122 protein-coding genes and 3 tRNA genes (1 of these 125 only partly in view) are annotated in these 108,937 nt (G+C 61.3%); 82 read left to right on the top strand and 43 right to left on the bottom strand.

Features of this window, described 5'->3' with window-relative positions; genetic code table 11:
- The 3 genes from ACB037_RS07330 to ACB037_RS07320 form a co-directional block, all read right to left on the bottom strand.
- On the bottom strand, positions 1-77 hold the beginning of the coding sequence (locus tag ACB037_RS07330; RefSeq protein ID WP_371175119.1) for an ATP-binding cassette domain-containing protein. Its footprint begins 697 nt before the window's first position; 77 of the gene's 774 nt are visible here — the first part of the coding sequence; the start codon lies at positions 75-77; its stop codon lies beyond the left edge, outside the window.
- Positions 64-1,071, bottom strand: coding sequence for a vitamin B12 ABC transporter permease BtuC (gene btuC / locus ACB037_RS07325; protein WP_319888296.1), 1,008 nt, complete (start codon positions 1,069-1,071; stop codon positions 64-66). The genes ACB037_RS07330 and btuC overlap by 14 nt, the downstream gene beginning before the upstream one ends.
- Positions 1,072-1,146: 75 nt before the next feature.
- The gene (locus tag ACB037_RS07320) at positions 1,147-1,878 is read right to left on the bottom strand and encodes a substrate-binding periplasmic protein (protein WP_371175104.1); all 732 of its coding nucleotides are present in this window, start codon (positions 1,876-1,878) and stop codon (positions 1,147-1,149) included.
- 112 nt (positions 1,879-1,990) lie between these two features.
- On the opposite strand from ACB037_RS07320, the gene ACB037_RS07315 reads away from it, so the two are divergent.
- Positions 1,991-2,347, top strand: a complete 357-nt coding sequence (locus ACB037_RS07315) for a DMT family protein (RefSeq protein ID WP_010675200.1) — start codon at positions 1,991-1,993, stop codon at positions 2,345-2,347.
- 56 nt (positions 2,348-2,403) lie between these two features.
- On the top strand, positions 2,404-3,540 hold the full coding sequence (gene tapW, locus ACB037_RS07310; RefSeq protein WP_029314740.1) for a type IVa pilus ATPase TapW: 1,137 nt from the start codon (positions 2,404-2,406) through the stop codon (positions 3,538-3,540).
- Between the two features lie 61 nt (positions 3,541-3,601).
- Here tapW and ACB037_RS07305 read toward each other — a convergent pair whose 3' ends face one another.
- Genes ACB037_RS07305 through ACB037_RS07295 form a run of 3 tightly spaced genes read right to left on the bottom strand, consistent with a single transcriptional unit; the run spans position 3,602 to position 6,385 of the window.
- On the bottom strand, positions 3,602-3,844 hold the full coding sequence (locus ACB037_RS07305; protein WP_039041210.1) for a FeoC-like transcriptional regulator: 243 nt from the start codon (positions 3,842-3,844) through the stop codon (positions 3,602-3,604).
- 46 nt (positions 3,845-3,890) lie between these two features.
- On the bottom strand, positions 3,891-6,161 hold the full coding sequence (feoB, locus tag ACB037_RS07300; protein WP_371175103.1) for a Fe(2+) transporter permease subunit FeoB: 2,271 nt from the start codon (positions 6,159-6,161) through the stop codon (positions 3,891-3,893).
- The gene (locus tag ACB037_RS07295; RefSeq protein WP_010675204.1) at positions 6,158-6,385 is read right to left on the bottom strand and encodes a FeoA family protein; all 228 of its coding nucleotides are present in this window, start codon (positions 6,383-6,385) and stop codon (positions 6,158-6,160) included. The genes feoB and ACB037_RS07295 overlap by 4 nt, the downstream gene beginning before the upstream one ends.
- Before the next feature lie 119 nt (positions 6,386-6,504).
- On the opposite strand from ACB037_RS07295, the gene ACB037_RS07290 reads away from it, so the two are divergent.
- From ACB037_RS07290 to ACB037_RS07260, 7 genes are all read left to right on the top strand, one after another.
- The gene (locus ACB037_RS07290) at positions 6,505-6,834 is read left to right on the top strand and encodes a translation initiation factor (RefSeq protein ID WP_039041208.1); all 330 of its coding nucleotides are present in this window, start codon (positions 6,505-6,507) and stop codon (positions 6,832-6,834) included.
- A 253-nt stretch (positions 6,835-7,087) separates the two neighbouring features.
- A complete protein-coding gene (locus ACB037_RS07285; protein ID WP_010675206.1) occupies positions 7,088-7,645 on the top strand; it encodes a TMEM165/GDT1 family protein in 558 nt (185 codons plus the stop codon).
- Positions 7,646-7,862: 217 nt separating this feature from the next.
- A complete protein-coding gene (locus ACB037_RS07280; protein WP_042014993.1) occupies positions 7,863-8,801 on the top strand; it encodes a DUF2157 domain-containing protein in 939 nt (312 codons plus the stop codon).
- Positions 8,794-9,801 (top strand): DUF4401 domain-containing protein, encoded by a 1,008-nt coding sequence (locus ACB037_RS07275; RefSeq protein ID WP_143237732.1) that lies wholly within the window; start codon positions 8,794-8,796, stop codon positions 9,799-9,801. The genes ACB037_RS07280 and ACB037_RS07275 overlap by 8 nt, the downstream gene beginning before the upstream one ends.
- The gene (locus tag ACB037_RS07270; protein WP_319888293.1) at positions 9,798-10,292 is read left to right on the top strand and encodes a GDYXXLXY domain-containing protein; all 495 of its coding nucleotides are present in this window, start codon (positions 9,798-9,800) and stop codon (positions 10,290-10,292) included. The genes ACB037_RS07275 and ACB037_RS07270 overlap by 4 nt, the downstream gene beginning before the upstream one ends.
- A gap of 191 nt (positions 10,293-10,483) precedes the next feature.
- A complete protein-coding gene (locus tag ACB037_RS07265; protein ID WP_029314741.1) occupies positions 10,484-11,206 on the top strand; it encodes an ABC transporter substrate-binding protein in 723 nt (240 codons plus the stop codon).
- Positions 11,207-11,486: 280 nt separating this feature from the next.
- Positions 11,487-11,765, top strand: a complete 279-nt coding sequence (locus tag ACB037_RS07260; protein WP_029314742.1) for a hypothetical protein — start codon at positions 11,487-11,489, stop codon at positions 11,763-11,765.
- A 102-nt stretch (positions 11,766-11,867) separates the two neighbouring features.
- Here ACB037_RS07260 and ACB037_RS07255 read toward each other — a convergent pair whose 3' ends face one another.
- Together ACB037_RS07255 and ACB037_RS07250 are read right to left on the bottom strand one after the other, a co-directional pair.
- Entirely contained in the window at positions 11,868-12,155 is a 288-nt protein-coding gene (locus ACB037_RS07255) for a hypothetical protein (protein WP_039041204.1), read from the bottom strand.
- Between the two features lie 86 nt (positions 12,156-12,241).
- Positions 12,242-13,300: a sensor domain-containing diguanylate cyclase gene (locus ACB037_RS07250; protein WP_239053777.1), complete on the bottom strand. Its 1,059-nt coding sequence runs from the start codon at positions 13,298-13,300 to the stop codon at positions 12,242-12,244.
- A 1,479-nt stretch (positions 13,301-14,779) separates the two neighbouring features.
- On the opposite strand from ACB037_RS07250, the gene ACB037_RS07245 reads away from it, so the two are divergent.
- Positions 14,780-16,621: a TIGR04141 family sporadically distributed protein gene (locus ACB037_RS07245; RefSeq protein ID WP_371175102.1), complete on the top strand. Its 1,842-nt coding sequence runs from the start codon at positions 14,780-14,782 to the stop codon at positions 16,619-16,621.
- A gap of 90 nt (positions 16,622-16,711) precedes the next feature.
- Here ACB037_RS07245 and ACB037_RS07240 read toward each other — a convergent pair whose 3' ends face one another.
- Complete coding sequence (locus ACB037_RS07240) at positions 16,712-17,326, bottom strand: hypothetical protein (RefSeq protein ID WP_371175101.1); 615 nt, start codon at positions 17,324-17,326, stop codon at positions 16,712-16,714.
- A 95-nt stretch (positions 17,327-17,421) separates the two neighbouring features.
- Here ACB037_RS07240 and ACB037_RS07235 point away from each other — a divergent pair, with 95 nt between their 5' ends.
- Positions 17,422-17,781: a lysozyme inhibitor LprI family protein gene (locus ACB037_RS07235; protein ID WP_128297581.1), complete on the top strand. Its 360-nt coding sequence runs from the start codon at positions 17,422-17,424 to the stop codon at positions 17,779-17,781.
- Positions 17,782-18,011: 230 nt separating this feature from the next.
- Here ACB037_RS07235 and cysS read toward each other — a convergent pair whose 3' ends face one another.
- Positions 18,012-19,388: a cysteine--tRNA ligase gene (cysS, locus tag ACB037_RS07230; RefSeq protein WP_371175100.1), complete on the bottom strand. Its 1,377-nt coding sequence runs from the start codon at positions 19,386-19,388 to the stop codon at positions 18,012-18,014.
- Positions 19,389-19,579: 191 nt separating this feature from the next.
- On the opposite strand from cysS, the gene ACB037_RS07225 reads away from it, so the two are divergent.
- The 6 genes from ACB037_RS07225 (at position 19,580) to ACB037_RS07200 (ending at position 23,699) form a co-directional block, all read left to right on the top strand.
- Positions 19,580-20,077: a peptidylprolyl isomerase gene (locus ACB037_RS07225; RefSeq protein WP_010675220.1), complete on the top strand. Its 498-nt coding sequence runs from the start codon at positions 19,580-19,582 to the stop codon at positions 20,075-20,077.
- Positions 20,067-20,753, top strand: a complete 687-nt coding sequence (locus ACB037_RS07220; protein ID WP_371175099.1) for a DUF4269 domain-containing protein — start codon at positions 20,067-20,069, stop codon at positions 20,751-20,753. Before ACB037_RS07225 ends, ACB037_RS07220 begins: the two co-directional genes overlap by 11 nt.
- A 13-nt stretch (positions 20,754-20,766) precedes the next feature.
- Complete coding sequence (lpxH, locus tag ACB037_RS07215) at positions 20,767-21,492, top strand: UDP-2,3-diacylglucosamine diphosphatase (protein ID WP_052815099.1); 726 nt, start codon at positions 20,767-20,769, stop codon at positions 21,490-21,492.
- A 128-nt stretch (positions 21,493-21,620) separates the two neighbouring features.
- Positions 21,621-21,869: a GlsB/YeaQ/YmgE family stress response membrane protein gene (locus ACB037_RS07210; protein ID WP_043156234.1), complete on the top strand. Its 249-nt coding sequence runs from the start codon at positions 21,621-21,623 to the stop codon at positions 21,867-21,869.
- A 158-nt stretch (positions 21,870-22,027) separates the two neighbouring features.
- The gene (locus tag ACB037_RS07205; RefSeq protein ID WP_069652553.1) at positions 22,028-22,663 is read left to right on the top strand and encodes a TetR/AcrR family transcriptional regulator; all 636 of its coding nucleotides are present in this window, start codon (positions 22,028-22,030) and stop codon (positions 22,661-22,663) included.
- 52 nt (positions 22,664-22,715) lie between these two features.
- On the top strand, positions 22,716-23,699 hold the full coding sequence (locus ACB037_RS07200) for an MDR family oxidoreductase (RefSeq protein ID WP_010675225.1): 984 nt from the start codon (positions 22,716-22,718) through the stop codon (positions 23,697-23,699).
- Positions 23,700-23,861: 162 nt separating this feature from the next.
- Here the strand turns inward: ACB037_RS07200 and ACB037_RS07195 are convergent, their stop codons facing one another.
- Complete coding sequence (locus tag ACB037_RS07195; RefSeq protein WP_010675226.1) at positions 23,862-24,335, bottom strand: DMT family transporter; 474 nt, start codon at positions 24,333-24,335, stop codon at positions 23,862-23,864.
- A gap of 14 nt (positions 24,336-24,349) precedes the next feature.
- On the bottom strand, positions 24,350-25,834 hold the full coding sequence (locus ACB037_RS07190) for an amidohydrolase family protein (protein WP_371175098.1): 1,485 nt from the start codon (positions 25,832-25,834) through the stop codon (positions 24,350-24,352).
- A gap of 58 nt (positions 25,835-25,892) precedes the next feature.
- On the opposite strand from ACB037_RS07190, the gene ACB037_RS07185 reads away from it, so the two are divergent.
- On the top strand, positions 25,893-26,798 hold the full coding sequence (locus tag ACB037_RS07185; RefSeq protein WP_041213122.1) for a LysR family transcriptional regulator: 906 nt from the start codon (positions 25,893-25,895) through the stop codon (positions 26,796-26,798).
- A 481-nt stretch (positions 26,799-27,279) separates the two neighbouring features.
- On the opposite strand, the gene ACB037_RS07180 is transcribed toward ACB037_RS07185, so the two are convergent.
- Together ACB037_RS07180 and ACB037_RS07175 are read right to left on the bottom strand one after the other, a co-directional pair.
- Complete coding sequence (locus ACB037_RS07180; RefSeq protein WP_371175097.1) at positions 27,280-28,338, bottom strand: tyrosine-type recombinase/integrase; 1,059 nt, start codon at positions 28,336-28,338, stop codon at positions 27,280-27,282.
- Positions 28,335-28,790 (bottom strand): hypothetical protein, encoded by a 456-nt coding sequence (locus ACB037_RS07175; RefSeq protein ID WP_371175096.1) that lies wholly within the window; start codon positions 28,788-28,790, stop codon positions 28,335-28,337. The genes ACB037_RS07180 and ACB037_RS07175 overlap by 4 nt, the downstream gene beginning before the upstream one ends.
- Between ACB037_RS07175 and ACB037_RS07170 the strand changes: the two genes are divergently transcribed.
- Complete coding sequence (locus ACB037_RS07170) at positions 28,791-29,033, top strand: hypothetical protein (protein WP_371175095.1); 243 nt, start codon at positions 28,791-28,793, stop codon at positions 29,031-29,033.
- Between the two features lie 201 nt (positions 29,034-29,234).
- On the opposite strand, the gene ACB037_RS07165 is transcribed toward ACB037_RS07170, so the two are convergent.
- The 3 genes from ACB037_RS07165 to ACB037_RS07155 all read right to left on the bottom strand — a co-directional run bounded on the left by ACB037_RS07165 (position 29,235) and on the right by ACB037_RS07155 (position 31,523).
- Positions 29,235-30,152, bottom strand: coding sequence for a hypothetical protein (locus ACB037_RS07165; protein ID WP_371175094.1), 918 nt, complete (start codon positions 30,150-30,152; stop codon positions 29,235-29,237).
- Positions 30,153-30,482: 330 nt separating this feature from the next.
- Positions 30,483-30,800 carry a DUF1889 family protein gene (locus tag ACB037_RS07160; RefSeq protein ID WP_371175093.1) on the bottom strand — a complete coding sequence of 106 codons (318 nt, stop codon included), beginning with the start codon at positions 30,798-30,800 and terminating at the stop codon, positions 30,483-30,485.
- A 45-nt stretch (positions 30,801-30,845) separates the two neighbouring features.
- Positions 30,846-31,523: a LexA family protein gene (locus ACB037_RS07155; RefSeq protein ID WP_371175118.1), complete on the bottom strand. Its 678-nt coding sequence runs from the start codon at positions 31,521-31,523 to the stop codon at positions 30,846-30,848.
- A 129-nt stretch (positions 31,524-31,652) separates the two neighbouring features.
- Here ACB037_RS07155 and ACB037_RS07150 point away from each other — a divergent pair, with 129 nt between their 5' ends.
- The 13 genes from ACB037_RS07150 to ACB037_RS07090 all read left to right on the top strand — a co-directional run bounded on the left by ACB037_RS07150 (position 31,653) and on the right by ACB037_RS07090 (position 39,734).
- Complete coding sequence (locus tag ACB037_RS07150) at positions 31,653-31,844, top strand: Cro/CI family transcriptional regulator (protein WP_139753436.1); 192 nt, start codon at positions 31,653-31,655, stop codon at positions 31,842-31,844.
- A gap of 10 nt (positions 31,845-31,854) precedes the next feature.
- Positions 31,855-32,217: a hypothetical protein gene (locus tag ACB037_RS07145; protein ID WP_041214936.1), complete on the top strand. Its 363-nt coding sequence runs from the start codon at positions 31,855-31,857 to the stop codon at positions 32,215-32,217.
- A 33-nt stretch (positions 32,218-32,250) separates the two neighbouring features.
- The gene (locus tag ACB037_RS07140) at positions 32,251-32,766 is read left to right on the top strand and encodes a phage regulatory CII family protein (protein ID WP_041214935.1); all 516 of its coding nucleotides are present in this window, start codon (positions 32,251-32,253) and stop codon (positions 32,764-32,766) included.
- Positions 32,767-32,776: 10 nt separating this feature from the next.
- Entirely contained in the window at positions 32,777-33,001 is a 225-nt protein-coding gene (locus ACB037_RS07135; protein ID WP_183149781.1) for an ogr/Delta-like zinc finger family protein, read from the top strand.
- Positions 32,998-33,219, top strand: coding sequence for a hypothetical protein (locus ACB037_RS07130; RefSeq protein WP_282467579.1), 222 nt, complete (start codon positions 32,998-33,000; stop codon positions 33,217-33,219). The genes ACB037_RS07135 and ACB037_RS07130 overlap by 4 nt, the downstream gene beginning before the upstream one ends.
- A 15-nt stretch (positions 33,220-33,234) precedes the next feature.
- Positions 33,235-33,678 (top strand): hypothetical protein, encoded by a 444-nt coding sequence (locus tag ACB037_RS07125; RefSeq protein ID WP_371175092.1) that lies wholly within the window; start codon positions 33,235-33,237, stop codon positions 33,676-33,678.
- Positions 33,679-33,921: 243 nt separating this feature from the next.
- Complete coding sequence (locus ACB037_RS07120; RefSeq protein ID WP_371175091.1) at positions 33,922-34,239, top strand: hypothetical protein; 318 nt, start codon at positions 33,922-33,924, stop codon at positions 34,237-34,239.
- Complete coding sequence (locus ACB037_RS07115) at positions 34,236-34,457, top strand: hypothetical protein (RefSeq protein WP_371175090.1); 222 nt, start codon at positions 34,236-34,238, stop codon at positions 34,455-34,457. Before ACB037_RS07120 ends, ACB037_RS07115 begins: the two co-directional genes overlap by 4 nt.
- Before the next feature lie 68 nt (positions 34,458-34,525).
- Complete coding sequence (locus ACB037_RS07110) at positions 34,526-34,897, top strand: hypothetical protein (protein WP_371175089.1); 372 nt, start codon at positions 34,526-34,528, stop codon at positions 34,895-34,897.
- Complete coding sequence (locus tag ACB037_RS07105; RefSeq protein ID WP_371175088.1) at positions 34,894-36,783, top strand: DNA cytosine methyltransferase; 1,890 nt, start codon at positions 34,894-34,896, stop codon at positions 36,781-36,783. The genes ACB037_RS07110 and ACB037_RS07105 overlap by 4 nt, the downstream gene beginning before the upstream one ends.
- The gene (locus ACB037_RS07100) at positions 36,780-39,164 is read left to right on the top strand and encodes a replication endonuclease (RefSeq protein WP_371175087.1); all 2,385 of its coding nucleotides are present in this window, start codon (positions 36,780-36,782) and stop codon (positions 39,162-39,164) included. Before ACB037_RS07105 ends, ACB037_RS07100 begins: the two co-directional genes overlap by 4 nt.
- A gap of 14 nt (positions 39,165-39,178) precedes the next feature.
- Positions 39,179-39,391, top strand: a complete 213-nt coding sequence (locus tag ACB037_RS07095) for a hypothetical protein (RefSeq protein ID WP_005308768.1) — start codon at positions 39,179-39,181, stop codon at positions 39,389-39,391.
- A 1-nt stretch (position 39,392) separates the two neighbouring features.
- Positions 39,393-39,734: a hypothetical protein gene (locus ACB037_RS07090; RefSeq protein WP_319921719.1), complete on the top strand. Its 342-nt coding sequence runs from the start codon at positions 39,393-39,395 to the stop codon at positions 39,732-39,734.
- Positions 39,735-39,739: 5 nt separating this feature from the next.
- Here the strand turns inward: ACB037_RS07090 and umuC are convergent, their stop codons facing one another.
- Both umuC and umuD read right to left on the bottom strand, forming a co-directional pair.
- Entirely contained in the window at positions 39,740-41,017 is a 1,278-nt protein-coding gene (umuC, locus tag ACB037_RS07085; protein ID WP_371175086.1) for a translesion error-prone DNA polymerase V subunit UmuC, read from the bottom strand.
- On the bottom strand, positions 41,014-41,436 hold the full coding sequence (umuD, locus tag ACB037_RS07080; RefSeq protein ID WP_371175085.1) for a translesion error-prone DNA polymerase V autoproteolytic subunit: 423 nt from the start codon (positions 41,434-41,436) through the stop codon (positions 41,014-41,016). Before umuD ends, umuC begins: the two co-directional genes overlap by 4 nt.
- Positions 41,437-41,638: 202 nt before the next feature.
- Between umuD and ACB037_RS07075 the strand changes: the two genes are divergently transcribed.
- The 4 genes from ACB037_RS07075 to ACB037_RS07060 all read left to right on the top strand — a co-directional run bounded on the left by ACB037_RS07075 (position 41,639) and on the right by ACB037_RS07060 (position 44,272).
- A complete protein-coding gene (locus ACB037_RS07075) occupies positions 41,639-41,878 on the top strand; it encodes a hypothetical protein (protein WP_371175084.1) in 240 nt (79 codons plus the stop codon).
- 155 nt (positions 41,879-42,033) lie between these two features.
- Positions 42,034-42,279 carry an ash family protein gene (locus ACB037_RS07070; RefSeq protein ID WP_353933814.1) on the top strand — a complete coding sequence of 82 codons (246 nt, stop codon included), beginning with the start codon at positions 42,034-42,036 and terminating at the stop codon, positions 42,277-42,279.
- 87 nt (positions 42,280-42,366) lie between these two features.
- The gene (locus ACB037_RS07065) at positions 42,367-42,996 is read left to right on the top strand and encodes a P22AR C-terminal domain-containing protein (RefSeq protein WP_266110051.1); all 630 of its coding nucleotides are present in this window, start codon (positions 42,367-42,369) and stop codon (positions 42,994-42,996) included.
- 403 nt (positions 42,997-43,399) lie between these two features.
- On the top strand, positions 43,400-44,272 hold the full coding sequence (locus ACB037_RS07060; RefSeq protein WP_371175083.1) for a DUF6236 family protein: 873 nt from the start codon (positions 43,400-43,402) through the stop codon (positions 44,270-44,272).
- Positions 44,273-44,588: 316 nt separating this feature from the next.
- Here ACB037_RS07060 and ACB037_RS07055 read toward each other — a convergent pair whose 3' ends face one another.
- Positions 44,589-45,632: a phage portal protein gene (locus tag ACB037_RS07055; RefSeq protein ID WP_127464658.1), complete on the bottom strand. Its 1,044-nt coding sequence runs from the start codon at positions 45,630-45,632 to the stop codon at positions 44,589-44,591.
- Positions 45,629-47,395, bottom strand: a complete 1,767-nt coding sequence (locus tag ACB037_RS07050; protein WP_371175082.1) for a terminase ATPase subunit family protein — start codon at positions 47,393-47,395, stop codon at positions 45,629-45,631. The genes ACB037_RS07055 and ACB037_RS07050 overlap by 4 nt, the downstream gene beginning before the upstream one ends.
- Before the next feature lie 149 nt (positions 47,396-47,544).
- Between ACB037_RS07050 and ACB037_RS07045 the strand changes: the two genes are divergently transcribed.
- The 30 genes from ACB037_RS07045 to ACB037_RS06900 all read left to right on the top strand — a co-directional run bounded on the left by ACB037_RS07045 (position 47,545) and on the right by ACB037_RS06900 (position 69,277).
- Positions 47,545-48,369, top strand: a complete 825-nt coding sequence (locus tag ACB037_RS07045; RefSeq protein WP_201926218.1) for a GPO family capsid scaffolding protein — start codon at positions 47,545-47,547, stop codon at positions 48,367-48,369.
- Positions 48,370-48,381: 12 nt separating this feature from the next.
- A complete protein-coding gene (locus ACB037_RS07040) occupies positions 48,382-49,413 on the top strand; it encodes a phage major capsid protein, P2 family (RefSeq protein WP_371175081.1) in 1,032 nt (343 codons plus the stop codon).
- A gap of 9 nt (positions 49,414-49,422) precedes the next feature.
- Positions 49,423-50,103: a phage terminase small subunit gene (gpM, locus tag ACB037_RS07035; RefSeq protein WP_371175080.1), complete on the top strand. Its 681-nt coding sequence runs from the start codon at positions 49,423-49,425 to the stop codon at positions 50,101-50,103.
- A 97-nt stretch (positions 50,104-50,200) separates the two neighbouring features.
- A complete protein-coding gene (locus ACB037_RS07030; protein WP_371175079.1) occupies positions 50,201-50,671 on the top strand; it encodes a head completion/stabilization protein in 471 nt (156 codons plus the stop codon).
- A complete protein-coding gene (locus tag ACB037_RS07025) occupies positions 50,671-50,874 on the top strand; it encodes a tail protein X (RefSeq protein ID WP_371175078.1) in 204 nt (67 codons plus the stop codon). Before ACB037_RS07030 ends, ACB037_RS07025 begins: the two co-directional genes overlap by 1 nt.
- 2 nt (positions 50,875-50,876) lie before the next feature.
- Positions 50,877-51,107: a TraR/DksA C4-type zinc finger protein gene (locus ACB037_RS07020; protein ID WP_319858997.1), complete on the top strand. Its 231-nt coding sequence runs from the start codon at positions 50,877-50,879 to the stop codon at positions 51,105-51,107.
- 9 nt (positions 51,108-51,116) lie between these two features.
- The gene (locus ACB037_RS07015) at positions 51,117-51,479 is read left to right on the top strand and encodes a putative holin (protein ID WP_041214915.1); all 363 of its coding nucleotides are present in this window, start codon (positions 51,117-51,119) and stop codon (positions 51,477-51,479) included.
- A gap of 275 nt (positions 51,480-51,754) precedes the next feature.
- Positions 51,755-52,063 carry a phage holin family protein gene (locus ACB037_RS07010; protein WP_167824643.1) on the top strand — a complete coding sequence of 103 codons (309 nt, stop codon included), beginning with the start codon at positions 51,755-51,757 and terminating at the stop codon, positions 52,061-52,063.
- Positions 52,060-52,881 carry an N-acetylmuramidase domain-containing protein gene (locus ACB037_RS07005; RefSeq protein ID WP_371175077.1) on the top strand — a complete coding sequence of 274 codons (822 nt, stop codon included), beginning with the start codon at positions 52,060-52,062 and terminating at the stop codon, positions 52,879-52,881. Before ACB037_RS07010 ends, ACB037_RS07005 begins: the two co-directional genes overlap by 4 nt.
- A complete protein-coding gene (gene lysB, locus ACB037_RS07000) occupies positions 52,871-53,344 on the top strand; it encodes an Rz-like lysis system protein LysB (protein WP_371175076.1) in 474 nt (157 codons plus the stop codon). The genes ACB037_RS07005 and lysB overlap by 11 nt, the downstream gene beginning before the upstream one ends.
- Positions 53,238-53,480: an Rz1-like lysis system protein LysC gene (gene lysC, locus ACB037_RS06995; protein ID WP_322129988.1), complete on the top strand. Its 243-nt coding sequence runs from the start codon at positions 53,238-53,240 to the stop codon at positions 53,478-53,480. The genes lysB and lysC overlap by 107 nt, the downstream gene beginning before the upstream one ends.
- Entirely contained in the window at positions 53,455-53,925 is a 471-nt protein-coding gene (locus tag ACB037_RS06990) for a phage tail protein (protein WP_167824640.1), read from the top strand. The genes lysC and ACB037_RS06990 overlap by 26 nt, the downstream gene beginning before the upstream one ends.
- Positions 53,907-54,359: a phage virion morphogenesis protein gene (locus ACB037_RS06985; protein WP_371175075.1), complete on the top strand. Its 453-nt coding sequence runs from the start codon at positions 53,907-53,909 to the stop codon at positions 54,357-54,359. Before ACB037_RS06990 ends, ACB037_RS06985 begins: the two co-directional genes overlap by 19 nt.
- Before the next feature lie 158 nt (positions 54,360-54,517).
- On the top strand, positions 54,518-55,372 hold the full coding sequence (locus ACB037_RS06980; protein ID WP_371175074.1) for a hypothetical protein: 855 nt from the start codon (positions 54,518-54,520) through the stop codon (positions 55,370-55,372).
- 487 nt (positions 55,373-55,859) lie between these two features.
- A complete protein-coding gene (locus tag ACB037_RS06975) occupies positions 55,860-56,516 on the top strand; it encodes a Rha family transcriptional regulator (protein WP_371175073.1) in 657 nt (218 codons plus the stop codon).
- Between the two features lie 240 nt (positions 56,517-56,756).
- Positions 56,757-57,332: a hypothetical protein gene (locus ACB037_RS06970; protein ID WP_268030429.1), complete on the top strand. Its 576-nt coding sequence runs from the start codon at positions 56,757-56,759 to the stop codon at positions 57,330-57,332.
- Between the two features lie 164 nt (positions 57,333-57,496).
- Positions 57,497-58,069 carry a phage baseplate assembly protein V gene (locus ACB037_RS06965; protein WP_371175072.1) on the top strand — a complete coding sequence of 191 codons (573 nt, stop codon included), beginning with the start codon at positions 57,497-57,499 and terminating at the stop codon, positions 58,067-58,069.
- Complete coding sequence (locus ACB037_RS06960) at positions 58,066-58,425, top strand: GPW/gp25 family protein (RefSeq protein WP_371175071.1); 360 nt, start codon at positions 58,066-58,068, stop codon at positions 58,423-58,425. Before ACB037_RS06965 ends, ACB037_RS06960 begins: the two co-directional genes overlap by 4 nt.
- Before the next feature lie 5 nt (positions 58,426-58,430).
- Entirely contained in the window at positions 58,431-59,303 is an 873-nt protein-coding gene (locus ACB037_RS06955; RefSeq protein ID WP_323890655.1) for a baseplate J/gp47 family protein, read from the top strand.
- Between the two features lie 10 nt (positions 59,304-59,313).
- The gene (locus tag ACB037_RS06950; RefSeq protein WP_025327464.1) at positions 59,314-59,715 is read left to right on the top strand and encodes a hypothetical protein; all 402 of its coding nucleotides are present in this window, start codon (positions 59,314-59,316) and stop codon (positions 59,713-59,715) included.
- Entirely contained in the window at positions 59,715-61,130 is a 1,416-nt protein-coding gene (locus tag ACB037_RS06945) for a phage tail protein I (protein WP_368211629.1), read from the top strand. Before ACB037_RS06950 ends, ACB037_RS06945 begins: the two co-directional genes overlap by 1 nt.
- A gap of 1 nt (position 61,131) precedes the next feature.
- Positions 61,132-62,340: a phage tail protein gene (locus ACB037_RS06940; RefSeq protein WP_371175070.1), complete on the top strand. Its 1,209-nt coding sequence runs from the start codon at positions 61,132-61,134 to the stop codon at positions 62,338-62,340.
- Positions 62,341-62,349: 9 nt separating this feature from the next.
- Positions 62,350-62,763: a tail fiber assembly protein gene (locus ACB037_RS06935; RefSeq protein WP_371175069.1), complete on the top strand. Its 414-nt coding sequence runs from the start codon at positions 62,350-62,352 to the stop codon at positions 62,761-62,763.
- A gap of 212 nt (positions 62,764-62,975) precedes the next feature.
- Positions 62,976-64,148: a phage tail sheath protein gene (locus ACB037_RS06930; RefSeq protein ID WP_323887246.1), complete on the top strand. Its 1,173-nt coding sequence runs from the start codon at positions 62,976-62,978 to the stop codon at positions 64,146-64,148.
- 9 nt (positions 64,149-64,157) lie between these two features.
- Positions 64,158-64,673, top strand: a complete 516-nt coding sequence (locus tag ACB037_RS06925) for a phage major tail tube protein (RefSeq protein WP_270825179.1) — start codon at positions 64,158-64,160, stop codon at positions 64,671-64,673.
- A 77-nt stretch (positions 64,674-64,750) separates the two neighbouring features.
- Positions 64,751-65,035 carry a phage tail assembly protein gene (locus tag ACB037_RS06920; RefSeq protein WP_048209085.1) on the top strand — a complete coding sequence of 95 codons (285 nt, stop codon included), beginning with the start codon at positions 64,751-64,753 and terminating at the stop codon, positions 65,033-65,035.
- 8 nt (positions 65,036-65,043) lie between these two features.
- Positions 65,044-65,175, top strand: coding sequence for a GpE family phage tail protein (locus ACB037_RS06915; protein ID WP_041214901.1), 132 nt, complete (start codon positions 65,044-65,046; stop codon positions 65,173-65,175).
- The gene (locus ACB037_RS06910) at positions 65,172-67,613 is read left to right on the top strand and encodes a phage tail tape measure protein (RefSeq protein ID WP_371175068.1); all 2,442 of its coding nucleotides are present in this window, start codon (positions 65,172-65,174) and stop codon (positions 67,611-67,613) included. The genes ACB037_RS06915 and ACB037_RS06910 overlap by 4 nt, the downstream gene beginning before the upstream one ends.
- Before the next feature lie 12 nt (positions 67,614-67,625).
- Positions 67,626-68,117: a phage tail protein gene (locus ACB037_RS06905; RefSeq protein WP_371175067.1), complete on the top strand. Its 492-nt coding sequence runs from the start codon at positions 67,626-67,628 to the stop codon at positions 68,115-68,117.
- On the top strand, positions 68,117-69,277 hold the full coding sequence (locus tag ACB037_RS06900) for a phage late control D family protein (RefSeq protein WP_371175066.1): 1,161 nt from the start codon (positions 68,117-68,119) through the stop codon (positions 69,275-69,277). Before ACB037_RS06905 ends, ACB037_RS06900 begins: the two co-directional genes overlap by 1 nt.
- A gap of 83 nt (positions 69,278-69,360) precedes the next feature.
- Here ACB037_RS06900 and ACB037_RS06895 read toward each other — a convergent pair.
- The 11 genes from ACB037_RS06895 to ACB037_RS06845 all read right to left on the bottom strand — a co-directional run bounded on the left by ACB037_RS06895 (position 69,361) and on the right by ACB037_RS06845 (position 79,564).
- Positions 69,361-69,447: transfer RNA gene (locus ACB037_RS06895), tRNA-Leu, on the bottom strand.
- Positions 69,448-69,488: 41 nt separating this feature from the next.
- Positions 69,489-69,562, bottom strand: a tRNA-Cys gene (locus tag ACB037_RS06890).
- Positions 69,563-69,596: 34 nt separating this feature from the next.
- Positions 69,597-69,672 (bottom strand) — tRNA-Gly (locus tag ACB037_RS06885).
- Positions 69,673-69,851: 179 nt separating this feature from the next.
- Positions 69,852-70,406 carry a CDP-diacylglycerol--glycerol-3-phosphate 3-phosphatidyltransferase gene (gene pgsA / locus ACB037_RS06880; RefSeq protein ID WP_010675229.1) on the bottom strand — a complete coding sequence of 185 codons (555 nt, stop codon included), beginning with the start codon at positions 70,404-70,406 and terminating at the stop codon, positions 69,852-69,854.
- A 213-nt stretch (positions 70,407-70,619) separates the two neighbouring features.
- Positions 70,620-72,473, bottom strand: coding sequence for an excinuclease ABC subunit UvrC (uvrC, locus tag ACB037_RS06875; protein WP_039040279.1), 1,854 nt, complete (start codon positions 72,471-72,473; stop codon positions 70,620-70,622).
- 110 nt (positions 72,474-72,583) lie between these two features.
- Positions 72,584-73,228, bottom strand: coding sequence for a UvrY/SirA/GacA family response regulator transcription factor (gene uvrY, locus ACB037_RS06870; protein ID WP_010675231.1), 645 nt, complete (start codon positions 73,226-73,228; stop codon positions 72,584-72,586).
- Between the two features lie 209 nt (positions 73,229-73,437).
- Positions 73,438-74,217, bottom strand: coding sequence for a 3-deoxy-manno-octulosonate cytidylyltransferase (kdsB, locus tag ACB037_RS06865; protein ID WP_043153880.1), 780 nt, complete (start codon positions 74,215-74,217; stop codon positions 73,438-73,440).
- Positions 74,214-74,411, bottom strand: a complete 198-nt coding sequence (locus tag ACB037_RS06860; RefSeq protein WP_010675233.1) for a Trm112 family protein — start codon at positions 74,409-74,411, stop codon at positions 74,214-74,216. The genes kdsB and ACB037_RS06860 overlap by 4 nt, the downstream gene beginning before the upstream one ends.
- A gap of 112 nt (positions 74,412-74,523) precedes the next feature.
- Entirely contained in the window at positions 74,524-75,519 is a 996-nt protein-coding gene (gene lpxK, locus ACB037_RS06855) for a tetraacyldisaccharide 4'-kinase (RefSeq protein WP_261999801.1), read from the bottom strand.
- Positions 75,519-77,288 (bottom strand): lipid A ABC transporter ATP-binding protein/permease MsbA, encoded by a 1,770-nt coding sequence (msbA, locus tag ACB037_RS06850; RefSeq protein WP_042014329.1) that lies wholly within the window; start codon positions 77,286-77,288, stop codon positions 75,519-75,521. Before msbA ends, lpxK begins: the two co-directional genes overlap by 1 nt.
- Positions 77,289-77,422: 134 nt before the next feature.
- On the bottom strand, positions 77,423-79,564 hold the full coding sequence (locus ACB037_RS06845; protein ID WP_371175065.1) for a DNA internalization-related competence protein ComEC/Rec2: 2,142 nt from the start codon (positions 79,562-79,564) through the stop codon (positions 77,423-77,425).
- A gap of 115 nt (positions 79,565-79,679) precedes the next feature.
- Here ACB037_RS06845 and ACB037_RS06840 point away from each other — a divergent pair, with 115 nt between their 5' ends.
- From ACB037_RS06840 to ACB037_RS06830, 3 genes are all read left to right on the top strand, one after another.
- The gene (locus ACB037_RS06840) at positions 79,680-80,198 is read left to right on the top strand and encodes a DUF2062 domain-containing protein (protein ID WP_202041309.1); all 519 of its coding nucleotides are present in this window, start codon (positions 79,680-79,682) and stop codon (positions 80,196-80,198) included.
- Positions 80,192-80,686: a DUF2062 domain-containing protein gene (locus ACB037_RS06835; RefSeq protein ID WP_039040273.1), complete on the top strand. Its 495-nt coding sequence runs from the start codon at positions 80,192-80,194 to the stop codon at positions 80,684-80,686. Before ACB037_RS06840 ends, ACB037_RS06835 begins: the two co-directional genes overlap by 7 nt.
- A gap of 115 nt (positions 80,687-80,801) precedes the next feature.
- On the top strand, positions 80,802-82,307 hold the full coding sequence (locus ACB037_RS06830) for a helicase HerA-like domain-containing protein (RefSeq protein ID WP_368212549.1): 1,506 nt from the start codon (positions 80,802-80,804) through the stop codon (positions 82,305-82,307).
- Between the two features lie 79 nt (positions 82,308-82,386).
- On the opposite strand, the gene ACB037_RS06825 is transcribed toward ACB037_RS06830, so the two are convergent.
- From ACB037_RS06825 to ACB037_RS06815, 3 genes are all read right to left on the bottom strand, one after another.
- Positions 82,387-83,577, bottom strand: coding sequence for an amino acid aminotransferase (locus tag ACB037_RS06825; RefSeq protein ID WP_010675240.1), 1,191 nt, complete (start codon positions 83,575-83,577; stop codon positions 82,387-82,389).
- Between the two features lie 135 nt (positions 83,578-83,712).
- A complete protein-coding gene (locus tag ACB037_RS06820) occupies positions 83,713-84,654 on the bottom strand; it encodes a hypothetical protein (RefSeq protein WP_069652548.1) in 942 nt (313 codons plus the stop codon).
- A gap of 195 nt (positions 84,655-84,849) precedes the next feature.
- The gene (locus ACB037_RS06815) at positions 84,850-85,887 is read right to left on the bottom strand and encodes a porin (protein WP_041214891.1); all 1,038 of its coding nucleotides are present in this window, start codon (positions 85,885-85,887) and stop codon (positions 84,850-84,852) included.
- 382 nt (positions 85,888-86,269) lie between these two features.
- On the opposite strand from ACB037_RS06815, the gene dinG reads away from it, so the two are divergent.
- From dinG to ACB037_RS06800, 3 genes are all read left to right on the top strand, one after another.
- A complete protein-coding gene (gene dinG, locus ACB037_RS06810; protein ID WP_371175064.1) occupies positions 86,270-88,342 on the top strand; it encodes an ATP-dependent DNA helicase DinG in 2,073 nt (690 codons plus the stop codon).
- Positions 88,343-88,555: 213 nt separating this feature from the next.
- Positions 88,556-89,215, top strand: a complete 660-nt coding sequence (locus ACB037_RS06805; RefSeq protein WP_039040268.1) for a DUF2057 domain-containing protein — start codon at positions 88,556-88,558, stop codon at positions 89,213-89,215.
- Positions 89,216-89,285: 70 nt separating this feature from the next.
- On the top strand, positions 89,286-90,182 hold the full coding sequence (locus ACB037_RS06800; protein WP_371175063.1) for a histone deacetylase: 897 nt from the start codon (positions 89,286-89,288) through the stop codon (positions 90,180-90,182).
- A gap of 89 nt (positions 90,183-90,271) precedes the next feature.
- Here ACB037_RS06800 and ACB037_RS06795 read toward each other — a convergent pair whose 3' ends face one another.
- Complete coding sequence (locus tag ACB037_RS06795; protein WP_324045580.1) at positions 90,272-91,420, bottom strand: MFS transporter; 1,149 nt, start codon at positions 91,418-91,420, stop codon at positions 90,272-90,274.
- Positions 91,421-91,721: 301 nt separating this feature from the next.
- Positions 91,722-92,672 carry a ribosome biogenesis GTPase YlqF gene (ylqF, locus tag ACB037_RS06790; RefSeq protein WP_048207962.1) on the bottom strand — a complete coding sequence of 317 codons (951 nt, stop codon included), beginning with the start codon at positions 92,670-92,672 and terminating at the stop codon, positions 91,722-91,724.
- Between the two features lie 341 nt (positions 92,673-93,013).
- Between ylqF and ACB037_RS06785 the strand changes: the two genes are divergently transcribed.
- From ACB037_RS06785 to rnk, 5 genes are all read left to right on the top strand, one after another.
- A complete protein-coding gene (locus ACB037_RS06785) occupies positions 93,014-94,405 on the top strand; it encodes an alkaline phosphatase (protein ID WP_371175062.1) in 1,392 nt (463 codons plus the stop codon).
- Between the two features lie 24 nt (positions 94,406-94,429).
- Positions 94,430-95,797: an alkaline phosphatase gene (locus tag ACB037_RS06780; protein ID WP_171865824.1), complete on the top strand. Its 1,368-nt coding sequence runs from the start codon at positions 94,430-94,432 to the stop codon at positions 95,795-95,797.
- 50 nt (positions 95,798-95,847) lie between these two features.
- The gene (locus ACB037_RS06775; protein ID WP_371175061.1) at positions 95,848-96,531 is read left to right on the top strand and encodes a hypothetical protein; all 684 of its coding nucleotides are present in this window, start codon (positions 95,848-95,850) and stop codon (positions 96,529-96,531) included.
- Positions 96,532-96,612: 81 nt separating this feature from the next.
- The gene (locus ACB037_RS06770; RefSeq protein ID WP_010675251.1) at positions 96,613-97,347 is read left to right on the top strand and encodes an ABC transporter substrate-binding protein; all 735 of its coding nucleotides are present in this window, start codon (positions 96,613-96,615) and stop codon (positions 97,345-97,347) included.
- Positions 97,348-97,580: 233 nt separating this feature from the next.
- Positions 97,581-97,976 (top strand): nucleoside diphosphate kinase regulator, encoded by a 396-nt coding sequence (gene rnk, locus ACB037_RS06765; RefSeq protein ID WP_010675253.1) that lies wholly within the window; start codon positions 97,581-97,583, stop codon positions 97,974-97,976.
- A gap of 108 nt (positions 97,977-98,084) precedes the next feature.
- Here rnk and ACB037_RS06760 read toward each other — a convergent pair whose 3' ends face one another.
- Positions 98,085-99,212 carry a GGDEF domain-containing protein gene (locus tag ACB037_RS06760; RefSeq protein WP_069652540.1) on the bottom strand — a complete coding sequence of 376 codons (1,128 nt, stop codon included), beginning with the start codon at positions 99,210-99,212 and terminating at the stop codon, positions 98,085-98,087.
- A 461-nt stretch (positions 99,213-99,673) separates the two neighbouring features.
- Here ACB037_RS06760 and ACB037_RS06755 point away from each other — a divergent pair, with 461 nt between their 5' ends.
- The 5 genes from ACB037_RS06755 (at position 99,674) to ACB037_RS06735 (ending at position 103,379) form a co-directional block, all read left to right on the top strand.
- Positions 99,674-100,462 (top strand): transporter substrate-binding domain-containing protein, encoded by a 789-nt coding sequence (locus tag ACB037_RS06755; RefSeq protein WP_010675255.1) that lies wholly within the window; start codon positions 99,674-99,676, stop codon positions 100,460-100,462.
- Positions 100,463-100,561: 99 nt separating this feature from the next.
- The gene (locus ACB037_RS06750; protein WP_041201654.1) at positions 100,562-101,506 is read left to right on the top strand and encodes an amino acid ABC transporter permease; all 945 of its coding nucleotides are present in this window, start codon (positions 100,562-100,564) and stop codon (positions 101,504-101,506) included.
- Positions 101,490-101,612: a hypothetical protein gene (locus tag ACB037_RS06745; protein ID WP_257707084.1), complete on the top strand. Its 123-nt coding sequence runs from the start codon at positions 101,490-101,492 to the stop codon at positions 101,610-101,612. The genes ACB037_RS06750 and ACB037_RS06745 overlap by 17 nt, the downstream gene beginning before the upstream one ends.
- On the top strand, positions 101,596-102,339 hold the full coding sequence (locus tag ACB037_RS06740; RefSeq protein ID WP_010675257.1) for an amino acid ABC transporter ATP-binding protein: 744 nt from the start codon (positions 101,596-101,598) through the stop codon (positions 102,337-102,339). Before ACB037_RS06745 ends, ACB037_RS06740 begins: the two co-directional genes overlap by 17 nt.
- Positions 102,340-102,539: 200 nt before the next feature.
- Positions 102,540-103,379 carry a sterol desaturase family protein gene (locus tag ACB037_RS06735; protein WP_268426207.1) on the top strand — a complete coding sequence of 280 codons (840 nt, stop codon included), beginning with the start codon at positions 102,540-102,542 and terminating at the stop codon, positions 103,377-103,379.
- A 76-nt stretch (positions 103,380-103,455) separates the two neighbouring features.
- Here the strand turns inward: ACB037_RS06735 and ACB037_RS06730 are convergent, their stop codons facing one another.
- The 5 genes from ACB037_RS06730 to phoU form a co-directional block, all read right to left on the bottom strand.
- Positions 103,456-104,865 (bottom strand): basic amino acid/polyamine antiporter, encoded by a 1,410-nt coding sequence (locus ACB037_RS06730; protein ID WP_043153853.1) that lies wholly within the window; start codon positions 104,863-104,865, stop codon positions 103,456-103,458.
- 9 nt (positions 104,866-104,874) lie between these two features.
- Entirely contained in the window at positions 104,875-105,777 is a 903-nt protein-coding gene (locus ACB037_RS06725) for a homocysteine S-methyltransferase family protein (protein ID WP_039040257.1), read from the bottom strand.
- 293 nt (positions 105,778-106,070) lie between these two features.
- The gene (locus ACB037_RS06720) at positions 106,071-106,613 is read right to left on the bottom strand and encodes a hypothetical protein (protein ID WP_221365615.1); all 543 of its coding nucleotides are present in this window, start codon (positions 106,611-106,613) and stop codon (positions 106,071-106,073) included.
- Positions 106,614-106,631: 18 nt separating this feature from the next.
- Complete coding sequence (locus tag ACB037_RS06715; protein ID WP_041213150.1) at positions 106,632-107,951, bottom strand: hemolysin family protein; 1,320 nt, start codon at positions 107,949-107,951, stop codon at positions 106,632-106,634.
- 241 nt (positions 107,952-108,192) lie between these two features.
- Positions 108,193-108,903: a phosphate signaling complex protein PhoU gene (phoU, locus tag ACB037_RS06710; RefSeq protein WP_029314752.1), complete on the bottom strand. Its 711-nt coding sequence runs from the start codon at positions 108,901-108,903 to the stop codon at positions 108,193-108,195.
- Positions 108,904-108,937: the final 34 nt, after the last annotated feature.

Raw genomic sequence — 108,937 nt, 5'->3', positions numbered from 1 at the left:
TCCAGGGGGGCGAGGCGATGGGGGATGGCCAGGGCGCGGGCCTCCAGCCGCCAGGGGGCGGGATCAGCGGGACACATCGGCATCTTGCCTCAGCAGCAGATAGATAAAGAGCGGGGCGCCCACCGAGGCGGTGATGACCCCGATGGGCAACTCACCGGCGTGCAGCGCCGAGCGGGCCACCAGATCGGCCCCGAGCAGCAGGGCGCCGCCCCCCAGTGCCGAGGCGGGCAGCAGGAAGCGCTGATCACTGCCACCGCACAGGCGCAGCAGGTGAGGCACTACCAGGCCGACGAAACCGATGACGCCGCACAGGGAGACCGCCACCCCGGTGAGCAGGCAGACCGCCAGCACCAGGCGTACCCGCATGCTGTCCACGTTCAGCCCCATGAGGCGGGCCTGGGTCTCCCCCAGCAGCAGTTGTTGCAGTGCCCGCCCCCGCCAGCAGAGCCAGCCGAGGGTGAGGGGCAGCACCAGCCACCACCAGGCGAGCTGCTGGCTGCCGTAGGCGAGGCTGCCCATCATCCAGAACATGAATTCCCGCAAGGCGCCGTCGTCGGCGAAATACATCAGCCAGGTCATGGCCGCATTGGTGAGGATGCCGATGGCGACCCCGAACAGCAGCAGCCGCCCATGGCCGAGCCGTGCCCGGCGTGCGAGACGGATGAGCAGCATGGTCACCACCAGGGCGCCGCCAAAGGCCGCCAGCGACAGCCCCCAGCCCGGCAGATAGAGCCCGAGCCCCTTGGCCACCGCCATCGCCACCATGGCGGCCAGCCCAGCGCCGCTCGAGACGCCGAGCAGGCCGGGTTCCGCCACCGGGTTGTGCAGCATCACCTGGAGCACGGCACCGCCGCAGGCAAGGGAGGCCCCCGCCAGAAGAGCCAGCAGGGCGCGCGGCAGGCGCAGCTCCAGCAGGATGCGCAGCTCCAGATCCCCCAGCGGCTGCCAGGGCAGCAGCACGAACTCCCCGAGGGCGAGGGAGAGCAGGAACAGGGCCAGGGTCAGCAGCGACAGCAGGAGCAGCCAGCGGCGCTGCCAGCGCTGCTGGCGACGGATGAGAGCGAGATACACGGGATCCCCAAGAAGCGAGGCCCGCCGGGGGGCAGGCAGGAAAACTGCATGATAACAGCGCGTTACCACCCAAGGTCAAGGCTGGTAGGGCTTGGCCAGCGCCGCTATCTCGCCGCTCTCCACCATGGCTTGCAACGCCTGCGCCAGCTTGGAGCCCAGCTCGTGGTGGGGTGAGTGCTTGCTCATCCCGAGGTAGAGCACCACCGGGTTGGGGGGCTGGAAGGGCGCCTTGACGAGGCCGGCGTCGTTGCGCTGGCTCAGGGCGTAATCCACCTGGCAGTCGGTCCCTATCATCAGGGGCAGGTGGCCCCGCTCCACCATGCGCTGCAACTGGTCTTCGGTGGGGACCCCGTGCTTGTCTAGCTGGGTGTCGCCATCGAAGGGGGGGAAGTAGGCGGAGTTGAGCACATAGCCTATCTCGCGGCCTCGCAGATCCTCGTAGAGCCTGAGACCTGCCACGGCGGCGGGCTTGCCATAGAAGGCAGGCCGGCACTGGTAATAGGACGGCTGCAGGTAGTCGATGAAGGCGGCCCGCTCCTCGGTGTGAGCCAGCCCTATCATCAGATCCACCTGACCGGTCTGCATCTGTTTGAGTGCCCGTCCCCAGGGCACCCGTTTGAGGGTGAGCACAATGCCGCTGCGTGCCTGCAACTGGCGCAGAATGTCGATATCCAGCCCCTGGAAGTCGTCGTTCTCTGCCAGCATGCGAAACGGCGGCCAGACATCGGTGGCCACCGTCAGGGTCGGCGCACCTTGCGCCCAGCAGGCAAACAACAGACAAAGCGCACCCCAGCTTGTCTTGCCCATCCAGCTTTCGCCTTCTTTTGTTACATCCTTGTGAGCTAAAAATACCCTCAAGCACCACTTATGAAAACCCATGGAGTCGAGATAAAATACATTGATTTAAAAGGAGAACCTAATGAACCCCATCATGACCAGTATCGGCCTGCTCATCTGCAGCAACGTCTTCATGACGTTTGCCTGGTACGCCCATCTCAAGAGCATGAATCACAAACCCTGGATCATCGCCGCCCTGGTGAGCTGGGGGATAGCCCTGTTCGAATACCTGTTGCAGGTGCCCGCCAACCGCATCGGCCACACCGTGCTCTCCGTCGGCCAGCTCAAGATCCTGCAGGAGGTGATCACCCTCACCGTGTTCGTTCCCTTCTCCATCTTCTATCTGAAAGAAGATCTGAAGTGGGACTACCTCTGGGCAGGTCTGTGCATCCTGGGCGCGGTCTTTTTTGTGTTCCGCGAAAAACTGACCGGCGCCTGAGGCTGTACACTCAAGCCATTCATCATCCCCCAGCCCTTTGAGCGACGAGGCCCCTCATGGAATTGAGAGACATGCTGCAGATCCTGGCCAAACAGGACGGTTCCGATCTCTATCTCTCCACCGGCGCCCCCCCCTGCGCCAAGTTCAACGGCGCCCTGCGCCCCCTCACCCAGGAGCCCCTGGGGCCGGGCGAGGTGGCCCGCATCGCCTACGACATCATGGATCTCGAGCAGAAACAGCAGTTCGAGAAAGAGCTGGAGATGAACCTCGCCATCTCCCTGCCCCAGATAGGCCGTTTTCGGGTCAACATCTTCAAGCAGCGCAATGAAGTCTCCCTGGTGGCGCGCAACATCAAGACCGAGATCCCCCGCTTCGAGGATCTCAAACTCCCTCCGGTGCTCCTCGACACCATCATGGAGAAGCGGGGTCTGGTGCTCTTCGTCGGCGGCACGGGGTCCGGCAAATCCACGTCGCTCGCGGCTCTCATCGATCATCGCAACCGCAACAGCGGCGGCCACATCATCACCATCGAGGATCCGGTGGAGTTCGTCCATCGTCACCAGAAGAGCATCATCAACCAGCGGGAGGTGGGGGTGGATACCCGCAGCTTCCACGCGGCCCTGAAGAACACCCTGCGCCAGGCGCCGGACGTCATCCTCATCGGTGAAATCCGCGATCGGGAGACCATGGAGCATGCCCTCGCCTTCTCGGAAACCGGGCATCTGGCCATCTCCACCCTGCACGCCAACAACGCCAACCAGGCGCTGGATCGCATCATCAACTTCTTCCCCGAAGAGCGCAGACCCCAGCTGCTCAACGACCTTGGCAACAACCTCAAGGCCTTTGTCTCCCAGCGGCTGGTGAAGACCACGGACGGCGGGCGCCGGGCGGCGGTGGAAGTGATGCTCGGGACCCACACGGTGCGCGATCTCATCAAGCGTGGCGAGTTTGGCGGCCTCAAGGAGATCATGGAAAAATCCAGGGCCCTTGGCATGGTGACCTTCGACAGTACCCTGTTCGATCTGGTGGTCGAGGGGGTGATCGACGAGGAGGAGGCGGTGAAGAACGCGGACTCCCAGAACAACCTGCGCCTCAAGATCAAACTCTGGCGGGAGAAGGGTCAGATAGGCAACAGCGCGGCGGCGAGCGGCTGGAGCCTTGAGCCCACCAAGGACGAAGGAGACCTCTTCTGAGACGGGCCCGGCGGCCACGAAAAAGGGAACCCTCGGGTTCCCTTTTGCATGTGGGCAGGCATCAGCCCTTCTGGACCAGCCCTATCTGGCCGGGCTCGCACCACTCGAACGTCACCTCTTCGTGCTTGCCGCAGCAGGAGCCGCCACACAGGCGGCTCTCCCGCTTGGCGACGCGCCCCTTGCGCATCCAGACCCCGAGCATGGCCTCCACCGCATCCTCGGAGGTGTGGAAGTGGCGGGCCAGCGCCCGCCGGCTCACCTTCTTGTGAAGGGCCAGATAGTCCCCCAGTTCACGCAGGATCACAGAATACCCTCCCTCTCGGCGCACTCGCCCCTGACCATGAGCCCCTTCACAGGGTCACCACCTTGCGGGCGACGATGTCGCCGTGACGACGCCCCAGCCACCAGAGCAGCCCCAGGGAGAGCAGATAGCTCAGGCTCCAGACCAGGCTCTGCGCCGGGTGGGCGGCGAAGGTCGCCAGTTGATAGAAGAGGGTGGCGCACAGGAAGGCGACGTAGTTGCACCAGGCGGCGGTGAACAGGGCCCACTGGCGCCCGGTCTCGCGCACCAGAGCCCCCATGGCGGCGGCGCAGGGCATGTAGAGCAGCACGAACAGCAGGTAGGCAAAGGCTCCGGCCACGCCGTCGAAGTGGGTCTGCATGTTGCCGTAGGTGGAGGTGTCCACCTCCTGGGCCTCGGCTGCCGCCTGCTTGTCCTCCAGATCCCCCACCTTGAGCCCCATGGGATCGGCGGGGTCGATGTCCGCCAGGTTGGCGGGAATGGTGGCCAGCGCCGCTTTCAGGCTGCCCAGCAGGGAGTATTCACTCTCCTCCTCATCACCGGCGCCGCCGGCGTAGAGGCTGTTGAGGGTAGCGACCACCGCCTCCTTGGCAAAGATGCCGGTGAGGATGCCCACCGTGGCCTGCCAGTTGTCGTCCCGCACGCCTATGGGATGCAGCACCGGGGTCACGGACTGGCTCAGCTTGCTCAGCACCGAGTTCTCCTGATCCTGGTTGCCGAAGCTGCCGTCGGTGCCCAGCGAATTGAGCACGCTCAGCACCGCCACCATCAGGACGATGGTCTTGCCCGCGCCGAAGATGAATCCCTTGAGTTTCTGCCAGGTGCGCAGCCCCACGTCCACCGGACGGGGCCACTCGTAATCGGGCATCTCCATCACCATGGAGTCGCTCTTGCCCGGCAGCAGGGTGCTGCGCAGGAAGAGGCCGGTGAGCACCGCCACCAGGATGCCGAACAGATAGAGACCGAACACCAGGTTCTGCCCCGACTCGGGGAAGAAGGCCACCGCGAACAGGGCGTAGACCGGCAGACGGGCACCGCAGGACATGAAGGGCGCCATGGCCGAGGTCATCAGCCGCTCGCGCTCCGACCCCAGGGTGCGAGTCGCCATCACCGCGGGCACGGTGCAGCCAAAGCCCATCAGCATGGGGACGAAGGCCTTGCCGGGCAGGCCGAGGCGACGCATCAGGGCATCCACCACGAAGGCGGCGCGGGCCAGATAGCCGGAGCTCTCCAGCACCGCGAGGAAGAGAAAGAGGCAGCCCACCACGGGGATGAAGGTCGCCACCGTCTGCAAACCGGCCCCCACGCCGTCCGCAAGCACGGCCCCCAGCCAGTCGGGGGCACTCATCAGCCCCAGCAGGTGGTGCACTCCGTCCACGAAGAGGGCCCCCCCGAGGATGTCGAAGAAGTCGATGAAGGCGCTGCCCACCTTGATGGCGAACATGAACATCAGGTACATCACCAGCAGGAAGAAGGGGATGCCCACCCAGCGGTTGAGCAGCACCCTGTCCAGCCGTTCGCTCTGGGCGACCGTGAGCTTGTCCTGATGGCGGCACGCCTGCTGGCACCAGTGGTGGATATGGCCGTAGCGCAAATCAGCGAGTTGCAGGTCGATGTCCTGGGCGTGGTGGGCGCGACTCACCACGTTGTCGGCCGCCGCCTGCTGCCCCGCCGCCAGGGTCTCCTGCATGGCAATGTCTTCTTCCAGCAGGCGCAGGGCGCGGCCACGGCGATGCAGATGATGGGGGGCGAGCAGAGTCTCCAGCTCGGCGATATCCCCCTCGAGGGGCTGACCGTAGTCGAGCACGAGGGCGGGCTGGGACTGGCCGATAAACTGGTGGATCCCCTCTTTGAAGGCCGCCACCTGCTGGCGATTGTGGGCCGAGAGCGACACCACCGGGCACCCCAGCGCCTTGGCGAGCAAGGCCTCGTCGATGGTGATGCGCCGCTTTTGCAGCAGATCCATCTTGTTGAGCACCACCACCATGGGCAGCCCCAGCTCCCGCAGTTGCAGGGTGAGGTAGAGGGAGCGCTCCAGGTTGGCGGCATCGATGACGTTGAGCAGCAGATCCGGTTGCTGGCGCTGGACGAAGCGACTGGCGATCTGCTCGTCCAGGCTCGCCTCCTGGTTGGCCAGGGCATAGATGCCGGGCAGGTCCACCAGGGTGTATTCCTGCCCGCGGGCAGCAAAGGCCCCCATCTTCTTGTCGACGGTGACCCCGCTCCAGTTCCCCACCTGCTGGCGGGAGCCGGTCAGGGCGTTGAACAGGGAGGTCTTGCCGCTGTTGGGATTGCCCACTGTGACCAGGTTGTAGCTCATACCGGCTCCACCTCGATTTGCTGGGCCAGACTCCGCTGCATGGAGAGGCAGATACCCTGGCACTGGATCTGGAGCGGGTCCCCCAGGGGGGCGGCCCGCAGATAGAGGATCTCGGTCTGGGGCAGCAGCCCCATCACCATCAGCTTGCGCCGCAAGGCGCGGCCAAGGTGGTTCATGTGCGTGATGCGAGCGCTCTGTCCCGGCGACAGCTCTGTGAGTACCATGACGGGCTCCTGAAGTTAAACAAGAATAATTCGCTTTTAATGGGGGGATTATAAGCTGTGCCCTCAACATTTATTTGCGTAAAATCAAACTCCGCTTAGCTAACCGACAAAGTATTGCCATGAGTCACGACAACAACAGCCGCTTGGTCTACAGCACGGACGGCGGCATGATCAAGGAATCCGCCCCCGCCCAGCACGCCTCCCCCTTCCCCGCCGACGGGGTCGTGCGCATCCGCCGCGAGACCAAGGGACGCAAGGGGGCCGGGGTCATCAGCATCCACGGCGTTCCCGCCGACCAGCAGAAGGCTCTCGCCACCCTGCTCAAGAAGAAGTGCGGTACCGGCGGCGGTCTCAAGGAGGGGATCATCGAGATCCAGGGGGACAAACGGGATCTTATCAAGGCCGAACTGGAGAAGGCCGGCTTTCAGGTCAAGCTGGTGGGGGGATAATTCCCCATCCCGCGCCTTGCCTCACCGGGGGTTTTTCCCTAGAATGCCCGCTCCCATCGAGGGGGAGTAGTCTCGCCACGGACCCGTTTCGTGCGCGATCCTGATCAACATACTTGGTGCCAACTCACCATGGTCAGGGTGATCCGGGCAATGCCGGATTTGACAAGACCTTTGACGGGCCAGTGCCAAAACCGGGGACGGATGGCGCAGGCTTGTCTTTGGTTTATAACAATTCCGTCCCCCGGTCATTTTTATGGAAGCCTTATTAACCTCCACCATCAGCGTTGCCATCGCCGAGATCGGCGACAAGACACAGCTGCTGGCCCTGTTGCTCATCTGTCGTTTTCGCAAACCCTGGCCCATCATCGCCGGCATGCTGGCTGCCACCCTGCTCAACCACGCAGGGGCCGCCTGGATAGGGGAATTCATCAGTCGCTGGATGGATCCCAAGGTGATGACCTGGCTGGTCGCTGGCGCCTTCATCGCCATGGCCGCCTGGATCCTGGTGCCGGACAAGATGGATGATGAAGAGAGTTCCCTGGACAAGTACGGCCCCTTCATGGCCACCTTCGTGCTCTTCTTCATCGCCGAGATCGGTGACAAGACCCAGATAGCCACCGTGCTGCTGGCAGCCAAGTACGACTCCCTGATCCAGGTGATCACCGGCACCACCCTCGGCATGATGCTGGCCAACGTGCCCGTGGTGCTGCTCGGCAAGCTCGGGGCCGACAAGCTCCCCCTCAAGGGGATCCGCATTGCCTGCGCCATCCTCTTTGCGGGGCTTGGCATCTCCACCCTGATCTTCGCCTGACCTCCATACAAGCCGGCGGGGGATCAGCGTGAGCACTGATCGCCACCGCCGCCCCGGACGTCCTTCAGGCCCCCTCCTCACGGCGGGGGCCTTTTTAGTACAAAGACATGGCCCCGTGCCGCGACCTGTGTCGCAGCGCCGACGGCGCCCCTGCCCCGAGACGCGGCGCCGTGCCATAATGCCTTATCTTTCAGGCATCACGGCTTCAGGAGCCCCCATGCACCTCACCTCAAGACAGACCCTGCTCGACTGGGTCAGGCGCGGCCGCCTGCCACGGGCCTCGCTGCCTGCCGCCCTGGCACTGTGCGATCTGCCCCCCGGCCCTGCCCGCTGGCAGTGGCTGTTCGACAGGCTGCTGCTCTGGCTCGGCTGCCTCTGCCTTGGCGCCGGCCTCGTCTTCTTCGTCGCCTTCAACTGGCAGGCCCTGGGGCGCCTCTCACGTCTCGCCCTGCTGGAGCTGCCGTTGCTCGCCATGCTCCTGGTGCTCTGGCGCAAACCCATGAGTGACACCCCGCGCCAGGCCCTGCTGCTGGCCCTGGCCCTCAACCTCGGCGCCCTGCTCGCCCTGGTGGGCCAGACCTACCAGACCGGCGCCGACCCCTGGCAGCTCTTCGCCACCTGGGCCCTGATGCTGCTGCCGCTGGCGGCCCTTGGCAGAAGCCCGCTGCTCTGGACCCTGGCCTGGCTGCTCGGTCAGCTCGCCCTGGTGCTCTACTGGCGGCTCGGCCTTCTCGATCTCTTCTTCTCCTTCAACGAGGAGGCCCTCGGCTGGTGCCTGACCCTGCTCAACGCCGCCCTCTGGGGTCTGCTCATCCTGGTGCCCGCCCGCTACGCCCTGATGCCCTCCTGGCTCGCGGGGCTGGCCGCGGGGCTCGGCATCACCCTGCTTACCCTGCTGGCCCTGTTCGATGCCGCCTCTCCCTGGGTCTGGCCTGCCTGGCTCGCCTGGCTCGGCGCCGCCTACCTGCGCTGGCACCACAGGTTCATCGCCGGGCTCGCCATGGGGTGCCTGAGCCTCATCGCCGTGATCCTCGCGGCCCTTGGCAAGTGGATGGAGCCGGACATGAACGGCTTTTTGCTGCTGGCCCTCATCGCCATCGGCCTGTCGGTGATGGCCAGCCGCTGGCTGCAACAACAACGGAGGCAGCATGTCTGATCTCACCCCCTGGGAGCGCCTGCGTGCAGCCCAACTTGTGGAAGGGGATGCCCCCCGGGATGAACAGCCCCACTGGTCGGGCCGTTTTCTGCTCGGCATGGTGGGCTGGATAGCCGCCCTCTTCCTGCTCTTCTTCCTCTTCATGGCCTTCGAGCAGCTGACCCGCGACCCCAACAACGCCCTCGCCATGGGGATGGTGCTGATGGCCGCCGCCCTCGGTCTCAACCGCATGGCGACCCGCAGCGATCTCTGGGATCAGTTCGTGCTGGCGCTGGCGCTGGCGGCAGATGCCTGGCTGCTCTACGGCCTGCTGGACAGGCTGGATCTGAACGTCGCGTGGCTCTGGTTCGGTCTGACCGCCTTCTCCCTCGGGGTGGCCGCCCTGTTCGAGCACTGGCTGATCAGGCTGTTCCACAGCTTCGCCGCCGCCATCCTGCTCACCCTCGCCCTCGCCTGCCTCGGCCTGCACCTGCTGGCTCTGCCGCTGGTGATGGGCGCCGTCGCCCTGTGCTGGCTGCAGGCGGAGCGCGATCCCGCCCGCCATCTGCTCTATGAATCCCTCACCCTGGGGCTGGCACTCTCCCTGCTGGTGCTGGGACGGCTGCACCACCCCCTGTGGGAGGGAGGCACCAGCGTGCTCAATGAGCTCGGCAGCTCCCGCCTGCCCCTCTGGCTCAATCCCCTGCTCTGCGCCGCCCTGCTGCTCGCGGTCATGGTTCGCCTCAGGCTGCCGCTGCGCTACGGGCTGCCGCTGGTGGTGATCAGCGCCATCATTCCCGGCATGGGGGCTGGCGCCCTGGTGCTGGTGCTCGGCTTCTACGCCGGCAGCCTGGCCCTGATGACCCTGGCAGGCCTGCTGCTGCTCGGCTTTGGCTCCCTCTATTACTACGATCTGGGGCTGACCCTGATGACCAAGTCCTGGCTGCTGCTCGCCTCGGGGGCCCTGCTGCTCGGTACCCGTCAGTGGCTCAAGCACCTTCACAACGGGAGCCCCTCATGAGACGCCTTGCCTTTTTGCTGACCGGTCTTGCCCTGCTCGCCGGCATCAACGCCGCCGTCTGGCGCTTCGAGCACGCCATGAGCCAGGGGGAGGTGGTGCTGATCGAGCTGGCACCGGTCGACCCCCGCTCCCTGATGCAGGGGGACTACATGCGCCTGAACTACGCCCTCGCCCGCCAGCTGGCGGGCCGCCAGGCCGCCGCCGGCCCCCACACCCTGGTCGTTCGCCTGGATGAACATCAGGTGGTGCACTGGGTGGAAGGGGGCAAGCCCGAGGCCCCGGGCCCGGGGGAGCGTCTGCTCAAGGTGCGCCAGCGCGACGGCCAGTGGTTTATCGGGCCTGACGCCTTCTTCTTCGAAGAGGGCACGGGAGATCAGTATGAGTCGGCCCGCTACGGCGAGTTTCGCCTGCAAGAGGATGGCAACACCCTGCTGGTAGGGCTGAGGGACGAGGCGTTCACTCCCCTGGGTCACACCCGCCCGGCCTGGTAAAAAGGGGGCGCCGACCCGGTTGTGAGTGGCAAGATGATGACGGCCCCCGGCGGATAACGTCTTCGCCGGGTGGCGAAACGCCGTGACTTGGCAACACTTGAAACTGGGCACTCGGCAGCAGGACGGTCAGGATGAACATAGACATTGCAGTCCCCCTTCGCAGACTGGTCGCCTGCGCCGCCCTCGCGGCCATGGTCTGGGGCACTCCCGCGACCCAGGCCAGCCCGGCGCTCGCCAGCCTGCACTACCTCACCGAAGAGTACAAACCCTACAACTTCACCGGGGAGGATGGCGCCCCGACCGGCTTTGCCATCGACCTGCTGCACCTGGTGTGGCAAAAGACCGGCACCCCTGTCCAGCCCGTCAGCATCCTCCCCTGGGCCAGGGGTTACTACCTGCTGACCCAGAAACCCAATGTGGTGCTCTTCTCCACCGCCCGCACCGAGGCGCGCAATCCCCTGTTCAAGTGGGCCTGCCCCATCGGCTATGCCGAGATAGTGCTGATGGGGCTCGCCAGTCGCCCCCTGACCCTGACCAGGCTGGAAGAGGCCCAGCGCTACACCATAGGCGCCGTGCGATCCGACGTGGGGGAGCAACTGCTGCTCAACGCAGGCTTCGACGAGCAGAAGATCATGACCGCCAACCGCCTCTCCCAGGCCCTGCGCATGCTCACCTCGGGCCGGGTCGATCTGGTCTCCAGCAACAAGTCCACCCTGCTGGATCTCATCAAGACCCAGCAGCTGGATCCTGCCCAGTTCGAGGTGCGCTGGATGTTGAGTTCCGAGCAGTACTGTTTCGCCTTCAGCCACCCGGTTGACGATGCCCTGGTCAGGGAGTTCCAGCTCGGCCTGACCCAGGTGCTGGCCAGCAGCGACTTCCAGCAGCTCCAGCACAAATACTTCCCCTCCCCCTGACCCCTTCCCCCGCCGGGGCCGCCATGGCCCCGGCCCGCCTTTGAGCCAGCGCACGAAACCCGTTTAATGTTCACCACTTGCAACGACAAGGGATGACGCAGACCGTCCCGGGTCCGTAATATAGGGCGCAGGAGCCTGTTGGCCCCTTTTTCACGGCAAGGGGCAGGGCGCACGGTGGCAGCGACAGTCAGGGGCGGCAGCGTGCCCGCTGGCCGCCTTCATCGGGCAGCGTCGCGCTCACGCCCTTCCCCGCCATCTCTCCGATCTCTTGGGAACACACATGCACAACACAGCGAAATGGTTGATGAGTCTCTCGGTCTGCGCCCTTCTGATGGCCTGCGGCGGTGACAAGACCACCGGCAAGGCCTGTCTCGGGTCAAACAACGACACCCTGGTGGAGGGGATGCAGGACAAATGCAAGGCGGGGGACATTGTCGCCACCAAGCACCCGGCCTATTTCTGCGATTTCAACTACGCGGTCACCTTCAACAGCTACAACTCCGCGATTTGCGTCTACTCCGGCGGTCTGAAACCGGAGAGAACCACGGAAAAATCATAACTGGCGACCCATTTGCCCCGTCTGACACGAAGAGGGCGGCAGGATATGTGGTCAATGCCCGGGCGGCGATGCCGCCCAGGCCATCCGGGGGCGGCTTCGCCCCTATTTCACCCGCATCAGACGGTGATGCTGCCCGGCGCACTCGAGCTGGAGCACCTGGGATCGGGCCATGGCCTCCACCCTGGCCAGCATCTCGGCGCTGTAGCCCTTGCGGCGCATCCATTGCAAGGGCTCCTCAAAGCCCCCTTCGTTGACCACGAAGGTATCTGTGTAGGACTCCTTGACGATGCTGACCACCCAGATGCGCTGCTGAAACTCGCAGAGTCCGGCCACCAGAGTGGCCGCCCGCCCGGCCAGGGCGCGCACACGGCGGGCAAGAAGATGAACCATGGTATGGGCTCCGAACTGATAAAAGGGAAAACAGACTGGCACCCGGGTGGACGCGCCACCCTGTGCCCTCTCAACCCGCCCCGCTCCTATCGCGGGGCAGACACCTGACTGGAAGGGGGCGGGTTACCGCCCTCCCCTGCGGCCCGGCGCTGGCGCTTGACCGCATACATGCTCGCATCGGCCCGGTTCAGCGCCTCCTCGACGCTGACCTCGGCCGGCATCACGGCCACCGCCCCCACGCTGGCACCGGGATAATGGATCACCTTGTCCCCCACCGGCAGTGACAGCACGCTGTGCTCGAACAGGCGCTGGCGAAACGCCGCCACCGCCCCGTCCAGCGTGTCGGCGTCCGGGAAAGGCCCCATGCCCACGGCCACGAACTCGTCTCCCCCAAAGCGGGCCAGCAGATCGCCGCCACGCAGGGTCTCCCCCAGTTGCCGCGCCATGGCGGTGAGCAGCCTGTCCCCCGCCTCGTGGCCATACTCGTCGTTGATGGCCTTGAAGCCATCGAGATCCACAAAGGCGATGAGCACCGGATGCCCCGCCCGCTCCGACAGGGAGAACAAGCGGGTGAGTTCGAGCATCAGGGCGCGGCGGTTGGGGAGCCCGGTGAGGGGATCGGAGAGGGCCAGGCGCGAGAGCTCGTCGTTGGCCTGCTGCAATTGCCGCAGCAGTTGCTCCCGCTCCACCTGTTCGGCAATCAGGTGCGCGAAGAAGGCGATGAGCTGCTGCGCCCCCGCCACCGCGGGTTTTTGTTCGGTACTGGCGCCGCACAGGGTGCCATAGAGGGAGCCGGTCGAGGTGCGCACCGGGCTGCTCAGATAGGAGCGAATGCCGAGCTCGCTGGCCGCCTGGGAGTCCCCCCACAGAGCGGCGACGTCATCGGTGTAGCCAATCTCTTCGTCGATGGCGCGGCGACACAGGGTATCGCTCCACTCCACCGTCATCCCCTCGGGGATCTGCAGCCCGGCCACATTGCGGGCATAACGGACATGCTGGGTGCTTTGCCCGAGGTCAATCTCGGTGAGATAGGTCGACTCCAGCCCGGTCACCGACGCCAGCATCTCCAGCAAAGGGCGGGTCAGGCTCTCCAGATCCCGCGCGTTTATCATCTGCTCCGAGAGCGCCAGCAAAATTTTATCCATGCCTACCTCCACTACTGCGTGCATCTGATGGGCGGCTACCTTAGCCAACTCGGGGCGGGCCCGACAAGCGGCAGACCGCGATTGACCGGGGGAAAGATCGATTTGTTCACATTTTGGCATAACCGGACCCCAAGCGGCGTCGCCATGCGAAACACAGGGGGCACAACTCTGCCCTCGCCCCTGGGTGCCGGGTCGATTCCCGCCGCGTATTCGCCCACGGTCACCATCCCCTCTCCCCTTGAGGGAGAGGGTCAGGGTGGGGGGTCTCACCGTCATTTGGCATGGCTACGCCTGTAGGGTCGGTAGGGTCGATTAGCGAAGCGTCATCGTCCGCGGTAACCATCCCCTCTCCCCTTGCGGGAGAGGGTTAGGGTGAGGGTCGGTAACGTCATTGCCTGGCGAATGCCGCCCCACGCCTCAATGGCACGGCTTCGCCGTGCAGGACACGAGGACGCGGCCCTCGACGGGGTTTCGCCCGCCAACCTCGGAGACTTCGGCTTGATCCCCTCTCCCCTTGGGGGAGAGGGTTAGGGTGAGGGGTCGGTAACATCATTGCATGGCGAATGCCGCCCCACGCCTCAATGGCACGGCTTCGCCGCGCAGGACACGAGGACTCCGTCCTCGATGGGGTTTCGCCCACCAGCCGGTTTGATCCCCTCTCCACTTGCGGGAGAGGGTTAGGGTGAGGGGGTCGGTAACGTCATTGCTTGGCGAATGCTGTCCCACGCCTCAATGGCACGGCTTCGCCGCGCAGGACACGAGGACTCCGTCCTCGACGGGGTTTCGCCGCCGCTGCGCGGCTGGGCGAGTGACTTTTCTTTGCGTGGCCAAAGAAAAGTCACCAAAAGAAAGGCCACCCCCACTTGTTCGCCCTCCTACGTCGGGTTCCCTCGGTTCACCCGTTTGTCCCACGGCACGCGCCGATGGGCCATCCCTGGCCCAGCGGCACTCGCTCGGCGTCCTGCCTCGCGGCCTGGACAAACGGCCTCACCTCGGCGAACAACAGGGGGCAACACCCAACCCGCAGCGCCGAGGCCGGTTAACAGGCGTAGGGTGCACCAAGCGCAGCGCATTGCACCGCGGTAACACACCCCATCCTATTCGGGGCAAAGATCGGGCGGGTTGTTAGCTCAGAGCCACCCCCTCGCCCACCCCATAGCGAGATCAGATTGTCGCACCTATGCAACAAGCATTATCAATATGGTTGCATAGGTGAAAAAAACATGACGGGTACAGCAGCAAGCGGTACAAATATCTATCGGGAACGGTTTTATATTGAAGGCCCGATACTGAATATTTCTTATTGATAAAAATTTAATTTCTCGAACGTAAGATTACGCTTTGCTAATAGAACCTACAGTCCTGAATAGTCAATTCAGCCGTAGTTTACCTATATCACGACTAGTATCAATGAAAACCTCACACATTATCAAACCAGATTAATTTAATAACAACTCACCTCCACATGGCTAGAATTATATGAAAACAAAATCTTTTTCTATTTTTTTGCTTAAAGCTGGCTACGACGCACAGAATGCCCTTAAGCCAGATCATCAACTTCTCGATAGTTTTCATGCTAATAATCTCCCACAAGGTGCAAGTTTATTTATTTCAGATAGGTTTAGAACAATACCTTGGTGGGTGGATTACTTCTCAATCGAAGGAGATTTAGAGCAAGAAAACAAAGGTGCTCTAATGTTTATTCCGGTAAAAGATCGCTGTTTCGCCCTAACTTTTGGCCATATTTACCACAATCTACTCGATGTTTCCTATGAATATGACTTTGGTCTTAAAGTAACGTTAAACAGCCTTGAACCTAAAGAATTAAAAAGCGCTGACATAGTTGATCCGAGTGCATCAAGAAGGAAAAGGATGCAAGTCCCAGTTATGTCTGACTTAACCTATCTGGATTTTGATAGTAATAGCGAAATTTTAAAAAGTCTAACAGGTAAAGTAAAGCCACAATACACCAACTTATTTAAAAATGCGACCGGTTCTACAAGCTTAAAGGTAGGATTGAAGATCAATCCTGATGGGCTAGTAGCTCTGTGTGAGCAACTTTTAGATTTATACTTTAGTGAAGAATATTTAGAGTCTTTCCCTAATATACAAAAAATAGTTCCAGAGAAAGACCCCCTGAAAATTGAGAGATTAGATAATGCTCTCTTAGATGCATTTGTTAATAGAACCGCTGACCTATCTCTATCAATCCCGGAAATAGTAGATTACAGCGATAACATATACTGCACCTTTAGAGGAAGAAAGGGAATATCTCCTATATATACAGACATTAGTCTTGATGAGTTCTATGACTATTTAGGAGATATTGATTTAACCACGTTAGACATAGATAAAATAAAGAGTTTCTTGCTTAATCTCTGCAACGAAGAAGGTGTTATAACCAAGGCATATAATATTTACAGAAGCTTTATCTATGATATTCATTTTGAAAATGAAGAAGTTGTTTATCATCTTTGCGAAGGGGAATGGTATAAGGTTGATCAAAATTATTTACAGAGCCTTAAAGATTATATAGACGCAAGATGCGAAGATACTCGACTACCACAATACAATCATGACAATATTAAGGATAATGTAAGGAATTATAGTGAAGAAAACTATAACGATGATGTTGCAAAAAAATCACCTAACCACATATGTTTAGATCAGAAAGATATCAGCCCTGATGGACAAACACAAATAGAACCGTGTGACATTATCAGTTATCAGGATGGAAAATGTATTTTTCATCATATAAAAATATCATCTAGATCATCTCAACTAAGTCACCTATTCAATCAAGGAGTCAACTCAATAGAATTGTTGATTTTGGAAAGTAGAAGTAAAGACAGACTTAAGGAACTAATTAAAGAAAATATTGAAAATAAAGACCTAGATAGTTTTGTTAGTGTAATAGACGATGGGAAATACAAAGTAGATTTTGGTATAATCACAAGAAAACCTGCAATGTTAAAATCTAAAAACCTCCCTCTTTTTTCTAAAATAAGTTTAATGAGAACATTAAGGACTCTTGAACTTTATCACACAGAAGGCGTAGTTAGTTTTATAGAAGATATTAGCCCCGCTAAAGAGAGTTATAGTAAATACCCACGTGTTACCGTAGTTGTTTCTCTTGGTGAAAATGGTAAAAATGAAGTTCTTGTTGATCATAATCAACCATTTCCTAAAGGAAAAAAAGTTACGAGATGCTCTCAAGAAATCACGAATAGTCCAGTTGGTTCAAGATATATGATTTATGTCAAAGCCAGTGAACAAGGAGATCTCAGCACAAGTCATGCATGGGAAAGTGAACGGCTATAAAAAATTCATTCTGAATACATCGGTTACCGCAGCCTTGATCTGCGGTTTTTATTTCTATTCCCCAAACACTTTTTCACTCAAGCCAAAACCCTATTTCCCCAACCCCTTGCACTGCGCTCCCCCTGCGGCGGGATAGGCGGTGAGCGTCTCATAGAGGGCGGCGTGCAGGCTGCCGGATTGGCAAAAATCGCAGTTGCCGCCAGCGTCGATATCGGTGATGCGAGCTCCTTGCGGCCCGTCCAGTACCAGATAGGTGCTGACAAAACGGTAGGTGCCGCTGGGGGTGTCGAGCGGGGTGCCCGGCTCGCCAAAGGTAAAGCGCACCTTGACCTCGCTGCGATCCCGGCTACCGTCGATGGCGTGCGACGAGAGGATCTCCGAGCCCAGCAGGTGATCCCAGGCATTGGGCAGGAAGGGGTTGCCCTCGACGAAGGGGGGCTTCTCGTCCGGGGCTTCGCGAGTGGCTATCTCCCGCGCCTTGGAGGCGGCATTGAGCAGGCAGAGCAGCTCGGGGGAGACGATGTTGGGCAACGCACCGCCCAGATCTGCCTGATAGAGGCCGCTCGGTTTGACTTGGCGCTCCCAGTCGAGAAACTGGGCCACCTTGGCGCGGGCTTGGACCTGCATATCGGGGGCAGTGGCGGCCACAGACAGCCCGGACGCCAGCAGAGGCAGGGCCAGAAACGGCCTCCAGTTCAACTTCATGACGTCATCTCCTTGTTATTCTTGAAAAACAGAGCCGCCATCGGGCCGGTTTATGCCGTATATTGGCCTTCTCCCTACCACAAAGGAACTGCCTCTTGAGACCCTATCCCGCCCTGTTGCTCTTGCTGGCAACCACTGCCGTTCAGGCCGAACAGGATTGTACTGCGCCGGTGACACAAACCGACATGAACATCTGTGCGTTTCAGGATTACCAGCGAGCCGATGCCAAGCTCAATGCCGCCTATAAAAAGCGGGTTGCCACCCTGGAGAAGGCACAGCTGGAGAGGCTGAGAACCGCGCAACGGGCCTGGATCACCTTTCGCGATGCCCAGTGCCGCTACGAGGCCGGCGTCTATGAAGGGGGATCAATGGCGCCCATGGTCCACAGCAGTTGTCTCACCCAGTTGACCGAGGCGCGCACCAAAGACCTGAACACACTGCCGGACCAGCCATGATCAGAGGCGCCAACCAGGTCAGGTAGGAACTGGGGACAAGAAACAGACGGCTTGCAGGCACTCCGGTGAGTAATGATGCGAGCCCCCCTCACCCTAACCCTCTCCCCCAAGGGGAGAGGTGATCAGACCGAAAAATGCCGAGGCTTCGGCAGGCCACAAAAAAAACCGCAGCCCAATGGCTGCGGTTTTTTTATTGGCTCAACCGGTTGGCGCCAACAAGGCCACCGGCCTCAGGCACGGCGCCAGCTGGTCTTGCCGGCGCTGTCTTCCAGCACGATACCCATCTCGGTGAGGCGGTTACGGGCGGCATCCGCCGCGGCCCAGTTCTTGTCGGCGCGGGCCTGATTGCGCTCGGCGATCAGGCGCTCGATTTCGGCGACCTCTTCGTCCGCTTCGTCACCCTTGAGGAAAGCCTCGGGGTCTTGTTGCAGGATGCCGAGCACGGCGCCCAGCTCCCGCAGGCGGGCGCCCAGCGCGGCGGCAACAGCAATGTCTTCGGCTTTCTGGCGGTTGATCTCGCGCACCAGGTCGAACAGGGCGGAGTAGGCTTCCGGGGTGTTGAAGTCGTCGTCCATCGCTTCTTTGAAGCGAGCCACCTGCTCGTCGCCACCGGCGGCGGCCGCCGCCGGCAGATCGCGCAGGGCGGTGTACATGCGCTCCAGGGCGGCGCGGGCTTGCTTCAAGTTATCTTCCGAGTAGTTGAGCTGACTGCGGTAGTGACCGGACATCAGGAAGTAACGGACGGTTTCGGCGTCGTAGTGGGCCAGCACATCGCGGATGGTGAAGAAATTGCCAAGGGACTTGGACATCTTCTCTTTATCCACCATCACCATGCCGCTGTGCATCCAGGTGTTGACGTAGTCGCCGCCGTGGGCGCAGCAGGACTGGGCAATCTCGTTCTCGTGGTGGGGGAACTGCAGATCGGAGCCGCCGCCGTGGATGTCGAAGTGGTTGCCAAGGTGCTTGGAGTTCATGGCGGAGCACTCGATGTGCCAGCCAGGGCGACCCGGGCCCCAGGGGCTGTCCCAGGTCGGTTCGCCGGGCTTGGACATCTTCCACAGCACGAAGTCGAGCGGATTGCGCTTGGCATCCACCACGTCGACCCGGGCGCCGGCCTGCAACTGCTCCAGATCCTGGCCCGAGAGCTTGCCGTAGTCGGCGTAGGACTCGACGATGAACATCACATCGCCGTTGTCCGCCACGTAGGCGTGCCCTTTTTCCAGCAGGGTTTCAACCAGGGCGATGATCTCGCCGATGTGCTGGGTGGCGCGGGGTTCGATGTCCGGACGCACCATGCCGAGGGCGTCGAAATCCTGGTGCATGTCGCCGATGAGGCGCTCGGTGAGACCGTCACAGGTCACGTGCGTTTCGGCGGCGCGCTTGATGATCTTGTCGTCCACGTCGGTGACGTTGCGCACATAGGTGAGGTCGTACCCTGCATAACGCAGGTAGCGAGCGACGACGTCGAAGGCGACGAAGGTACGGCCATGGCCGATATGACAGTGATCATAGATAGTGACGCCACACACATACATGCCCACCTTGCCCGGGTGGATAGGTTTGAATTCTTCTTTTTGACGAGTGAGTGTGTTGTATATCTTCAGCATCTTATGACCACTGCCTGTGAGTAAAATGGCCTGCCATTCTAACCGCATCCGGTATAGAAAACGAGGCAGAAAAAGCCCCCTCTCCCCCCTGCCATCTATGCCGCAGGGCCTTGATGGGCTAGAATTGCCACCACTTTATGCCATACACCTGCGGGCACCTTGCTGCCCGCGTCAAAATGAAAGGACAACTCATGGTTACTCTGCACACCAACCACGGCGACATCACCCTGACCCTGAACGCGGAAAAAGCCCCGGAGACCGTGGCCAACTTCCTGCAATACTGCCGTGACGGTCACTACGACAACACCATCTTCCACCGCGTCATCGACGGCTTCATGATCCAGGGTGGCGGCTATGCCCCGGGCTTTGAAGAGAAAGAGACCCGCGCTCCCATCAAGAACGAGGCGGCCAACGGTCTGTCCAACAAGGTCGGCACCATCGCCATGGCCCGCACCATGGAGCCGCACTCCGCCAGCGCCCAGTTCTTCATCAACGTGAACAACAACGACTTCCTGGACTTCAAGTCCGCCACCACCCAGGGCTTCGGCTACTGCGTGTTCGGTGAAGTGACCGCCGGCATGGACGTGGTCAACAAGATCAAGGGCGTGAAGACCGGCAACTACGGCCGCATGCACCAGGACGTTCCGACCGAAGACGTCGTCATCACCAAGGTGACCCTTGCCGAGTAATCCCTGCCGGCCAGGCTCTGACACAACTGCGGCCCCGGCCGCAGTTTTTCCATCTGCCGCCCCCAACTGGCGCCGCCTCGACTATCTGGCCCAGGGCAACGAACGTCAGCGCTCGGCCCACGCCCTGCTGAGCGGCGGCCTGTGGGATGAGCTTGGCCCCCTGTGCAACGATCTGGCCCTGGTGAGCACGATCGCCATCGGGCTGGATAGACCCGGCAGCGATCTCGACATCCTCTGCCAGCATCCGGACCCGGCCTTCCTTGCCGCGACACTGGCCGCACAAGGCTGGCAGGTGCGAAGCAAGGGCGAACAGGTCTGGATCGCCGAGCAGCGACGCCACGGGCCAGATGGCCAGTGCTGGCCAGTCGAGCTCTACCTCACCCCTGATCCCCTCGATATGTGTCATGGCTGGCGCCACCTCAGCCTGATGGCCGCCCTGCTTGAGCGCTTTGGCGCCCCCTTCCACCGGGAGGTGCTGCGCCTGCGTTTTGATGAAGGGCTAAAGGGGGAAGCGGCCATGTGCCGCCTGCTGGGTCTGTCCGGCGACCCTTACGAGGCGTTGCTGACCCTGGAGGGCGTCAACCTTGCGGGGCTCTGCTGCCCTTCCCTCCCCCACCCGCTCGACGTGCAAGGTCACAGGCCTTGTCCGGCCCCAGGCGGGACTCTCTTACCATGATGCCCAGGAACTCATGAGCACCCTCTTTATCAGTGACATTCACCTCAGCCAAGGCAGGCCCGACATGACGGCGGCCCTGGTGCGCTTTCTGGCCGAAGACGCGCCCGGTGCCGACGCCCTCTATGTGCTGGGGGATCTGTTCGAATTCTGGATTGGGGACGACGACCCCAACCCGCTCCACCGCGAGGTGGCCGATGCCTTTCTCGCCCTGAGCCAGCAAGGAGTGCCCCTCTACTTCATTCACGGCAACCGCGACTTCCTCTTGGGGCGTCAGTTTGCCAAACGGGCCGGCATGACCCTGCTCGGCGACCCCTGCGTCATCGAGCTGTACGGCGAGCGGGTGCTGCTGAGCCACGGGGATCTGCTCTGCACCCGGGACGAGGGCTACCAGAAGTTTCGCCGCATCACACAACTCAAATGGCTACGCTGGCTCTTCCTGCGCCTGCCGCTCTCGCGCCGCCAGGCCATCGCCCACAAGATGCGCGGCCAGAGCCAGATGGAGAATGCCCACAAGAGCCAGATCATCATGGACGTGACTCCGGAGGCGGTGGACGACATGCTGCGCCAGCACGGCTGCCGCCTGATGATCCACGGCCACACTCACAGGCCCGCCATCCACGACTTCACCCTGGATGGGCGTGCGGCGCGGCGCATCGTGCTGGGAGACTGGTTCGAGCAGGGGTCGGTGCTGGTGTGCTCCCCCGCCGGGCAGCGCCTCGACACCCGCGCGCTCGGCTGAGGCCCTCTGCCTGCCATGGTCAGGAGCGAGTCTCATATGACCGTTTCTGACTCACGCCATGCTATGGCGGGATACAAGCAGGATCCCTGCATATACTCTGGTTCTCTGCACATAACGAGGAGATGACCATGGGATTTCTTACTTGGGTGGTACTGGGGCTGATCGTCGGCATCCTGGCTAAATGGATCATGCCGGGCAAGGATGGCGGCGGTTTCTTCATGACAGTGATCCTGGGGGTGGTCGGTGCCATGGTGGGGGGCTATGTCAGCACCCTGTTCGGGATGGGAACTGTCACCGGCTTCAACCTGCCGAGCATCATCATCGCCACCGTTGGCGCCCTGATCGTGCTGTTTGTCTACAACAAGCTGCGCAGTTGAGGCGCAGCCCCCCCATCGATGCGAGGGCGCCAATGGCGCCCTCGCTGTTTTCAGCCCCGCTGGCGCCAGCTTGTCTCGACTACCCGATCTCATCCACTCGTTTCGTCCGTTCGATGCCGCGCTTGCATCATTTCTAGTTGAGACGTCTAATAAGCCCCATGCAAGCCAATGACCCCCTGCCTCGCCGCCCTCGCGGCCGCCCTGCCCAGCACGGGCACACCTATGCCGACACCCGGGAGCTGTTGATCCGCCGGGGCATGGAGCTGCTGACCGAACAAGGCATCGCCGCCACCTCCATCGAGCGGGTGTTGCAGTCGACCGGGATCCCCAAGGGCTCCTTCTATCACTACTTCGCCACCAAGCACGACTTCACTCTGGCGGTCATGGATGCCTATCACCACTACTTCTGCCGCAAGCTGACGCGCTATCTGGAGGATGAGAGCCTGCCCCCCCTGGCCCGTCTTGTTGCCTTCGTCGACAGCGCCTGCCGGGGCATGACCCGGTTTGCGTTCCAGCGGGGCTGTCTCGTGGGTAACCTGGGTCAGGAGGTGGTGCAACTGTCCCCCGAGCTGCGCCTGCGCCTCGAGCAGATCCTCCTCGACTGGGAGGCGCTGCTTGCCCGCTGCCTGAGGGACGCGGTGACGGCGGGGGAGCTGCCCCCTGATTGTGACTGCCCTGCCCTCGCCCATCAGTTCTGGATCGGCTGGGAAGGGGCCGTGCTGCGCGCACGCCTGGTGGGCGATACCGAGCCCATGCTCTCTTTTCTCAATTTTTTCATGAAGTTAGCAAAGTGATTTTTTTACGAAGATTAATAGTCAGTCAGTCCAATTAATGGGAGTAGACAAGATGTTCAACGGTATTCTGATCGAGAAAGACGAGGCGGGTTATCGCGCCAGCTACCAGAGCCTCTCCGAGGAGATATTGCCTGCCGGGGATGTGACCGTGGCGGTACAGTGGTCTTCCCTCAACTACAAGGATGGCCTGGCCCTCACCGGCGCCGCCCCCGTGGTACGCCGCTTCCCTCTGATCCCCGGCATCGACTTTGCCGGTACCGTGCTGGAGAGCCAGCATCCCGACTGGCACCCCGGCGACAAGGTGGTGCTCAACGGATGGGGCGTGGGCGAGACCCACAGTGGCGGGCTGGCAGAGCGGGCACGGGTCCGGGGCGACTGGCTGGTCGCCCTGCCTGAGCGCTTCCAGCCCCGGGACGCCATGGCCATCGGCACCGCAGGGTACACCGCCATGCTCTGCGTGATGGCGTTGGAGAAACACGGCATCACCCCCGGTGACGGTGACATTCTGGTGACGGGCGCCAACGGCGGTGTGGGCAGCGTGGCGATCACCCTCCTGGCCAAGCTGGGCTATCGGGTCGTGGCCGCCACCGGGCGGCTGCACGAGGCCGACTATCTGACGTCCCTCGGCGCCGCCGAGGTGATCGATCGCGCCGAACTGGCCACGCCGGGACGCCCGCTGGGCAAGGAACGCTGGGCCGGCGTCATCGACACCGTCGGCAGCCACACCCTGGCCAATGCCTGCGCCACTACCCGCTACGGCGGCGCCGTGGCTGCCTGCGGTCTCGCGGGAGGGATGGACTTCCCCTCCACCGTCATGCCCTTCATCCTGCGCGGCGTCACCCTCTATGGCATCGACAGCGTGATGGCACCGCGCCCGCTGCGCCAGCAGGCCTGGGCCCGACTGGCCGAGGATCTCGACCTGACCCGCCTCCATCTCCTCACCCGGGAAGTGCCCCTCTCCCAGGTCGTGACCCTGGGGGATGCCTTCCTGGCAGGCCAGGTGCGCGGCCGGATCCTGGTCAATGTCCAGGGGTGATGACTGACGCGATATGAGCCGGCTCGCCTGACCAGGTCAGGCGAGCCTCTTTGTGTCCCCCTATTCAGGTCATGGAACTGAGCCGGGATGCAAACCCCATCAGCAGAACGCCTGCCCCGGGGCAGACGTTCGTGAAGGTCAAAACATCAGAAGGCCGCTTCATCAGTGCATAAGGCGCTCAGCTAACCGATCACCGAACAACATGATGACGAGCCCGGTCAGCATGACCAACATTCCACCCAGCTTTATCAAAGATACCGGACGCTGGATGGTGCCAAGCAGACCGAAATGGTCGATGACCTGGGATGAGAGCAACTGTCCGACGATGGCCAACCCAAGCAGGGCTGACAACCCGATTTTCGGTGCGAGCACGACATAGCTGAACAGCGCGCAAGCACCGATCAGGCCGCCAGCCAGACTCCACAGAGGCTGTGATGGAATGGCCGCAAGCGAGGTGAATAATCCGCCACGCAGCAGCGAGAAGACCCCGAGGCTGAATGCACCGGCCGCGAAGGAGAACAATGCGGCGGTGACCGAATCGCCCCCGAGTCCTCGTGCCAGCTGGCTATTCAGAGTTGTCTGCAGCGTGATCCCGAGACCTGCGGCAAAAGCGATGACGTAATACAGTGTGCTCATGGGTTGCATACCTGTCAGTATGCCTGTGCCAGCGGCAGGAAGGCGTCAGCAAAAATGTCAGGCTCATACCCGGCGGCGGCAAACAGATGCTCACGGGACTCATCAATGGCGGCGCGAAGGCGCGTGCTGTCTACGCCAAGCACCTTGCCATGCTGCTTGACGATGCGCCCGCCAATAATGACGGTATCAATGTTGCTGCGCTCTGTCGCATGCACCACGGTGCCAAAGGCATTGCCGGACGGGTAGAGGTTGATATCGCCAACATTGATCAGAATGAGATCCGCCTGTTTTCCTGGCGTCAGGCTCCCTACCTTGTCCAGCAGCCCTGCACAGGCAGCACCATCGACAGTCGCCGATTTGAGAAGTTGGGCAGCCGGCAGCGTGGTCAGCGAGTGGTCGGAGCCGCAGCAGTGCTGCTGATGCATGCCCATCACCCGTTGCAGGTAAAATGCCACGCGCATTTCCATAAACATATCAGTGCTGTAAGAGGTTTCATTGTCGACGCTGAGGCCAGGGTTGATGCCATGACGCTGCGCCGCCTGGATGGCAAACATACCGTCCTCGATGCCATAGTGCGCATCGGAGCGCGGGCAGACATTCACCCGGACACCGGCTTCTCGCAGGATCTTCCATCCCTCATCTGGCAGTGACGTGCAGTGATTGAAAATATTGTCCGGGCCGAGCAGACCGCGCCGATGCAGTGACTCCAGCTCAGACGCCATAAAAGAACCAAAGAATTCAGTGACGATCGGCAGTCCCAGCCTGCGAGCCTCGGCCCACAATGCAGGCTCCAGCTGGGCCATGACAGCAAGGGAAACCAGGCTCTCTGGGTTGTCCTTGAAATATTTCTCTTGCAGGCGTTGCCAGTTACCCGGCCAATGAGCCTTGTCCCATTCCCCCGATACCGGTGCGCCGGAGGCGTGTATGGCACGGATCCCTGCATCCAGCAGGGCCTCGACGGCGGCGTCCGAATGGGCTGCGGTGCGGCTGTTATGGGAATTGTCAATGACGGTGGTGATGCCTGCATCAATGCAGCCCAGTGCCGTCAGCAGGTTACCGATATACATATCGGCAGGGCGATAGTACTTGGCGAAAGAGAAGTGCGTGGCGTTGCTGTAGTCTTCCAGACAAGTGGCATTCGGATTGATGCGGCGCAGTTGTCCCTCCCAGGAGTGGCGATGAGAATCCACCATCCCCGGCATGGCGATCATGTTCGTAGCATTGATGATACGGGCACCATTCGCCTCCAGATTCTCGCCTATGGCCGTAATGGTTGATCCACTGATCAGAATGTCTCCACGTTCAATGTTACCCACGCTCTCATCCATGCTGAGGATCGTGGCCCCCTTGATCAAGATTGAATCTGGTATTACATCTTGATTATTAACAATATTTCTAACGTATCCGGTCATTTCAAGAGCCTCTTTTCTAGCCAATGGCAAAAAGATACGGCACTCTATTACCCTGAAAAAGATGACCAAACTGTTTTCATAATTCATGATCTTCGAATAATCATGGGAACTATCGGTAGAGTTATCGTCTCAAGGGAGAAGGGCTGTGGATCGTATTCAGGCTATGCAGATCTTTATGCGGGTTGCTGAGACCGGAAGCTTCGTGCAGGCAGCAGAGACCCTCTCACTGCCTTCCTCGACAGTCAGCAGTACGATTAAAAACCTCGAAAAATACCTGCAGGTGCGCCTGCTGAACAGAACAACGAGGCGGGTGAACCTCACCCCTGAAGGCCTGCAGTATCTTGGCCAGTGCAGGGAAATACTCTCATTGATTGAACATGCCGAGTCCAGCCTGACGGAGGCTATCAAGCGGCCACAGGGGCGTTTGCGGGTTGATATGCCGAGCGGGATAGCACATTCCATCGTCATGCCGAATCTCAGAGACTTTCACCAACGTTATCCAGATATCTACCTGATGATAGGTGTGAGTGACCGGCAGGTTGATCTTGTTCAGGAAGGTGTGGACTGCGTGATCAGAACAGGAGAGCTGAATAACTCCACCCTTGTTGCTCGTCCCCTTGGCCGGTTTCGGTGGGTAACCTGCGCCTCGCCTGAATACCTTCACGAAAACGGTGTTCCCCAGTCCCCTGAAGAACTGTCTGTGCACCAGGCGGTCCACTACTTTTCGGGCCTCGCCAGGCATGCAAACGAAATGCGCTTTGTCCGCGGTAAAGAGACTCTATCGGTTACTGTGAGCGGCACCGCAGCCGTCAATGACACGGGGCTTTATATCAAGATGTGCCTCGATGGCTTTGGCCTCATCCAGCTTGCCGAGAATGTTGTACTGGAGCACCTGCAGGCAGGAAGGCTCATCGAGGTGCTAGCAGATTGGCAACCGCCATCGGTGCCAGTCACATTGCTTTATCCCCATCAGCGTTTTCTGTCTCCTGCCGTGCGTGCATTTGCTGACTGGATTGCCGAACTTGTCCACAAGACCAGCCCGGGAAAATGAATACAACCATAGGATTCAAATCTGTTTGCTGGCCAACGAAACGCGAGGCCCAGGCGCCATAACAAGCCGCGCTAGCTTCAGTACCAAAGACCATCCCTAGACAACCTCGGCGCAGTGTCAAGACACATCTGCTTGCCTATGTCGGAGCACTCAGCCAGCCGATTACAGCAAATCACAGGGAGCAACAAGTCACCTGGACAGGAAATGGCCAATTCAGCAAAAGTGGGAAAGAAATTCTGGGGGGGGGTAAAACAAAAACGACGCAATGAAGCGTCGTATCTGTTTAATCTGTAAGGCTTTTTCTTCAATTTTAATGGTGCCGAGGCCGGAATCGAACCGGCACGACGCGAACGTCGAGGGATTTTAAATGCCTGCACCCAGCCTTTAAAATCAAATAGTTAAATAAATACAGTCACTTAGGCGCACGCCATTATGCGGAAAAATGCGGTGTTCTGCGAGCTGTGTGGATCAAATGTGGACACTACCGCAGCTTGTTCACTGTCAACGGATTGAGCCGCAATGCATCCTCAAGGTGGTCCGGGGCAAAGTGGGCATAGCGCATCGTCATGGTGATGGTCGAGTGCCCGAGTATCTTTTGCAACACCAAAATGTTCCCCCCGTTCATCATAAAATGGCTGGCAAAGGTGTGCCGCAGCACGTGGGTACTCTGCCCCGCCGGTAGCTGAATGCCTGCCTTGTTGATGGCCGATTCAAAGTGGTGGTAACACTCGCTGAACAGCTTGCCGCGGCGCTTGGGGATGATGTCGATCAGCTCCTGGTGGATGGGCACGGTTCGGCGCTTGCCACCCTTGGTGTGGGTGAAGGTCAACCGGTTCTGTGACACCTGCGACTGGGTCAGATCCTGGATTTCCCCCCAACGCGCCCCCGTGGCCAAGCAGAGCCGTACCACAATGCCGAGATCGGGATTGCTGGCCGTGTCACAGGCCTCGAGCAATGCCTTGATCTCGACAGGGTACAGAAACGCCAGCTCTGATTCTGTGACCCGGTAAAGCCGCATTCCGGCCAGCGGGTTCTCTGCCGCCCACTCTCCCAGCCGCTTGAGCTCGTTGAACACAGCCCGCAGGTAAGCGTGATCGCGGTTCACCGTCGATGCGCTCACCCCCTTACCTTCTTGCGTTGCCGCCCGGCGGTCGCTGACGGCACCAGAGAGCCGCGCTTCACGGTACTTGGCAAAGTCATTGCCGGTGAAGTCGCTGGCCAGTGGATTGCCCAGGCTCTCGCAGATCAGCAACAGCTTGGAGCGGCGCTGCTCACCATCACGCAGGCTCTGGCCATGCAGGCCATACCAACGTTCGACCAAATCAGACAAGCGCCGGGTATCTGCGGCAGATTCGGCAGCCTGCTCATCATCACCCAGCCAAGGCTTTTCGGCGAACTGCTCAAGCTGCCACAGCTCCCAGGCAGCCGCCTCGCCTTTGGTGGCAAATCGCTTGCGCCGGCGCGGGCCATTGCGACCACCCGGGCGAACATCGGCAATCCAGGGAAGCGGCTTGCCGTCATCGAGTTTGCGAACGGTCATGAGAGCAAACCCACTGCCAATCCAAGAATCTGCCCTAGTACCGTGCGGCCGACCTCCCGGGAGTCCGCCTTGACGGCCTCGACCAATCGCTCACCCAGGCTCCCTTGCAGGCTATCGGGGGTGGCCTTGAGCACCTCCAGCCCTTTGGCTGTCAGCACCGCATTTTCGATGCCGTCATACGCCACTGGTGTGCCATGGAGATATCCAGCATCAACCAGCCACCTCAAGCTGTCGAACGCAAATTCCTTGCGCTTAAAATAAGGGTCTTTGAGGTATGGGTCTTCATCGTACAGATGCCCTTCCGCCTCAGGTGAAAGACCGCCAATGTGCTCGCCCTCTTCGGTGACGATGAACTTGCTGGAGGCCAGATACTGGCGCACCGGAAAACGGCTATACAGGTCAGCCAGTGCCAGCACCACGATGGTATCGAAACGTTCAATATTGGATACCATATGAATCCTTCATCAAATGAGTCATTTGCCGATCATCAGCGCAGGTACGAGCTGACCGACATCATGAAATGGCACATCGTGTCGCAACTCAATGGTTCCGTAGACGCCGTGCGCGCCCATGCCTTTTGGCGCACCCATCTGCCGAACCTCGCCGAAGCGGAAGGGACCGAGCAACTGGCGGAAGCGCTCGCATCGGCACTTGAAGAGGTGCGCAGAAAACTCACTCCAACCACTGTCGGTTGATGTTGCTTCATACGCTGACATAGTGCCGTAATCCTTCTGCACCGAATCGGAAAGACGGCGTTGTTCTACTCCATCAAAATCAGAAAAATTTCACTGACCAACATCTCGCCCTTGGTGGCTAAGTGCTTGCGCTTACGGGGACCATCTCTACCTTGGAGAGAGACTTCGGCAAGCCAGAAACGTGGCTTGCAGTCGCAGAACTCAATTAGACTCAAACAAACCCTTTTTAATGAGATCAATAACTCTATCAAATTCTTCATCCGTTAATTTATATCTGCTTTTTTTCAAATACTTGAAACACTCACTTAGATAATCATCTAGCGACATGTTATCAGCCCCCACCAATACAGAATTCATTGTTCTGTGTGCAATATACAATAATCTATCTTCACTTGAGATGGTTTGCGATTCACTTGAACTCATTTGTGGTTCTGAGTTACTTGTAATCGTCCAATATGAGCTTCTATTGGACTCTCTTCTATCAATTAACCCTTTAATTTCATTTAACGCAGACATTATAAAATCATCTCTGCCAACTACTTCTGTTTCAACCTTAGAGATATGCTGAATCTTATAGTGACTTAGAAATGGTGAGTAACCTTGAACTTTAGATGCAGCCAAAGTTGACAAGGTTTTTTCTTTTAGCGCTTTCTGGAAGTGCTGAATCTCAACATAATTTAGTGATCTGGGGTATTCGAGATGTTGAATATTACCAACATCAAACGAATATGGCGTATCCTTGTCCTTGATAATCACGACTGGCTTATCAAAAGTAAGGCGCATCCCAAGTTCAAACATCACGTTGGGATTTCTAGAACTAACATCACAAATAACGATATCGTTACTATAGATGTTGGTCACTATGTTGTTTTGAATGACATTGACTTCATCGGAGTCACTAACCATTTTAACTTGAAAGTCAGTGCCGATTAGTGCATCAGTGATGATTTTACGGACATGCAGCCAATGCTCAACAGAGCCCACTTCATTGGCCGCTATCGGCATAATCAAACCACAGGTGATAGGTTGTGTGTTGGCTTCAACCACATCGGTCTGTGCTACTTCAACTTGCGTATGTTGCTCAAGCTTATCAGCATCAGCTTTTTTTCGTTCTGTCATATCCCATGCTACCTATTGTTATCGCGTCTCTTTGACCGGCGTTGTACATTGCCGTGTCACCATTTTTTTATTTGGAGGACCTATGCCTCAACTCAAAACCTTACGTAATCAGCAGGCTGAGAAATGCAGAGTCGGTTTGAACCACAAACTGTTCAGTGCCGCCTCGGACTATTTCTGCTCGCTCAACCATCCCGAATGGAACGCGCTCTATAATGCGAGCCCCGATGAGTACCATCACGATCTGATGATCATCCTCAAAAGGTGGTGCGACCATGAGGAAGCCAAAATACTTGCGCGATTTGACAGGCGGGTTGCGAACGGCGGGCCCCTTTAGAGGTCAATCTGGGCCAAGAGATCAGAGGCTGTCCGTTCACCCCATCCAGTTTTATGGGAAATCTGCACTCTGCCACCTTGATCTATTTTCCCAGCCAATTCAGCCAAGGATTTAGCGTGCTTTTCACTCCAGCCTTGGCGTTTAGCAATTTTCAAGACAGCATCATGCCCACAAGAAACCCCGCGCTGATGAAGCGCCTTGAACAATTCCTTAGCCATTGAGCCATCAGCTGGGTGCACGATACCTGTTGCAACGTTCACCATTACTGAGAGTTTTTCTATCGCTTGCTCAAGCACATCCTTTGAATGCTGCATTACAACTCCTACTGAAGTCGGATACAAAAAGGGCGCATCAGCGCCCTATCGTTTTCTAAAAATCCGGTGTTCTACCATCACGCCGATGATTTCGATGTGCTGCCGGTCGGAGTGCATGGTGGGGAAGTCGTCGTTCAGGGGTACCAGTTCGAAGACCTCTTGCCCACTCTCGTCGATGCCGCGGGGCCGGTACTTCTTGAAGGTGGCCTCTTCGCTGCCATTCTTGGCGACCACATAGTCGCCCGGCCGGGGTTGTTCATCGGGGTCGATGATGACCAGGTCCCCTTCGTTGAACATCGGGGTCATCGAATTGCCCCGGATCCAGAGGCCAAAGCCACAGGGCCCGATATCGACGCTGGCCGTCACATATTCGACATTGCCATCAAAGGTGGTGGCCTGCTCACAAATCTCGCGCCAGTTCCCTGCCTGCACATAACTGAGGATCGGGATACGGTTCCCCTGGGGAATCACCGCTGGCTCGACGTTGTGATAACCAGCCAGGTTTGTCCCGGAACCCCCTACTGCATCTCCCCCGAAGAGCAACCACTCTGGCTTTACGCCGAGAATTTCAGCAAGCCTGACCAGGTTGTTACCTTTGGGTGAGGTGTCCCCCCGCTCCCATTGGCTTATAGAGACACGGTTTATCCCCAGCTTTTTAGCCAAGGATTCTTGGGTCAAGCCGTGGACTAGTCGTTGTGATTTTATGCGCGAATGTATGTTCATGTAAGTTATCTTACAGAACGACTCCGGAGTTTTTACTTCCTTTTTTGGTAAGTTTTTGTTGCTTTTGCCAGTAGGCGAGCTTACATTCTCTTCCATTAGGTAAGTCAACTCATCTGGGAACGTAAGAAAATGAAAAAGAATGAAGCCATAAAACACTACGGTGGCGTTGTTCAGTTAGCTGCCGCCCTCGGTATCAAGCCTCAGTCTGTTTCTCAGTGGGGTGACACCATCCCCCAAGGCCGCGCTTACCAGATTGAGCTACTGACAGGCGGCCAGTTAAAAGCCAACCCCGCGGCACCTTCTGCCCGCCCGGCGCAGTAAGGAGATCGCCATGACGATGGAAAGTCATCCTGTCGAGCCCATCACCGAGGTACTGCGTGAGCTGGCTGCCATCAAGCAAGGGTTGGCCTTGCAAGCCCTGCCGGCCATTCCGCTCGATGCCTTTTTGGACATGCTGCTCGACGTCTACAAGTTCAAGCTCCCCAAGCGCACCGCCCAGGACATGATTGCCGATGGCCGTATTCCCATCATTCCCAAGCTGCGCGCAGGTGATCAGCCCTGGGTCAATCTGGTGCGCTGGCGCGAGATGGCCAGCGAGCCGGAGCAGTATTTCAAGCTGGTCAATGAGAACTCCGGGCGACGGCTGGCAAGCCGTGCGCTGACCAAGAAGCCCACATCCCGCTCTGTGGCTTGATCCCACAGTAGCGACTGCGAACAGGAGCCGAAAGTGTCTAACTGTCAACAAAACCTACACCGCCATTTCGCCAGCGCCTGCGACCGCTTCAAGCAGGTGCACAACCTGACCGACCTTGCCGCGCAGATCGGCATGAGCGCCGATGTGCTGCGCAACAAGTTCAACCCGGCGCAGGCGCGGCACAAGTTGACTGCGACGGACCTTATCGACCTCTACCGCGTCACCGGTGACGACACCCTGTTCGATGGTCTGCTGTTTGATTGCCAACTAACGGCCGTGCGCCTGCCGGCGGCGGCGACCGCTGCACCAGAAGCACGTGCCCAGCAGGCGCTCAATGCGGGGGCCCAGATCCTGGGCGTCACCGCTCAGGCGACCACCCTGCTTGCCGGTGACCGTGTCACCAAATCCAACCGAAACACCGTCGTCTCCGGCATCTGGGCTGGCATCGAGCACCTGGTGCTGCTGGCTACCGAGGTCGAAGACCGCTTTCACGCCGTCCCTGGTCTTGCGTGTGCTGCCGACATGGCCCGCGCAGCCCTCGGCGCATAGGAGACCAGACATGAGATTGATTTGCCCCCACTGCGGATCTCGCGCCAGCACCCGCACCTCCACCCGGATGAGCCCGCTGTGCGGCATTGCCACTTACCAGTGCAGCAACGTGGAGTGCGGCCACACCTTCAAGGCGGGGTTCGAGATCATCGCGACCATCAGCCCCAGTGCCATGCCCAACCCGGCCATTGTGCTGCCCATGGTCCCGCGCAGGGCGAAGGCGGTGGCCCAATGAGCAGACTTCGCGCCGAGCAGACGGGGCTGATCCCGCTGCCGTTCTTGCTGTTCACCCGCGCCACTGTCGTCACCAACGGCGACGAGCCGGTGATGCGCAACACCACCCGCTTTGACGGCAGTTATCTGGAAGACAGCCAGGGCCGCCGTGGCGCGCTGCGCTTTCAGCCCGCTTGCCAGCCACACCGCCACTGGCTGGTCAGGCTGTTGCAGGCATAACCGGAGGGCCACCCCATGAACACCGCACAGGTAATCGGGTTCACTCAACAACCCAGCGCCGCAGAGGTGGCGCTGGCCGAGATGCGCGCCCAGTTCGGCCGCAATGGGGCGGCCAGCCGCTGGTCACGCCTGCCGACCCGGGCCCGCGCCGTCATCTGCTACGCCGCCGGGTTATCAACCACCTATGGCACCCGCGAGCTGGACCAGTTCGATTTTGACCAGCAAGAGGCGATTCGCCTCGCCCTGGGGGAGTTGCTCGCCACCCTGCACGAGTTTTATGGCGGCGTGCTGCACCGCCGCGAGTGGCACCGCACCACCCGCCGCATTGAGGGGCCGACCCGCAGCGAGCAGGAACAGGCTGAGCTTGAGAACAAGCGCCGGGCCGAGCTCAACGAACAGGCCAGCGTATTGGAAAACCGCAGAGCGGTTTTGCAGAAGGTGGCCGGAAACGGCCAATAAAAAACCCCGCTATCGGTGTTGGCGCACCAGCGGGGTTTCCATCAGCAACTGAGGTAACTGATATGCGCAATGTAGCGATTTCGAGCGCACTACGCAATGTGAAGGAGTGCCATTGGCATCTGACCAGACTGGCACGGCGCCGCAATATGACTCGCTCCGACGACATCGCGGCACAGCACCACGCCGCCAATGCACATGCCTGGCGCTCGCTCTGGCTGAATCTGAACACCAAAGGGGGCCGACATGCATGATGACCTGTTCGAACTGGAGCCGCCGGTCGACGAGCTGGGTGGCGCCGAATCTGGCCCCGCCCATATGCAGCCGCCGGCACCCATCAGCCCACTGACCAAGCACTGGGAAGCAGCGCAGGAGGAGTTCAGCACCTCGGGCAGTGATGCCCGCCGAAACCGCAACATCGCCCAGGAGCTGCTGGCCCTGGGCGCCATCCGCGCCGTGTATTGGCTGGCTCTGGGTGGCGGTGAAGTCGCGCTGGCCAAAGAGATCGCCGAGTGGTGGGCCGAGTGCGAGCCACTCCACGGATTGGGGGAGACCATCAAATGAGCCACCAACAGCAGATCGACCTGTGGGTCGACAAAATGCTGAACGCCGAGGCGCGCCTGCACGGCCTGCAGCTTGACCTGGTCGAGCTGCGCGCAGATGGTCCCCATGGCCAGCGCACGCCGGCCAGAACCCATCTGACCTTGTGCCGCCAAGCTCGTCAGGCCGCTCGCCAGGCATCAAGCAATATCCAGTCTCTCTACACCGGAGGCGCCATCTAATGACTCACCAAAAACCAGCCGGGCTTGCCCCGGCTTTGGGCGTCGTGCGCCCTGCAAACAGCCATATCGTGACGCTTGAGCCCTGCACCAAGTGCCGCCAGATGGCGGTTTGTCTGCCGGTAGCTGGCCGACACGGTCGCCGCTCTTACCCCTACTGCGTCGAAACCTGCTGGCCGCTGGCCCGTGCCGCCAGTGAAACCGTGCTGAAGACCGTCCCGGCCAACGCCCGCCCCTCGATGCGCTGCAGTTGCTGCGGCGAGTTCGGCCATGTGCGCCCGGTCATCCTGGGCGGTAACCGGCTCACCAGCCTGTTTTTCTGCGAGTCCACCTGCTGGTCTGATCGGCTCGCCACCCTGGCTATGGTACCGACCTGCTCCACCTGCGGCCGGTACCTGCAACCCAACGAGTATGTGACCGAAAAGTGCGGGGTGTGCAAATGAGAGAACAGAATTTCAGCCTCTTCAATGAAATCGTCGTGGACAACTTCGCCGGTGGCGGTGGGGCGTCTACCGGGATCGAGATGGCGCTGGGTCGCAGCCCGGAGATCGCCATCAACCACGACCCCGATGCGATCTCCATGCACACCGTCAACCACCCTGACACCGAGCACTATTGCGAATCGGTGTGGGATATCGTGCCGCGAGACGTCGTGGCTGGCCGCCCAGTCGGGCTCGTCTGGCTGTCACCTGATTGCAAGCATTTCTCCAAGGCCAAGGGCTCGACCCCGGTCAGCAAGAAGATCCGGGGCTTGGCGTGGGTCACTCTGCGCTGGGCCGCCACGGTACGCCCCCGGGTGATCATGCTGGAGAACGTCGAGGAGTTTCAGACCTGGGGCCCGCTGCTGATCGACTCGGAGGGCAACGCTCGCCCTGACCCGGCAAAAAAGGGCCGTACCTTCAACAGCTTTATCAACGCCTTGCGCCGCCAGGGCTACAAGGTGGAGTGGCGGGAGCTGCGTGCCTGCGACTACGGCACCCCCACCATCCGCAAGCGCCTGTTTCTGATTGCCCGCCGGGATGGCGCCCCCATCGTGTGGCCCAAGCCGACCCATGGCGAACCCGCCAGTGCTGAGGTGAAGGCCGGGAAGCTGCTGCCGTGGCGGACCGCTGCTGACATCATCGATTGGTCGATCCCGTGCCCCAGCATCTTCCTCACCCAGGAAGAAGCCAAAGCCCAGGGGCTCAACGTTAAGCGACCACTGGCCGAGGCTACGATGCGCCGGATTGCCAAGGGGGTGGAGCGGTTCGTCATCGACGCCGCCGAGCCGTTCATCGTGAAGTGCAATCACACCAGCAACCGCACTGTCTACGATGCTTTCCGTGGTCAAGGGCTCCATGAGCCTCTACAGACAGTCACCGCTGCCCCAGGGTTTGCTCTGGTGCAACCACAACTTGCCCCCTTCATCACTGAGCATGCCAACGCCAGTCATCAGCGCAACATGCCTGCGGATGAGCCGCTGCGTACCATCTGCGCCGAGGTTAAAGGAGGGCACTTCGCCCTGGTATCGCTGGAGTTGCAACAATTTGCAGATACGTGGTTTGAGTGTGGCGTTTGCCACAACATATATCAGGACAAACATGAACTTGGCTGTGACTGTGGGGAGGGCATCAACAGGAAGCCGGCAACTTTAACCCAGGTAGAGGCTGCTTGCCCGGACGATAGCTGGAGCTATAACGGCAATTTATCTGCTCAATTTATCGCTCGCCAGTTCGGCAACTCTGTCGGCCAGTCAGTGGAAGACCCCTTGGGGACTGTCATGGCCAAGGCCGACAAGAGCAAGTTGGTCACCGCCTTCCTAGCCAAGCATTACACAGGCGTCGTGGGTGCCGAGCTGACCCAGCCGCTACCGACCGTCACCACCGTTGACCACAATGCTCTGGTGACCAGCCACCTGGTAAAACTGCGCGGCACCTGCCAGCACGGCCAGCCAGTAACCGAACCCATGCCCACCGTTACCGCCGGCGGGCTGCATATCGGTGAGGTTCGGGCCTTCCTGCTCAAGTATTACGGGACAGATTCGGCCATCCCCTGCTCCGAGCCACTGCATACCGTGACCACCCGGGATCGGTTCGGTCTGGTCACCGTGCGCGGCGAGGATTACCAGATCGTCGATATCGGAATGCGCATGCTGGAGCCGCATGAGCTGTTTGCTGCCCAGGGGTTCCCGGCCGACTACGTGATCGACCACGACGCCACTGGCAAGAAGTTCACCAAAACAGCGCAGGTGGCTCGCTGCGGCAATGCCGTGTGCCCACCACTGGCTGCCGCTCTGGTTCGCGCCAACCTGCCAGAGATGTGTGCCGATGCGCAGGAGGTGGCGGCATGAACGACGCCATCACCAACCTGCACGGGATACAGCTGCCCCAGCACTACCTGGTCGGGCACCATGCCATCAACATGGCCGGGGCGGCCGAACAACTCGCCCGCATTGAGTGGCACGTTGCCAAGCCGCTGGCCGCGACCTTCCTGCGCCGCTACCCGGCCAACCCCAAGACCGCCAACATCTGGCTGCGCCGCATGGTCGACGCCTGCGCCGCCGCACAGAGCCGGTTTCCGGTACCGGTGATTGATCTTCGCAACGATGTGCGCCGCGAGTTGGTTGCCGCCGAGTGGGCCCGTCGCTGCCAGCAACTGCTGGCGGCGGCGGGCCATGAGCGCACCGCCACGGAGCTGCTGGCCGATATCGGGGCCCAGGCCAAGGCGTGGCACTTCTGCCCGCCCCTCCCCATTCACCCGCGCACCAAGGTGGAGCGCCTGCTGGGCCGCCCTCTGAGCCAGGCCGAGCGGGACGATCTGGCCGACGAGGTGGACAAGTTCGAAGGGGCCGCCGCCAGCTTGCTGGTGCGCCTGCTCGACGAGTCGTGGTGGCTGCGCAAGATCAACCGCGCCTGGGCTATCTACTGCGAGCTGATCGCCATCCTCACCGGCCAGGTGCGCAAGGGGGTCAGCCCCTACGCCAGTGCGCACGCCGTGCGTGAGTTCACCCAGCGTAAAGCAGCCCAGCAAGCCTGGATGGCTGGCATGAGCGCCGTCAACGAAGAGCTGGGGCAAGAGATTGACCTGGTCGATGCGGTGATGGGCTCGGTCGCCAACCCCGAGATCCGCCGTCATGAGCTGATGGTGCGCATGCGGGGCTTTGAAGACATGGCGCAGGAGCAGGGCAAGCTGGGCCTGTTCCTAACGCTGACCGCCCCCTCCTGCTATCACGCCTGGCGCCAGGGCAGCAAAGACAAGGCGAAGACCTACCAGAACGAGAAGTTCAACGGCGCCTGCCCGACCGACACCAATCGCCTGCTGTGCAAACAGTGGGCCCGTTTTCGCGCCGCTTTGGCCCGAGAGGGGATCATGGCCTTCGGTTTTCGGGTGGTGGAACCGCACCACGATGGCACCCCGCACTGGCATTGCCTGCTGTTTATCAACCCCGAGCATCAACGCGACTTTCTGACTCTGCTCGCCTACCACTTCACCGCCGCCGAACGGGCCGAGCTCAAGATGCCCAACGGTGACCAGCTCGATGCCCTGGCCGAACTGAAAATCCGCAACAAGATGCCACGCATCAAGTGGCTGCTCGATGTGAACAGCCCGGCGGTGGTCAAGGCCATCAACCCACGGGTGAACTGGAAGGAGATCGACCCGACCAAGGGCAGCGCCACCGGCTACATCGCCAAGTACATCGCCAAGAACATCGACGGCCACAAGGTGGGGATGGACTACGAGGCCGAGGCCCCGGTCGACCACACCACCATCGCGGTGGCGGCCTGGGCGAGCTGCTGGCGCATCCGCCAGTTTCAGCAGATAGGCGGTCCTGCCGTAAGTGTGTGGCGCGAGCTGCGCCGACTGGGTGACGAGGTGATCGAGTGGGATTGCATCCTCGAAGCCGCCCGAACCGCAGCCGACAACAACCGCTGGGGCGACTTTATCGACGCCATGGGCGGCATTGACCTGCCCCGCAAAGAACACCTGATCCGCCTCTCCAAGCGCCTCGATGAAGCCGCCAACAAGTATGGCGAGGATGTGCTGCGCCTGATGGGGGTGATCACTGACATCGGCATGACCACCGCCATCACCCGCACCGAGGGTTGGCAGATAGTGTGCAAGGGGGTCAACGGGTCGGGTTTGGGCGAGCAGCGCGAGCCTGCAGTGAGCGAGCGCAGCGAGTTGCCCTCAGGCGGCGGCAGCCGCCCCCCTCGGAGTTCTGTCAATAACTGTACGAAAGGATCCAAATTGGGGGTGAAAGGATCCGCTCTGGCTAAAGAGCTGGGCCGAATGGGTCTTGATGAAAGCAACGCCGCCCTGCTGCTGCACGGCAGCATCATCCACGCCGACGGCCAATATGTGCGACTGGTCGGCGATCGGCTGATTGTGACCCGCAACTGGCCGGGTGCCGGAGATGCCGTGGCCGACCAGCTGACCGCCGAGGCCGAGGCCGAGCAGGCCAGCAAGCGGGCAGCCAGCAGCGATACGCTGAAACAGCAGGCCCACGAGCTGATGCACTCAGGCGGCAGCGTCACCGAATGGCTGGCCGCCCTGCCGCTGGCGCAGGCCGAAGAGGCGATCGCCATCTTCACCCGCCTGCTGGATGACGAAGAGGACCGGGCCAGTTACCAGCCCACCGAACAGGAGCAGGCCCGCGTCGACTGGCTGAAAGCAGACAACAAGCGCCATGAAGCAGAAATCGCAGCGGCCCGTCAACGCAGGGGCCTTTAACTAAGGAGGTGTGTATGAAGAAGAAACCAGCCTACATGCTCTGGACAGGCACTATTGTGTGCAAAACCACAGGAAAAAAGCTGTGGATTGCCGAAGGCTGCCACTACGACAAGGCCAACCCTGGGGCCCGCGAATGGCTTAACCCCACCTTCAATCCAGACGAATACGAATTTCCAAAGCCAGAGGAACCAAGAGAAACATGGTCGCCTTATGCAGAGGGGGAATAACGTGCAGGACATAATCCCCCGCGCCAACGTGGAGCGCCTGCTGCCGCTCTGCCAGCGGCTCTGGCCCATCATCCAGCAATACCCGCCGGGATCGGCGGGTCGTTCCACCATCTCCAGCATGCTCGACAGCATGCCAGCCGCTGACCGTCATATCTGCGATCTGCTGCTCGACCGGATGGAGCGGGTCATACGGTTCGAGGATGCCTGGTTCCCGTTCTACCAGGGCGAGCTGGACACCATCACCCCACCCAAAAAGGCAAAGCGGATGCTGCCTGTCGGCCCAACACCCAAGCAGGTCTGGAAGGCCACCCGGGCGCGGCAGGGCGCGTTTGCCAAAAGATAACGTCCTTACTTCACCACCGGCAGCTCGCCGAGCGCGGTGGTATAGCGGGGGCTTAACTGCTCCCGCTTCATCATCCACTCCCGGGTGTCTCGACCGCGGGCTGCGAAGTAGACCTTCCCCAGCCGCCCCTGATTGATCTTGTCGATGACCTGCATCAGCGCCTCGCTGCGCGGGGATTGTTGCTGTGCGGCGAACAGGTCGCCCTGCTGCATGCTGGCGGGGGTGAAGTCGGCCAACATGACGCCCCCTTTCTGGTATCGCTGCTCGTCGCGCCAGATGCGGGGTAGCAGCTCCGGGATCAGAGCCAGCAGCGCCCGGGTGTCATGGGTGGGCATGGCCAGCTTGGTGCTCACCTGGTTGCCGTAATAGGGCTCCCGGTCGCTGAACGGGCTGGTGCGAATGAACAGGGTCACGTGCCGGCAGCACATCCCCTCCCCCCGCAGCTTTTCGGCGGCCCGCTCCATGTAGCCGGCCAGCGCCTGGTGCATGGGGCCTATTTGGGTGATGCGCTCGCCGAAGGAGCGCGAGCAGATGATCTGCTGCTTGGCCTGGGCCTCCTGTTCCAGCTCGGCACAGGGGATCCCCCGCAGCTCCTGCACCGTGCGCTCGACCACCACGCCATAGCGGCGCCGCAGCGCCTTGGGGTCAGCAGCGACCAAGTCGGCCACGGTCTTGATGCCCTGGGCCTCCAGCTTGGCGGTGAGCCGCCGGCCAATGCCCCATATCTCGTCCACCGGGGTGATCGCCATCAGCCGAGCACGCCGCGCTTCATCCCGAAGATCGACCACGCCGCCCGTGGCGGGCCACTTCTTGGCAGCGTAGTTGGCAAGCTTGGCGAGCGTCTTGGTGGAGCCGATACCGACCCCAACCACAAGCCCGGTCCACTGCTGCACCCGCTCGCGAACTTGGCGGCCATAGGCCACCAGGTCGCCCGCCCAGGACTCGCTCAGTTCGATAAAGGCCTCGTCGATGCTGTAGACCTCCACCGCCGGGGCCATCCCCTCCAAAATGGTCATCACCCGGTTCGACATGTCGCCATAGAGGGCGTAGTTGCTGGAGAACCAGACCCCGCCCATGGCCTCGAAGAATTGGCGGATCTGGAAGTACGGCACCCCCATCTTGATGCCGAGCGCCTTGGCCTCCGCCGAACGGGCCACCACACAGCCATCGTTGTTGGAGAGCACCACGATGGGCCGCCCCTTGAGGTCTGGGCGAAACAGTCGCTCGCAGCTGGCGTAGAAGTTGTTCACGTCGACCAGGGCGACGGCGCAGCGCTTGTTCATGGGCTATCCACCTGGTGCACGACAAAGGCCACCACCCCGAAGATTTCCAGCTCCTGCCCATCGTTGAAATGGATGGGGCGATAGGCCCGGTTGCCAGGGAGCAAGGCGACGGTGGGCTCAAGCTGCAGCTTCTTCACCGTGAACTCGCCATCCACCGCGGCGACCACCACGCTACCGTGCCGCGCCTTGCGGCTGCGGTCGACGACCAGCAGGTCGCCATCACGGATCCCGTGGTCGACCATGCTGTCACCGGCCGCCCGCACGAAGTAGGTGGCCGCCGGGTGGGTCACGCACAACTGGTTGAGGTCGATGGTCTGCTCGGTGTAGTCCTGCGCCGGCGACGGAAAGCCGCAGGCCACCGGGGAGAGGAACAGGGGCAGTTCCAACAAGGGAGCATCGGGGGTGGGTTGAGCAAACATGCTGGCAATCTCAAGAGATACTGTATGGATGAACAGTATAGCAAGGCGCCAAAATTGGATCACCGTGCGGCGTTTGGCTCCGACACTAGGTTGGCAACACAACCAGTGTCCCTGACTACAACGCTACGCCAGCGAATAAAGTGGCAACCATCGGTAGAGCGGACTATTCCTAAGCTTCAGACCATGCACAAGGAGAGCCGCCATGTCTGTTGAAAAAGCTGTGAGCCTAGGAATTGCAGGTAATGAGATCTCGAAAAAGATTACAGGAACCAGTGAAGTAAGCGCTGGGCGATCTGCTGTGGCTACAGCAGCGGGAGCAACGCTAGGCGCTAGTGCAGCAGGTGCTTTGGTGGTTACTGGTTTTATCAGTGCTCCAGTGACTGTTCCGCTCGCTGTTGCCGCAGGAACCGTTTCATTTATAGCTAGCTTGTTCGATTGGTAGCCTACGAAGCTTTACCTGATAAAGGGCGCCTTGGGCGCCCTGTGTATGTTTCCTGCCGAAACTAACGTCCCCTTCCTTGCGTAGAACCGGTACCCTGCCGGCGGTGTTGTGCTGCTGGGCGGGGTGATGGCGCCGATTTTTCCTGGTAAGCGCTGATGCGGGCCGCAGAGGGCCGGAAAGGGACAAAAAGGGAGCATCGGGGACTATTGGGGTTGATTGGTGTCGCGCTGTTGCGCGATACTGCGCGGGCAACGGCAAAATCCGTTGCCGGGATTGGCGTCCCGAACATACTCAAGCGCACAACACGCGCCAGCGTGTTTTTTTATGTGCGGCCCAGTTGTACCCGCAATTTCAGTTATGGCGGGCTGGGCAGGGGCCCTTCGGGGCGCCGGTTTCCTTGAGTGCCCGGTACGCCAACCCTGTCCAGTTCGTCACCAGAAGATTGGCGTCGATGGTGGCGATTACTCATTCACTCGAGGAATCTCATCATGAACAGCATCTGCTTCCATGACACCCAGTTCACCGTTATCCCCCATCACGGCCAACCCTGGCTGACCGCAACCCAGATCGCCCAAGCCCTCGGCTATGCCAGCGACGATGCCGTGAGCCGCATCTACCGCCGTAATGCGGACGAATTTACCCCCAATATGACAACGACGGTCAATTTGACCGTCGTTAGGCAAACCGGCTCAGTGCAGATGGAGAATCGCATCTTCTCCCTGCGCGGCGCCCATCTGATCGCCATGTTTTCCCGCACCGCGCTGGCCAAAGAGTTTCGCCGCTGGGTGCTCGATGTGCTGGACCGGGAGACCGCCGCCCATCCACAGCCCCTCACCGTGCTGACCGATGACGAACTGCACTCGCTCGCCTGGCTCTGGCGCGCCGCCGATTACATGATGGGGGCCGCCCGTCGCATCTATCCCCTGCTCGATGTCGCCGAACACCGAGAGGCCGGCACCTACTACTCCATCATCCACGAATACCCGATGACCCTGGCCGCCGCCCAGCGCATCCTGGTCGACAAGACCCGCCATATTCAGAGCGCCACCCACGGCGACCGCGACTGGAACAGGTTGATCCCCCACCTGCACCGCCTGCCGATGGCAAAAGGTTGTTAATATGACTGGTCAGGGTCTGCAGGTATGAGTACCAAGAGGCCCTCTCCTTTCCCTTCTCTCTCATTCCGCTACCCTATATCTTGGCCAGATATACTATGTGATACGGGTTGCCTCGATCACAGTCCTGACTTGTTCACGATGGCGCGCCTGGATGCAGCTGCCCATTGCAGTTCCTTGAGTGTATTGTTGCTTCATAACAAAACCTGAGCCAAAGGAGGATCTATTGCGAAAACGTTCAGCGCCAGCAGCCGGCTGATAATGTTATGATTTAAATTATTCTTTTCGGGACGGTTATCAGGGGGGTTCGGATTTATATGGAAGGCTCTATTAACAAGTTAGTACCGCCCTCCATCTAATCACTGTTAGCATTCCTGTTGAGCTTGTATTAAATAAGGAGAATATCTTGGAAAGAGGTATCGTTACACCAGCGCAAGAAATTATCAGCAATGGCGACTCTGTCAATATGAGAGGAGGATTGCCTCCAGAGCAAATCAGATATTTAGCACTATATTGGGATAAAGTTGTAGTAACTGACAGCAATATTTTTGGCACTGAATTGAGTGATGAATCTAAAATTTTAGTTGATGCTGGTATTCTCCGAAAAGAAACTGCAATAATGCCATTAAATGGAACATTTAATGGCAGTGGATTGGCGAAGATGCACTTTGATGGCTTGAGTCAAGTTACAGCGTCATTGACCGCAAAAAATCCTGGTCAGTGGGCTATTCATCAAAGTGGGGATCAACTGCATATCCCTATAAACATGTCAAAAGAGTTAGTAACTGCTGATTTCGAGCTTAACAAATGCTTACCAGTACCTTTGCCAAATCTTCCACTTGAAAAACTAATTGAGTTTAAGTTTAAGCGTAAAGATGAGCTAGTTGCTTTGAGGCAGACTCTTGATGAACTATATCTTGACATCTCCAATTCTCGAGATATACCTAGAGCTAGGATTGCAAAAATATCTCAATTAGAGAAAGCGATAAAGGACCTAGATTTAGTTGCGAGAGAAAGTTGGGGTTCAAGACTATTAGCGAGTCGAAAAGTTTCCTTAGATATTAATTTAGGTAGTCTATCTCAAGGCGCCGTGACAGGAGGGCTTGTTGGTTCAACATTCAGCAATCCAGTTTTAGGTCTGTTCGCTGCTGCTGGTCAAATTATAGTATCTAGTATGAAGTTTGAAATAAGCTCTTCAAGTCAGTTAGCAACTTCAGTAGGAAAACAACTAGACCTTTCTTATCTAAGTTCTTTAAAACAAGAAAGCCTTGTGAAATAGAATGCTAACAAACTCCCCTTAGACTCTGAAAGGATCTGACGGAAAATGAAGGATCGCAAAAAGGATCCGTAATCCCGCGCGCGGCCAGCGCTGGCGCGGGGAGCCGTTCCCCTCCCTCCGTCGTTCACCTGCATGGTTTTCCACACATAAAGCGGGCAGGCGAGGCGGGGTCTTGACTGCGCGCGCTGGGTGCTGAGGGGCCACCGCCCCGGGGCGTCAGGGCGCTGAACGCCAGGCAAAACAAAGCCCCCTCGGTGAGGGGGCCTCTCTTACGCCGTTTTAGCGACTCATAAGGTCCTTGTAACTCTAGCCTCGCCTATGCCGCCTGCCCTGTCAGATCTGACAGTCGGTAGGGATTGAACCGGATCACCTCCTCCCCCGCCCAGTCATTGAGCGCCAGCAGGCTGGCCTTGATGCTGTCTATCTCGTTGATGTCGAACACCTGGGCGGCCTTGGTCACATCGCCAAAGCCGCCGGTGCTGTTGGGCATGACCCCCATCAACTGGGGCGGTACCCGGTGGCTGGCCAGCTGGTCATCACGGCTCACGTTCTTGATGCTGAGGAAGTCATCCTTGGCGGCCACCTCGGCCACCGGGATCAGCTTGACCCCGTCCTTGCTGCCGCCCGGGGTGTAGAGCAAGAGGTTGCGGAAGTTGCCGGGGCCCTTGCTCTGGCGCAGGGCTTCTTTAAGGTCCTTGATGTCCTGCTCATTCTGCGTTGGGTCTGTGATGTGCATGATGAAGCCCGCGTGGCTGCCGTTCTCGTAGTAGCGGCGGCGGAACAGGGTGGCCGACTCGTTGAGCAGGGTGGAGTTGAGCCCGCCGACATAGTCGGGGATGCCGTAGATCTCCTGGTTGATGTCGGCCTCCATCACATGGCCCACCCGGCCAGTGGGCAGGGCCTGCTCCTGGCCGGGTTGGGCAATCCACCAATACTGGTTGAGATCCAGCGCGCGCCGGGTGTACTTGGCGCGCAGGTGGTCATAGCGCAGCACCCCGCCGAGCCGGTTCTGCACCGCCTGCAGGTAGCCGTTGCCGAAGATGAGGTAGTCCAGCACCAAGCCGGTGAAGGCGGCCAGGCTCAATTTCGGGTGCGGGATGAAGCAGGAGCGCAGGATGTTGCGCTTTACCTGGATGGCCGAGGCGTGATGCACCCCGGCCCGATAGACCCGTGACAAGCCATTGAGAGAAAGGGGCGGCTCGTACCAGCGGCCGTTGTGCATGGCCTCCAGGTAGTCGAACACTTCCCGTTGCGATAAGACGGGCACCGGCTCGCCAAAGCTGAACGCCTCGATGGCCGCGCCGGGTTTCTGGGTCGCCGTCATCGGCGAGGTATGGCGCTGTGGGCGGCGCTTTCTCATGAGAAAATCTCCATCATGCTGGTATTGGCACCGGTGGCACCTGCCAGCGGCTCATGTAACAGGGCTTGCATGGTTGCCCAGGCAATGTCGGCGTGGCTGGTTTCGTCGGAGCGGCTCGCCTCAAAGGTCGGCAGCTTGCCGCCCGCGGTCACGGCGCGGCGGATGCTCATGAAGGCCTGGGCGAGATCAGTCATCCCACTGTCAAATTCCAGCCGCCCCTTGTTCATCACATCCTGGGCCTTCATCACCATCTGGATTTTCACGCTCGGGTTGTACTGGATGGCGGTCACTGCCGGGTAGAACTGCTTCACCAACTGGTAAACCCCCTCCCCGATCCCGGTGGTGTCGATGCCGATGTAACCGACGTTGTAGCGCTCGCACATGGCCTTGATGGCCCGCGCCTGGGCGTCGAAGTCCATCCCGCTCCAGCGGTGGCGCTCCAGCACCCGGAACTTGCCGCCCGGTACCGCCGGCGGGGCCAGCACGGCGCAGCCTGCGCTATCCCCCTGCCCGCCCTTCGCCGGGTCATATCCGATCCACACCGAGCGGTTGCCCAGGGGGCGCAGGGCAAAGGGCTTGTAGTCGTCCCACAGCTCCCAACTGTCGACCATGCATCGCTGCAGGGTGGCGAGCGGGAACACGCTCGAGGTGTCGTCCATGAATTCGCACATCAGCAGGTTGCGGAAGCGCTCCTCGGAATACTCACTGTGCAGTTGGGCCATGTCGAACAGGTCGCAGCCGCCGCGCACCGCATCTTCCACGGTGACGATCTGGCGCCATTGACCATCGCCACCGAGCTTGCCGTCCATCAGGTCGGCGTGGCTCAAGTCAAACTTGATCTGGTCGGCCTTGGGCCTGCCCTTGTTGAACTCCTCACCCGACCAGAATTTGTATGCCGGATGGGAGAGGCTGGAGGGGGTGGAGAAGTAGGTCTGACGCCACTTCTTGTGCATCGCCATCCCGCTGGCCACGTTGCGAAAATCCGCAAAGCCATGGATCCAGAAGTATTCGTCCATGTAGATGTTGCCATGGTAGCCCTGCGCGGTGCGGGCGTTGGTGCCGAGGAAGTAGAGGTGCGCCCCGTTCGGCAGCACCATGGGGTCGCCCTTGAGCTCCACCCCTTCTGCGTTGGCAAACTGGATGATGTACTGCTTGAAGATGTGGGCCTGTGATTTGCTGGCCGACAGGAAAATCTGGTTGCGCCCCGTGACCAGGGCGTCGATGAAGGCCTCGAAGGCAAAGAAGTAGGTCGCCCCAATCTGGCGCGATTTGAGCAGGTTGCGCCGCCGATACTGCTTGCCCGCCTCATACCAGACCCGCTGGTAATCGAACATGGTGGACTCGAAGCGCTCGATCAGCCGCTCCTGCTGTTCGGGCTCCACCACGTTGCGCTCGGGGGCCTTCTTCGGCCCCCTGTTACGGTTCGCCACCTTGGGGTTGAGGTCGGCCTCGTTGCCGCCCTTGCTGTATTTATTGACCCGGGCGATGCGCTCCAACTGCCTGCCCAGCAGGTCTATCTCCTTGAAGTCGCCGCCGGTTTTCACCTCCTTGGCGATCAGCTGGCACATCCGTGCCTCGATGGCGAAGTCGACCCGGTCAATGGGTTTGATGTCATCCCAACCGTCGCGGGATTTCCAGGTGCCGACCGTCCCCTCGGGGGTCGCCAGCAGCTCCGCAATGGCTCGGATCTTGTACCCCTGAAAGTACAGGTGCATGGCCTGCCTGCGGGGCTCGATATGGGGGAAGAGTAAGGGTGCTGTCATGGCGCCAGTCTACCCAGCCGCTACTGCTCCAAACGCCCCCGCGCCAATGTGCCAGCGCCGCACACACTGGCCGCCGATTGCACGATCCCGCCGCTCACCCAGACCATAACCGCGACATCACCACCCAATCACCAAAGGGATCCCAGCCCATGGCAAAGTCCAAATTTTTCCGTGTTGCCGTAGAAGGGGGCACAACCGATGGCCGCGCCATCACCCGCGAATGGCTTGAGCAGATGGCCCAGCGCTACAACCAGTCCACCTACGGCGCCCGGGTCAATATGGAGCACATCCGGGGCATTGACCCCAACGGCCTGTTCAAGATGTACGGCGACATCACCGCCGCCAAGACCGAAGAGGTCACCATCGAAGGCGAGCAGCGCCTGGCCCTGTTCGTGCAGATTGACCCGACCCCAGAGCTGGTCGAGCTGAACAAGAAGCGCCAGAAGGTGTTCACCTCGGTCGAGATCCACCCCAACCTGAACGAAAAGGGCGCCTACCTGATGGGGCTGGCGATCACCGATTCCCCCGCCAGCCTGGGGACCGACATGCTCCAGTTCTGCGCAGGTGCAGGCGACAAATCGCCGTTGGCCTCCCGCAAGCAGCACAAGGAGTGCCTGTTCACCGAAGCGCTGGAAACCGTCATCGAATTCGAAAGTGAACAGGAGAAAGGCCCCTCCCTTGCCGAGCGCATCACCGCGCTGTTCTCCAGCCACAAGAAGCAATCCACCGCCGATTTCAGCGATGTGCACCAGGCCGTCGAGACCGTCGCGAAAGAGGTCACCACCCTCGATGCCGACCTGCAGAAGAAGTTCACCGAGCAGGCCCAGACCCTCACCGAGCTGACCAACAAGCAGGACGCCACCGCCAAGGCGCTGGCCGACCTCACCGCCAAGCTGGAGGGCCAGGAAGCGTTCAACCAGCAACGCCCGCCCGCCACCGGTGGCGATGGCACCTCCATTCAAACCGACTGCTAAGGACCATGCCCAATGCGTAACGAAACCCGCCAGAAGTTCAACGAGTTCACCAACCAGGTGGCCAAACTCAACGCTATCACCAGCGCCATGGTGCAGTTCAACGTGCAGCCCAGCGTCCAGCAGACCCTGGAAACCAAAATGCAGGAGTCGGTCGCCTTCCTCGGCATGATCAGCGTCATCCCTGTCGATGAGATGAAAGGCCAAAAGGTCGGTATCGGCATCACCAGCACCATCGCCGGTCGCACCAACACCGACACCAAAGACCGCCAGCCCAACAGCCCGCACGGTCTCTACGACCAGAGCTACGAATGCGCCCAGACCAACTTCGACACCCAGATTGGCTACGGCCAGATCGACGCCTGGGCCAAGTTCCCCGACTTCCAGACCCGTGTCCGTGACGCCATCCTCACCCGTCAGGGGCTGGACCGCATCATGATCGGCTGGCATGGCACCAAAGCCGCCGCCGACACCGACCGCAACGCCAACCCCCTGCTGCAAGACGTCAACATCGGCTGGCTGCAACACATCCGCACCGACGCCCCGGCCCAGGTCATGAGCGAAGGCACCGAGGGCAGCGGCCAGATCTACATCGATGCCACCGACGGTGATTACAAAAACATCGACGCCCTGGTATACGACGTTGTGAACGAGCTGATCAAACCCTGGTATCAGGACGATACCGACCTGGTGGTCATCTGCGGCCGCAAGATGCTCTCCGACAAATACTTCCCCATCATCAACGATGCGGGCGACAACCAGAACAAACTGGCTGGTCAGGTGCTGGTGAGCCAGAAGCAGATCGGCGGCCTCAAGGCTGTGCGCGTCCCCTTCTTCCCCGAAGACAAGCTGCTCATCACCAAGCTCAGCAACCTCTCCATCTACTGGCAGACCGGCGCCCGCCGTCGTTACATCGAAGACGAGCCCAAGCGCAACCGCATCGTCAACTACGAAAGCACCAACGACGCTTACGTGGTCGAGGACTACGACTGCGCCGCCCTGGTCGAAAACATCGTCATCGGGCCGAACCCGGCCCCTGGCGAGTAAGGGGGTGGCATGACTCCCGCCCGCCGCCACCGCGAAAGAGCACTGGCCGCCCTGCAAGGGGCGGCCAATCCCCAATTCGACCAGGCCCGCGCCAACGCCTACGAACTCCAGCTGATGCAGTTGGCCGAACACCGCCGCACTCTCAAGGGCATCCAGAGCATCGAGCGCAAGATCGACGCCAAGCGCACCATGCTGGGCGTCTACAAGCCGTGGATTGATGGCCTGCTGGCAGCCGACCGGGGCGGACAAGATGACGTCCTCGTCACCGTCATGCTCTGGACCCTCGACACCGGCGATCTCGAAGGGGCCTTCAACATGGCCGATTACGTGATCCGCCACGGCCTCAGTACCCCCGATCGCTACGAGCGCACCGCCGCCACCCTGATCGCCGAAGAGGTGGCCGACACCAGCATCAAGCTGCAAGAGGCAGGCGCGGGCCCCAGTTATGGCCTGCTATGCGCTTACCTCGAGCTGCTGACCCATTGCGACATCTTCGACCAGGTGCGCGCCAAGCTTCACAAGGCCGTGGGCCGCGCCGCCCTGGCTGAAGGGTTCAAGGATCAGGCCGCCCAGCACTACCGCCGCGCCCTCGAACTGCACGACAAGGTGGGCATCAAGAAAGAGCTCGAAGTGCTCGAGCGCGAACTGAAAAAAGAACAGCAGCCCGACGCCACTGGCGGCGGCAGCTAACCGAGCGAACCCCGCACCCTGGGCGGCTCGGGCCTGACGAATGCGTTTCGCATACCAGACGGCCCGACCACCGCCCAACAAGCGGAAAAGGAGCACCATGAGCACCGGATTCATTGCCAATGCCCCCACGTCGCCAGCCGAAGGGGAGATAGACTCCAGCCCCTTCTGGCCGGCGATCTCGCTGCCTGACCTGCGTGACACCGTCCGGCTCGATGGCACCGTCACCACGGCCCGCCTCAAGCATGCCGTGATCGACGCCATCACCAGCGTCAACCGGGATCTGGCTGACTGGCGCCGCGCCCGCGAGGCAGAAGGAGTCACCACCCTGGCCGCCGTACCGGGCGAGGTCATCAATGGCGAATCGGCGTACCTGCACAGCTACCGACGCGCCGTCTTTGCCATGACCCGCGCCAACCTGCTGGAGCGTTACGCCGACTACAGCGCCACCGGTGATGGCGTCAAAGGGGCCGATGCCAAAATCATCAGCTCTGACGACCTCTACCGCGACGCCCGCTTTGCCATTCGCGACATCCTCGGCACCACCCACAACACGGTGGCGCTCATCTGATGGAGCTGCGCAGCCAACAGGGTGACACCCTCGACATCATCCTGTTCCGGCACTACGGCTACACCGCAGGCATCACCGAGCAGGTGCTCGCACTCAACCCCGGTTTGGCCGCGCTCGGCCCCATCCTCCCGACCGGAACCCTCATCACAATGCCAGCGGCCCCCACCCAGGCCGAGCAGCCGCTGATCCAGCTATGGGACTGACCATGAGCCGCCTCGACGACGAACTCGAACGACTGGCCGACATCAGCGAGCAGCAACTCGCTGCCCGCATCCACGCCGCCCGCATCAGTGGCACCGGCCCGCACTACTGCATCGACTGCGAAAACACCATCCCGCAGGCGCGCCGTGAAGCGATCCGGGGCTGCGAACGCTGCGCCGAGTGCCAGACCATCCACGAATTTCAAACCGCTCGCCACTACGGCGGCAAACGATAGGAGAGCAAGATGCCAGAACCGATTTCATCCAGTGCAGCAACCAGCACCCTGAGCGCCTTGGCGTTGCTGTCCCTCTTCCCGGGCGTAGACCCCGGCGTCCTGCTCGGTGCATTCGCCGGGGCGCTGGTGTTCATCGCCACCACCGCCGAGCTGGGCAACCTGCGCAAAGCGGGCCTGTTCGTTGCCGCCTTCGTGGCGGGGGCACTGGCGGCGCCGCTGGTTGCCGCCATGCTGGCCAGCGTACTGCCACTCAGCGTCGAGGTCCCCAGGGCTGTCGGCGCAATGCTCGCCTCGGCGCTGGCCGTCCACCTGTTGCAGTGGATCCTGCGCAAAACGCCGGAAGACCTGCTCAAACTCCGCAAAGGGGGCTGATATGCACCAACAGGACAGTAAAGCCTTCTCCGGGGTCTTGTGGCTTGTGGGACTCCTGAAAGTTGTTGAGAAATCAGCGTGGCAATGGGCTGCAGTCTGCTTGTTGTTGATGTTGGTTGAATTTGTGAGAGGCGCACCGTTCAACCCGCTGAACTCCTTCGTAACGTCGGTCGTTTGCGCATTGGCTTGCGCATTCGTAATTGAACTACCGCGAGTGGTAATCCGGTTCATCAAATGGGCTCGGCGTAAGCGCCAAGCCTGCAAAGGGGGCTGACATGCTGACCATCCTCTACGCCATGATCTGCACCGCGATCGCCATGCGCATCGCCACCTTCAACCGCAACGGGGGCGACTATCGCCCCCTCCCTGCCGTGCTGGCCTGGCTGCTCACCTTCGCCGCCGGTTCCGTGCCCCTGCGTGCCCTGATCGGGGCACTGCCCGCTCCTGACCCCGCCGCCGTCCTGTTGGCCTCTGTCGTACTCACCGCCCTGATCGGCTCCCGCGGATCCGTCATGCGCCTACTGCCGCGCCGTCGTCAGCAACCGACCACCGCCAGCCACCTGAACGGGAGGTTTCAACCATGAGCCTGAAAAATGGGGATACCGGCGCCGCCGTCGCCGACCTGCAGCGTCGCCTGACCAAAGCCGGTTATCCGCTCGATCCGGATGGCTGGTTTGGCGATGCCACCGAGCGCGCCCTGCTCGCCTTTCAGCGGGACTACATGATCACCGCCATCGGCCAGGCTGGCCCCCGCACCATGGCCGCCCTGCTCGGCAGCGAGCGGGGCAACCAGTTGCGCATCGGCGACATGCAGGCTGGCGCTGACCTGCTGGGCCTGCCGCTGGCCACCATGGCCACCGTCGCCCAGGTCGAGAGCATCGGCGAGGGGTTCACCACCGACATGCGCCCGGTGGTGCTGTTCGAGCGGCATGTGTTCTACAAGCAGCTCACCCAGCACCTGGGCAAGGCCGCCGCCGACCAGATGGCCGCCCATTACCCCAACCTGGTCAACCCCAAGCGCGGCGGCTATGCGGGCGGGGCGGCCGAGTGGGAGCGGCTGCAACTCGCCATCAGCCTGCACCGGGATGCCGCCATCGAGTCGGCCAGTTGGGGGATGTTCCAGATCATGGGCTTCCACTGGCAGGCGCTGGGCTTTGCCTCGGCCAGCGACTGGCAGACCGCCATGCAGCGCAGCGAAGTGGACCACCTCACCGCCCTGTGCCGCTTCATCCAGCAAGATCCCGCCATGCACAAGGCCCTGCAGGGTCGCAAGTGGGCAGATTTTGCCCGCCGTTACAACGGCCCGGCTTACAAGGACAACGACTACGACACCAAGCTCGCCAAGGCATACAGCCACTTTGCCAAGGTCTATCCGGTGAAGGAGGTGGCGGATGTGGCGTAGCCTGCTGCGCTCCCCCCTCACCTGGTTGCTGCTGGCCCTGGCCGTTGCCTTGGCTGGCTGGGGCTGGTCGGCCCGCTCCGCCGCCAAGGCTGAGGGCAAAGTCTCCACCCTGCAAAGCGACCTCAAGGCCGCCAACGACAAGGCCGTCGAGGCCGAGCGGCGGGAGAAGATCAAAGACGGGGCCATCGACACCCTCACCGGCGAACTGGATGCCCAGGCAACCGCCGCCGCCACGCTGCAGCGCCAGTTTGGCGATCTGACCATCACGGCCGCCACCCGGGCCGACACCATCAAGAGGCTCAAACGTGAAAATGCTGAACTCAAGGAGTGGGCTGATCGCCCTCTGCCTGATCCTGTTGTCAGGCTGCTCCAGCGCCCCGCCCTCACCGGCGCCGCAGATTATCAGGCTCACCTGTCCCGCCCCGGCGCCCTGCCAACTGCCGGCAGCCAGCCCGAACAATAACGGCGACCTCATGGATCAACTGACCCAGACCGAGGCCGCCTGGGCCACCTGCGCCGCCCAGGTCGACAGCCTTATAGCCTGCCAGCAACGACACCAGAACGGGAGGGAACATGGAAAAACCAAAACAAATCCGTGAGGTGCTGACCCGCTGCGTGCCCCACCTCAAGACCAACCCGGACAAGCTGCACATCTTCATCGCCCCGGGCAATGTCGAAAGCACCGGCGCCCGCTCGCTCTCGTTCGAGTGGCAATACCCCCTCACCATCGGCATCGAAGACTTTGCCGGGCACCCTGACCAGATCATGGTGCCGCTGCTGGCCTGGCTGCGCCAACACCAGCCCGAGCTGATGACCAACGACGAGCGGCGCAAGGAGGGCATCACCTTCGAGGCGGAATACCTCGCGAGCGACCTGATGGACCTCATCATCACCGTCAAGCTGACCGAGCGGGTCAGGGTGTGGCAGAACGAACAGGGAATTGGTTGGGAGCACCTGCCGGAGCCACCGGAAGACCCCTATGACGGCATCACCTGGGAACTCTTTATCAACGGGGAGCCTCAGCCATGGCCGCCGACGACCTGAGCCGCCTGACCCATTGGGCCGATGGCCTGCTGGCCAGCATGGAGCCCGCCGCCCGCCGTCAGTTGGCGAGCGAGATGGCCCGCACCTTGCGCGCAAGCCAAGTCCAGCGGATCCGCGCCAACCGCCAGCCCGATGGCAGCCCCATGGCCCCGCGCAAGCCACAGCCCAAGCTGAAGCAAGGCCGGGGGCGCCTTCGCCGCAAGATGTTCTTCAAAATCAGCAACCCCGCCTGGCTCAAGGCCCGCGCCAGCGAACAACAGGCGGTGGTGGAGTTTGTCGGCACCGCCAACCGCCTTGCCACCATTCACCAATACGGCCTCAAAGACCGCATAAAGGGCCGCGAGATCCGCTATCCGGCGCGGGAACTGCTGGGCATCACCAACCTGGAGGTGGAAAAGCTGGAGGAGATGTTATTAGCCCATTTGACCATATAACTGATAGAAACTTTGCTCGATAAAACAAAGTTTTAGCTGGACAAAGCATCATGACTTAACGATTCTATTGGCATTTTATTCCTAATGCTTGCTCATGGGCATGAGTGTTTTTACATTTGTTTCACAAGCATTATCAAATAATTAAGGAGAGCGATAAGATGTCAGTAACGAGCCATGGCGAGTCTAAAACAAGGGGTTTTCTTTCTTTACCATTAGTTCGCGACCTATTAGTAATAGGCTTGTTGATGGTCATCGTATGGAAGCTACTTAGTGCAGAAGTAAAAATAGACTTGGCCAGCTTTTCATTCAATGATTTCTTAGCATTGGTATTGGCCTTGTTTTCTGTAGCACTATCTGTTGCCTTCTATTTTAAAGCCAATGAAGCCAGCAATCAGTTTTATGATAATACATATAAATTTACCAAAGACATGTCTGAGATTCTGGGGCGTATTGAAGCTGGATTTGGGGAGAAGCTTCGCCATCTGGATGAAGGTTATTCAGGTGTACGTGACCGCCTTGATAGAATTCCTCATTATGGGGCGACCCCCTCGGAGGTCAAGAGTGAAGAGGAGGAGATTAAACGAAAAGAACAAGAGCAAAGAGCACTCATTGAAGAACTTGCAGAAAAAGCAAAGCTAGCTGAGCATGAGAAAAAAGAACTTTTTGCTAACTTAGAGGCAAAACATGAAGAACTAGAAAAGGCAAAAAATGAGTTGCGAATAATGCAAGGGGATCGAAACAATTCTTTTAGAGAGCCAGATCAAAACACAGTTATAAATTATATCGCCCAGGTATTAAGAAATTACATTTCAAATAATCTAGATAAAAATGAAAATAGAAGGTTAACTCGCAGCCTAGTTGAAAGAATTTTCTTGGAAAACCGTCAAAATATTGCAGATCAAGCTATTATTGACATGAAAAGCCTAGATCTCCTTGATGACTATGAAAATCTTACCCCAAGAGCTTCCGCCATGATTCTTCATCGATTGCTTATTACGAGACGAGATATTTAAAACAGTTTAAAACTCTTACATACAATCAATTTACCACTCTAAGGAAAGTTGTTGGTAAATTTTTTTCGAAAGATGTTAGAGTATAAGACCCCCTATATTTTTTCATTTAACCGTATAATTATTCGATAAACAAACATCCCCTGCCCGGCTTGAAGTCGCTACCCTGCTGCTGGTGTTGTGTGCGGTCGGGCGGGTTTGTGTCGATTGGTGGTTGATTGGTTGCGGTTGGTTGCGCGATACTGCGCGGGCAACGGCAAAATCCGTTGCCGGGATTGGTCTCCCGACAGCATCACAGCGCACAACACGCGCCAGCGTGTTTTTTTGTGCAGCCCAGTAGTACCCGCAATCTCAGTTATGACGGGCTGGGCAGGAGCTCCTTCGGGGGCGCCGGATCCCTGTGATGCCCGGTAAGACCAATCCTGTCCAGTTCGTCACCAGTAAGATTGGTCTCTTCGGTGGCGATTCACTGCATCACAGGAATCACACTATGAACAGCATCAACAGTTTTACCCCTGCCGAGATCATCAGCCTTCATCAAGGCCAACCTGTCACCACCTCCCTCAAAGTTGCCGATCTCTTTGGCAAGCGTCATGACGACGTGTTGAAGAAGATCCGCAACCTCGAATGCAGCTCAGATTTTCATCTCCGCAATTTTGCGGAGATGTCCCAAGAGGTCGAAATTGGAAACGGAGCAAAGCGTTCTTCCCGTTTCTACGAGATGACCAAAGACGGCTTTATCTTTGTGGTGATGGGCTTCACCGGCGCCAAGGCAGCGGCGACTAAAGAGGTCTATATCAATGCCTTCAACTGGATGGCCGAGCAGCTTGCCGCCACCCAGCGCCCGCAACCGGCAATCAGTCTGACAGATGACGAACTTTGCACCCTGACCTGGTGCTGGCGCGCCGCCGACCGGATGATGGAGGCCGCCCGCAGCATCTACCCCCTGCTTGAGGTCGCCGAACACCGTGACGCCGGCCGCTACTACTCCATCATCCATGAGTACCCCTACACCCTGAACCAGGCCCGCAAGATCCTGGCCGACCGCACCCGCCATATCCAACCCAACACCCACGGCGACACCGACTGGCCCAAGCTGATCCCTCACCTGCGCCGCGATCAGCTGACCATCGGTTGGTGTAGATAACAAGCAAAGTCCTAAACGTGGTGAATAAACCCTCAAGCCCAGCATGCTTGCTGGGCTTGAGTTCCTCTTGAAAGTAAAAAATATATATTCAATATTTAAAATGAAAATTATATTCTTTTCTCCGAGTCACTAGACAACGGCTTGTAGATACGTGATTATTATGAACATATCAAACAACTCCGTATTAGCTGTTTGATATCCACGATCGCGAACTAAGATAAAATACCGAGGAGAACAATTTTGTCACTACAAGACCTGCCATCTTTCATAGGTCCAGTTATCGCAGCCACCATAGCAGGCTGCATATCCTTTATTGTCACTGTTTTATCAAAAGATCAGAAGACTTCTGAATTTAGGCAGGCATGGATTGATTCATTACGCGATGAAATATCTGAGCTTTTATCATCCCTGCACATTATGTCAGAAGTGGTGAACACTAAAAGAGAAGATAATGAAGATGAAAAAGAAATAATGCGATATCTTTATGATAAGCATGATGAGTTTGTAAAAATAAACACGCTTCACATAAAAATAAAACTTCGTTTAAATACTAAAGAGCACAAGGATATTCTATTAATGCTCACGCAATTGGATGAGATGCAATTTGCGACATCCTCGAGTGGTGAAGTTGGAAATATAATGGAGAAAATAACTACCGAAAGCCAGCGAATTCTTAAGAAAGAATGGAATAGAGTAAAAGCTGGTGAGTTGTCGTTTAGATTTTTGAAATGGGGTTCACTATCAATTTTTCTAGCAGCAGCCTTACATGCCATTCTATTTTTTAGTGAGCACTTAACAATTACATACACGCTATAGCAGAGCTGAAATAACTTGTATCCAACAAAACAGTTTTAGTGACCACCTAATACCCCTTTACAGCCAAACTGGCTAACTAATAAGGGCTTCCCCTGCCATTGTGAAACGGCGTTACACAATGGCACTTGCTCGCCTTCCCGGCCATTGCCCAAAACAATGGCCCCATGCAACCGACCCCGACTGAACTCCAACGCCTGATCGACAACCTGATCCGCATCGGCACCGTGACCGCCGTGCGATCCGGGGAGTGTCGCGTCAAGACCGGCGCCCTTGAAACCAACTGGCGGCCCTACGCAGCAGCGCGGGCCGGGAAGAATCGCACCCGCCATCGCCTCTCCATCGGTGAGCAGGTGCTGGTGCTCTCGGTCAGCGGCGATCTGCGCAATGCCTACATCGTCGGCCCCATCAACTGCATCGCCTTCCCCGAACCGATGGCGGACGATGACAATCCGGATCTCGACCGCACCGAATACAGCGATGGCGCCGTCATCGAATACAACCCGGCCACCGGGGCGCTCAACGCCAGCGGCATCAAGACCGCCACCCTATCGGCCTCCGTCACCGTCAAACTCATCACCCCCCTGGTGGAATGCACCCAGGCGCTCAAAGTCGGTTCGACCATCGAGGCGGGCGGTAAGATCACTGCCCCCAGCGCCAAGATTGGCGGCATCGAGGTGACCACCCACAAGCACAGTGGCGTCAGCACCGGCAGCGGCACCTCCGGGGGCCCGCAATGAACTGGCTCGGCATGAATGCAGCCACCGGCCGCGCCATCAGCGCCACCGACCACATCGTGCAGTCGGTGCGCGACATCCTCATCACCCCGGTGGGTTCGCGCGTCATGCGCCGCGACTACGGTAGCGAGCTTTTTTACCTCATCGACCAGCCCCAGCATCAGGCCACCCGCCTGCGCCTGATGGCCGCCACCGTGCAGGCCCTCATCAACTGGGAACCCCGCATCACCATCACCCGGGTCGATGTGCTGGGCGGCGGCATGGATGGTGCCCTCACCGTCGAGCTCACCTGGCAGCGCAAGGACGGCGGCGCGCCGGAGTCTGCCTCTATCGCCATCCCCACAGGAGCCGCCAATTGAGCAACGTGGATTTGACCCAGCTCCCGCCGCCCTCGGTGGTGGAGCCCCTCGACTTTGAGACCATCCTGGCCGAACGCAAGGCCACCCTGGTGAGCTACTACCCGGCAGATCAGCAAGCCGCCATCGCCGCCACGCTGGAGCTCGAATCCGAGCCGCTCAACAAGCTGCTGCAAGAGAACGCCTATCGGGAGGTGGTGCTGCGGGCCCGCATCAACGATGCCGCCAAGCAGACCCTGCTCGCTTTTGCCAGCGGCACCACCCTCGACCACCTGGTCGCCGAGTACAACATCGCCCGCCTGCTGGTCACCCCGGGGGATCCGGCGGCCAATCCGCCTGTCGATCCGGTCTATGAATCGGATGACCGCCTGCGCCTGCGCGGCCAGATGGCGTTTGAGGGGCTGACCACTGCCGGGCCAGTCAATGCCTACAAGTTTCACGCCTTGTCGGCCAGCGCCGAGGTGGCGGATGTGGCCGTCGACAGCCCCTCGCCGGGTACCGTGCGGGTGACCCTGCTCTCCCCTGCCGGCCAACCCAGTGCCGACACCCTCAATCGGGTCAGCCAGGCGCTTTCGGCCGATGATGTGCGTCCCCTGTGCGATCTGGTGGCCGTCGAGCCCGCCCAGATCAAGCCCTATGCCGTCGATGCCACCCTCAACGCCACCGGCCTTGGCAAGGAGCAGGCCATTGCAGCGGCCACCGCTGCCATGAACCAGACCGCTGCCGCCTATTACCGGGTCGGGGCCACCGTCCCGCTCTCGGCCATCTATGCCGCCCTGCACCAGCCGGGGATCGATAGCGTCACCCTGCGCGCACCGCTGACAGATGTCACCTGCACGGCGCAACAGGCCGCCAAACTCACCACCCTCCACCTCGATTAAGGACCAGACCATGGCAAACGCCCTCTATGACAAAGGCCGCGAGAAGTTTCTCACCGGCGCCATCAACGCCAGTGCCGACACCCTCAAGTGCGCGCTGATCAAAGACACCTACGCCCCCACCCTGGGCAGCGACGAGTTTTTCAGCACGCTCTCGTCCCACGTGGTCGGCACCCCGCAGACCCTGACCAGCAAGACGGTCACCGGCGGCGTGCTGGACGCCGCCGACGTCACTTTCAGCGCCGTGCCCACGGCGGCGGTGAAGTATTGCGCCATCTACAAAGACACCGGCAGCGCCGCGACCAGCCCGCTGATCGCCCTGTTCGACACGGCGGCGGGCCTGCCGGTCAGCACCAACGGCGGCGACATCATCATCGCCTGGGACAACGGCGCCAATAAGATCTTCAAACTCTGATGGCAACCCTCTATCCCGTCTGGCGCGGGTCACTGACCTATCACGACGGCACCCTGTCATTCGACGGGGCGGCGATCTACCGGGGCACCCTGCAGGGTGACGATGACCCCGCGCCGGTCGCCATTGCCGGGGTCAGGATCGGCCTGTCACCGGTCGGGATAGCGGCAGGGCCAATCGGCAGCATGGCGGCATTACAGCGCGCCAGGCCCGCCGGAGTCAGTCAGTTCGCAGCAGGCACGGCCAAGCTGACCCATCGCACCGCACCCGGCGCCATCGAGGCGGGTGCCTATGGCGCCCCGGATATCACCACCCGCGCCAGTGTGGGGAGCCTGGGGGATCTGCTCGCCATGGGCGCGGCCGAACTCACCCCCCTCGTCCGCGTGCCGGGGCTCAGTGCCGGTGCGCTGGGCATCGCCACGCTCAGGGCCAGGCTTGCGGCAGGCAGCATGCAGCCAGACGCCATTGAGGCGCCGACCATTGGGCAACGCCTCGCTCCTGCCGGCTTCGATCTTGGCGCCATGGGCAGCCACCGTGCCCGAGTGCGCCAACTCGTCGGCACCCTGTCTGATGGTCAGAGCGGTGCCCCAAGGCTCAACACCCGACTGGCTCAGGCCGCGACCCCGTTCACGGGCGCAGTGGGGAGCCCCGTCGCCAAGTACGCGCGGATCCTCTATCCGCTGGCCCCGGCGGTCCCTCTCCCGGGTCTGCCCGCCATCACCGCCGCACTGGTCCCGGCCCCGCTGCTACCTTCGGCACTCTCGCCGATTGCCAGTTCCGCGCGCCTGACCACACGGGGCTTTGATGGCTGTACGTTCGGCGCGGCCAAGGTGCATCGTCTGCCCCTGCCATTGCCGACCACCCGGGATATGCTGCCGCCCTCAGCCACCCGGCTGGAACACCTTGCCGCGGCCACCCTGGCCAGCACAGTGACGCCGGAGGTGATCACCACCACCCGCTTTGCTGACACCTGCCCGGCCCCGCTGCTGCCCTGGCTCGCCTGGGCAAGGTCGGTGGATTGGTGGGAGCTGGCCGAGTCAGAAGACCAGCAGCGAGCCCTCATCAGCGCCTCGTTCCGCCTGCACCAGCGCAAGGGCACCCCCTGGGCCATCAAGGAGGCGCTGGCCGTGCTGGGCTTTGGCGACAGCACCATCATCGAACGCGCTACGGGCCGCCGCTATGACGGCACGCTCGCATACAACGGCAACGAACCCCACGGGGATCCGTCTCAGTGGGCCGTCTATCGCGTCATCCTCGCCCGCCCGGTCACCACCGTGCAGGCCAACCGCATCCGGCGCCTGCTGGCAGAGATGGCCCCGGCCCGCTGCCATCTGGCGGCCCTCGATTACACCCAGGCGCCCCTGACCTACAACGGCGCCGCAACCTACAACGGCAACTACAACCACGGAGCCTCCTGATATGGCGAATTTACAAGAGGTGGTGAGCTGGGACGCAGGCGTCTATCAGCTCGAAACCAGCGACCCGGTGCTCGGCGGCCCGGGGGGTACCTCCAACAAGCAGGCCCAGGCGCTGGCGAACCGCACCGCCTACCTGAAAAAGCACATGGATGACCTGGAAGGCGGCACCACCGCTGCGGGCAAGGCCAACAAGCTCACCACGGCGCGCACCATCGCCGTGGCCGGGGATGTGACCGGCCAGGCCTCGTTCGATGGCAGCGGCAACATCTCCATCACCGCCACCTATAAAAACTCGGGGGTCGTGGCGGGGACCTATCGCTCCGTCACCGTCGATGCCAAGGGCAACGTCACCGCCGGCAGCAACCCCACCACCTTGTCGGGCTATGGCATCACCGATGCCGTACCCAGCAGCCAGAAGGGGGCCGCCAACGGGGTCGCCACCCTGGACAGCGGCGGCAAGGTGCCGGTCGCCCAGATCCCGGCCACTGCCATCACCGACACCTTTGTCGTCGGTACCCAGGCCGCCATGCTGGCCCTGACCGCTGAAATCGGTGATGTCGCGGTGCGCACCGACCTGAACAAGAGCTTCATTCTGCGGGTGGCGGGCGCCTCGACCCTGGCCAACTGGCAAGAGCTGCTCACCCCTACCGACGCAGTGCAGTCGGTCGATGGTATGACCGGGGTTGTGGTCATCGCCACCGCCAGCGAAGGGGTGAAAGGCAAGGCGCAGATCGCCACCCAGGCCGAGGTCGACGCGGGGACCGATGACAGCAAGTTTGTGACGGCATTGAAACTGATGAACTGGGTCAAGCAAGCCGGTGAGTCCGTGCTCGGCATGCTGAAGGTGGCAACGCAGGCGCAAACGAACGCGGGCGCGGCCGACGATGTGGCTGTCACCCCCAAGAAGCTGCGTGCCGGGTTTGCAGCATCCTTTGCAACCGCCGGGTATCTTGCATTTCCGACATGGATGGGTGGGCTGATCATTCAGTGGGGCAGTATTTTTGTGACTGCAAACTCAACGGCCACCGGTTCATTGCCCATTGCATTCCCAACAGCGGCGTTTCAAGGGGTATGTACCTATGACAGCCCTGTTGGCTCCATCTACCCCACTGCCGCCATGAATTTTCCGTCGTTATCGACCTATCAAATCGGCGTAAAGAGCGCAGCCGGTACCAACTTCATCATGCGATACATCGCCATCGGGTATTAGGAGACCACCATGTACAAATATGATCCTGAGTCCAAAGGGTTCTACCTGACGGCAATTCATGGCGACAACATTCCCCACACTGCGATCACTCTCAGGCCAGGGGACTATGAACGGCTGGTCAACGGCCAGAGTGACCAGCAAGAGATCACCATGGTCGATGGCTACCCTGTTTTGCAGGAACGTCCGGCCCCGTCAGCGCAACAGATGGCAGAGCTGATGCTGACCCAGCTCGATATCGCCGCTGCCGGAGAGATTGAACGCCTCCGACCTGCCGTGGATGGCGGCTATGCCAAGGCGATTGATGTCGAGCTGCTGGCACAATGGCAGCGCTATCGCTATGAGCTGCCGGATGTGCGCAGCCAGCCGGGCTGGCCTGAGCAACCCGCCTGGCCGCCGCGCCCGGGCGATCACGCCACCGAATAACCCTTGAGTCCGACCACCACCCCGCCCTGTGCGGGGTGTTTCGTGACTGCCGTCATCCGCCACCTTGTCACCGCTTCGCCAGTGTGTGCGGCCCTCACACACTGGCCGCCGCTCGCCTGACATCCCCTGCCCCTGCATCCTGACCCTGCTCGCATCACAGGTATTACCTACGCACAGAATGCTCCGTCCGGACAACAGGAGAACCTATGGCACTGGACCAATTTCACCACGGCGTGCGCGTCGTGGAAGCCAACGAGGGCACGCGCACCATCCGCACCGTCGCCACGGCAGTGATCGGCATCATCTGCACCGGCAGCGATGCGGATGCCGCTTACTTTCCCCTCAACAAACCCGTGCTGATTGCCAACCTGCCGGCGGCCATCGCCAAGGCGGGCAGCACCGGCAACCTCAAACGCTCGCTGCAAACCATCTATGACACCGTCAACACCATCGTCATCGCCGTGCGCGTGGCCGATGGCGCCGACGCCGCCGAGCTGACCAGCAACATCATCGGCACCATCCTGCCGGATGGCAGCTATACCGGCCTCAAGGCGCTGGAGCGGGCCGCCCCGGTCACGGGCGTCAAGCCGCGCATCCTCTGCGTGCCGGACAATTGCACCCTCCCCATCGCCACCGCCCTGGCGGGAGCAGCCAAAAAGCTGCGCGCCTTCGCCTATGTGCCGACCATCGCCGACACCGTCGAGGCAGCGCTCGCCTACCGCGAGAACTTCTCCAGCCGCGAACTGATGCCGATCCACGGCGACTGGACCGCCTGGGACACCGCCGCCAATGCCAGCATCAAGCTCGATGCCTGCCTCAAGGCGGCCGCCATGCGGGCATTCATCGACAAGGAGATCGGCTGGCACAAGACCCTGTCGAACGTCGGCGTGACCGGGGTCGACGGCATGACCAAGGCCCTGTTCTGGGATCTGCAAGACCCCGATACCGAGGTCGGCCTCCTCAACGCCAACGAAATCACCGCCCTCATCCGGGCCGATGGTTTCCGTTACTGGGGTAACCGCACCTGTTCCGATGACCCGCTGTTCGCCTTCGAGAACTACACCCGCACCGCTCAGATCCTGGCCGACACCATGGCCGAGGCGCACATGTGGGCCAACGACAAGCCGCTCACCCCCACCCTGGTGAAAGACATCATCGAGGGCATCAAGGCCAAGGGCCGCGAACTGGTGGCGGGCGGTTACCTGCTCGGCTTTGACTGCTGGTACAACGAGGAGCTCAACGACAAAGACACCCTCAAGGCCGGCAAGCTGCGCATTGATTACAACTACACCCCGGTGCCGCCGCTCGAAGACCTCGGCTTCATCCAGCGCATCACCGACACCTACCTCATCGACTTCGGCGCCCGCGTCGCGGCCGCCGCATAAGGAGCCACCATGGCACTGCCACGCAAACTGAAACACGGCAACATCTTCATGGATGGCGAGAACTGGATTGGCGTCGCCGAAGACTTCACCCCGGCCAAGCTGAGCCAGAAATTCGAAGCCTATCGCGGCGGCGGCATGATGGGCGCAGCCAACATCCACATGGGGCTGGAAGATGGTGCCCTCGACACCTCCTTCACCTTCGGTGGCGCAGAGGCCGCGCTCGTCAAACGCATGGGTCTCGCCAAGATTGACGGCGTCGCCCTGCGCTTTGCCGGTTCTTTCCAGCGTGACGACACCGGCGAAATCGTCTCGGTCGAAATCGTGCAGCGCGGCCGCTTCAAAGAGCTGGACCGGGGCACCTTCAAGAGCGGCGACAACACCCAGAGCAAAGTCAGCATGGTCAACACCTACTACAAGGAGACCATGAACGGCGTCGTCCTGTGCGAAATCGACCTGCTCAACATGATCTGGATCGTCGACGGCGTCGACCTGATGGCCGAGCACCGCAAAGCCATCGGCCTCTAACCCACCCAACAACCCAACGGGCGGCCCTTATCCCAACAGAAAGTGCCGCCCTCACCACATCACCAGGACGCAACACCATGGAACACAAGACAGTGACTCTCGACCAAGCCATCCAACGCGGCGACACCACCATCACCGAGGTCCAGCTGCGCAAGCCCAAGGCGGGCGAAATGCGCGGACTCAACATGGCCGATGTGCTGCAGATGGACGTTAACGCCCTCACCAAACTGCTGCCCCGCATCACCACCCCGATCCTGACCGAGCTCGAAATTGGCAACATGGACCCGGCTGACCTGCTGCAACTGGGTAGCGAGGTGGCCAGTTTTTTGATGCCGAAGAAAATGGGCTACCTGGCTGCGTAGATGACCTGATGGCCGACATCGCCATCATCGCCCACTGGCCGCCCTCCGAGATGGCGGCCATGGAGATCAGCGAGCTGATGGGCTGGCACCAACGCCTCGTTGAAACCCACAACCGCATCAACGGGGCAGACGAACAATGAACCCTCTCAAACTGCAAATCCTCCTCGGGGCGGTCGACAAGCTCACCGCCCCCCTCAAGGCCGCCAGCGGCCAGAGCAGAACCACGGCCAAAGACCTCGCCGAGACGAAAAAGCGCATCAAGGAACTGGAAACCCAGAGCGGCCAGATTGACGGCTATCGCACCCTGGGAAGCCAAATTGGCGCTACCCGCGCCCAGCTCACAGCAGCCCAGCGCGATGCCCAGCAGATGGCCCAGCAACTTGCCAAGGTAGAGCAACCAACCAAGGCCATGACCCGCGCCATGGAGCAGGCCAAACAGAAGGTACGCGACCTCTCCCAGCAAGAGCGGGAAATGGTCGCCCGTCACGGCAGCCTGAAACGGGCCCTGGGCGAGGCAGGTATCAACACCAAGCAGCTCGGCGAACACCAGCGCCGCCTCAAGACCGATCTGGCTTCCGCCAATACCCAGCTCGACCAGCAGCGCGCCAAGCTGGGCCAACTTGCCGACCAGCAAAAGCGCCTCAACCAGGTCAAGGCCAGCTATGACAAGACCATGTCGATGCGCGGCACCATAGCGGGCTATGGCGCCGCAGGCATGGCAACCGGTGCTGCGGCCATCTACAAGGGCACCAACATCGCCAGCAAGGCCATGGGCTTTGATGTCGACATGTCCAAGGTGCAGGCGATCACCAGGCTGGACAAAGGCAGCAGCGAACTGGCCGCCTTGCGGGCTCAGGCCCGGGAGCTCGGCGCCAATACCGCCTTCACGGCGGGCGAAGCGGCACAGGGCCAGGGCTTCCTCGCCATGGCTGGCTTTACACCCAAGGCGATACGTGACGCCATGCCTGGGGTGCTCGACATCGCCAAAGCCGGGGGCGTCGAAATTGCCGCCGCAGCGGATATCGGCTCCAACATCCTGACCGGCTTCAAGCTGCCGGCAAACCAGATGACCCGACTCGGGGATGTGATGGTCGGCACCTTCACCCGCGCCAACGTCGACTTGCAGATGCTGGGGGAAACCATGAAGTACGTGGGCCCGGTAGCGGCGGGCCTTGGCGTGGACCTTGAAACCGCCTCTGCCATGGCGGGTAAGCTGGGGGATGCCGGTATCCAGGGAAGCATGGGCGGTACCGCCATGCGAGCCATTCTAGGCCGCCTCGCGGCGCCCCCCAAGGCCGCGCACGACGCGCTCGCCGCCCTGAACGTCAAGACCGCCGATGCCGCCGGTAACCTGCGCGCCCTGCCCGATATTCTCGACGAGCTCTACAAGAAGACCAGCAAGATGGGGGACACCACCCGATCGGGCTACTTCAAGGCCATCGCCGGTGAGGAAGCCTTCGCCGCCCTGGCCGTACTGACCGAACAGGCGGGATCCGGCAAGCTGCAGGAGCTCATCGCCACCTTGAAGCAATCCAAGGGCGAGGCGGGCAAGGTCGCCAAGGTCATGGCTGATAACGCCATCGGTGATCTGGATAACCTCACCTCCGCGTGGGATGACGTGGGCATCCAGTTGATGGAGACCGAGAACGGCCCGATGCGCGGGATCATCCAGCGTGTCACCGAGATTATCCAGGTCACCGGCAACTGGATGCGGGCCAACCCTGAACTCACGTCCACCCTGACCCGCATCGCGGCCGTGACAGCCGTGGCCGCCGCCGCTGGCGGTTCACTGCTACTGGTCGTGGCTGGCCTGCTGGGCCCGCTGGCGGCCATCAAAATGGGGATGTCGATGCTGCTGGTCTATGGAAGCCCCTTGCTGACCTTCATCAAGGCACTGACCATGGGCATGGTCAGGCTCGGCATTGCCATGCTCACCAACCCCATTGGCTGGTTCATCATGGGCATTGTGGCCATCGCCGCCGGGGCTTACCTGCTCTACAAGAACTGGGATGGTGTCGCCGCATGGTTCAGCGGATTGTGGGCGCAGTGTCAGGCCCCTGCGCTCGCCTTCTGGGAGCTCCTGAAAGAACTCTTCTCATGGACCCCCATCGGCATGCTGACTATGCACTGGGGTGAGATCTGGGCCTTCTTCGACACCTTGCCAGCGGGGGCAGCCAACAAGGGCAAGGCCATCGTCGACGGTCTGATTGGTGGCATCACCGCGAAGTGGGAGAGCCTGAAAGCCAAGATAAAGGCCCTCACCGACCTGCTGCCGGACTGGATGAAAGGGGGTGGCTCGGTCACGGCCAACGTCAACCCGTCAGGCTACCTCACCGGCAACTACAACACGGCCGCCATGGCCGGGGGATCCGGCTATGGTCCGCGCATCGTTGAAAAACCACGCATAAAGCCAAAAGCCAGCACAACCATCAACAGTCAGCCGTTCTACAACCTCACCGTTAACGCAGCTCCTGGGATGGATGAATCGCGAGTAGCCTCGATAGCCTTAGACAAGATCAGAGAGCAAGAGCGTGCGAACAAAACGCTTGGGCGTGCTGGTTACAGCGACCGCAACTAAGGAGCAACAGCCATGATGATGACCCTGGGCTGGTTCGTGTTTATGCGCTCGACCCTCGCCCCCCTCTCACAACAAGACGAACGGGCATGGCGCCATCCGGGCAATAACCGGATCGGTGCTCGTCCTGCCTATCAGTTCCTCGGCCCAGATGATGAAACCACCACCCTGAGCGGGGTGCTGCTGCCCGAAGTGACCGGCGGCCCCGTCTCCCTCGACTTGCTCAACAATATGGCTGACAGCGGTCAGGCTTTCCCCCTGATCCAGGGCGATGGCGTCATGCGTGGGTCATTCGTGATCGAGGGCATCAGCACCATCCGCAGCGAGTTTTTCAGCGATGGCACCGCCCGTAAAATCGAGTTCACCATCAAGCTCAAGCGGGTCGATGACAACGACAGCTCCCTTGTCCAAATCCTGCTGGGCCGCACCGCGGGCAACCTCTTTGGCCGCCTGGGCCTGGGCAAGCTGGTCGGCAGTATCGGCAACAAGCTCGGGGGGCTTCTCTGATGGGGGCTTTCGACCAGTTCGGCACGCGATTGGCCGAAAATTTGGGGCTGACCAATCCGCTCGACGCCTTGCGCCAAGGCCACCCGATACCGGCTTACCAGGTACTTGTCGACGGCAAAGACATCTCGGCCGCCATCAGGCCACGCCTGATGTCGATGACCATCACCGACAACCGGGGCTTCACCGCCGACACCATCGAGATCACCCTCGATGACAGCGACGGCCAGCTCGATATGCCACGCCGGGGCGCCACCCTGCGCGCCCTCATCGGCTGGCAAGGCCAGGCCTTGGTCGACAAGGGCACCTACAAGATCGACGAGGTGGAGCACGGCGGGGCCCCGGATGTGCTCACCATACGGGGCAAGTCAGCCGACCTGCGCGGCGGCATGAACAAGCTGCGTGAGCAAAGTTGGCACCAGACCACCGTCAGTGGCATCGTCAGCCAGGTCGCCGCCCGCTACCAGCTCACTCCCTGCGTGGGTGACTCACTCAAGGGCCAGCTGATCGACCACATCGACCAGGCCAACGAGAGCGATCTCGCTTTCCTCACCCGCCTGGCTGGTCAGTGCGATGGCATTGCCACCGTCAAGAATGGCCGCCTGCTGTTTATCAAAGCTGGCCAGGGCACTACCGCGAGTGGCCAGCCCCTGCCCGCCATCACCATCACCCGCCAAGATGGCGATCAGCACCGCTTCTCAGTGGCTGACCGGGATGCCTACACGGGCGTGACCGCCTACTGGCAAGACAACAAGGAGGCGGAAAAGAAGCGAGTCGAGGTGAAGCGCAAGAAGAAGAGCAAGCCATCGCCGGAACGGCCCTTGCCCCCGGGGGTCATGGTCAACAAGCAAGAGAACGAACTGCTGGTCGGTAGCAGCGAGAACGTCAAAGAGCTGCGGCATGTCTATGCCAGCCAGGCTAATGCCATGCGGGCCGCCCGGGCTGAGTGGGAGAAGCTGCAACGCGGCGTGGCCGACTTCCAAATCACCCTGGCGATGGGCCGCCCTGAACTCTACCCGGAGCAACCCACCACCGTCAGAGGGTTCAAGCCCCAGATTGACGAGGCCGACTGGCTGCTCACCCAGGTGGTGCACGACCTCACCAATCAGGGCTTCACCAACCGCCTGCAGCTCGAAGTGAAGCTGGCAGAGCTGCCGGAATAAATCTGTGTGGATCAAATGTGGACACTGATGAAAAACAAAAAAGGCCACTATTGCTAGTGGCCTTAGTAACTCTTTGATTTTAATGGTGCCCGAGGCCGGAATCGAACCGGCACGACGCGAACGTCGAGGGATTTTAAATCCCTTGTGTCTACCGATTTCACCACTCGGGCACCGCAATCGGTATCAAGCTCGCGTGGCGGGCTTGTCAATATGGAGGCACGTTCCGGAGTCGAACCGGACTAAACGGATTTGCAATCCGCTGCATAACCGCTTTGCTAACGCGCCATGCAAAAGAGAGGAACTCTCTATTGTCTGAATTTGGAGCGGGAAACGAGACTCGAACTCGCGACCCCGACCTTGGCAAGGTCGTGCTCTACCAACTGAGCTATTCCCGCATCGGTCTGGCTGACTGCCTGACTGTGAGAACGCATTCTAGCGATGTTCCCCGCCCAGTCAACCAAAAACATTTAATACGCTGATCGTTCGGGTGTTTTTTACCCTTTTCCCACACTTTTGCAGCTCATGGCCGTTTCTCGGCGCCAGTGGCAGAGAAACGGCCATCTTCCCGTTTGGACTAGAACCGGGAGTGGTAGCTGAGATCGCCCCAGGCGGCCTTCATGTACTGGAACATGGACCAGAAGGTGAGCACGGTGGCCACGTAGAGCAGCACATAGGCGAGCCACACCATCCAGATGTCGTATTGCCAGATGAGGCCGGTGAGCGACACCATCTGGATCATGGTCTTCCATTTGCCAATCCAGCTGACCGCCACCGAGGAGCGCTTGCCAAGCTCGGCCATCCATTCACGCAGGGCGGAGATGATGATCTCCCGGCCAATCATGGTCATGGCGGGGATGGTGACCCAGACGGTGTTGTAGTGCTCGACGATGACCACCAGGGCCGCCGCCACCATGATCTTGTCGGCCACCGGATCGAGGAAGGCGCCAAAGGCGGTGGACTGGTTCAGCTTGCGGGCAAGATAGCCGTCAAACCAGTCGGTTGCGGCCGCCAGGATGAAGACGATGGCCGCCGCCATGTAGGACCACTGATAGGGAAGGTAGAACAGGATGACGAAGACGGGGATGAGCAAAATCCGAAAGAACGTCAGCAGGTTAGGAATATTTGTCATTATTTTCAGCCACTTCTTGTATGCCGCTACATGGTAGCCCCAAGCCGATCGCGGATGCAACCGAACTGGCGCCCGCCTTGGTCCATTAATCCATCAATAACCTCAGGATGCCGGTCATTATGGCATTTGGGAGCCCCCTGCGTCACGGCTCTTGTGCGCAGGCGGCACGCCCTGATGCCCCCTGGCGTGACCTCCTTCACACCAAAGGCAGCGCTAGAGCGAGTGCAATGCGTCGTGGATGGACTGGGCCAGCTCCTGGCTGATGCCGGGCACCTTGGCGAGCTCGTCCACCCCGGCTTTTTTCACCTCCTGCAAACCCCCCAGGTATTTGAGCAGCGCCTGCCGCCGTTTCGGCCCCACCCCGGGAATCTCTTCCAGGGTACTGGTGGTGCGGGCCTTTGCCCGCCTGGCCCGGTGGCCCGTGATGGCAAAGCGGTGGGATTCGTCGCGAATGTGCTGGATGAGGTGCAAGGCGGGCATGTCCGCCGGCAAATGCAGCTCTTCGTGGCTGTCCCCCAGGATCAGGGTCTCCAGCCCCGCCTTGCGGGTCACCCCCTTGGCGATGCCCACCAGCAGCGGGTATTTGCCGCCGAGAAACTCCAGCTGGCGCGCCAGGATCTCCTCCGCGCGGCGCAACTGGCCGAGACCACCGTCGATGAACAGCACATCCGGCACCTTGTCCGGCTCCTGCTGCTTGCCAAAGCGGCGCTCCAGCGCCTGCTCCATGGCGGCGTAGTCATCCCCGCCGGTGATACCGTCGATGTTGAAGCGGCGGTATTCCGAGGAGAGCGGCCCCTCCCGGTTGAACACCACGCAGGAGGCCACGGTGCGCTCCCCCATGGTGTGGGAGATATCGAAGCACTCCATGCGGGCGATGGGGCTCTCGAGCTCCAGCAGCTCCTCCAGCTGATCGTAACGGGCGGTGATGGTGCTCTTGTGGGCGAGGCGCGAGCGCAGCGCGGTCTGGGCGTTGATGGAGGCGAGCTTGATGAAGCGGGCCCGCTCGCTGCGCGTCCGGCTCACCACCCGCACCTTGTAGCCGGCGGTCTGGCTCAGGGTGTCGGCGATGACGCTCTCATCCTCCAGCGCCACGTCCAGCAGCACCTCGCTCGGGATCTGCCGTCCCCCCTGTCCCGACAGATAGAACTGCAGCAGGAAGGATTGCACCACCTCGTCAAGCGGGGTATCGGCCGGCACTTTCGGGAAGTAGCTGCGCGATCCCAGCACCTTGCCCTGGCGGATGAAGAGCACGTGGATGCAGGCGGTCCCCTGCTCGAAGGCCACCCCCACCACGTCGAGCTCGTCCAGCACGTTGCCGCTCACCGACTGCTGCTCGGTGACCCGGCGCAGGGCCTGGATCTGATCCCGGTAGCGGGCCGCCTCCTCGAAGCGCAGATCGCCGCTGGCGGACTCCATCTTGCCCACCAGTTCGCCGATCACCTGCTGGTTCTTGCCCGCGAGGAACAGCTTGGCCAGCGCCACCTGCTGGGCATACTCGGCCTCGCTCACCAGCCCCGCCACACAGGGGCCGGCGCAGCGCTTGAGCTGGTAGAGCAGGCAGGGGCGGGTACGGTTGGCATAGACGGCATCCTCGCACTGGCGCACCGGGAAGATCTTCTGCATCAGGTGCAGGCTCTCGCGTACCGCGCCGCCGGAGGGGTAAGGGCCGAAATACTCCCCCTTCACCTTGCGGGCGCCGCGATGGACGCCGATGCGCGGGTGCCGATGGTCGGTGATGATGATCCAGGGGTAGGACTTGTCATCCCGCAGCAGCACGTTGTAGCGGGGCTGGTACTGCTTGATGAGGTTGTGCTCGAGGATCAGCGCCTCGGTCTCGGTGTGGGTGACCGTTACCTGCACATCGGCAATCTGGCGCACCAGGGTGCGGGTCTTGATGCTGTCGACATTTGCCCGAAAGTAGGAGGCGAGCCGTTTCTTGAGATCCTTGGCCTTGCCCACGTAGATGACGGTGCCGCCGCTGTCGTACATGCGGTAGACACCACTCTGGTGGGTGACGGCGCTCAGAAACGCCTTGCTGTCAAAATGGGGCTCGGGAGAGAGGGTCATCGGCAACTCGACTCAACGGATGAATGCAAAAAGACGGGGAGAGCATACTGCCCACAGCCTGCAAAAAGCAAAAGGCGGCCGGTGCCGCCTTTGGTGTCCACACGCCCCCGTTACAGGGTATCGGCATCCAGCATGCCATAACGAATGGCCAGATGGGTCAGCTCCACGTCGCCGTTGATCCCCAGCTTGCTGAACAGGCGGTAGCGGTAGCTGTTGACCGTCTTCGGGCTCAGGTTGAGCTGCTCGGAGATGTCGGTCACCTTCTGCCCCTTGGTGATCATCATCATGATCTGCAGCTCCCGCTCGGAGAGGGACTTGAAGGGGTTCTCGTCGGCGGAGGCGAACTGGCTCAGGGCCATCTGCTGGGCGATCTCCGGGGAGATGTAACGCTGACCGGAGTGAACCAGGCGAATGGCGTGGATCATCTCGTCCGGCGCGGCCCCCTTGGTGAGGTACCCGGCGGCGCCCGCCTGCATCACCTTGGTAGGGAACGGATTTTCTGAATGAATGGTCAGCACTATGATGCGCACATCGGGGCGGATCCGCAGGATCTTGCGGGTCGCTTCCAGACCGCCGATGCCCGGCATGTTCATGTCCATCAGGATCACATCGGGGTGATGTTGCCGACAGAAGGCCACCGCGGTTTCCCCGCTCTGCGCCTCGCCCACCACCTTGATCCCGCGGACGTCTTCCAAAATGCGTCTTATCCCTGTACGCACCAACTCATGATCATCGACCAGGAATACATTAATCACCCAAACACCCCGTTTTTATCTCGTTATATGCCAGTTAGGGTTAACACGGCGTCTTGCATCATAACCAAACTCGATGATTTGGCAAACCATGGGCGGGAAAAGTTTGAAATTGCTCGTAAAATCCGTTTTAAATCAAATTATTATACAAAGAATCAATTAAAAAACGGCGCCCTGGGGCGCCGTATTGCATCAAAGCCGTTCCGCCAGCCTCAACCGGCCAGCAGTGCTCGCACCTTGTCGAGATCGGCCTGGGTGTCCACCCCCACCGGCGGGGCTTGCAGCGCCTGGGCCACGTGGATCTTCTCCCCGTACCAGAGCACCCGCAGCTGCTCCAGGGCTTCGACCTGCTCGAGCACGCTCGGTGCCCAGTCCACGTAACGCTGGATGAAGCCGGCGCGATAGGCGTAGATGCCGATGTGGCGTTGGTAGTGATCGCCAATCTGCTCGCGGCTCCCCGCAACGCGATCGCTGGCCGCAAAGCGGTCCCGATCCCAGGGGATGCTGGCGCGACTGAAATAGAGGGCATACCCCTCCCGGTCGGTCACCACCTTGACGGCATTGGGATTGAACGCCTCTTCGGCATCCCTGATAGGCACCGACAGCGTCGCCATGGGCGCGCTGGCCGCGGCCAGGTTGTCCGCCACCTGGCGGATGATGACGGGGGGAATGAGGGGCTCGTCCCCCTGCACGTTGACGATGATGGTGTCGGCGGCAAAGCCGTAGTGACGGCACACCTCGGCCAGACGCTCGGTGCCGGACTGGTGATCCGGTGAGGTCATGCACACCTCGAACCCGGCAGCGGCAGCAAAGGGGGACAGGGCCTGCTGCACCCGCTCGTCATCGGTGGCGACGATCACCCGATCGGCGCCCGATTGCAGGGCCTTCTCCACCACGTGCTGCACCATGGGCTTGCCGTGAATGTCGGCCAGCGGCTTGCCCGGCAGCCGGGTGGAGGCGTAACGGGCTGGAATGACGACGACGAAACTCATGGCTTCAGCTCTTCCAGCGCCAGGTGACGGGCCCGGTTCTCCAGCAGCACCGGGATCCCCTCCTCCAGGGGATAGGCCAGTCTGTCGAAACGGCAGATGAGCTCCTGAGGGCCCTCGGCGTGCGCTTGATAGTGCAGTTTCCCCTTGCAGACCGGGCAGGCGATGATGTCGAGCAGTTTAATATCCAGTGCCACAACGAAACTCCTTTAACGATTTCCCACAGGCGATCTTGCCTGGCATGTCAATGTGCAGGGCCAGCCCCCGAGTCCGGGCACTGGCCGTCTGTTCCAATCCGGTGGCGCCCGGTCAGGGCGCCTGGTGCTTGTCCCCTCCGGGCTGCGGGCCCAGGGTGCGCAGCAGCGCCTCCCCCAGGGCATCGGGCAGCTCGGCGCTGACCGGCAGATACCACCAGTTGTCCGGGGCGAAGGGGCGGCACTTGACCGCATCCTTCTCGGTCATCAGCAAGGGGCGCTGGCCGAAGCGGGCCAGCAGCTCGGCGGCGTCGAACGCCTGGTGATCCCCGTAGCCGACGCTCTGCACCAGCTCGTAACCAAGGGCGGTCAGGGTGGCGAAGAAACGGGGGGGATGGCCGATGCCTGCCAGGGCATCCACCGGCCCCGAGAGGGGGGCCGTGAGAGGCGCATCGTCGCACACCCGGCGCAGGGTATCCGGCACCAGGCGCATGGCGTATTCGCCACGGGCGGGTTCGCCGCCGTTGCAGATGATGGCGTCCACCCGCTTGAGGCGGGTCGTGGGCTCGCGCAGCGGCCCCATGGGCAGCAGACAGCCATTGCCAAAGCGCCGCGCCCCGTCCACCACCACCAGTTCGATGTCACGGGCCAGGGCATAGTGCTGCAGGCCGTCGTCGGTGACGATGATGTCCACCTCACCGCTTTGCTCCAGCAACCGCACCGCATCGGCCCGTCTGGGGGCCACCGCCACGGGGCAGCCGCAGCGCCTTGCGATGAGCACGGGCTCATCCCCGGCCTCGGCCGGGGTGCTGCTCTCATCCAGTCGATAGGGGTAATGGGGCGCCTTGCCGCCATAACCGCGGCTGACCACGCCTGGGCGCCAGCCCCGGGCCTGGAGTTGTTCCACCAGCCAGACCACCACCGGGGTCTTGCCGTTGCCCCCCACCGAGAGATTGCCCACCACCACCACCGGCAGGGTGGCCCGATAGGCGCGGAACCAACCCCGGCGATACCCCAGACGGCGGACGCCGCTGATCAGGGCAAACAGCAGGGCGAAGGGGGCCAGCCCCCAGCGCCAGAGGCTGTTCCCGTACCAGAGTCTGGCCAGCATCAGCCCTTGTTACCCGTGGCTGTATTACCAAACTGAATGGCCCGCAGCTGGGCATAAGTACCATGCATGTCCATCAGGGTTTGGTGGTTGCCGCGCTCGACGATGTGTCCCTCGTCGATCACCAGGATCTCGTCCGCCTTCTCGATGGTGGAGAGGCGGTGGGCGATCACGAGGGAAGTGCGCGCCTTGCACAGCTCGTCGATGGCCGCCTGGATGTGACGCTCGGACTCGGTGTCCAGGGCCGAGGTGGCTTCGTCCAGCAGCAACACCGGAGAGTCCCGCAACAGGGCGCGGGCGATGGCGATGCGCTGGCGCTGGCCGCCGGAGAGGGAGGCGCCGTTCTCGCCGATGACGGTGTCATAGCCTTCCGGCATCTTGCTGACGAAGTCGTCCGCATGGGCGATGCGGGCCGCCTGCTGGATCTCGTCGCGGCTGTACTTCTCTTCCGCCGCGTAGGCGATGTTGTTGGCCACGGAGTCGTTGAAGAGGTGCACGTGCTGGGAGACCAGGGCGTATTGCTTGCGCAGCTCGCTCAGGCGGTATTCGCGGATGTTGACGCCATCCAGCAGAATTTCCCCCTCTTCGATGTCATAGAAGCGGGTCAGAAGGCTCGCGATGGTGCTCTTGCCGGAGCCGGAACGACCCACCAGGGCCACCGATTTGCCCGCCTCCACCTTGAAGCTGATGTTGCGCAGCGCCGGTGTCTCCTTGGTCGGGTAGGTGAAGGTGACGTTGCGAAACTCGATTTCACCTCGGGCACGTTCCAGAGTGCGCGTGCCGGTGTCCTGCTCCGGGGTGGAGTCCAGCAGACCGAACAGGCTCTGGCAGGCGGTGATGCCGCGCTGGAACTGGTTGTTCACGTCGGTCAGGCTTTTCAGCGGCTTGAGCAGCATCATCATGGAGGTGACCATGACGGTGAAGGTGCCCGCGGTCAGGGTCGCCTTGACGCTGTCGATGGTGGCGACATAGAGGAAGACCGCAAGGGCCACGGAGGCCACCATCTGGACGATGGGGCTGCCGATGGCGTCGGCGGCGACCATCTTCATGGTCTGCTGGCGCATCCGGTTGCTCACCTGGTAGAAGCGCTTGTCCTCCACCTCCTGGCCCCCGAACATCAGCACCTCTTTGTGCCCCTTGAGCATCTGCTCGGTGGAGGTGGTGATGTCACCCACCGCCTGCTGGATGTGGCGGCTTATCTTGCGAAAACGTCGGCTGATGATGCTGATGAGGATCCCGACCAGGGGCCCCACCACCAGGAAGATCACCGACAACTGCCAGGAGTGCCAGAACATCAGGCCCAGCAGGCCGATGACGGTGGCCCCTTCCCGCACCAGGGAGACCAGGGTCGAGCTCGCGGCGGACGACACCTGACCGGCGTCATAGGTCACCTTGGAGAGCAGGTTGCCGGTGTTCTGGCGGTCGAAGAAGCTCATGGGCATGGCCATCAGGTGGCTGAACACCTGCTGCTGCAGGCGCATCACCACGTGGTTGCCGACCCAGGCCATGCAGTAGTTGGAGAGGAAGGCGGCGCAGCCGCGCAGAGCCACGATGCCGAGGACGAAGAAGGGCATCCACTTGAGCACGCTGCTGTCGTTGCCGTTGAGCCCCTGATCGATGAGCGGTTTGATGGAGTAGACGAAGGTGGTATCCACGGCCGCGTAACCCAGCATGCCAATGATGCCGCCCACCAGACCCAGCTTGCGATCCCGGACATAACCGAGCAGGCGCTTGAAGACGGTCCAGCTCTCTTGTGAGGTTTCTTGTTGCATGAATAGCCGTTAATAAGGGAAATGACGGGCTATTCTAGCCAAACCTTGGAGCTACACCAAGCGCCGCTGGCGCGATGGCTACAACCCGGGTCACAAATGAAGGCCGCCCCTTGCCGGGCAGGCTCACCGGATCCTCACTCCCTTCCCCATACCTGCGGCTGCCACCAGGGGCCGCCACGCCGGTACCAGGGCCCCTGCTCCCGCTCGGCCCGGATCCTGAGCCCCGCGTCCCCCGGCTCGATCAGGATGGCGCCCGCCTCCCCCGTGACCCACTGCCGCGCCCCCTGGTATCGCGCCACCACCTCGGGGCGGGGAAAGCCCCACTGGTTCATGAAGCCTGCGCTGTGCACCACGAAGGCAGGTTTCACCGCCGCCACGAAGGGGGCCGTGGAGGAGGTGCGACTGCCATGGTGCGGGCTCACCAGCAGGGTGCTGGCCAGCCCCGCGCCCTCACCCTCCTCCAGCGCCAGTGCCAGCAGGCGGCGCTCCGCCTGCTGCTCGATGTCGCCGCTCAGCAGCAGCCGATGGCGCCCGTCGTCCAGCTGCACCACACAACTGTCGTTGTTGCGCCCCGCCCCGGCTGCCAGGGGCCAGAGCACCCGCACATCCAGTCCCTGCCAATGCCACTGCTGACCTCGGCGGCAGGCCTGGGTAGCCGGTGCAAAGGGGAAGGAGGAGAGCTCCCGGCGCACCGCCATGCTCTGCAGCAGAGCCTGCCGGTTGCCCGCGTGATCCCTGTCTCTGTGGCTGATGATCAGGGTGTCGATCACCCGGATGCCGAGCCGGTTGAGCAGGGGCAGGATGGCCGCATCCGCCATGTTGTAGCCCCCGGGGTAGCGATCCCCGGTATCAAACAGGATGGCCCGCTCCCCCCGGGTGACGAGCACCGAGAGCCCCTGCCCCACGTCCAGCACCCGCACCTGCCAGGCAGCGGGAGCAGGCCAGAGGGCGAGTAGCAGGGCCGCCGCCACCGGCCCCCCCAGGGTGCGCCCTCCCGGCAGGTGCCATCCCGCCCACAGCAGGATCAGCAGGGCGCTGGCGGGCATCAGCCAGCCGGGCACCGGCCACCAGAGCTGCAGGCGATCCGCCAGCTGCGTGAGCCCCCACAGCACCCACTCCAGGCCGAAGGCGGAGACCCAGAGCAGGCCGTGGGCCAGCAACGTGGAGAGGGGCGCCACCAGCACGCCGATGAGCGCCAGGGGAATGATGACAAGGCAGAACAGCGGCAGTGCCAGCAGATTGAGCAGAAACGCCAGGGGCGCCATCCCCTCGAACAGCAGCAGTTGCAGGGGCAGCAATCCGAGCAGCAGCAGAAGTTGCAGCCGCACCAGGCCGGGGCGATCGTGCAACAGACTCGCCAGCAACAGCAGGGCCACCGCCAGAAAAGAGAGCCAGAACCCCGCCGAATAGAGGGCGAAAGGGTCCCACAATGTCAGCACCACAAAGGCCCACAGCCAGATCCGGTGGCTCGGCCAGTCCCGCTTTAGCCAGCGCAGCAGGCTCCACACCAGCACCATGATGAGGGCACGCTCGGTGGCCACCGCAAACCCCGCCAGCCAGCTGTAGGTGGCCGCGAACAGGAGTGACACGCAGATAGCCCCGCGCAGCCCGAACAGCCGCCCGAGCCACCAGCCGAGCACCGCTACCAGAGCAATATGCTGGCCCGAGATGGCGATGATGTGGGTCAGGCCGCTGCCGCGAAAGAGTTCCCACTGGGCATCCGTGATCCCTCCCTGTTCCCCGAAGGTGAGGGCCGCCAGCAGGGGGGCCTGCGCCATCCCCTCCCAGGCGCGACTCGCCGCCGCCAGCCAGCGATCGCGCACACCCGGGGGCACGGCATCCAGGGCGATCACCCGGCGCAGGTTGCCGGTGGCGGTGATTCCCTTGCCAAGGAGCAGGCGCCGCCCATCCATCCCCGCTTCGTTGGCCAGGCCATGGGCCGGCTTGAGAGAGGTCACCAGGGTGACGCTGCTGCCGGCAGGCAACGGCGGCAACACCTGATAGGCATTGACCCGCACCAGGGGTGGCACGATGAGAGGGCGATCGTCCAGGGTGTCGAGGCGCAGCAGCAGGCGCGCAAATTTATCCCCCTCTTTCTCTCCCGAAGACTCCGTACTTTGCACGTGTGCGGTTATGATGTGGCTCGTTTTTTTGCCAAGTTGATCCAGCCAGGCAAGCCGGTAGTGCAAATTCACCTGCGTCCAGAGGATGCCGAGCAGCAGAAACAGCAGCCGCCAGCAACGACCACCGGCGAGAGGAAGCGCGAGCAGCAGCATCAGGCCACCCCATTCCCATGAAGGCAACCATGGCCAAAGCAGTGAGGAGCTTGCCCCCAGGGCAAACGACAACAGACGCAGATCCATGGAGCAAGTATTTAGCAAGGTTCAGAACATGCCCAAACGAATCATACAGCGCTGGCTACCCGACCCGGCGACCCTCAAGGAACACAAGCACTTGCGACTCTTTGGCAAGCTGCTGCTGGATGCCAACCTCTGGCATCTCAACCGGCGCTCCGCCGCCGGTGCCTGTGCGGTCGGCCTCTTCATGGCCTGGATTCCCCTCCCCTGCCAGATGCTGCTGGCCGCTGGCGGCGCCATCGCCTGCCGGGTCAACCTGCCCCTCTCGGTGGCCCTGGTCTGGCTCTCCAACCCCCTGACCATGCCACCGCTGTTTTATGGCGCCTATCTAGTGGGCTGCCAGTTGCTGGGGCAACCCTCCCAGCACATCGAGATCACCTTCACCTGGGCCTGGCTGGTGTCGGTGTTCGAGACGGTGGCCCCGCCGCTCTTGCTGGGCTCCCTGGTGCTTGCCCTGCTGAGCGCCCTCGTCGGCTATGTCCTGGTTCGCGCGGGCTGGCGCCTGAGCACGGTGCGCCAGTGGCAAAAACGCAAGGTGGCGCGCCCATGCTGAATCGCTGGTTGGCCCGCTTCAAGATTGACCCCGATACCCTGCGCCAACAGAAGTGGTTCGCCCTCTTTGGCGAGCGACTGCTGACCCCCGCCCTTTGGCAAGGGGGAACGCGGGCCCTCTGTGGCGCCGTGGCGGCCGGGCTGTTCGCCAGCTGGGTCCCCATGCCCATGCACTCCCTGGTGGCCGTCGCCCTGGTGCTGGCGTTCAGCTTCAACCTGCCGCTGGCCCTCTTGGCGGTCTGGTTCAACAACCCGCTGACGCTCCCCTTCATGTACCTCTACGCCTATCGTACCGGTTGCCTGGTGCTGAACGAGACGCCAGCCCCCTTCCATCTCACCTGGTCCCTGCACTGGCTGGAGCAGGAGGCAGCCACCCTGGTGCCCCCCTTCCTGCTCGGCAGCCTGCTGCTGGCGGTGCTGAGCGCCGCCGCCGGCGCCTTGCTCACCCTGCTGCTGTTACAACTGGGCAAGCTGACCCGCCCCCGCTAGGTTGCCAGCACGCCGTCCTTGTCTCGGGCGGCGTGCCTTGCCATCGTCTGCCTCTGCCACCACACTCCTTGTAACCCGTTGTTTTTCGACCCCCATTCGAAACAAGGAGCCCACCATGGCCGAACCGCTCACGCTGGCCCATGCCAATGGCAACCCCCTCTCCCTGCTCCCCGCCATGGCCAATCGCCACGGCCTTATCACCGGGGCCACCGGCACCGGCAAGACAGTCACCCTGCAGGTGCTGGCGGAGGGGTTTTCCCGCCTCGGCGTGCCGGTCTTTCTGGCAGACGTGAAGGGGGATCTGAGCGGCCTGGGCGCCGCCGGCACCCCCTCTGCCAAGCTGGATGCCCGTCTGGCCCAGCTCGGCCTTCAGGCACCCGACTTTGCCGCCAGCCCCACCCTGTTCTGGGATCTCTTCGCCGAAGAGGGCCACCCGGTGCGGGCCACCGTCTCCGACATGGGGCCTCTGTTGCTTGCACGCCTGCTCGGCCTCAACGACACCCAAAGCGGGGTGCTGGAGCTGGTGTTCAAGGTGGCGGACGACGAGGGGTTGCTGCTGCTCGATCTGAAAGACCTGCGGGCCATGGTGCAGTTTGCGGGGGAGCACGCCAAGACCCTCACCACCCGCTACGGCAATGTGTCAACCGCCTCCATCGGCGCCATCCTGCGCAACCTCCTCACCCTGGAGAGCGCGGGCGGCGATCACTTCTTCGGCGAGCCCATGCTGGACATCCAGGATCTGATGCAGACCGACGAGGCGGGCCACGGCCATATCAATGTACTGGCCGCCGGCAAGCTCACCCAGTCCAGCCGCCTCTATGCCTGCTTCCTGCTCTGGCTGCTCTCCGAGCTGTTCGAACAGTTGCCCGAGATAGGGGATCCGGAAAAGCCCGTGCTGGTGTTCTTCTTCGACGAGGCCCACCTGCTGTTCAAGGATGCGCCCAGGGCGCTGCTGGAGAAAATTGAGCTGGTGGTGCGCCTCATCCGCTCCAAGGGGGTGGGCGTCTATTTCGTGACCCAGAGCCCGGCCGACATCCCCGACAGCGTGCTGGGGCAGCTTGGCAACCGGGTGCAGCACGCCCTGCGCGCCTTCACCCCGAGCGATCAAAAGGCGGTGCGCATCGCCGCCAACACCCTGCGGGCCAACCCTGCCTTCGACGCCGCCGGAGCCATCACTGAACTGGGGGTCGGGGAGGCGCTCATCTCCCTGCTCGACGAGAAGGGGCGGCCCAGCGTGGTGGAGCGCGCCTTCATCGCGCCCCCGGCCAGCCGCATCGGCCCCCTGAGCGCGGCCGAGCACCAGGCGCTTATTCAGGGCTCATTGCTCTACGGCAGATACGACACCCAGGAGGACAGGGAGTCCGCGTTCGAGCGACTTCAAGAGACATCGCCCGCCGCCGGTGACGAGACCGCTTCCCCACAGAACGACCAGGGCGGCGGTCTGCTGGATGCCTTGAATGGCATCCTGTTCGGTCGCACCGGCCCCCGTGGTGGCCAGCATGACGGGGTGGTGCAGACCGCCGCCAAGAGCGTGGCCCGCACCCTCGGCAACGAGGTGGGACGCCAGCTGATGCGCGGGGTGCTCGGCTCCCTGCTGGGAAGCAGCAAGCGGCGCCGCTGATGCCTGAAAATGAAAAAGCCCGCCGATACGGCGGGCTTTTTATGGCTGAAGCAAGGCGCTGGGCGCAGATGCTTCTCTCTTACAACACCTTGGCGATGGCGTCGCAGAGGGGATCAATGTTGGCGCGGGTGATGCCTGCCACGCTGATCCGGCCGGAGCCGACGATATAGATGGCGAATTCGCTCTTGAGGCGCTCCACCTGATCCTTGGAGAGACCGGAGAAGGAGAACATGCCGTTCTGTTCGCGGATGAAACTGAAATCCTGGTTCACCCCCCGCTCGGCCAGCTTCTCCACCAGCAGCTCGCGCATCTCGCGAATGCGCACCCGCATGGCGGCCACTTCTTCCACCCACTCCGCATAGAGGGCCGGGTCGCTCACCACGGTGGTGACAACGGCGGCGCCATGTGACGGCGGATTGGAGTAGTTGGCACGAATGACGGTCTTCACCTGGGTGAAGGCGACGTCGGCCACCGCCTTGGTCGCGCAGACCAGGGTGAAGGCGCCGACCCGCTCGTTGTAGAGGCCGAAGTTCTTGGAGAAGGAGCTCGCCACCAGCAGCTCGTCGTGGCACTCGGCGAAGATGCGAAGGCCTTCGGCATCCTCTTCGATACCCCGGGCGAAGCCCTGATAGGCGAAGTCAAAGAGCGGCAGCCAGCCGGCGGCGGCACTCTGCCTGGCCAGGGCGCGCCACTGCTCGGTGGTGGGGTCGATACCAGTCGGGTTGTGGCAGCAGCCGTGCAGCAGCACCAGATCCCCCGCCTGCGCGTCAGACAGGGAGGCCTGCATGGCGGCGAAGTCGAGCCCCTTGGTGGCGGCGTCGTAGTACTTGTACCACTTGACGGTCAAACCGGCCGCCTGGAACACGCTGACGTGGTTCGCCCAGGTGGGATCGGAGATCCAGATGGTCTTGGCGAGATTGTTGCGTACCACGAACTCGGCGGCGATGCGCAGGGCACCGGTACCGCCCGGCGCCTGCGCCGTCTTGGCGCGGCCGCTGGTCACCAGGGCGGCATCACGGCCGAACAGCAGTTGCTGCACGATGCGGCCGTATTCGATATTGCCTTCGATACCGAGGTAGTTCTTGGTCTTCTCGTCGGTCAAGAGCTTCTGCTCGGCTTGCTTGACGCAGTGAAGGATAGGAGTGGCACCGGTCTCATCCTTGTAGATACCGACCCCCAGATTGATCTTGTGGCTGCGAGTGTCGGCACGGAAGGCTTCGGTCAGGCCCAGGATCGGATCCGCTGGGGCGGCAACAACCTTTTCAAACATGGTATTCCCTGTAGTCCGTTGAGTTCGTTGGCTGGCAAAGTAGGTTGGCAAACAAAAGCGCCCGTCCAGGGAGCGCTTCGTCAGCTCTTTATACCACTGCCTTCCATAGGGGAAAACCGCTTTCTCGGCGCCGCCTCAACCAATCCCGTGCCAATCCGGTGCCAGGGCACACACCTCGACCGACAGACCCCGATTCGACTCCACCAGATCATTGCACTGCGCCAGCAGCGCACGGGGGATACGGCTCGGCTCCCAGGGCCGGCCATCCCCCAGGGGAACCCCGTAAGCCGCCTTGATGGGCACCAGATCCCGGGGCAACCACCAGCTCGCCGGTCTCCCCAACCGCTGGGCCAATGCCAGTACTCTGTCGACCCCGGCCGGATCCAGGGCAGTGAGGTGGCTCCAGAGGGTCTGGGGCGGCAAGGCGGCGATCAGGGGCTCCAGCGTGCCGGGATCCTCGGCGGGATACCAGACCAGCAGGGCGTCGGCGGGCAGTGGCAACTCGGCGAAGGCGCCGACGGCATCGGTCGTGATCACCCGCTGTATCTCCCCCTCTCCCCAGAGGATCTTGCCAAGCTGCGCCAGGGTGCGGGCTGGCAGCGCCACCTCCCCCAGGGTCTGGAGCCAGGGGGCGGCATCCAGCAGGGTGCCGCCGCTGAGAAACAGGCTGAACGGCCGTGCGGCCCGCAGACGAAGGGGCAGATCACTGCAAAGCCGGATCCCCTTGTCTTCGAAGTCGATCTGCTCGATGGGGCTGAAATGGCCCTCCCCCTTGCGATACAGGGCCGCCAGCACTCGCTCGTTGACCCTCTCCCCCAGTTGCCAGCCGTGGGATTGCAGCCACTCCTCGGGTTCCGGCGGGGCACTGGCCATCTTCGCCAGCATCAGCTCCCGGGTCAGATAGCGGTGCCCAGCAGGGGTGAGCTCATAGTGATGATTGCCAAGGGCCAGCAGCAACTGGTTGTCCCGAAGCATGCCGATGAGCGGCTGCCATTGACGACCGCGAACAGCCTGGGGGCCGCCTCTCAGCAACTGCTGTGCCAGCGCGCGCCACTCGGGGTGGGTGAAATCGATCAAAGGCATCCTTCCCTATCGGCCAATCTGCTTCAACAAATTGAATAATCTAGCGATTTACCAGAGGAGAACCAAGGGTGCAAAGAAGACAACGTGATATGGCGCAGGGCCAAAGGACGAAAAGTGGTGAAGGGGCCAAAAAACAGAACGGCCAAGCAAGCTTGGCCGTTCATCAACTAAATCAGCGCAGAGGCTAGATTAGAAGTTGTATTGCAGGGCAACAGTGAACTCGTCGTCCTTGTCGTTGATACCCTGGATTTTGTACTCGGTGTACGCCTTGAACTTGGAAGTGAAGTTGTACTGCACGCCCAGCAGGGTTTCGTCGACGATGTCTTCGTAAGAAGAACCGGCGGAGTTGGACAGTACCTTGCCTTCGGCGAAGTTGTAACCGGCCAGGAAGGTCCAGGCGTCAACGTTGTAGGAAGCAGCCAGCTCGTAGCCACGGCCCTTGTCCTTGTTGTTGCCTTGGGTGGTGTTGTCGTAGCTCAGGTCACCCTGGGTGTACATACCGGCGAAGTAGAAACCGTTGATGGCGTAGTGTGCGCCCAGGGCCCACTCTTTCTTGTCGCCAGAAGCGGTGCTGACGGTGCTTTCCAGGTCGGAGTAAGCGTAACCGGCGTTCAGGCCCAGACCGAAGTCGAAGTCGTAGCCAGCAGCAGCGGCGTAGCCGTAGTTGCGCTTGACGTTCGGACCGTAGACGTCGGTTTCCTTGATGCCTTGACCGATGTCAGTAACCTTGACAGCTACGTCATCGTTGGTCTGGTAGGACACTTTGCCCTTGAAGCCACCGAAGGTGTTGGAGTAGATGATCTGGCCTTCTTGACGACCGTCGTAGAAGTTACCTACGTCACCCCATTCGTTGAAGATATCGGTCGGCTCCAGCACGTCGTAGAACGCGGTGTCGGTCTGGCCGAAGATGATCTTGCCGTACTGGGTACCGTCCAGGCCGACATAGATGTGACGGGAGTTGAACTTGTTGTCAGAGTTTTCGGCGGATACTTGCCACTCGGTCTTGGCGATACCGGACCAGGTGTTGTTCAGGCCGACTTTGCCGGACCAGCCCAGACGGGAGGAACCAACCAGTTCAGCGTCGGTGTCGTCGTGGTCTGCGTACATGTTGGCTTGTACACGGCCGTAGATGTCAAAGGAGGTGCCGTCTTTGTCGTAAACGACAGCAGCGTTGGCTGCGGATGCGAACAGAGCCGGGATAGCAATAGCCAGAATTGTCTTTTTCATAGTTTCCAATGCCTACTGTAATTAAACACTAAGTCCTTGTTATTCCCTGTGTTAGCGATGTTCTTTGCATCACTATGGCGCCGAGACTATCACCGGGTTTTCGAATCCGCAATGAAAAAACTTGGAACTTTTTATGAAAACCATAGTCACAGGGAAAAATTTGTGAGCTGAATCTCACAATGTTTGCCCCATCAGGGAAAACGTTTACAGCGATACTCTCTGCCTGAATCCCTCTTTTTTGGTGGTTTATTGCAACCCCCTGTTCCCTCATAACATATGTGCAAAGCCGGGGCTGACCCGACTGCTTCTCCCCTGCCTCGACCAGGGCCGCCTGTTGCGGGTATCCTGTTGCCATCCACACCGACACGGCCACACCTTCTTTATGCTATCGACTCGCCTCAAAGCCACCATCCGCAATACCTATCGCCAGATTGCCGATGGTTTACCCGGTTTTGTGCCGCGCAAGGAGCAGAATTTCCTGGTTGCCGAAATCGCCAAGACCCTGACGGGAGAATATGACAGGAGTCGCCGCATCCTGGTGGCCGAGGCAGGCACCGGCATCGGCAAGTCCCTCTCCTATGCCCAGGGGGCCATCCCAGTGGCACGGCTGACCCAGAAGAAGCTGGTGATCTCCACCGCCACCGTGGCCCTGCAGGAGCAGCTCATCCACAAGGATCTCCCCTTTTATCACCGTCACAGCGAGCTGCCGTTTCGTTTCATGCTGGTCAAGGGGCGCCAGCGCTACTGCTGTGAGCACCTGCTGGAGCAGGCGGCAAACGGCAGCGAGATGGCCAATTTCGAACTCGACTTCGGCGCATTGAGCAAACACAAGCCATCGGATGCTGACAAAGCGTGCTACCAGGGGCTGTGGCAGGCCTACACCGAAGGCAAGTGGGACGGGGATCGGGACAACTGGCCCAAACCCATTCCAGACCCTTGCTGGGATCGCATCGCCGCCGACCGCCACACCTGCAACAAGGCCCTGAGACACCATCAGCACTGCCCCTTCCATCGGGCCCGCAACGACATGGACGCGGCAGACGTGCTGGTGGTCAACCACGCCCTGCTGCTCTCCGACCTCACCATGGGTGGCGGCATCATATTGCCGCCACCGGACGAGTGCATCTATGTGCTGGACGAAGCCCATCACCTGCCCACCATCGCCCGGGATCACGGCGCCGCCAGCGCCAGCATCAAGGGATCCCGCCGCTGGCTGGAAAAGCTGGTGCAAAGCGCTGGCAAGCTGGCCAGGACGCTGAACAAGGAGAGCCTCCTCGACCCCCAGCTCAAACTGCAGGATGCCCTGGCCTCTCTCCAGCCGGATCTCAAGGCCCTCGAGCAGTGGCTCACCAGCAATGATCACCTCTTTGGCGGCGAGCCCCACCACAGATTCGCCGATGGGGTGCTGCCGGATCCCCTGCCCATGCTGGCGGAAAACCTCAAGGAGGCGAGCAAGAAGGCACTGAGGGCGCTGGACAGAATGCAGGGGGCCATCGGCGAGGCGCTCAAGGATGGCGAAATTCGTCGCAAGGAGGCCGAGCCTCTGCTGGCGGAGAGTGGTTTTCACCTGCAGCGGCTCGAGAGCTTCTGCGCCCTCTGGGAGATGCTGAGCCGCCATGTTCCCACCGGCAAGACCCCCCTCGCCCGCTGGATGGCCAGAAGCGAGGACGGGGACATCTGGCTGCACGCCTCCCCCATCGAGGTGGGGTATCTGCTGGAAGAGTGGCTCTGGTCCCGCTGTCTCGGGGCCGTGCTGGTGTCGGCGACCCTCACCGCCCTCTCCTCCTTCAGTTATTTTCGCCACCAGGTGGGGCTCAAGGAGCATGACGGCACCCGCTATCTGCGGCTGCGCTCCCCCTTCGACTACCACAAGGCCGAACTCTATCTGCCCAAGATGGCCCATGAACCCAGTGCCCCCGCCTTCACCCAGGAGTTGATCGATACCCTGCCCCGCCTGCTGGCAGGCAAGGAGGCCAGCCTGGTGCTCTTCTCCTCCTATCGCCAGATGAACGAGGTGGCGGTGGGGCTGCGGGCCAAGGGGATGTCACTCCTGGTACAGGGGGAAGCGTCCCGCAGCGCCCTGCTCCTCTTGCACAAACAGAAGTGCGACGGCGGCCAGGCCAGCATCCTCTTTGGCACCGGCAGCTTCTCGGAAGGGCTGGATCTGCCCGGCCACTACCTCACCAACCTGGTGATCACCAAGCTCCCCTTCGCGGTGCCCAACTCCCCCGTGGAAGAGGCGACCGCCGAGTGGATAGAGCAGCGCGGCGGCAACCCCTTCCTGCAACTGACGGTGCCGGAGGCGTCGCGCAAGCTCATCCAGGCCTGTGGCCGCCTCATCCGAAAAGAGGCGGATAGGGGGCGGGTCACCATCCTGGACCGGCGCCTGCTGACCAAGCGCTACGGCAAGGGCCTGCTGGACGCCCTCCCCCCCTTCACCCGACGCATCGAGTGACACGGCTGACGCCCGCCATGCGCTCCCCTGACCCTCATGTCAGGAGGTGGCAGGAAGATAGAAGAGCACGCTGCCCGCAGGACTCGGGGCAGCGGGATCCACACCCCGCACACCGGAAGGCGCCATAAACGGCTATTGCCGCTGTGGGGCAAACCTGTAAAAATGACCCCCTATTTTTCAGTGGGCAATTGCCTGACTGTTCAAGGAGATGAAATGAAACTGACTGTTCTGGTACCGGCCCTGGCTGGTCTGTTGTGGGCAGGTAGCGCCCTGGCCGCTAGCCAACTGGAAATTACGAATCCCTATGTCATCCAGCTGCTCGATGGCGAACCCGTCAACCCCCAGCTGCTCGACAAAGCCACCGTCTTCTCCCTGGAGCCCGGCAGGCACCAGGTCGTGGTCGCCTTCGAGGGCAACTACTCCAGCCGCAGTGAAACCAAGCTGGTCACCGCCGAGCCCCTGGTGATCAACTTCACCGCCGCCGACAACCAGCAACTCTTCCTCGACTTCAAGAAGCCCCGCAAGGAAGAAGAAGCCAAGCGTTTCGTCAAGGAACAGAACGTCGTTCTGAAAGACAAATCCACCGGCCAGGTCCTGAAATCCGAGCAGTTCGTCATGCCGACCGTGGGTGGCTTCCAGCTGACCCGTGACTATCAGCAGGAGCTGCTGAAGATGGGCAAGGCCTTCAACCAGCCCAAGACTGTGTCCGTCTCCACCGCCGCCGTGATGGCTGCCGCCAGCGCACCGGTGGAAGTGGCCCCGAGCAAGGCCATGAGCAACCCGGAAGCCCTGACCCAGCTGCAGAGCTGGTACAACAAGGCCGATGCGGAGACCCGTAAAGCCTTCCAGATCTGGGTGATCCAGCAGCAGTAAGGCGCATCGCACGCCTGCATCGAGGGGAGCCTGGCTCCCCTTTTTCATACCCGTTCATGGCCGATGCTTCATGTCACTGCGCATCTTCTATCACCCCCACTACTCCGCCCTGAGGCTGCCCGAGCGTCACCGCTTCCCCCTGGCCAAGTACCAGGCGCTGTTTGAACGCCTCGTCGCCCTCGACTATCCGCTGGCACAGGCCACCCCTGCCAGCCGTGAGCAGATAGAGAAGGTGCACGATGCGGCCTATGTACAGGCCGCCCTCACCGGTACCCTCGATGAAGGGGCCATTCGCCGGCTCGGCTTTCCCTGGTCTCCCCTGCTGATTGAACGTACCCTGCACTCGGTCGGCGCCACCCTGGCCGCCAGCCGCCACGCCCTTGCGCAGGGCTGCGGACTGCAGATTTCCGGCGGCTACCACCACGCACACCGGGGGTTTGGCAGCGGCTTCTGCCTCTTCAACGATCTGGTGATCGCGGCACGAACCTGCCTGGACGAGGGACTCTGCGAGCGGGTACTGATCGTTGATCTCGATGTCCATCAGGGGGATGGCAGCGCCGCCCTGTGCACGGGCAGCCGCGACATCATCACCCTCTCCCTGCACGGGGAACACAACTTCCCCCGCCACAAGCCGGCCTCCCATCTGGACTTTCCCCTGCCAAGCGGCATGGAGGACGACGCCTATCTCGAGACCCTGGACCAGGCCCTCGCCCTGGCTCATCGCCTCTACGCCCCTGACTTCATCCTCTATCAGGCCGGGGTGGATGTGCACCGGGACGACGAGCTGGGCTACCTCTCCCTGAGCGACTCAGGCGTGCGCCAGCGCGATGCCATGGTCTTTGACTCTGCGCTTCGCCACGGGCTGCCCATCACCGCCGTACCGGGAGGGGGTTACCGGCGAGACTGGCAGCAGTTGATCCCGCTGCACCTCTCGCTCTTTGAAGTAGCAAGGCACCGGTTTGGTTGAGCGGCACCACCCGGCCCATGACGAAAAAGAGGCGCCCCTTGGGTCGCCTCTTCTATATCCGTGCGCAGGGATGATGACGCCGTCTGCCCTCAGGCATGGGCCATTGGCGTCGGGTGCTCGCCCATCTTGCGCAGCAGCATCAGCAGATAGACCAGGGAGACCCCGGCAATCACCATGAACAGCAGATGATCCGAGTAGTGCTGCATCAGGAGCGCCGTCAGGGTCGGCCCGAGCAGGCTGCCGATGGTGTAACTCAGCAGCAGCGCCTGGTTCATGGCCACCAGTTGATGCTGCTCCACCTTCTCGCAGGCCCAGGCCATGGCCACCGGATAGAGCGTGAAGCCCGCGGCCCCCAGAATGAACAGCGTCGGTCCCATGGCTGCGTTGCCGAGCATCGCCATGGCCCCCAGGATCACCACCAGCACCTGTACCCGCAGCACCGGCAGGCGCCCGAAACGATCTGCCAGACGCCCCACCGGCCATTGCCCCAGGATGCCGGCGCTCACCATCACCGCCATCCAGTAGCCGATGGCCCCGTCGCTCACCCCCTGGTGGTTCAGATAGAGCGGCATCAGACCATAAAGCACCCCCAGCACGATGCCGGAGAGGATGCAGCCGTTCACCCCCAGACGCGCCTGACGCAGGCGCAGCATCGGCCAGACCGGAGTCCTGGCCTGGTGGTTGCCTGACGGACTGGCGATGCGGGTGAACAAGAGCGGCAGCATGGCCGTCAACACCAGGGCGGTCACCCAGGGCAGCACCGCCATCAGCGACGTCGACACCTTGCTCACCAGCAGTTGCCCAAGCACAGTGCCCACGTAATAGACCATCATGTAGGCGGCCAGCAGGCGACCCCGATTGCGGGCGTTGCCGCTGCACATCAGCGCGCTCTCCACCACCACCCAGATCATGGCGCAGCCGACACCGGCGATGAATCGCCAGGCGAGCCAGCTCCAGAACGTCACGGTAATGCCGAGCCCGACGCAGCCTGCGGCAAAGAGCGCACTGGCCAGGTAGTAACTGCGATTGAAGCCGCAGCGGGCGATGAGTCTGCCCGCCAGCAGGGTTCCCAGCAGGTTGCCGGTGAAATAGGAGGAGCCGACCATGCCGACCTGCCAGGTGGGCAGATGCTCATGGGCGAGCCAGAGCGGCACCAGGGTATTCAATACCGCGATGGCCAGGGTCAGCAACAGCAGGCCACAGAGCAGGAGCAGCACCGGGCGGGAGTATGTGGTCATGGATAGAACCGTGGGGAGAGGCAAAATGCGAGCGCATCATGCCACCGCCTGTGCCTTTGTCAATCGGCACTGAGGCCGGGCCGCAAGGTTTTTCTGCCCACCGTGATGGCAACGCGGCAAGGCCCTCCCCTGACGGGAGCCTCATCCCCTTGATTGGCCGACACCTTGGTCATGAAAAGGAGAAGCGGGCGGTTGAATATCGACCCTGTGCCTCCCTCACGCCAGAGCGCCATGACCAGAAGAGGCGACCCAGGGCCGCCTCTTCTTGTTATCAAGCACAACCTATTGTGCACAACGCCGGTCAGCGCTGACGCTTCTTGGCGTACTTGCGACGAGCCCGGGCCTGGCGCTCCTCTTCCCGCTCCGCCTTCTCCCTGGCTTTCTGCTCAGCCTCGGCCTCGGCTTCCACTATCTCGACGCTCACCATCTCTGGCGTCTCCAGGGAGATCCGCCCCAGCATGCCGGACCGGAATTCATTGACCAGGATTTCCGAGGCCTTGTGCAGATCCGCAAGCCCCCCCTTGCGCATGAAGCCGCGCTGACGGGCAATGAGATCCAGCAGCTCGATCTCGGTCTCCGGCAGCTCGCTCAGCTGGTAGCGTGCCTTGATGCGCTCCGGATAGGCCTTGATGAAGTAGTCGGCGGCAAACATGGCGATGTCGGCGTAATCGAAGACGGTATCCTTGATGGCCGCCGTGATCGCCAGTCGATAACCGCAGGAGGGCGGGTTGAGCTTGGGCCACAGGAAGCCAGGGGTGTCCGTCAGGATGACGTGGTTGTCGAGCTTGATCCGCTGCTGGGACTTGGTCACCCCCGCCTCGTTGCCGGTCTTGGCGATGATGCGCCCCGCCAGGGTGTTGATCAGGGTGGACTTGCCCACGTTGGGGATGCCCATGATCATGGCGCGCACCCCGCGCAGCTCGAAGTTGCGCTCCGGCAGCATCTCGTGGCACAGGGTCAGCAGTTGCTTGATCATCGTAGGCTCCTGCTGGGTCAGGGGCAGAGCCTTGATCCCCTTCTCCTGCTCCATGTGGGCCACCCACAGCTCGGTGATCTCGGGGTCGGCAAGGTCTGCCTTGTTGAGCACCTTGATCACCGGCGTCTCCCCGCGCAGCTCCGGCACCAGGGGGTTCTCGCTGGAGAAGGGGATGCGGGCGTCGAGCATCTCGATGATGACATCGACCTGGGGCATGACCTCTGCAATCTCTTTGCGGGCCTTGTGCATGTGGCCGGGGAACCAGTTGATGGACATATCCGTTACTCTCTCATTGGCATGCGGTCCCCTCTCGGGGCTGCGGGCGCTCGGGGTTGCGGGTGCGTGGTGATGCGCCAGACCGCTGGCACTCATCGCAAGGGGGCGCATTTTACCTGCTGCGGCCCCGATTTGACAGGCTATTCTGGCCGGGTGTTGTCACCCGGGTGGCCGGATGCCCGCCACGCCACCGGGAGGTGAGTGGCAGAACACAATCAACATAACCCATTGATATAAGATAACATTTACAAGGCGCTTTCACCGCATTGTCATCTCTCTTCACTAAAAGTGTCATCTGCCCCCTCTAGGCTGCGCTCAGGTTTCACAAGGAGCGAACCCCAATGAGAAAGATGGCAGGACTTGCAGTGATGATAGGCGCCGCCCTGGCCGCCGGCTGCAACTCCAACAACGACAGCAACACCCCGGAACCCAGCGCCAAGAACGTGATCTTCTTCCTCGGCGACGGCATGGGTCTCAACACCCTCACCGCCTCCCGGATCTATGGCGTCGGCGAAGAGGGCAGCCTCACCATCGACACCCTGCCGGAAACGGCCTTCATCAAGACCTTCTCCCACGATGCTCAGGTGACCGACTCGGCCCCCTCCATGGCGGCCTACATGACCGGGGTCAAGAGCAACAACGGCGTCATCAGCATGGACAGCGACGCCACCCAGGAGAGCGATTGCAGCCAGAGCGGCGGCAAAGCGGTGACCACCCTGCTGGAGCTGGCCAAGGCCGATGGCCGTGGCACCGGCGTGGTCACCACCACCCGGGTCACCCACGCCACCCCGGCCGCCACCTATGCCCATATCTGCAACCGGGATCTGGAGGCTGATATCGCCGTCCAGATGGTGCCGGGGGGCAGCGGTTACAACAGCGCCCTGAAGGAGGGGCTGGACGTGGTGCTCGGAGGCGGCAGCGGCTTCTTCCTGCCCAGCGCCGACAAGGGTAAGCGGACCGATGGTCGCAACCTCATCGACGAGATGAAGGCGAAGGGCTATCAGTTTGCCGCCACCCTTGACGAGCTGAACCAGGCCGATGCGAGCAAGCCGCTGCTGGGCCTGTTTGGCTCAAGCCACATGAAATATGACCTGGACCGACCCGCCAGCGAGCCATCACTGGCCCAAATGACCCTGGCTGCCATCAAGCAGCTCAAGGGCAAAGAGAAGGGCTACTTCCTGATGGTGGAAGGGGGGCGCATCGACCACGCCCTGCACGACACCAACGCCAAGCGCGCCCTGCAGGATACCCTCGCCTTCGACAGCGCCATCCAGGCCGCCATCAATGAAGTGAAGAAAACCGATCCCGAGCTGAAAAACACCCTGATCGTGGTCACCGCCGACCATGACCACACCCTGGTGCTCAACGGGTACGCCAAGCGCACCGGCAAGACCACGGCAGGCAATGCGGGCGTGCTCGGGCTGGTGAAGAACTACGAGACCGGCGAGCCGAGCAAGGATAGCGATGGCATGCCCTACACCATCATCGGCTTTGGCAACGGCTACAACCGGGTGGACGGCCCGCGCAGCAGCGTGGCGGCCCTCGACGACGCCACCGTCTCCGCCGACGACTATCACCAGGAGGTGGTGGTCAAGGTGGGCGAGATAGGCAACGAGACCCACGGCGGTACCGATGTCTTCCTCGGCGCCATCGGCCAGGGAGCGGAGCGCTTCCACGGCTCTCTCGACAACACCGCCGTGTTCGGCAAGATCAAGGCTGCGGCCAAGCTGTAAGGGATTATCAGGATGAACATCACCATGAAAAAGACGCTGGTCTGCACCGCCCTGCTCGGCACGCTTGGCGGCCTCTCCCAGGCGCACGCCGCCGATGCCAAGAACGTCATCCTCTTTATCGGTGACGGCATGGGCCCCACAGTGCTCACCGCCACCCGCCTGTTCAAGGTGGGGGAAGAGGGGGATCTCGAGATGATGAAACTGCCCCAGAGCGCGCGCATCAAGACCTTCTCCCACGATGCCCAGACCACGGACTCCGCCCCCTCCATGGCGGCCTACACCACCGGCGTCAAGATGAACAACGAGGTGATCGCCATGAGCAGCGACACCAGGGCAGTGGCACCGTCCAAGGATGCCAACGGCAACAAGGGCATCAACAACTGCACCAGCGACAACGGGAGCCCGGTGCCCACCCTTCTCGAGCTGGCCAAGGCGGCGGGCAAGTCGGTGGGGGCCGTCACGACAACGGAGCTGACCCATGCCACCCCGGCGGCGACCTATTCCCATATCTGCCACCGGGATGCGGCCTACGCCATCGCCGAGCAGGCGGTACCAGGCGGAGCCGGCTTCAACCAGGCACTGGGGGATGGGGTCGATGTGCTGATGGGGGGCGGCGCCAACCACTGGACGCCCTACAGCGCCAGCAACAAGGGCGGCCGGGCCGACGGCCGGGATCTCACCGCCGAGCTGACCGCCCGGGGCTACCGCTATGTCACCACCAAGGATGAGCTCTCTGCCGTCAACTCGGGCAAGGTGCTGGGGCTGTTCAGCACCAAGTCCCACCTCGACTACGAACTGGACCGCGTCGCCAAGGGGGCGGCCAGTACCCAGCCGTCCCTCTCCGAGATGACCGCCAAGGCGATCGATCTGCTCAGCCAGAACAGCCAGGGCTACTTCCTGATGGTGGAGGGGGGGCGTATCGACCACGCCCTGCATGCCACCAACGCCAAGCGATCGCTGACCGATGCGGTGGCGCTGGACGAGGCGGTCAAGACGGCCCTCGGCAAAGTGGATTTGAGCGATACCCTGATCGTGGTTACCGCCGACCACGACCACACCATGACCATCAACGGCTATTCCGCCAAGGGCAACAAGGTGCTGGATCTGGTCAAGAACGCCGATGGCTCGACCCAGAACGACGCGGACGGCAAGCCGTTCACTACTCTGGTATTCGGCAACGGCCCCAACCGCCAGGACCAGCGCCCCACCCTTACCAGCGATGAGGTGATGGCGGATGACTACCTGCAGGAGACCGGCGTCAAGCTCGGCTCCGAGACTCACGGCGGCGGCGATGTGATGCTGTTCGCGGGCGGCGCAGGCAGCAGCCAGTTCAAGGGCACCCTCGACAACACCCGGGTGTTCGGCAAGCTCAGGGAGGCCCTCGGCCTGTGATAAAGGGGCCCGGCACCGCGCCGGGCACCTTTTCCGTCGAGCGAGAGACGATGATGAAATATCTGCTTTCTTTATGGCTGCTGGGCAGCGCCCTCTCCTTCCCCCTCCTGGCCGACGAGGTGCCCGATCTGGCCGCCCGCATCCGCTACGTGGACAGGGTGACCGGCAGCGACGGCATCACCCGGGAGAGCCAGTGGCAGGAGAAGTGGCTGCGGGTCGGTGACCAGGTGTGGAGCCAGCGGCTCATTCCCGTTCCCCTGGCCCGTGGCTATCACGCCACCCACGATGCCCGCCCCGGCCACAAGCACTTCACACACCAGATGGCGGCGCGCTGGGTCACCCGCAGCGAGGGAGACGCACTCCAGTTGCGCTACGCCGATGCCTGGCACAACCAGCTGGTGGAGGTGCCGCAGGAGGAGTACGGCCAGGTGGCCTTCAAGCCGGAGTGGGCGCGGATCCGCCACCTCATCAACCCTGCCCTGTTGGAGGGAATGACACCGCTGGATGAGGCCGCCCCCGACCAGGCGAACTGGTATGAGACCCGCGAAGGTCGCCAGCGTACCCGCATCCTCTGGTCGAGCCGCTGGCAGTTGCCCCTGGTGGTGGAGTCGGCAAGCCTCGACGGTTATCGCAGCTACCGGATGGAGGTGACGCTCAAGCCGCTGCCAAAGACCCTCCCCTGGCAGCAACTGGCAGGGTACCAGACCCTGGATCTGCGGGATTTCTTCGACTGATCCCCCCAGGCGGCAATCGCCTGGCTGACATGGCGTAACGGGATGTTACACTCTCTGTACTCATCCCGGACCCGAACATCCATGCGCCTTGTTACTCTGCTTCTGCTGCTCTCCCCTCTGATCGTCTGCGCCTTTTCGGCCCGTGCCGTGGTCGTCGTGGCCGCGGACATTCCCCCCTATGTGATCCGCGCCCAGCAGGGTGCGCCGAGCGGCATGGCCATCGAGGTGCTGGAGGAGGCTGCCCGCCGCCTCGGGGAACCGCTCGAGATCGAGTTGATGCCGCTGGCTCGCGCCCTCAGCCAGGCCAGCCACCGCCCGGATGTCCTGTTGTTGCCCCCGGCCCGAAATCCCCAGCGCGAACCACTGTTTCTCTGGATTGCCCCCCTGCTGGAGGAGGCCTTCGTGCTGGTCAGCCATCGCCGTCACCATCCAGCGCCGCTCTCCATGAAGACACTGCCAGGTCTCACCGTTGGCGTGATGCGTGGCTCCCATAGCCAGAGCCTGATCCAGCCGCTGACAGGGGTGACCCGGGAGCTGGTCACCGAGGAGGTCAGCAACGCCAGCAAGCTGGCGCGCGGCCGCATCCAGGCATGGGCGGTGGCCTGGAACACCGCCCGTTACAACCAGCAGCGGGCGGGTCTGCCGCTCCCGGATCTGGTGCGAGGCGAGACCTTGCAGCAGAGCACCCTCTACCTGGCCGCCAGTCCCCGCTTCTCCCGCAGCGAGGCGCTGCGCTGGCGCCGGGTCATTCAGGAAATGAGGGAGGATGGCAGTCTCGCGCGCATCCTGCACCAGTACGATTACCAGGCTCCCTGATGAGACAGTCAGTCCAATTGCCAAACCACCCCAGAATGGTTATGGTATCTCCATGAAAGCAATCATGATTTTTTCCAGTACGCTCACACCCCGCTGAGCCCCCGCCCTCGCCCCGCTGCGCGAGTCGCTCGGGGGCATCGCTTTTGCTGTCTGCTTTTTACCCTTGCACCGTTTTTTGTCGACCAGTCTGCCCGTCATCCTGGTCCCTTCAGTCATTGATAAGGAAATACCCTATGAAACAGCCTCATCTCGTCATCTCCAGCCTGGATCTGGATCGCATTGAACAGCTGCTTGGCAACCACCCCCAGCACCTGGCCCTGCAAGAGGAGCTGGATCGCGCCGAGATCCGCGAACCCGCCGACATGCCGCCGGACGTGGTGACCATGAACAGCACGGTGCGCTTCAAGATGCAAAACAGCGGCAACGACTTCTGCCTGACGCTGGTCTATCCGAAGGATGTGCAGGGGGACGAATCGAAGATCTCCGTGCTGGCGCCAGTGGGCAGCGCCCTGTTGGGGCTCAAGGTGGGTGACAGCATCGCCTGGCCGGGGCCGGCCGGTCGCACCATCCAGGTGGAGATCCTGGAAGTGGTCTATCAGCCGGAACGCGCGGGGGAGCTGCACCGCTGACAGGCGGCTAGGCGGCCATTCTGGTCTGATGCGACCAGGTAGCTGACTCGGTATGCCTTTGTCCGGTCGGAGCCAAGGGCCGCCGGCCGGGCATGACCTGACGGGGGATCAGGCCCCCTGACAAATCCGGTTCTTGCCCTCCCGCTTGGCCTGATAGAGAGCGCGATCGGCCTGGCTGAACAGGGTGTCAAAGTGCCATTCGCGGGCGCTGGGCGCCCACCCCAGGCTGGCCGTCACCCGGACCCCCTTCAGCCCCAGCGTTTCTATCCCCTGGCGGATCTGCTCGCAGCGCGCCTGCTGGGCCAGGGGGTCCCGCTCGGGCAACAGCAGCACAAACTCCTCCCCGCCGAAGCGGCTGGCCACCAGATCCCGCTGGCCGGCAAGATAGCGACCCACCGCCTCCAGCACCCTGTCCCCTGTCTCGTGACCGTGGCGATCGTTGATCTGCTTGAAGTCGTCGAGATCCAGCACCACCAGCGCCCCCTGCCTTGCCATCGTCACGCAGTGGTCCATGAAGCCGCGCCGGTTCAGGAGGCCGGTCAGGGGATCCTGGCTGGCCTGTCGACGCAGGGCCAGGGCCCGGTACTGGGTACAGAGCAGCAGCACCCCGAAGGTCGACAGATAGTTGCCCATCAGCATGGAGAGGAAAGGGAGCACATTGACCGCATGCTGATCCATCAGGACCCGCACCTCGCCACCGAGCAGGGCCCCCATGCGCACCAGATTGAAACCGTAGAGCAGGATATTGACCACGGTGAACACCAGCACAGCGGGCAGATAGTCAGGGTAGCCATGACGCCAGATGAGCCAGACAATCACCGCCCCCACCATCATGTAGCTCAGGCAGGCCAGCAGCACCCGGGGGGCCATCTTGTCGTTGAAGATGACGCTCCAGCAGAGGATAAGTAGGTAGACCAGCATGAAGAGGGTGAATGCTCGCCAGTTTGGCGGCTCTCCGAAGAAGCGCTGGATGGCGAGTGGCATCAGGGCGAGGCAGAAGGTGATGAGCAGGTTGGCCAGCCAGATCCCCGCGATATGGGGGGAAAATGCCTGCATGAAGAAGAGCGATTGCGCCGCCAGGGCACAGAGGCTGGACCACCACCAGAGCCCGAGACCGGGTATTTCCCTATGGGTCGACCAGATGATGGAGAGGGTGATGAATCCCAGGCTGTAGCCCCCGAGGGCCATCAACATCAGGGTAAATACGTCCAGATTGAGCAGAATTGAGGCGTCCATTCCTGAACCTTCCAATGGGGATGGCTGAGTATATGGGAAGCCCATGACAAGACACAGAGGGAGCCTATGGGCCGGGCAAAAATATTTGCCCGACTCGCACGCCCAACACCCCGTGAAGCGTGCCGGACAACGCCCTGTCTGTGCCCGGATTTTCCACCGAGACGGCCGCCGGATATTTTGCACTTGAACCGGCGCCATTAGATAGATATGTTGTTTTCATGTGGTTTTATGAGTCACCACGAGGGATAAAAGTCTCCATAACTTATTGAGTCTTCTGGCACAAACAGGTTTTGGTACATTTTTCATCCAACGAACCATTCATAGAATCTCATATGGGGCTTTTGCCCCGACCAAGACAATAATCCTGTCTTGCCTGCTGCCGGATGCAGCAGTCTCTTGTGCCATGGAGTCGCACGGGAGCAGGTTCAAGGCCGACCACATTTACGACAGAGACGTCATTTATGATCAAAAAACTCATTCTCTCTACCCTGCTGCTGTGCGGGCTGGCCAACGCCGCGCCCACTTCCACCCTGGATGCCGTGCTGGAGCGCGGTGTGCTGCGGGTCGGCTTCGATGCCGGCTATCAACCCTTCGAGATGACCAACAAGCAGGGCCAGTACATCGGCTTTGACGTGGATCTCGCCAAGATGGTCGCCAAGGAGATGGGCGTGAAGGTGGAGTTCGTCAACACCGCCTGGGACGGCATCATCCCCGCGCTCTTGACCGACAAGTTCGACGTCATCATGGGCGGCATGACCGTCACTCCCCAGCGCAACCTGCGCGTGAACTTTGCCGATCCCTACATCGTCGTCGGCCAGACCATCGTGCTTCGCAAGGACAAGGCGGGCGAAATCAAATCCTTCCAGGACCTCAACGATCCCAAATACAAGATCGCGGTCAAACTCGGCACCACCGGCGAGCAAGCGGTCAAGCGCATGATCCCCAAGGCCACCCTGCTGCAGTTTGAAACCCAGGATGACGCCAAGCTGGAAGTAATCAACGGCAAGGTGGATGCCTTCGTCTACGACCTGCCCTACAACGCCATCTTCGCGTCCCAGAACCAGGGCGCCGTGGTGCACCTCGACAAGCCGTTCACCTTCGAGCCGCTGGCCTGGGCCATCCGCAAGGGGGATCAGGACACCCTCAACTGGTTCAACAACTACCTGCGCCAGATCAAGGGCGACGGCAGCTACGACCGTCTCTACAAGAAGTGGTTTGAATCCACCGCCTGGCTGAACCAGCTCAAATAACCTCTCAAAGGGGCGGCATGCCGCCCCTTCACGCAGACTCCCCACACGATAACGACAAAAGAGGTTGTGACAGTGATCAACCCCAAACTCACAAGACAGATGGAAAAACAGCCCAATCAGCTGCTCTGGCACGGGATCTTCCTGCTGCTGGTGCTGGCCGCCATTTTCGGCATCTACAAGGCCGTGCAGGCAGTGGATTACACCTGGCGCTGGGAACGCATTCCCCAGTACATCGCCTATCAGGCAGAACAGAAACACTATGCCGAGTTTGACGGCACCGTGGTGGCGGACAAGGGACAGCTCTTCCTGCAAGACGATCTCGACCCCAGCCGCCGTCAGGCCATCGCTCCCAAGGGCTCCCAGCTGGCTGAAGGGGATACCGTCTTCCTCGGCGATACCCTGGATGTGCAACTGAGCTGGACCGCCGGCCCCATTGCCTGGGGCGTCTGGGTCACGGTCAAGCTATCCCTGGTGGCGGGCATCTTCGCCATCCTGCTTGGCACCCTGGCCGGGCTCGCCCGCCTCTCCCCCAATCCGGCCCTGCGCAACCTGGCCGTGACCTATGTGGAGCTCATCCGTGGCACCCCGTTGCTGGTGCAGATCTTCATCGTCTATTTCTTTATCGGCACCGTGCTGAACCTCGACCGATTCACCGCTGGTGTGGCGGCGCTCGCGGTCTTCACCGGCGCCTACGTGGCGGAGATCGTGCGCGCCGGCATCAGCTCCATTCACAAGGGGCAGATGGAAGCGGGCAGAAGCCTTGGCATGACCTCGGCCCAGACCATGCGCTACGTCATCCTGCCCCAGGCCTTCAAACGGGTGCTGCCACCGCTCGCGGGTCAGTTCATCAACCTCATCAAGGACTCCTCTCTGGTCTCCGTCATCTCCATCACGGATCTCACCAAGGCGGGGCGCGAAGTGGTCAGCTCCACCTTCAGCCCGTTCGAGGTGTGGTTCACCGTGGCCCTGCTCTATCTGGTGCTGACCGGCACTCTCTCCTTCCTCGTGCGTCGTCTGGAGGTGAAATATGCGCGCAGCAACTGATCCCGTTATCAAGGCGCCATCGGTGTCGAAACGTTCTGCCATCACCGGCACTCCCTGCCCCTTCCCGGTGCGTCGTCTGGAGGTGAACTATGCGCGCAGCAACTGATCCCATCATCAAGGCGACCGGTGTAGAGAAGTTCTACGGCACCGAGGTGCACGCCCTGAAAAACGTCAGCACCCAGGTGGCCGAAGGGGAAGTGGTGGTGATCGTGGGGCCGAGCGGCTCGGGCAAGTCCACCTTCCTGCGCACCCTCAACCAGCTGGAGACCATCAACGATGGCAATATCGTGGTCGACGGCATCAGCCTCACCGAACCCGGGGATGTCAACAAGCTGCGGGAAGAGGTGGGCATGGTGTTCCAGTCCTTCAATCTCTTCCCTCACCTGACGGTGCTGGACAACATCACTCTGGCCCCCCAGAAGGTGAGAGGGCTCTCTCGCCAGGAGGCTGAGGAGCGGGCCAAGGCCCTGCTGCTCAAGGTCGGTCTCTCCAACAAGGCCCAGAGCTACCCCTCCCAGCTCTCCGGCGGCCAGCAGCAGCGGGTGGCCATCGCCCGGGCGCTCGCCATGCAGCCGCGCATCATGCTGTTTGACGAGCCCACCAGCGCCCTCGACCCCGAAATGGTGGGAGAGGTGCTGGACGTCATGAAGGGGTTGGCCCGCGAAGGGATGACCATGGTGGTGGTGACCCACGAGATGGGCTTTGCCCGGGAAGTGGCGGACAGGGTGCTCTTCATGGAGAGCGGCGAGCTGCTGGTGGACGAGAAACCCGCCGACTTCTTCGACAATCCCCCCTCCCCGCGCTTGCGCCAGTTCCTGAGCCAGGTGCTATAACCCGCGATGCACCAGCACGAAGAGGGAGCCCATGGCTCCCTCTTCTATGCTTGCCTTCCCCCACCATGTCATTCCCTGGCGCATTGCTTGCCGCAGCCTTTTGCCATCGGGTTGTCACCACGCCAACGAGCAAGGATGTTAATGAAATTTTAAATTCATCCGGTATGCTGACATCCAACTGGTCCAACCGGATGGCTCACATGGATGTGCAACTGCTCCTGCTCTACCTCTCGCCCCTCTTTCTGGTCTTCATCGGCTGGGAGATGCTCTACCTGCGAAAACACGGCGCCGCCTATCCCACGGCGGGTTACCAGTGGAAGGATCTCTTCGCCAATGCCACCCTGGCACTGATGCATCAGGGGGGCGATGCCCTGGCAGCCATTGCCATCGCCTATCTCTATGACACCTTCTGGGGCTGGCGACTATTCGATATCGAACTGAACCTCTGGAGCCTCTTGCTGCTCTTTCTGTTGCAGGATCTCTGCTACTGGCTGTTTCACTTCGCGAGCCACCATGTGCGCTGGCTCTGGGCCTCCCACGTGGTGCACCACAGCTCGGAGCGGCTCAACCTCTCCACCGCCTTTCGCCAAAGCCTGATGTACCCGGTCTCCGGCATGTGGCTGTTCTGGATCCCCATGATCCTCATCGGCTTCCCCCCCGAGGCGGTGGTGGCCACCGTGCTCTTGAGCCTGGGTTTTCAGTTCTTCGTTCACACCCAGGTGGTGGGCAAGCTGGGCAAACTTGAATGGATCTTCAACACCCCCTCCCACCACAGGGTGCACCACGCCAGCAACGCCAGATACATCGATCGCAACTTCGCCGGCGTGCTCATCATCTGGGATCGGCTGTTTGGCACCTTCGTGGAAGAAGACTTGGGCGAGCCGTGCCGTTTCGGCATCACCAAGCCAATCCACAGCTTCAACCCGCTCACCCTCACCTTCCACGAGTGGCGCGACATGCTGCAAGAGGCCCGTGGCCTCCCCTGGCGGCAAAAGCTCGCCGTGCTGTTTGGCAAGCCAGCGGGTCCCGCCAGCCGCTGAGCACGCACTGTAGGCAATCAGCAGACAAAAAAAGAGCGCCCCCTTGGGCGCTCTCTTGCATTGACGGTCACACCTGTCAGACGTGAACGAAGGACCAGACGGCGGGGATCAGGCTCAGCAGCGTCACCCCGGCCAGCAGCCGTTCGCGCCCGCTGAGCCGCTGTTCGGCGCCGAGCTGGCGACGGCTGTAGAGAAACAGCAGCAGACCCGGCCCGTAGAGCAGAAGCGACAGCAGCAGGTACTCCACCCCGGCGGCGTAGAGCAGCCAGAAACCATAACCGCTCGACACCAGCGCCACCACCCGCATCAGGCCGCGGCCCTGCCCCCCCTTGCCACTGAAGACCAGCTTGAGCAGGAAGAGGCCGATGAGCAGGTAGGGCACCAGGATCATGGAGGTGGAGATGAGCAGCAGGTTGGTGTACCCCTTGCCAAGCAGCCACACCAGCAGCAAGCAGCCCTGCACGGTCAGGCTGGTGAGCCAGAGCGAGGCGATGGGGGTGCCGTTGCGGTTCTCGCGCCGGAAGATGGCCGGGAAGGCCCCGTGACGCGCCGCACTGAACGGCACCTCGGCCGAGAAGAGGGTCCAGCTCACGTAGGAGGCGAGCACCGACACGATGAGGCCGGCGCTGATGAGCAGCTTGCCCCAGGAACCCGTCATCTGGGCCATCAGTCCCGCCATGGAGGGGTTGGGCAGGGCCGCAAGCTCCGGGCGGCTCAATATTCCGAGCGCCAGCACCGAGATGAGCACATAGAGCAGCAGCGCCAGCACCACACCGAGCACGGTGGCGGTGCCCACGTCCCGCTTGTTTCTCGCCCGGGCCGAGAGCACCGCTGCCCCTTCGATGCCGGTGAAGACCCAGAGGGTGATGAGCATGGTGTTGCGCACCTGCTCGGAGACCGGTACCGCCAGGGTGCTGCCCTCCTGATCCGCCGCAAAGGTGACCGGATCGAACCAGTAGCAGGCGAACAGGATGAACAGCAGCAGCGGCAGGCTCTTGGCCAGGGTCGCCACCAGATTGAACAGGGCCGCCTGCTGCACGCCGCGGGCCACCAGCAGGTGCACCGCCCAGAGGATGCAGGACTCGCCGATGAAGGCCGCCAGGGTGTTGCCCTCGCCAAACCAGACCCGCTCCGGCGTGTCGACGAAGCTGCCCAGCGCCGCGAAGGCGATCACCAGATAACCCACCACGCCGATGGTGGCACAGAGCCAGTATCCCCAGGCGGAGAAGAACCCCACCAGCTCGCCAAAGCCGGCTCGGGCATAGCTGTAGATGCCGCCGTCGAGCTCGGGTTTGAGCCGCGACAGGTAAAGGAAGCTCATGGCCAGCGCCAGTATGCCGACCCCGGTGACGGCCCAGCCGATAAGCACGGCGCGAGCGCCCGCCACATCGGCCATGTTCTGGGGCAGGCTGAAGATGCCGGCCCCCACCATGGAGCTGAACACCAGCGCAGTGAGGGACCAGAGCCCGATCTTGCTCTCTTTCATGGGCGCTCCTTAACGCAGCCGGCTGGCCAGCGCCTCGATGTGTTCCGGGCCGATGCCGCAGCAGCCGCCGATGAGGTTTGCCCCGGCTCTGCGCCAGCGCTCGGCCCAGCCGAGGTAATCCAGCGGCCCCAGATCGCCGCGGATCTCGTCCAGACCGTCATTGGCAGTCGCCTCCTTGGGCTGGGGCGGGAAGGCGTTGGCATAGGCGCCGAGGCGAACGTCGGTGCGCCCCTGAACCTGCAACGCGGCGACGGCCACCTTGAGCGCCCCTTCAATCACCTCGGGCTGGCAGCAGTTGAACAGGATGGCATCCACCCCGGCCGACGCCAACGCGGTCACGGCATCCGCCACCCGCTCGCCGGAGCGCAGGGTGGGCTCGCTGCCCGGCGCCTCGTCTTCCAGAGTAAAGGAGACCCAGAACGGCTTGCCGTCCTCGGGCAGCAGGGCCTTGAGGGCCAGGGGCTCGGCGATGAGGCTCATGGTCTCCGCCAGCCAGAGATCCACATGGGGTGACAGGGCACGGATAAGCGGTGTCGCCAGCTCGCTCACCCGCTCGGCCTGATAGAGGTCCGCACGATAGGAGCCAAAGAGCGGCGGCAAGGAACCAGCCACCTTGACGGCTCCCCCCTGCTCGTCGGCCACGTCTCGGGCCAGTTGCCCGGCCAGAGCCGCAAGTGCCTCCCCTTGGGCGGCAAAGCGCGCCTCGCCGATATGGAAGGGCACCAGGGCATAGCTGTTGGTGGTGATCACCCGGGCACCGCTCGTCGCATAGGCCTGGTGTACCTCGCGCACCGTCTCGGGCGCTTCCATCAACGCCAGCGCCGACCACTCCGGTTGACGGAACGGCGCACCACGCCGCGCCAGTTCACGGCCCATACCGCCATCGAGTACCCACAAATCCTGCTTGTCCATCTCTGTCTCTCTGCGTCTCCCCGCCATGACGGGTGTTTATTGTGTGAAACCACATTAAGCCATCAAAACATCTAGACGGCTAGAAATCCCAAATATCATGACCCAAAGTAGAACAAGAGGCAATCGGGGGCTACGAACAAATCCGGGCAAGCTCAGGATGATGGCGGCAAAGGGAGGTCTCCCCGGCACAGGCATCACCTGGCCAGGCACTGAAACGACAAGAGGCCACCCCGGGGGGTGGCCTCTTGTGAAACAGGGGATCAAGGCGGGCACAGCCGCCGATAACCAGGGGCTCAGCGCCCGGCCAGCACCCGCTTGGTCTGCTTGACCCAGTCGGAGACCCGGCCCTGCTGGGGATAGCCCTGCCAGATCTGCTCCCACTGGGCGGGGCTGAGGGGGCGGCCCAGCCGACGCTGCACCCCGGCATAGAGGTAGTCGTGGGCCGTGGTGCGTGCCTGGGCCGAGGTGAGGAACTTGGCAACAGGGTCAGTGAGACGCACGTCCCGCATGCCGAGCAGCGGATAGTCGCTGTGTACCGCCGCCAGCATGGTCTCGCGCATGGCGGATTCGATGTAACCCCGGGCAAACAGGGCGGTGACCGATTCAAGCGACCCTTGATCCGGGCCGTGATACTCCTCGTCGAACACCGGGCTGGGCTCTGCCACGGCGCTTTGCACCACCGCATCGGGATCCTGCTGCGGGACCACCACGGTAGGCTGGGGAGCGACGGGTTTGACAGGCGTCACCGGCTTGCGCGGTGCGCTCTGGCTGCAGGCACCCAGTGCCAGGGCGAGCGCCACACAGGCCAGCGCACGGGAATGAGTCTTCATCTTCATGATTGCTAACGAACTCCTTTAGGATTCCTGAGCGGGCTTCTCATTGCTCGCAGGTTCTACCCGGGTGACCAGCAACTGGTCAATCTTGTAACTGTCGATGTCCACCACTTCGAACTTGTAACCGGCATATTTGACCGAGTCGGTGCGCTTGGGGATCTTGCGCAGCATGTACATGATGAAACCGGCGATGGTCTCGTAGTTCTGGTTTTCCGGGAACTCCTCGATGTCGAAGGCGCGCATCACGTCGGAGATGGGGGTCACCCCGTCCACCAGCCAGGAGTTCTCGTCCCGCTGGACGATCTGCTCTTCCACCACGTGGGTGGCCCACTCCCCCATGACGGTACTCATCAGGTCATTCATGGTGACGATGCCCACCACCAGGGCGTATTCGTTCATCACCACCGCAAAATCGCCGCGATGGTTCTTGAAGTACTCCATTGCCTCGTAGAGGTTGAGGGTGTCGGGAATGATGATGACGTTCTGCACCAGGGAGCCGCTGTTGAGATCGATGCTCTGGCCGCTGATGACGCGGATCAGCAGCTCCTTGGCATCCACGAACCCCTTGATGCTGTCGAGGTTGTGGTCGCACACCAGGAACTTGTTGTGGGGGTGCTCGGCGATCTTCGCCTTGATGCTCTCCTCCCCCTCTTGCAGGGTGAAGTAGATGAGGCTCTCCCGCGCCGTCATGGCGGAAGTGACACCCAGAGACTGGAGCTCGAACACGTTCTCGATGAGCTGGTGCTCCTCGCGCTGGATGACACCGGCTTCGGCACCTGCATCCATCACCGCATAAATATCGTCGGAGGTGATCTCGTCGTTGCGCACCATGGAGATGCGCATCAGCCGGAACAGGCCGTTGGCCATGCCGTTGAACAGCCACACCAGCGGCATCAACAAGGTGACGCACAGCATCATGGGACGCACCACCACCACGGCGATCCGCTCGGGCATGGTCATGGCAAGGCGCTTGGGCATCAGGTCCGCTATCAGGATGAACATGCCGGTGACGAAGACGAACGAGGCCGCGGAGCTAATCTGGCCGAGCCAGGGCCCCTGGTAGAAGCCGGCTATCAGCTCCCTGATGGCGGGATTGAGGGCGGATTCCCCCAGGATACCGCCGAGGATGGCGACGGTATTGAGGCCTATCTGCACCACGGTAAAGAAGTTGCCCGGCTGGGCCTGCAATGCCAGCACCTTCTCGGCGTGGCGGTTGCCCTCGTCGGCCATCACCTGCAACTTGATCTTGCGGGAGGCGGCAAGGGAGATCTCGGAGAGTGAGAAGAACACGCTGCCGGCGACCAGCAGCATCAGAAAGAACAAACTATCGGCAAAACTCATGATTAACCTATTGCTACAGCCGCCTTAGCACAAGACGGCAAACTGGGCCCGGGAAACCGGACCGTGACTCCATCCGGGACTCACACAGGGGCCATATTCTAGCAGAAAAGCGCCCGCTGGGTGGCGTTATCTTGAACTGCCGTGCCATGCAATGAAAAAGGCGCTCAAAGCGCCTTTTTATTCAATCAGAGTTGGATTCCCGTCGTGCAGCCGCGACGGGAGCTCCACCCAAGGCGCCCCATCAGCCCTTGCCGAGCAGATCGCTCAGGTCATCGGCCTTGGTGTGACGCACATCCTTGCCCTTGACGTAGTAGACGATGTACTCGCAGATGTGCTGGCAGCGATCGCCGACCCGCTCGATGGCCCGTGCCGCCCAGAGCACGTTGAGCACCTGCGGTATAGTGCGGGGATCTTCCATCATGTAGGTCATCAGCTCGCGGATGATGGACTCGTATTCGCGGTCCACCTTGTCATCTTCCTTGTAGACCGCCAGGGCGGCATCCAGATCCATGCGGGCGAAGGCGTCGAGCACGTCGTGGAGCATCTTGATGGTGCGACGCCCCATGTTCTCCAGCGACACCAGCGGCGGCTGCGGCTTGTTGGCGTTGTCGGTCAGCATGCGGGCAATCTTGTCCGCCACGTCGCCGATCCGCTCCAGATCCGTGATGGTCTTGATGATGGCCATCACCAGCCGCAGGTCGGACGCGGTGGGCTGACGCTTGGCGATGATGCGGGTGCACTCCTCGTCGATCGCCACTTCCATGGCGTTGACCTTGTGGTCGTTGGCCACGATCTTGCGCGCCGCATCCAGATCCTGGCCATGGATGGCGGCGATGGCGTCGGTGAGTTGCTTCTCCACCAGCCCCCCCATCACCAGTACCTGATTGCGCACGCTCTCAAGCTCGGCATTGAACTGACCGGAGATGTGTTTGTTGAGGTTCATATTGTCCATACCAGTAATCCTTGTTGCTCCGATTATGCCTTAG

The sequence above is a fragment of the Aeromonas sp. S19(2024) genome, from assembly GCF_041402625.1.
Lineage (GTDB): Bacteria > Pseudomonadota > Gammaproteobacteria > Enterobacterales > Aeromonadaceae > Aeromonas > Aeromonas caviae.
Note: the sequence above shows the minus strand (reverse complement) of the source record. Positions and strands in the feature narration are given on the sequence as shown.

What these genes read in the sequence shown, in the direction of transcription:
- lysB (WP_371175076.1), top strand. Translation starts at nt 52,871, where the DNA reads ATGTGGCGTAGCCTGCTGCGCTCCCCCCTCACCTGGTTGCTGCTGGCC.
- ACB037_RS07130 (WP_282467579.1), top strand. Translation starts at nt 32,998, where the DNA reads ATGAGCAGACTTCGCGCCGAGCAGACGGGGCTGATCCCGCTGCCGTTC.
- pgsA (WP_010675229.1), bottom strand. Translation starts at nt 70,406, where the DNA reads ATGACAAATATTCCTAACCTGCTGACGTTCTTTCGGATTTTGCTCATC.
- ACB037_RS07165 (WP_371175094.1), bottom strand. Translation starts at nt 30,152, where the DNA reads ATGACAGAACGAAAAAAAGCTGATGCTGATAAGCTTGAGCAACATACG.
- ACB037_RS07040 (WP_371175081.1), top strand. Translation starts at nt 48,382, where the DNA reads ATGCGTAACGAAACCCGCCAGAAGTTCAACGAGTTCACCAACCAGGTG.
- ACB037_RS06770 (WP_010675251.1), top strand. Translation starts at nt 96,613, where the DNA reads ATGCGCCTTGTTACTCTGCTTCTGCTGCTCTCCCCTCTGATCGTCTGC.
- ACB037_RS06825 (WP_010675240.1), bottom strand. Translation starts at nt 83,577, where the DNA reads ATGTTTGAAAAGGTTGTTGCCGCCCCAGCGGATCCGATCCTGGGCCTG.
- ACB037_RS06935 (WP_371175069.1), top strand. Translation starts at nt 62,350, where the DNA reads ATGTACAAATATGATCCTGAGTCCAAAGGGTTCTACCTGACGGCAATT.
- ACB037_RS06735 (WP_268426207.1), top strand. Translation starts at nt 102,540, where the DNA reads ATGGATGTGCAACTGCTCCTGCTCTACCTCTCGCCCCTCTTTCTGGTC.
- ACB037_RS06785 (WP_371175062.1), top strand. Translation starts at nt 93,014, where the DNA reads ATGAGAAAGATGGCAGGACTTGCAGTGATGATAGGCGCCGCCCTGGCC.
- ACB037_RS06775 (WP_371175061.1), top strand. Translation starts at nt 95,848, where the DNA reads ATGATGAAATATCTGCTTTCTTTATGGCTGCTGGGCAGCGCCCTCTCC.
- ACB037_RS07065 (WP_266110051.1), top strand. Translation starts at nt 42,367, where the DNA reads ATGAACAGCATCTGCTTCCATGACACCCAGTTCACCGTTATCCCCCAT.
- ACB037_RS07105 (WP_371175088.1), top strand. Translation starts at nt 34,894, where the DNA reads ATGAGAGAACAGAATTTCAGCCTCTTCAATGAAATCGTCGTGGACAAC.
- ACB037_RS06965 (WP_371175072.1), top strand. Translation starts at nt 57,497, where the DNA reads ATGCAACCGACCCCGACTGAACTCCAACGCCTGATCGACAACCTGATC.
- ACB037_RS07005 (WP_371175077.1), top strand. Translation starts at nt 52,060, where the DNA reads ATGAGCCTGAAAAATGGGGATACCGGCGCCGCCGTCGCCGACCTGCAG.
- lpxH (WP_052815099.1), top strand. Translation starts at nt 20,767, where the DNA reads ATGAGCACCCTCTTTATCAGTGACATTCACCTCAGCCAAGGCAGGCCC.
- ACB037_RS06715 (WP_041213150.1), bottom strand. Translation starts at nt 107,951, where the DNA reads ATGAGTTTTGCCGATAGTTTGTTCTTTCTGATGCTGCTGGTCGCCGGC.
- ACB037_RS06750 (WP_041201654.1), top strand. Translation starts at nt 100,562, where the DNA reads ATGGAAAAACAGCCCAATCAGCTGCTCTGGCACGGGATCTTCCTGCTG.
- ACB037_RS06805 (WP_039040268.1), top strand. Translation starts at nt 88,556, where the DNA reads ATGAAACTGACTGTTCTGGTACCGGCCCTGGCTGGTCTGTTGTGGGCA.
- ACB037_RS07265 (WP_029314741.1), top strand. Translation starts at nt 10,484, where the DNA reads ATGGTCTGGGGCACTCCCGCGACCCAGGCCAGCCCGGCGCTCGCCAGC.
- ACB037_RS07015 (WP_041214915.1), top strand. Translation starts at nt 51,117, where the DNA reads ATGCCAGAACCGATTTCATCCAGTGCAGCAACCAGCACCCTGAGCGCC.
- ACB037_RS07290 (WP_039041208.1), top strand. Translation starts at nt 6,505, where the DNA reads ATGAGTCACGACAACAACAGCCGCTTGGTCTACAGCACGGACGGCGGC.
- ACB037_RS06815 (WP_041214891.1), bottom strand. Translation starts at nt 85,887, where the DNA reads ATGAAAAAGACAATTCTGGCTATTGCTATCCCGGCTCTGTTCGCATCC.
- ACB037_RS06755 (WP_010675255.1), top strand. Translation starts at nt 99,674, where the DNA reads ATGATCAAAAAACTCATTCTCTCTACCCTGCTGCTGTGCGGGCTGGCC.
- ACB037_RS06830 (WP_368212549.1), top strand. Translation starts at nt 80,802, where the DNA reads ATGGCCGAACCGCTCACGCTGGCCCATGCCAATGGCAACCCCCTCTCC.
- ACB037_RS07205 (WP_069652553.1), top strand. Translation starts at nt 22,028, where the DNA reads ATGCAAGCCAATGACCCCCTGCCTCGCCGCCCTCGCGGCCGCCCTGCC.
- ACB037_RS07190 (WP_371175098.1), bottom strand. Translation starts at nt 25,834, where the DNA reads ATGAATTATGAAAACAGTTTGGTCATCTTTTTCAGGGTAATAGAGTGC.
- ACB037_RS06760 (WP_069652540.1), bottom strand. Translation starts at nt 99,212, where the DNA reads ATGGACGCCTCAATTCTGCTCAATCTGGACGTATTTACCCTGATGTTG.
- ACB037_RS06915 (WP_041214901.1), top strand. Translation starts at nt 65,044, where the DNA reads ATGGCCGACATCGCCATCATCGCCCACTGGCCGCCCTCCGAGATGGCG.
- ACB037_RS07145 (WP_041214936.1), top strand. Translation starts at nt 31,855, where the DNA reads ATGACGATGGAAAGTCATCCTGTCGAGCCCATCACCGAGGTACTGCGT.
- ACB037_RS07200 (WP_010675225.1), top strand. Translation starts at nt 22,716, where the DNA reads ATGTTCAACGGTATTCTGATCGAGAAAGACGAGGCGGGTTATCGCGCC.
- rnk (WP_010675253.1), top strand. Translation starts at nt 97,581, where the DNA reads ATGAAACAGCCTCATCTCGTCATCTCCAGCCTGGATCTGGATCGCATT.
- ACB037_RS07285 (WP_010675206.1), top strand. Translation starts at nt 7,088, where the DNA reads ATGGAAGCCTTATTAACCTCCACCATCAGCGTTGCCATCGCCGAGATC.
- ACB037_RS06910 (WP_371175068.1), top strand. Translation starts at nt 65,172, where the DNA reads ATGAACCCTCTCAAACTGCAAATCCTCCTCGGGGCGGTCGACAAGCTC.
- phoU (WP_029314752.1), bottom strand. Translation starts at nt 108,903, where the DNA reads ATGGACAATATGAACCTCAACAAACACATCTCCGGTCAGTTCAATGCC.
- kdsB (WP_043153880.1), bottom strand. Translation starts at nt 74,217, where the DNA reads ATGAGTTTCGTCGTCGTCATTCCAGCCCGTTACGCCTCCACCCGGCTG.
- ACB037_RS06730 (WP_043153853.1), bottom strand. Translation starts at nt 104,865, where the DNA reads ATGAAAGAGAGCAAGATCGGGCTCTGGTCCCTCACTGCGCTGGTGTTC.
- ACB037_RS07210 (WP_043156234.1), top strand. Translation starts at nt 21,621, where the DNA reads ATGGGATTTCTTACTTGGGTGGTACTGGGGCTGATCGTCGGCATCCTG.
- ACB037_RS07045 (WP_201926218.1), top strand. Translation starts at nt 47,545, where the DNA reads ATGGCAAAGTCCAAATTTTTCCGTGTTGCCGTAGAAGGGGGCACAACC.
- ACB037_RS06725 (WP_039040257.1), bottom strand. Translation starts at nt 105,777, where the DNA reads ATGGACAAGCAGGATTTGTGGGTACTCGATGGCGGTATGGGCCGTGAA.
- ACB037_RS07020 (WP_319858997.1), top strand. Translation starts at nt 50,877, where the DNA reads ATGAGCCGCCTCGACGACGAACTCGAACGACTGGCCGACATCAGCGAG.
- ACB037_RS06720 (WP_221365615.1), bottom strand. Translation starts at nt 106,613, where the DNA reads ATGAAGATGAAGACTCATTCCCGTGCGCTGGCCTGTGTGGCGCTCGCC.
- ACB037_RS06780 (WP_171865824.1), top strand. Translation starts at nt 94,430, where the DNA reads ATGAAAAAGACGCTGGTCTGCACCGCCCTGCTCGGCACGCTTGGCGGC.
- uvrC (WP_039040279.1), bottom strand. Translation starts at nt 72,473, where the DNA reads ATGACCCTCTCTCCCGAGCCCCATTTTGACAGCAAGGCGTTTCTGAGC.
- cysS (WP_371175100.1), bottom strand. Translation starts at nt 19,388, where the DNA reads ATGCTGAAGATATACAACACACTCACTCGTCAAAAAGAAGAATTCAAA.
- gpM (WP_371175080.1), top strand. Translation starts at nt 49,423, where the DNA reads ATGACTCCCGCCCGCCGCCACCGCGAAAGAGCACTGGCCGCCCTGCAA.
- ylqF (WP_048207962.1), bottom strand. Translation starts at nt 92,672, where the DNA reads ATGTCCATCAACTGGTTCCCCGGCCACATGCACAAGGCCCGCAAAGAG.
- ACB037_RS07195 (WP_010675226.1), bottom strand. Translation starts at nt 24,335, where the DNA reads ATGAGCACACTGTATTACGTCATCGCTTTTGCCGCAGGTCTCGGGATC.
- ACB037_RS07055 (WP_127464658.1), bottom strand. Translation starts at nt 45,632, where the DNA reads ATGAGAAAGCGCCGCCCACAGCGCCATACCTCGCCGATGACGGCGACC.
- ACB037_RS07280 (WP_042014993.1), top strand. Translation starts at nt 7,863, where the DNA reads ATGCACCTCACCTCAAGACAGACCCTGCTCGACTGGGTCAGGCGCGGC.
- ACB037_RS07115 (WP_371175090.1), top strand. Translation starts at nt 34,236, where the DNA reads ATGAGCCACCAACAGCAGATCGACCTGTGGGTCGACAAAATGCTGAAC.
- ACB037_RS07150 (WP_139753436.1), top strand. Translation starts at nt 31,653, where the DNA reads ATGAAAAAGAATGAAGCCATAAAACACTACGGTGGCGTTGTTCAGTTA.
- umuD (WP_371175085.1), bottom strand. Translation starts at nt 41,436, where the DNA reads ATGTTTGCTCAACCCACCCCCGATGCTCCCTTGTTGGAACTGCCCCTG.
- ACB037_RS07160 (WP_371175093.1), bottom strand. Translation starts at nt 30,800, where the DNA reads ATGCAGCATTCAAAGGATGTGCTTGAGCAAGCGATAGAAAAACTCTCA.
- ACB037_RS06795 (WP_324045580.1), bottom strand. Translation starts at nt 91,420, where the DNA reads ATGACCACATACTCCCGCCCGGTGCTGCTCCTGCTCTGTGGCCTGCTG.
- ACB037_RS07075 (WP_371175084.1), top strand. Translation starts at nt 41,639, where the DNA reads ATGTCTGTTGAAAAAGCTGTGAGCCTAGGAATTGCAGGTAATGAGATC.
- ACB037_RS07010 (WP_167824643.1), top strand. Translation starts at nt 51,755, where the DNA reads ATGCTGACCATCCTCTACGCCATGATCTGCACCGCGATCGCCATGCGC.
- ACB037_RS06900 (WP_371175066.1), top strand. Translation starts at nt 68,117, where the DNA reads ATGGGGGCTTTCGACCAGTTCGGCACGCGATTGGCCGAAAATTTGGGG.
- ACB037_RS06980 (WP_371175074.1), top strand. Translation starts at nt 54,518, where the DNA reads ATGTCAGTAACGAGCCATGGCGAGTCTAAAACAAGGGGTTTTCTTTCT.
- ACB037_RS07170 (WP_371175095.1), top strand. Translation starts at nt 28,791, where the DNA reads ATGAATCCTTCATCAAATGAGTCATTTGCCGATCATCAGCGCAGGTAC.
- ACB037_RS07095 (WP_005308768.1), top strand. Translation starts at nt 39,179, where the DNA reads ATGAAGAAGAAACCAGCCTACATGCTCTGGACAGGCACTATTGTGTGC.
- ACB037_RS07295 (WP_010675204.1), bottom strand. Translation starts at nt 6,385, where the DNA reads ATGGTACTCACAGAGCTGTCGCCGGGACAGAGCGCTCGCATCACGCAC.
- ACB037_RS06745 (WP_257707084.1), top strand. Translation starts at nt 101,490, where the DNA reads ATGCGCGCAGCAACTGATCCCGTTATCAAGGCGCCATCGGTGTCGAAA.
- ACB037_RS07260 (WP_029314742.1), top strand. Translation starts at nt 11,487, where the DNA reads ATGCACAACACAGCGAAATGGTTGATGAGTCTCTCGGTCTGCGCCCTT.
- ACB037_RS07275 (WP_143237732.1), top strand. Translation starts at nt 8,794, where the DNA reads ATGTCTGATCTCACCCCCTGGGAGCGCCTGCGTGCAGCCCAACTTGTG.
- ACB037_RS06960 (WP_371175071.1), top strand. Translation starts at nt 58,066, where the DNA reads ATGAACTGGCTCGGCATGAATGCAGCCACCGGCCGCGCCATCAGCGCC.
- ACB037_RS07315 (WP_010675200.1), top strand. Translation starts at nt 1,991, where the DNA reads ATGAACCCCATCATGACCAGTATCGGCCTGCTCATCTGCAGCAACGTC.
- ACB037_RS07320 (WP_371175104.1), bottom strand. Translation starts at nt 1,878, where the DNA reads ATGGGCAAGACAAGCTGGGGTGCGCTTTGTCTGTTGTTTGCCTGCTGG.
- ACB037_RS06800 (WP_371175063.1), top strand. Translation starts at nt 89,286, where the DNA reads ATGTCACTGCGCATCTTCTATCACCCCCACTACTCCGCCCTGAGGCTG.
- lpxK (WP_261999801.1), bottom strand. Translation starts at nt 75,519, where the DNA reads ATGCTGGCCAGACTCTGGTACGGGAACAGCCTCTGGCGCTGGGGGCTG.
- feoB (WP_371175103.1), bottom strand. Translation starts at nt 6,161, where the DNA reads ATGAGCTACAACCTGGTCACAGTGGGCAATCCCAACAGCGGCAAGACC.
- ACB037_RS07240 (WP_371175101.1), bottom strand. Translation starts at nt 17,326, where the DNA reads ATGAAGTTGAACTGGAGGCCGTTTCTGGCCCTGCCTCTGCTGGCGTCC.
- ACB037_RS06940 (WP_371175070.1), top strand. Translation starts at nt 61,132, where the DNA reads ATGGCGAATTTACAAGAGGTGGTGAGCTGGGACGCAGGCGTCTATCAG.
- ACB037_RS06950 (WP_025327464.1), top strand. Translation starts at nt 59,314, where the DNA reads ATGGCAAACGCCCTCTATGACAAAGGCCGCGAGAAGTTTCTCACCGGC.
- ACB037_RS07270 (WP_319888293.1), top strand. Translation starts at nt 9,798, where the DNA reads ATGAGACGCCTTGCCTTTTTGCTGACCGGTCTTGCCCTGCTCGCCGGC.
- ACB037_RS07250 (WP_239053777.1), bottom strand. Translation starts at nt 13,300, where the DNA reads ATGGATAAAATTTTGCTGGCGCTCTCGGAGCAGATGATAAACGCGCGG.
- ACB037_RS07155 (WP_371175118.1), bottom strand. Translation starts at nt 31,523, where the DNA reads ATGAACATACATTCGCGCATAAAATCACAACGACTAGTCCACGGCTTG.
- ACB037_RS06945 (WP_368211629.1), top strand. Translation starts at nt 59,715, where the DNA reads ATGGCAACCCTCTATCCCGTCTGGCGCGGGTCACTGACCTATCACGAC.
- ACB037_RS07125 (WP_371175092.1), top strand. Translation starts at nt 33,235, where the DNA reads ATGAACACCGCACAGGTAATCGGGTTCACTCAACAACCCAGCGCCGCA.
- ACB037_RS07120 (WP_371175091.1), top strand. Translation starts at nt 33,922, where the DNA reads ATGCATGATGACCTGTTCGAACTGGAGCCGCCGGTCGACGAGCTGGGT.
- ACB037_RS07175 (WP_371175096.1), bottom strand. Translation starts at nt 28,790, where the DNA reads ATGGTATCCAATATTGAACGTTTCGATACCATCGTGGTGCTGGCACTG.
- ACB037_RS06925 (WP_270825179.1), top strand. Translation starts at nt 64,158, where the DNA reads ATGGCACTGCCACGCAAACTGAAACACGGCAACATCTTCATGGATGGC.
- ACB037_RS07100 (WP_371175087.1), top strand. Translation starts at nt 36,780, where the DNA reads ATGAACGACGCCATCACCAACCTGCACGGGATACAGCTGCCCCAGCAC.
- ACB037_RS07180 (WP_371175097.1), bottom strand. Translation starts at nt 28,338, where the DNA reads ATGACCGTTCGCAAACTCGATGACGGCAAGCCGCTTCCCTGGATTGCC.
- ACB037_RS07225 (WP_010675220.1), top strand. Translation starts at nt 19,580, where the DNA reads ATGGTTACTCTGCACACCAACCACGGCGACATCACCCTGACCCTGAAC.
- ACB037_RS07030 (WP_371175079.1), top strand. Translation starts at nt 50,201, where the DNA reads ATGAGCACCGGATTCATTGCCAATGCCCCCACGTCGCCAGCCGAAGGG.
- ACB037_RS07050 (WP_371175082.1), bottom strand. Translation starts at nt 47,395, where the DNA reads ATGACAGCACCCTTACTCTTCCCCCATATCGAGCCCCGCAGGCAGGCC.
- ACB037_RS07070 (WP_353933814.1), top strand. Translation starts at nt 42,034, where the DNA reads ATGCGGGCCGCAGAGGGCCGGAAAGGGACAAAAAGGGAGCATCGGGGA.
- ACB037_RS06835 (WP_039040273.1), top strand. Translation starts at nt 80,192, where the DNA reads ATGCTGAATCGCTGGTTGGCCCGCTTCAAGATTGACCCCGATACCCTG.
- ACB037_RS06845 (WP_371175065.1), bottom strand. Translation starts at nt 79,564, where the DNA reads ATGCTGCTGCTCGCGCTTCCTCTCGCCGGTGGTCGTTGCTGGCGGCTG.
- ACB037_RS07025 (WP_371175078.1), top strand. Translation starts at nt 50,671, where the DNA reads ATGGAGCTGCGCAGCCAACAGGGTGACACCCTCGACATCATCCTGTTC.
- ACB037_RS06985 (WP_371175075.1), top strand. Translation starts at nt 53,907, where the DNA reads ATGGCCGCCGACGACCTGAGCCGCCTGACCCATTGGGCCGATGGCCTG.
- umuC (WP_371175086.1), bottom strand. Translation starts at nt 41,017, where the DNA reads ATGAACAAGCGCTGCGCCGTCGCCCTGGTCGACGTGAACAACTTCTAC.
- ACB037_RS06920 (WP_048209085.1), top strand. Translation starts at nt 64,751, where the DNA reads ATGGAACACAAGACAGTGACTCTCGACCAAGCCATCCAACGCGGCGAC.
- tapW (WP_029314740.1), top strand. Translation starts at nt 2,404, where the DNA reads ATGGAATTGAGAGACATGCTGCAGATCCTGGCCAAACAGGACGGTTCC.
- ACB037_RS07255 (WP_039041204.1), bottom strand. Translation starts at nt 12,155, where the DNA reads ATGGTTCATCTTCTTGCCCGCCGTGTGCGCGCCCTGGCCGGGCGGGCG.
- ACB037_RS07135 (WP_183149781.1), top strand. Translation starts at nt 32,777, where the DNA reads ATGAGATTGATTTGCCCCCACTGCGGATCTCGCGCCAGCACCCGCACC.
- msbA (WP_042014329.1), bottom strand. Translation starts at nt 77,288, where the DNA reads ATGCAACAAGAAACCTCACAAGAGAGCTGGACCGTCTTCAAGCGCCTG.
- ACB037_RS06740 (WP_010675257.1), top strand. Translation starts at nt 101,596, where the DNA reads ATGCGCGCAGCAACTGATCCCATCATCAAGGCGACCGGTGTAGAGAAG.
- ACB037_RS06990 (WP_167824640.1), top strand. Translation starts at nt 53,455, where the DNA reads ATGGAAAAACCAAAACAAATCCGTGAGGTGCTGACCCGCTGCGTGCCC.
- ACB037_RS07245 (WP_371175102.1), top strand. Translation starts at nt 14,780, where the DNA reads ATGAAAACAAAATCTTTTTCTATTTTTTTGCTTAAAGCTGGCTACGAC.
- ACB037_RS06905 (WP_371175067.1), top strand. Translation starts at nt 67,626, where the DNA reads ATGATGATGACCCTGGGCTGGTTCGTGTTTATGCGCTCGACCCTCGCC.
- ACB037_RS06975 (WP_371175073.1), top strand. Translation starts at nt 55,860, where the DNA reads ATGAACAGCATCAACAGTTTTACCCCTGCCGAGATCATCAGCCTTCAT.
- ACB037_RS06840 (WP_202041309.1), top strand. Translation starts at nt 79,680, where the DNA reads ATGCCCAAACGAATCATACAGCGCTGGCTACCCGACCCGGCGACCCTC.
- dinG (WP_371175064.1), top strand. Translation starts at nt 86,270, where the DNA reads ATGCTATCGACTCGCCTCAAAGCCACCATCCGCAATACCTATCGCCAG.